The 113288-nt window shown below is 73.4% G+C and carries 109 protein-coding genes and 4 pseudogenes (1 of these 113 running past the window's edge); 52 read left to right on the top strand and 61 right to left on the bottom strand.

Going from position 1 to position 113288, the window contains the following annotated elements; translation table 11 throughout:
* On the bottom strand, window positions 1–757 hold the 5' portion of the coding sequence (locus tag IE329_RS01185) for a PucR family transcriptional regulator (protein WP_190208828.1). Its footprint begins 470 nt before the window's first position; 757 of the gene's 1227 nt are visible here — the first part of the coding sequence; it begins with the start codon at window positions 755–757; the stop codon falls past the left edge of the window.
* A gap of 138 nt (window positions 758–895) precedes the next feature.
* On the opposite strand from IE329_RS01185, the gene IE329_RS01180 reads away from it, so the two are divergent.
* The 7 genes from IE329_RS01180 to IE329_RS01150 all read left to right on the top strand — a co-directional run bounded on the left by IE329_RS01180 (window position 896) and on the right by IE329_RS01150 (window position 8089).
* The gene (locus IE329_RS01180; protein ID WP_190208827.1) at window positions 896–2389 is read left to right on the top strand and encodes a long-chain-fatty-acid--CoA ligase; all 1494 of its coding nucleotides are present in this window, start codon (window positions 896–898) and stop codon (window positions 2387–2389) included.
* Between the two features lie 185 nt (window positions 2390–2574).
* Complete coding sequence (locus tag IE329_RS01175; RefSeq protein ID WP_190208826.1) at window positions 2575–3423, top strand: alpha/beta fold hydrolase; 849 nt, start codon at window positions 2575–2577, stop codon at window positions 3421–3423.
* A gap of 173 nt (window positions 3424–3596) precedes the next feature.
* The gene (locus tag IE329_RS01170) at window positions 3597–4844 is read left to right on the top strand and encodes an ABC transporter substrate-binding protein (protein WP_190208825.1); all 1248 of its coding nucleotides are present in this window, start codon (window positions 3597–3599) and stop codon (window positions 4842–4844) included.
* Window positions 4841–5701: a branched-chain amino acid ABC transporter permease gene (locus IE329_RS01165; protein ID WP_190208824.1), complete on the top strand. Its 861-nt coding sequence runs from the start codon at window positions 4841–4843 to the stop codon at window positions 5699–5701. Before IE329_RS01170 ends, IE329_RS01165 begins: the two co-directional genes overlap by 4 nt.
* A 1-nt stretch (window position 5702) precedes the next feature.
* Window positions 5703–6647: a branched-chain amino acid ABC transporter permease gene (locus IE329_RS01160; protein WP_190208823.1), complete on the top strand. Its 945-nt coding sequence runs from the start codon at window positions 5703–5705 to the stop codon at window positions 6645–6647.
* Window positions 6644–7357: an ABC transporter ATP-binding protein gene (locus IE329_RS01155; RefSeq protein ID WP_190208822.1), complete on the top strand. Its 714-nt coding sequence runs from the start codon at window positions 6644–6646 to the stop codon at window positions 7355–7357. Before IE329_RS01160 ends, IE329_RS01155 begins: the two co-directional genes overlap by 4 nt.
* 3 nt (window positions 7358–7360) lie before the next feature.
* Window positions 7361–8089, top strand: a complete 729-nt coding sequence (locus IE329_RS01150; protein ID WP_190208821.1) for an ABC transporter ATP-binding protein — start codon at window positions 7361–7363, stop codon at window positions 8087–8089.
* Between the two features lie 268 nt (window positions 8090–8357).
* Here the strand turns inward: IE329_RS01150 and IE329_RS01145 are convergent, their stop codons facing one another.
* Window positions 8358–9518 (bottom strand): helix-turn-helix domain-containing protein, encoded by a 1161-nt coding sequence (locus IE329_RS01145; protein ID WP_190208820.1) that lies wholly within the window; start codon window positions 9516–9518, stop codon window positions 8358–8360.
* A 303-nt stretch (window positions 9519–9821) separates the two neighbouring features.
* Here IE329_RS01145 and IE329_RS01140 point away from each other — a divergent pair, with 303 nt between their 5' ends.
* On the top strand, window positions 9822–10763 hold the full coding sequence (locus IE329_RS01140) for an esterase/lipase family protein (RefSeq protein ID WP_190208819.1): 942 nt from the start codon (window positions 9822–9824) through the stop codon (window positions 10761–10763).
* 215 nt (window positions 10764–10978) lie between these two features.
* On the opposite strand, the gene IE329_RS01135 is transcribed toward IE329_RS01140, so the two are convergent.
* Complete coding sequence (locus tag IE329_RS01135; protein WP_190209010.1) at window positions 10979–12160, bottom strand: phospholipase D-like domain-containing protein; 1182 nt, start codon at window positions 12158–12160, stop codon at window positions 10979–10981.
* A 357-nt stretch (window positions 12161–12517) separates the two neighbouring features.
* The gene (locus tag IE329_RS01130) at window positions 12518–14041 is read right to left on the bottom strand and encodes an FAD-dependent monooxygenase (protein ID WP_190208818.1); all 1524 of its coding nucleotides are present in this window, start codon (window positions 14039–14041) and stop codon (window positions 12518–12520) included.
* A gap of 153 nt (window positions 14042–14194) precedes the next feature.
* Here IE329_RS01130 and IE329_RS01125 point away from each other — a divergent pair, with 153 nt between their 5' ends.
* Window positions 14195–14971, top strand: coding sequence for a TetR/AcrR family transcriptional regulator (locus tag IE329_RS01125; protein WP_190208817.1), 777 nt, complete (start codon window positions 14195–14197; stop codon window positions 14969–14971).
* A gap of 147 nt (window positions 14972–15118) precedes the next feature.
* Here IE329_RS01125 and IE329_RS01120 read toward each other — a convergent pair.
* Window positions 15119–15370, bottom strand: a pseudogene (locus tag IE329_RS01120) (NmrA family transcriptional regulator); the annotation flags it as partial.
* Between IE329_RS01120 and IE329_RS01115 the strand changes: the two are divergent.
* Window positions 15290–15658, top strand: coding sequence for a winged helix-turn-helix transcriptional regulator (locus IE329_RS01115; protein ID WP_190208816.1), 369 nt, complete (start codon window positions 15290–15292; stop codon window positions 15656–15658). The pseudogene IE329_RS01120 and the gene IE329_RS01115 sit on opposite strands and share 81 nt — an antisense overlap.
* Window positions 15659–16125: 467 nt before the next feature.
* Here IE329_RS01115 and IE329_RS01110 read toward each other — a convergent pair whose 3' ends face one another.
* The 4 genes from IE329_RS01110 to IE329_RS01095 form a co-directional block, all read right to left on the bottom strand.
* Window positions 16126–16320 (bottom strand): hypothetical protein, encoded by a 195-nt coding sequence (locus IE329_RS01110; RefSeq protein WP_190208815.1) that lies wholly within the window; start codon window positions 16318–16320, stop codon window positions 16126–16128.
* Window positions 16321–16936: 616 nt separating this feature from the next.
* On the bottom strand, window positions 16937–17785 hold the full coding sequence (locus IE329_RS01105) for a DUF4190 domain-containing protein (protein ID WP_190208814.1): 849 nt from the start codon (window positions 17783–17785) through the stop codon (window positions 16937–16939).
* 718 nt (window positions 17786–18503) lie between these two features.
* A complete protein-coding gene (locus IE329_RS01100; RefSeq protein ID WP_190208813.1) occupies window positions 18504–18863 on the bottom strand; it encodes a DUF4190 domain-containing protein in 360 nt (119 codons plus the stop codon).
* A gap of 379 nt (window positions 18864–19242) precedes the next feature.
* Window positions 19243–20508 (bottom strand): ThuA domain-containing protein, encoded by a 1266-nt coding sequence (locus tag IE329_RS01095; RefSeq protein ID WP_190208812.1) that lies wholly within the window; start codon window positions 20506–20508, stop codon window positions 19243–19245.
* Window positions 20509–21300: 792 nt separating this feature from the next.
* Between IE329_RS01095 and IE329_RS01090 the strand changes: the two genes are divergently transcribed.
* The gene (locus IE329_RS01090; RefSeq protein ID WP_190208811.1) at window positions 21301–22350 is read left to right on the top strand and encodes a DUF4034 domain-containing protein; all 1050 of its coding nucleotides are present in this window, start codon (window positions 21301–21303) and stop codon (window positions 22348–22350) included.
* A 117-nt stretch (window positions 22351–22467) separates the two neighbouring features.
* On the opposite strand, the gene IE329_RS01085 is transcribed toward IE329_RS01090, so the two are convergent.
* The 4 genes from IE329_RS01085 to lexA all read right to left on the bottom strand — a co-directional run bounded on the left by IE329_RS01085 (window position 22468) and on the right by lexA (window position 26371).
* Window positions 22468–23475: a hypothetical protein gene (locus IE329_RS01085; RefSeq protein ID WP_190208810.1), complete on the bottom strand. Its 1008-nt coding sequence runs from the start codon at window positions 23473–23475 to the stop codon at window positions 22468–22470.
* Window positions 23476–23735: 260 nt separating this feature from the next.
* Window positions 23736–24395, bottom strand: coding sequence for a hypothetical protein (locus IE329_RS01080; protein ID WP_190208809.1), 660 nt, complete (start codon window positions 24393–24395; stop codon window positions 23736–23738).
* A 131-nt stretch (window positions 24396–24526) separates the two neighbouring features.
* Window positions 24527–25171, bottom strand: coding sequence for a dihydrofolate reductase family protein (locus tag IE329_RS01075; protein ID WP_190208808.1), 645 nt, complete (start codon window positions 25169–25171; stop codon window positions 24527–24529).
* A 498-nt stretch (window positions 25172–25669) separates the two neighbouring features.
* Window positions 25670–26371 carry a transcriptional repressor LexA gene (gene lexA / locus IE329_RS01070; protein ID WP_190208807.1) on the bottom strand — a complete coding sequence of 234 codons (702 nt, stop codon included), beginning with the start codon at window positions 26369–26371 and terminating at the stop codon, window positions 25670–25672.
* Between the two features lie 188 nt (window positions 26372–26559).
* Between lexA and IE329_RS01065 the strand changes: the two genes are divergently transcribed.
* A complete protein-coding gene (locus IE329_RS01065; protein WP_190208806.1) occupies window positions 26560–27012 on the top strand; it encodes a DUF5959 family protein in 453 nt (150 codons plus the stop codon).
* Between the two features lie 109 nt (window positions 27013–27121).
* Here IE329_RS01065 and IE329_RS01060 read toward each other — a convergent pair whose 3' ends face one another.
* On the bottom strand, window positions 27122–27442 hold the full coding sequence (locus tag IE329_RS01060) for a hypothetical protein (protein WP_190208805.1): 321 nt from the start codon (window positions 27440–27442) through the stop codon (window positions 27122–27124).
* 436 nt (window positions 27443–27878) lie between these two features.
* On the opposite strand from IE329_RS01060, the gene IE329_RS01055 reads away from it, so the two are divergent.
* Window positions 27879–28037 (top strand): hypothetical protein, encoded by a 159-nt coding sequence (locus tag IE329_RS01055; protein ID WP_190208804.1) that lies wholly within the window; start codon window positions 27879–27881, stop codon window positions 28035–28037.
* A gap of 271 nt (window positions 28038–28308) precedes the next feature.
* Here the strand turns inward: IE329_RS01055 and IE329_RS40180 are convergent, their stop codons facing one another.
* Window positions 28309–28680 (bottom strand): Fic family protein, encoded by a 372-nt coding sequence (locus IE329_RS40180; protein WP_229927069.1) that lies wholly within the window; start codon window positions 28678–28680, stop codon window positions 28309–28311.
* Between the two features lie 247 nt (window positions 28681–28927).
* A complete protein-coding gene (locus tag IE329_RS01045) occupies window positions 28928–29674 on the bottom strand; it encodes a hypothetical protein (RefSeq protein WP_229927068.1) in 747 nt (248 codons plus the stop codon).
* Window positions 29675–29958: 284 nt separating this feature from the next.
* Between IE329_RS01045 and IE329_RS01040 the strand changes: the two genes are divergently transcribed.
* Window positions 29959–30600, top strand: coding sequence for a hypothetical protein (locus tag IE329_RS01040; RefSeq protein ID WP_190208802.1), 642 nt, complete (start codon window positions 29959–29961; stop codon window positions 30598–30600).
* A 110-nt stretch (window positions 30601–30710) separates the two neighbouring features.
* Here IE329_RS01040 and IE329_RS01035 read toward each other — a convergent pair whose 3' ends face one another.
* The 6 genes from IE329_RS01035 to IE329_RS01010 all read right to left on the bottom strand — a co-directional run bounded on the left by IE329_RS01035 (window position 30711) and on the right by IE329_RS01010 (window position 38239).
* Window positions 30711–31472 carry an isocitrate lyase/PEP mutase family protein gene (locus IE329_RS01035; protein ID WP_190208801.1) on the bottom strand — a complete coding sequence of 254 codons (762 nt, stop codon included), beginning with the start codon at window positions 31470–31472 and terminating at the stop codon, window positions 30711–30713.
* A 111-nt stretch (window positions 31473–31583) separates the two neighbouring features.
* Window positions 31584–33065, bottom strand: coding sequence for an amidase (locus tag IE329_RS01030; protein ID WP_190208800.1), 1482 nt, complete (start codon window positions 33063–33065; stop codon window positions 31584–31586).
* Window positions 33062–34504 (bottom strand): purine-cytosine permease family protein, encoded by a 1443-nt coding sequence (locus IE329_RS01025; RefSeq protein ID WP_190208799.1) that lies wholly within the window; start codon window positions 34502–34504, stop codon window positions 33062–33064. Before IE329_RS01025 ends, IE329_RS01030 begins: the two co-directional genes overlap by 4 nt.
* Window positions 34505–34596: 92 nt before the next feature.
* A complete protein-coding gene (locus tag IE329_RS01020; RefSeq protein ID WP_190208798.1) occupies window positions 34597–35685 on the bottom strand; it encodes a bile acid:sodium symporter family protein in 1089 nt (362 codons plus the stop codon).
* Window positions 35682–37118, bottom strand: coding sequence for an amidase family protein (locus tag IE329_RS01015; RefSeq protein WP_229927067.1), 1437 nt, complete (start codon window positions 37116–37118; stop codon window positions 35682–35684). Before IE329_RS01015 ends, IE329_RS01020 begins: the two co-directional genes overlap by 4 nt.
* The gene (locus IE329_RS01010) at window positions 37115–38239 is read right to left on the bottom strand and encodes an acetamidase/formamidase family protein (protein ID WP_229927066.1); all 1125 of its coding nucleotides are present in this window, start codon (window positions 38237–38239) and stop codon (window positions 37115–37117) included. Before IE329_RS01010 ends, IE329_RS01015 begins: the two co-directional genes overlap by 4 nt.
* A gap of 49 nt (window positions 38240–38288) precedes the next feature.
* On the opposite strand from IE329_RS01010, the gene IE329_RS01005 reads away from it, so the two are divergent.
* From IE329_RS01005 to IE329_RS41975, 8 genes and pseudogenes are all read left to right on the top strand, one after another.
* Window positions 38289–38966 carry a GntR family transcriptional regulator gene (locus tag IE329_RS01005; RefSeq protein WP_190208796.1) on the top strand — a complete coding sequence of 226 codons (678 nt, stop codon included), beginning with the start codon at window positions 38289–38291 and terminating at the stop codon, window positions 38964–38966.
* 246 nt (window positions 38967–39212) lie between these two features.
* On the top strand, window positions 39213–40547 hold the full coding sequence (locus tag IE329_RS01000; protein ID WP_190208795.1) for an amidohydrolase family protein: 1335 nt from the start codon (window positions 39213–39215) through the stop codon (window positions 40545–40547).
* A 71-nt stretch (window positions 40548–40618) separates the two neighbouring features.
* Window positions 40619–41173, top strand: a complete 555-nt coding sequence (locus IE329_RS00995; protein ID WP_190208794.1) for a DUF1097 domain-containing protein — start codon at window positions 40619–40621, stop codon at window positions 41171–41173.
* Window positions 41170–41592 (top strand): oxalurate catabolism protein HpxZ, encoded by a 423-nt coding sequence (hpxZ, locus tag IE329_RS00990; RefSeq protein WP_190208793.1) that lies wholly within the window; start codon window positions 41170–41172, stop codon window positions 41590–41592. The genes IE329_RS00995 and hpxZ overlap by 4 nt, the downstream gene beginning before the upstream one ends.
* A gap of 397 nt (window positions 41593–41989) precedes the next feature.
* Window positions 41990–42310: a hypothetical protein gene (locus IE329_RS00985; protein ID WP_229927065.1), complete on the top strand. Its 321-nt coding sequence runs from the start codon at window positions 41990–41992 to the stop codon at window positions 42308–42310.
* An 82-nt stretch (window positions 42311–42392) separates the two neighbouring features.
* Window positions 42393–42860, top strand: coding sequence for a hypothetical protein (locus tag IE329_RS00980; protein WP_190208791.1), 468 nt, complete (start codon window positions 42393–42395; stop codon window positions 42858–42860).
* 329 nt (window positions 42861–43189) lie between these two features.
* Window positions 43190–43576, top strand: coding sequence for a protein kinase domain-containing protein (locus IE329_RS00975; RefSeq protein ID WP_190208790.1), 387 nt, complete (start codon window positions 43190–43192; stop codon window positions 43574–43576).
* A pseudogene (locus tag IE329_RS41975) lies at window positions 43537–43680 on the top strand (pYEATS domain-containing protein); the annotation flags it as partial. The gene IE329_RS00975 and the pseudogene IE329_RS41975, both read left to right, overlap by 40 nt.
* A 199-nt stretch (window positions 43681–43879) precedes the next feature.
* Here IE329_RS41975 and IE329_RS00965 read toward each other — a convergent pair.
* Entirely contained in the window at window positions 43880–44914 is a 1035-nt protein-coding gene (locus IE329_RS00965; RefSeq protein ID WP_190208789.1) for a C40 family peptidase, read from the bottom strand.
* Between the two features lie 327 nt (window positions 44915–45241).
* Between IE329_RS00965 and IE329_RS00960 the strand changes: the two genes are divergently transcribed.
* The 3 genes from IE329_RS00960 to IE329_RS00950 all read left to right on the top strand — a co-directional run bounded on the left by IE329_RS00960 (window position 45242) and on the right by IE329_RS00950 (window position 47145).
* The gene (locus IE329_RS00960; protein WP_190208788.1) at window positions 45242–45709 is read left to right on the top strand and encodes a hemerythrin domain-containing protein; all 468 of its coding nucleotides are present in this window, start codon (window positions 45242–45244) and stop codon (window positions 45707–45709) included.
* Between the two features lie 183 nt (window positions 45710–45892).
* Window positions 45893–46525 carry a hypothetical protein gene (locus tag IE329_RS00955; RefSeq protein ID WP_229927097.1) on the top strand — a complete coding sequence of 211 codons (633 nt, stop codon included), beginning with the start codon at window positions 45893–45895 and terminating at the stop codon, window positions 46523–46525.
* 260 nt (window positions 46526–46785) lie between these two features.
* Window positions 46786–47145, top strand: coding sequence for a hypothetical protein (locus tag IE329_RS00950; protein ID WP_190208786.1), 360 nt, complete (start codon window positions 46786–46788; stop codon window positions 47143–47145).
* A gap of 172 nt (window positions 47146–47317) precedes the next feature.
* On the opposite strand, the pseudogene IE329_RS42205 reads toward IE329_RS00950, so the two are convergent.
* The 21 genes and pseudogenes from IE329_RS42205 to IE329_RS00850 all read right to left on the bottom strand — a co-directional run.
* Window positions 47318–47493: pseudogene (locus IE329_RS42205) on the bottom strand (IS256 family transposase); the annotation flags it as partial.
* Window positions 47494–47532: 39 nt separating this feature from the next.
* A pseudogene (locus IE329_RS00945) lies at window positions 47533–48054 on the bottom strand (DUF4328 domain-containing protein); the annotation flags it as partial.
* A gap of 125 nt (window positions 48055–48179) precedes the next feature.
* On the bottom strand, window positions 48180–49118 hold the full coding sequence (locus tag IE329_RS00940; protein WP_190208784.1) for an alpha/beta hydrolase: 939 nt from the start codon (window positions 49116–49118) through the stop codon (window positions 48180–48182).
* Window positions 49119–49287: 169 nt separating this feature from the next.
* Window positions 49288–50043, bottom strand: a complete 756-nt coding sequence (locus IE329_RS00935; RefSeq protein ID WP_190208783.1) for a 4'-phosphopantetheinyl transferase family protein — start codon at window positions 50041–50043, stop codon at window positions 49288–49290.
* Window positions 50040–51404, bottom strand: coding sequence for an aminotransferase-like domain-containing protein (locus tag IE329_RS00930; protein ID WP_229927064.1), 1365 nt, complete (start codon window positions 51402–51404; stop codon window positions 50040–50042). The genes IE329_RS00935 and IE329_RS00930 overlap by 4 nt, the downstream gene beginning before the upstream one ends.
* A 14-nt stretch (window positions 51405–51418) precedes the next feature.
* Entirely contained in the window at window positions 51419–52717 is a 1299-nt protein-coding gene (locus IE329_RS00925; protein WP_229927063.1) for an alpha-hydroxy acid oxidase, read from the bottom strand.
* Entirely contained in the window at window positions 52714–53652 is a 939-nt protein-coding gene (locus IE329_RS00920) for a 2-hydroxy-acid oxidase (RefSeq protein ID WP_190208782.1), read from the bottom strand. The genes IE329_RS00925 and IE329_RS00920 overlap by 4 nt, the downstream gene beginning before the upstream one ends.
* A gap of 2 nt (window positions 53653–53654) precedes the next feature.
* On the bottom strand, window positions 53655–53951 hold the full coding sequence (locus IE329_RS00915) for a phosphopantetheine-binding protein (protein ID WP_190208781.1): 297 nt from the start codon (window positions 53949–53951) through the stop codon (window positions 53655–53657).
* A gap of 41 nt (window positions 53952–53992) precedes the next feature.
* A complete protein-coding gene (locus tag IE329_RS00910; protein ID WP_190208780.1) occupies window positions 53993–54922 on the bottom strand; it encodes a 3-oxoacyl-[acyl-carrier-protein] synthase III C-terminal domain-containing protein in 930 nt (309 codons plus the stop codon).
* Window positions 54919–56364, bottom strand: coding sequence for a condensation domain-containing protein (locus IE329_RS00905; RefSeq protein WP_190208779.1), 1446 nt, complete (start codon window positions 56362–56364; stop codon window positions 54919–54921). Before IE329_RS00905 ends, IE329_RS00910 begins: the two co-directional genes overlap by 4 nt.
* Entirely contained in the window at window positions 56364–57992 is a 1629-nt protein-coding gene (locus IE329_RS00900; RefSeq protein ID WP_190208778.1) for a class I adenylate-forming enzyme family protein, read from the bottom strand. The genes IE329_RS00905 and IE329_RS00900 overlap by 1 nt, the downstream gene beginning before the upstream one ends.
* Window positions 57993–58080: 88 nt before the next feature.
* On the bottom strand, window positions 58081–59052 hold the full coding sequence (locus IE329_RS00895; protein ID WP_190208777.1) for an alpha-ketoacid dehydrogenase subunit beta: 972 nt from the start codon (window positions 59050–59052) through the stop codon (window positions 58081–58083).
* A complete protein-coding gene (locus IE329_RS00890; RefSeq protein ID WP_229927062.1) occupies window positions 59052–60050 on the bottom strand; it encodes a thiamine pyrophosphate-dependent dehydrogenase E1 component subunit alpha in 999 nt (332 codons plus the stop codon). Before IE329_RS00890 ends, IE329_RS00895 begins: the two co-directional genes overlap by 1 nt.
* A complete protein-coding gene (locus IE329_RS00885; RefSeq protein ID WP_190208776.1) occupies window positions 60043–60978 on the bottom strand; it encodes a phytanoyl-CoA dioxygenase family protein in 936 nt (311 codons plus the stop codon). Before IE329_RS00885 ends, IE329_RS00890 begins: the two co-directional genes overlap by 8 nt.
* A complete protein-coding gene (gene hppD, locus IE329_RS00880; RefSeq protein WP_190208775.1) occupies window positions 60975–62084 on the bottom strand; it encodes a 4-hydroxyphenylpyruvate dioxygenase in 1110 nt (369 codons plus the stop codon). Before hppD ends, IE329_RS00885 begins: the two co-directional genes overlap by 4 nt.
* Before the next feature lie 36 nt (window positions 62085–62120).
* Window positions 62121–63407, bottom strand: a complete 1287-nt coding sequence (locus IE329_RS00875) for a beta-ketoacyl-[acyl-carrier-protein] synthase family protein (protein WP_229927061.1) — start codon at window positions 63405–63407, stop codon at window positions 62121–62123.
* Window positions 63404–63949, bottom strand: a complete 546-nt coding sequence (locus IE329_RS00870) for a hypothetical protein (protein ID WP_190208774.1) — start codon at window positions 63947–63949, stop codon at window positions 63404–63406. The genes IE329_RS00875 and IE329_RS00870 overlap by 4 nt, the downstream gene beginning before the upstream one ends.
* A gap of 119 nt (window positions 63950–64068) precedes the next feature.
* Complete coding sequence (locus IE329_RS00865; RefSeq protein WP_229927060.1) at window positions 64069–65226, bottom strand: beta-ketoacyl synthase N-terminal-like domain-containing protein; 1158 nt, start codon at window positions 65224–65226, stop codon at window positions 64069–64071.
* A gap of 263 nt (window positions 65227–65489) precedes the next feature.
* Window positions 65490–65726, bottom strand: coding sequence for an acyl carrier protein (locus tag IE329_RS00860; protein ID WP_229927059.1), 237 nt, complete (start codon window positions 65724–65726; stop codon window positions 65490–65492).
* A 2-nt stretch (window positions 65727–65728) separates the two neighbouring features.
* A complete protein-coding gene (locus IE329_RS00855; RefSeq protein ID WP_229927058.1) occupies window positions 65729–66013 on the bottom strand; it encodes an acyl carrier protein in 285 nt (94 codons plus the stop codon).
* Window positions 66003–67496 carry a class I adenylate-forming enzyme family protein gene (locus tag IE329_RS00850; RefSeq protein ID WP_190208772.1) on the bottom strand — a complete coding sequence of 498 codons (1494 nt, stop codon included), beginning with the start codon at window positions 67494–67496 and terminating at the stop codon, window positions 66003–66005. Before IE329_RS00850 ends, IE329_RS00855 begins: the two co-directional genes overlap by 11 nt.
* Window positions 67497–67959: 463 nt before the next feature.
* On the opposite strand from IE329_RS00850, the gene IE329_RS00845 reads away from it, so the two are divergent.
* From IE329_RS00845 to IE329_RS00820, 6 genes are all read left to right on the top strand, one after another.
* A complete protein-coding gene (locus IE329_RS00845; RefSeq protein ID WP_190208771.1) occupies window positions 67960–68874 on the top strand; it encodes a methyltransferase domain-containing protein in 915 nt (304 codons plus the stop codon).
* A complete protein-coding gene (locus IE329_RS00840) occupies window positions 68871–69212 on the top strand; it encodes a hypothetical protein (protein WP_190208770.1) in 342 nt (113 codons plus the stop codon). Before IE329_RS00845 ends, IE329_RS00840 begins: the two co-directional genes overlap by 4 nt.
* Window positions 69212–70438, top strand: a complete 1227-nt coding sequence (locus IE329_RS00835) for a glycosyltransferase (RefSeq protein WP_190208769.1) — start codon at window positions 69212–69214, stop codon at window positions 70436–70438. Before IE329_RS00840 ends, IE329_RS00835 begins: the two co-directional genes overlap by 1 nt.
* Before the next feature lie 125 nt (window positions 70439–70563).
* Window positions 70564–71328: an ABC transporter permease gene (locus IE329_RS00830; protein WP_190208768.1), complete on the top strand. Its 765-nt coding sequence runs from the start codon at window positions 70564–70566 to the stop codon at window positions 71326–71328.
* Window positions 71329–71460: 132 nt separating this feature from the next.
* A complete protein-coding gene (locus IE329_RS00825) occupies window positions 71461–72423 on the top strand; it encodes an ATP-binding cassette domain-containing protein (RefSeq protein ID WP_190208767.1) in 963 nt (320 codons plus the stop codon).
* Between the two features lie 44 nt (window positions 72424–72467).
* Window positions 72468–73475 carry an NAD-dependent epimerase/dehydratase family protein gene (locus IE329_RS00820; RefSeq protein WP_190208766.1) on the top strand — a complete coding sequence of 336 codons (1008 nt, stop codon included), beginning with the start codon at window positions 72468–72470 and terminating at the stop codon, window positions 73473–73475.
* Between the two features lie 94 nt (window positions 73476–73569).
* Here the strand turns inward: IE329_RS00820 and IE329_RS00815 are convergent, their stop codons facing one another.
* Window positions 73570–74448, bottom strand: a complete 879-nt coding sequence (locus tag IE329_RS00815; protein WP_190208765.1) for an NAD(P)H-binding protein — start codon at window positions 74446–74448, stop codon at window positions 73570–73572.
* 163 nt (window positions 74449–74611) lie between these two features.
* Here IE329_RS00815 and IE329_RS00810 point away from each other — a divergent pair, with 163 nt between their 5' ends.
* Entirely contained in the window at window positions 74612–75364 is a 753-nt protein-coding gene (locus IE329_RS00810; RefSeq protein WP_190208764.1) for a TetR/AcrR family transcriptional regulator, read from the top strand.
* A 133-nt stretch (window positions 75365–75497) separates the two neighbouring features.
* Here IE329_RS00810 and IE329_RS00805 read toward each other — a convergent pair whose 3' ends face one another.
* Window positions 75498–76415: a hypothetical protein gene (locus IE329_RS00805; RefSeq protein ID WP_190208763.1), complete on the bottom strand. Its 918-nt coding sequence runs from the start codon at window positions 76413–76415 to the stop codon at window positions 75498–75500.
* A gap of 223 nt (window positions 76416–76638) precedes the next feature.
* Between IE329_RS00805 and IE329_RS00800 the strand changes: the two genes are divergently transcribed.
* The 3 genes from IE329_RS00800 (at window position 76639) to IE329_RS00790 (ending at window position 80510) form a co-directional block, all read left to right on the top strand.
* Window positions 76639–77079: a VOC family protein gene (locus IE329_RS00800; protein WP_190208762.1), complete on the top strand. Its 441-nt coding sequence runs from the start codon at window positions 76639–76641 to the stop codon at window positions 77077–77079.
* A 341-nt stretch (window positions 77080–77420) separates the two neighbouring features.
* The gene (locus tag IE329_RS00795) at window positions 77421–79394 is read left to right on the top strand and encodes a lamin tail domain-containing protein (RefSeq protein ID WP_190208761.1); all 1974 of its coding nucleotides are present in this window, start codon (window positions 77421–77423) and stop codon (window positions 79392–79394) included.
* A 174-nt stretch (window positions 79395–79568) separates the two neighbouring features.
* Complete coding sequence (locus IE329_RS00790) at window positions 79569–80510, top strand: endonuclease/exonuclease/phosphatase family protein (RefSeq protein ID WP_229927057.1); 942 nt, start codon at window positions 79569–79571, stop codon at window positions 80508–80510.
* Window positions 80511–80613: 103 nt separating this feature from the next.
* Here IE329_RS00790 and IE329_RS00785 read toward each other — a convergent pair whose 3' ends face one another.
* The 6 genes from IE329_RS00785 to IE329_RS00760 form a co-directional block, all read right to left on the bottom strand.
* The gene (locus IE329_RS00785; protein WP_190208760.1) at window positions 80614–81798 is read right to left on the bottom strand and encodes a DUF3500 domain-containing protein; all 1185 of its coding nucleotides are present in this window, start codon (window positions 81796–81798) and stop codon (window positions 80614–80616) included.
* A 13-nt stretch (window positions 81799–81811) separates the two neighbouring features.
* Entirely contained in the window at window positions 81812–82234 is a 423-nt protein-coding gene (locus IE329_RS00780) for a RidA family protein (protein WP_190208759.1), read from the bottom strand.
* A 3-nt stretch (window positions 82235–82237) separates the two neighbouring features.
* The gene (locus tag IE329_RS00775; RefSeq protein WP_190208758.1) at window positions 82238–83086 is read right to left on the bottom strand and encodes a fumarylacetoacetate hydrolase family protein; all 849 of its coding nucleotides are present in this window, start codon (window positions 83084–83086) and stop codon (window positions 82238–82240) included.
* Window positions 83087–83091: 5 nt separating this feature from the next.
* Window positions 83092–83571 (bottom strand): nuclear transport factor 2 family protein, encoded by a 480-nt coding sequence (locus IE329_RS00770; RefSeq protein ID WP_190208757.1) that lies wholly within the window; start codon window positions 83569–83571, stop codon window positions 83092–83094.
* Between the two features lie 109 nt (window positions 83572–83680).
* Complete coding sequence (locus IE329_RS00765; protein WP_190208756.1) at window positions 83681–84961, bottom strand: FAD-dependent monooxygenase; 1281 nt, start codon at window positions 84959–84961, stop codon at window positions 83681–83683.
* A gap of 149 nt (window positions 84962–85110) precedes the next feature.
* Window positions 85111–85851: a dienelactone hydrolase family protein gene (locus IE329_RS00760; protein ID WP_190208755.1), complete on the bottom strand. Its 741-nt coding sequence runs from the start codon at window positions 85849–85851 to the stop codon at window positions 85111–85113.
* Between the two features lie 283 nt (window positions 85852–86134).
* Here IE329_RS00760 and IE329_RS00755 point away from each other — a divergent pair, with 283 nt between their 5' ends.
* Together IE329_RS00755 and IE329_RS00750 are read left to right on the top strand one after the other, a co-directional pair.
* Window positions 86135–87184, top strand: coding sequence for an amidohydrolase family protein (locus IE329_RS00755; protein ID WP_190208754.1), 1050 nt, complete (start codon window positions 86135–86137; stop codon window positions 87182–87184).
* 28 nt (window positions 87185–87212) lie between these two features.
* Window positions 87213–88529, top strand: a complete 1317-nt coding sequence (locus IE329_RS00750) for a DUF3500 domain-containing protein (RefSeq protein WP_190208753.1) — start codon at window positions 87213–87215, stop codon at window positions 88527–88529.
* Between the two features lie 13 nt (window positions 88530–88542).
* Here IE329_RS00750 and IE329_RS00745 read toward each other — a convergent pair whose 3' ends face one another.
* Window positions 88543–89202, bottom strand: coding sequence for a GntR family transcriptional regulator (locus tag IE329_RS00745; protein ID WP_190208752.1), 660 nt, complete (start codon window positions 89200–89202; stop codon window positions 88543–88545).
* Window positions 89203–89231: 29 nt separating this feature from the next.
* On the opposite strand from IE329_RS00745, the gene IE329_RS00740 reads away from it, so the two are divergent.
* The 8 genes from IE329_RS00740 (at window position 89232) to IE329_RS00705 (ending at window position 97138) form a co-directional block, all read left to right on the top strand.
* On the top strand, window positions 89232–90653 hold the full coding sequence (locus IE329_RS00740; RefSeq protein ID WP_229927056.1) for a fumarylacetoacetate hydrolase family protein: 1422 nt from the start codon (window positions 89232–89234) through the stop codon (window positions 90651–90653).
* Window positions 90650–91345, top strand: coding sequence for a GntR family transcriptional regulator (locus IE329_RS00735; RefSeq protein WP_190208751.1), 696 nt, complete (start codon window positions 90650–90652; stop codon window positions 91343–91345). The genes IE329_RS00740 and IE329_RS00735 overlap by 4 nt, the downstream gene beginning before the upstream one ends.
* Window positions 91346–92131, top strand: a complete 786-nt coding sequence (locus IE329_RS00730; RefSeq protein ID WP_190208750.1) for an FAA hydrolase family protein — start codon at window positions 91346–91348, stop codon at window positions 92129–92131.
* Window positions 92116–92901, top strand: a complete 786-nt coding sequence (locus tag IE329_RS00725) for an HpcH/HpaI aldolase family protein (RefSeq protein WP_190208749.1) — start codon at window positions 92116–92118, stop codon at window positions 92899–92901. The genes IE329_RS00730 and IE329_RS00725 overlap by 16 nt, the downstream gene beginning before the upstream one ends.
* 165 nt (window positions 92902–93066) lie before the next feature.
* The gene (locus IE329_RS00720; protein ID WP_190208748.1) at window positions 93067–93984 is read left to right on the top strand and encodes a LysR family transcriptional regulator; all 918 of its coding nucleotides are present in this window, start codon (window positions 93067–93069) and stop codon (window positions 93982–93984) included.
* Between the two features lie 150 nt (window positions 93985–94134).
* On the top strand, window positions 94135–94488 hold the full coding sequence (locus IE329_RS00715) for a DUF485 domain-containing protein (protein ID WP_190208747.1): 354 nt from the start codon (window positions 94135–94137) through the stop codon (window positions 94486–94488).
* Window positions 94485–96086, top strand: a complete 1602-nt coding sequence (locus IE329_RS00710; RefSeq protein ID WP_190208746.1) for a sodium:solute symporter family transporter — start codon at window positions 94485–94487, stop codon at window positions 96084–96086. Before IE329_RS00715 ends, IE329_RS00710 begins: the two co-directional genes overlap by 4 nt.
* A 263-nt stretch (window positions 96087–96349) precedes the next feature.
* On the top strand, window positions 96350–97138 hold the full coding sequence (locus tag IE329_RS00705; protein WP_190208745.1) for an alpha/beta hydrolase family protein: 789 nt from the start codon (window positions 96350–96352) through the stop codon (window positions 97136–97138).
* A 339-nt stretch (window positions 97139–97477) separates the two neighbouring features.
* Here IE329_RS00705 and IE329_RS00700 read toward each other — a convergent pair whose 3' ends face one another.
* The gene (locus IE329_RS00700; protein WP_190208744.1) at window positions 97478–99109 is read right to left on the bottom strand and encodes a DHA2 family efflux MFS transporter permease subunit; all 1632 of its coding nucleotides are present in this window, start codon (window positions 99107–99109) and stop codon (window positions 97478–97480) included.
* 536 nt (window positions 99110–99645) lie between these two features.
* Between IE329_RS00700 and IE329_RS00695 the strand changes: the two genes are divergently transcribed.
* Entirely contained in the window at window positions 99646–100485 is an 840-nt protein-coding gene (locus IE329_RS00695; RefSeq protein ID WP_190208743.1) for a siderophore-interacting protein, read from the top strand.
* 337 nt (window positions 100486–100822) lie between these two features.
* Window positions 100823–102313, top strand: coding sequence for a glycoside hydrolase family 6 protein (locus tag IE329_RS00690; protein WP_190208742.1), 1491 nt, complete (start codon window positions 100823–100825; stop codon window positions 102311–102313).
* Between the two features lie 336 nt (window positions 102314–102649).
* Here IE329_RS00690 and IE329_RS00685 read toward each other — a convergent pair whose 3' ends face one another.
* The gene (locus IE329_RS00685) at window positions 102650–103195 is read right to left on the bottom strand and encodes a hypothetical protein (protein ID WP_190208741.1); all 546 of its coding nucleotides are present in this window, start codon (window positions 103193–103195) and stop codon (window positions 102650–102652) included.
* Window positions 103196–103314: 119 nt separating this feature from the next.
* Window positions 103315–103842 (bottom strand): Imm1 family immunity protein, encoded by a 528-nt coding sequence (locus IE329_RS00680; protein WP_190208740.1) that lies wholly within the window; start codon window positions 103840–103842, stop codon window positions 103315–103317.
* A 423-nt stretch (window positions 103843–104265) separates the two neighbouring features.
* Here IE329_RS00680 and IE329_RS00675 point away from each other — a divergent pair, with 423 nt between their 5' ends.
* Window positions 104266–105033 carry a hypothetical protein gene (locus tag IE329_RS00675; RefSeq protein ID WP_229927055.1) on the top strand — a complete coding sequence of 256 codons (768 nt, stop codon included), beginning with the start codon at window positions 104266–104268 and terminating at the stop codon, window positions 105031–105033.
* A gap of 275 nt (window positions 105034–105308) precedes the next feature.
* Here IE329_RS00675 and IE329_RS00670 read toward each other — a convergent pair whose 3' ends face one another.
* A complete protein-coding gene (locus IE329_RS00670; RefSeq protein WP_190208738.1) occupies window positions 105309–106082 on the bottom strand; it encodes a maleylpyruvate isomerase family mycothiol-dependent enzyme in 774 nt (257 codons plus the stop codon).
* Window positions 106083–106371: 289 nt separating this feature from the next.
* Between IE329_RS00670 and IE329_RS00665 the strand changes: the two genes are divergently transcribed.
* On the top strand, window positions 106372–106647 hold the full coding sequence (locus IE329_RS00665; RefSeq protein ID WP_190208737.1) for a hypothetical protein: 276 nt from the start codon (window positions 106372–106374) through the stop codon (window positions 106645–106647).
* 78 nt (window positions 106648–106725) lie between these two features.
* Here IE329_RS00665 and IE329_RS00660 read toward each other — a convergent pair whose 3' ends face one another.
* Complete coding sequence (locus tag IE329_RS00660) at window positions 106726–107385, bottom strand: MSMEG_1061 family FMN-dependent PPOX-type flavoprotein (RefSeq protein ID WP_190208736.1); 660 nt, start codon at window positions 107383–107385, stop codon at window positions 106726–106728.
* Window positions 107386–107452: 67 nt separating this feature from the next.
* Window positions 107453–109090 carry an alpha/beta hydrolase gene (locus IE329_RS00655; RefSeq protein ID WP_190208735.1) on the bottom strand — a complete coding sequence of 546 codons (1638 nt, stop codon included), beginning with the start codon at window positions 109088–109090 and terminating at the stop codon, window positions 107453–107455.
* A gap of 272 nt (window positions 109091–109362) precedes the next feature.
* Between IE329_RS00655 and IE329_RS00650 the strand changes: the two genes are divergently transcribed.
* Window positions 109363–110124: a bestrophin-like domain gene (locus IE329_RS00650; RefSeq protein WP_190208734.1), complete on the top strand. Its 762-nt coding sequence runs from the start codon at window positions 109363–109365 to the stop codon at window positions 110122–110124.
* Window positions 110125–110241: 117 nt separating this feature from the next.
* On the opposite strand, the gene IE329_RS00645 is transcribed toward IE329_RS00650, so the two are convergent.
* Window positions 110242–111471, bottom strand: a complete 1230-nt coding sequence (locus tag IE329_RS00645; RefSeq protein ID WP_190208733.1) for a hypothetical protein — start codon at window positions 111469–111471, stop codon at window positions 110242–110244.
* A gap of 245 nt (window positions 111472–111716) precedes the next feature.
* On the opposite strand from IE329_RS00645, the gene IE329_RS00640 reads away from it, so the two are divergent.
* Entirely contained in the window at window positions 111717–112184 is a 468-nt protein-coding gene (locus IE329_RS00640) for a GNAT family N-acetyltransferase (protein WP_190208732.1), read from the top strand.
* Between the two features lie 91 nt (window positions 112185–112275).
* On the opposite strand, the gene IE329_RS00635 is transcribed toward IE329_RS00640, so the two are convergent.
* Window positions 112276–112830 carry a hypothetical protein gene (locus IE329_RS00635; RefSeq protein ID WP_190208731.1) on the bottom strand — a complete coding sequence of 185 codons (555 nt, stop codon included), beginning with the start codon at window positions 112828–112830 and terminating at the stop codon, window positions 112276–112278.
* Between the two features lie 145 nt (window positions 112831–112975).
* Between IE329_RS00635 and IE329_RS00630 the strand changes: the two genes are divergently transcribed.
* Window positions 112976–113288 (top strand): hypothetical protein (locus IE329_RS00630; protein WP_229927054.1); only part of this gene is annotated, 313 nt, incomplete at its 3' end.

Here is a 113288-nt window from a genome sequence, read left to right as displayed (position 1 = left end):
GCTTGCGCAACGCCCGCAGGGCCGCGGACTCCGCGGTCGGCGAGGGGAGGGCCACCACGCCGATCTGCTGGTCGGGCAGCAGGCGCCAGGCGGACGGGACGTGGGTGGCGCGCAGCGCGGCCTCAATGCCGGGGAGGGCCTCCCGCCCGGGCGCCGGCACCTCGGCGGCCACCACGAGGAAGCGTCCCTGGGCGGGCAGGCCCAGGGTGCGGGCGGTCTCCCCGAGCGTGGTGCGGTCGGCGATCACGCCGGTGAACAGGGCCTCCACGAGCACCGACCGCTCGTGCTCGCGCTGGAGCATCAGCTCCGAGGTCGTCTCGCGGTACGCCGCGGCCACCGCCATCGAGTACTCGCCCGCCAGCCACCACACCTCGGCGGCCAGGGCCACCAGCATCGAGTCCGTGACGGCGGGGTGGTGGCGTGCCTCGGTGACCAGCTCGGACCAGAGGAACTCGAAGCCGATCCGGTACGCGTGCAGGGTCTCGGCCAGCGGGACGCCCTGCTGCGCGCGGACCCGGCCGGTCTCCTTCGGCGGGCCGGTGTCCACGGGTGCGGCGTTCGTGAAGTGCCGGAGCATCAGCTCCAGGTTGCGGGTGCAGGACGTGCGGATGGACGCGAACGGGACGAGGCTCTCGTTGCCGTAGGACTCCACCTCCGCGCGCATCCGCCGGGCCAGCCGCTCGCCGAGGTCCGGAGTGCGCCGCAACAGGACGGCCGCCACGCCGATGATCTCGCTGGGGGGTGCCTGGCGTTCCATCCCTGCAGCGTACCGAGGGTGTGATTGTTTCCGGGGACAAGCCGGCGGCCGGGATGTTGTGGTCACAACCATGGGGCGGCGCGGAAGCGGGCCCGACGATGGCGGCACCGTGAACGGAACATTTCCGAGAGGTCGACCATGCCCAACCTCGTCCGCTGTCTGCTGGAGTCGGCGCAGCGCCACCCCGAACGGCCCGCCCTGCGGCTGGGCACGGCGACGGTGACGTACGCCGGGCTCGACGAGAGCTCGGCCCGGGTGGCCGCCCTGCTGCGATCCCTGGGCGTCACGCCGGGTGACCGGGTGGCGTTGATGCTGCCGAACGTGCCCGAGTTCGTCACGCTCTACTACGGGATCCTGCGGGCCGGCGGCGTCGTCGTCCCGATGAATCCCCTGCTGAAGGAACGGGAGGCCCGGTACCACCTGGAGGATTCCGGGGCCGCGCTGCTGTTCGTCCGGCACGACGGGGCGGCGGAGGCCGTGCGGGGGGCCGCGGCGGCCGGGACCCGCGTGGTCGGCGTCGAGCCGGCGGCCTTCGCCGCGCTGCTCGACGGGCACGAGCCGCTGTCGGAGCCGGTCGCCGCCGAGGACGACGCCGTCGCGGTGATCCTCTACACCTCCGGCACCACGGGCCGGCCGAAGGGCGCGGCGCTCACCCACGGCGGCCTCGCCCACAACGCCGAGGTGAGCGCCACCTCCGTCCAGCAACTGACCTGCGAGGACGTCATCCTGGGCTGTCTCCCGCTGTTCCACACCTTCGGCCAGACCTGCGCGATGAACGCGGCCGTGCACAGCGGGGCCGCTCTCACCCTGCTGCCGCGCTTCGCCGCCGGCGCCGTCCTCGACGCGATCGCCGGCGACCGGGTCACCGTCTTCGCCGGGGTGCCGACGATGTACGGGGCGCTGCTGCACGACCCCGCCGCCCCGGGTGCGGACGTCTCCTCGCTGCGGCTCTGCGTGTCGGGCGGCGCGTCCCTGCCGGTGGAACTGCTGCACGACTTCGAGCGGACCTTCGGGTGCGTGATCCTGGAGGGCTACGGCCTGTCGGAGACCAGCCCCGTGGTCACCTTCAACCACCCCGACCGCCCGCGCCGGGCCGGCTCCGTCGGGACGCCGATCCGCGACGTCGAGGTCCGGCTGCTCGGCGAGGACGGCATGGCCGTGCCGCCCGGCGCCGTCGGCGAACTCGTGGTCCGCGGCCCGAACCTGATGCAGGGGTACTGGCGGCGGCCCGAGGAGACCCGGGAGGCCGTCCCGGACGGCTGGCTGCGCACCGGGGACCTCGCCCGCCAGGACGAGGACGGCAGCTACTCGATCGTCGACCGCAAGAAGGACCTGATCATCCGCGGCGGCTACAACGTCTACCCGCGCGAGATCGAGGAGCTCCTGCACGAACACCCCGATGTCGTCCAGGCCGCCGTCCTCGGCGTCCCCGACGAGCGGCTCGGTGAGGAGGTCGTCGCGGCCGTCGTGCTGCGCCCGGGGGCCACGACGGGCGCGGCGGACCTCCGGACGTACGTCAAGCAGCGCCTGGCCCCCTACAAGTACCCCCGGCACGTCTGGCTGCTGGACGCGCTGCCGCTCGGCCCCACCGGCAAGATCCTCAAACGCGCCATCACCGCGCCCCGTCCCTGACCGGCCGGCCCCGGCACGACCGTCCGACCGGCCCGACTGCGACCGACTGCGACCGACTGCGACCGACGACGGCAACCAGCAGCCCGCCCTACCAACGCCCCCCGGCCACCCGACCACCCGACCACCCGACCACCCGGCCGAGTACGACCGGCACCACCCTTCGGCAACCCCACCAGGAGACAACGGTGTTCACCTTCACCAGCATCGACGGCCTCGACGTCCACGTCCACGAGTGGCCGGCCGACACCCCGCCGCGCGGCGTCGTCCAGATAGCCCACGGCATGGGCGAGCACGCCGCCCGCTACACCCCGCTCGCCCGGGAGCTGGCCGCCCGCGGCTATGCCGTGTATGCCGGCGACCACCGCGGCCACGGCCTCACCATGCGCCCCGGCCGGCCCGGCGTGCTCGGCGACGACGGCTGGAACCTGCTGGTCGAGGACCTCGCGGCGCTGACCCGGATCGTCCGTGCCCGCCACCCCGGCCTGCCGGTGGTGCTGCTCGGCCACAGCCTCGGCTCCTTCGCCGCCCAGCAGTACCTCCTGGACCACGCCGCCCTGGTCGACGCCGCGGCGCTGTCCGGCACCACCGCCGTCGACCGGCTCCTCGCCCACCTGGCGGACAGCGGCGGCGACGTGATGGCGGTGTTCAACGGCCCCTTCGAGCCCGCCCGCACCGGGGCGGACTGGCTCAGCCGCGACGAGTCCCAGGTCGACGCCTACATCGCCGATCCGCTGTGCGGCTTCACCCTCGACGAGCCGTCCATGGGCGGCCTGGCCGCCGCCGCCACCGGCCGTCTCGCGGAGCCCGCGGGCATCCCCACCGGGCTGCCGCTGTACGTCCTGGTCGGCGACCGCGACCCGCTGAACCGGCGGACCGAACTGAGCAGCCTCGCGGTCGAGCGCTACCGGAAGGCCGGGCTGACCGACCTCACGTACCGGATCTACTCCGGGGCGCGGCACGAGCTGTTCAACGAGACCAACCGCGACGAGGTCGTCGGCGACCTGACGGACTGGCTCGACCGCGTCACCGCCTGAGCCCGGCAGCGGAGGAGCCGCCGCGCAGCCCCCGCACCGCCGCGGCCGGTCCGCAGCACCCGATCCGCCGCGGCCGGTGCGTACCGCCCGAACCACGGCGCCCGCAACACCCCGATCTGCAGGACCTGTTCCGCAGCACCCCTCATTCGTATCCCTCGTACGGAGGTTCTGTCATGCGTTCACGCACCGCAGCCGCCCTGCTGGCCGCCGGCTCGATCGCCTTGTCCACCACCGCCTGCGGCCCGGGCTCCGGCCCGGGCGGCGACGACACCAAGGTGAAGGTCGGCGCGATCCTGTCGATGTCCGGCGTCTACTCGACGCTCGGACCGGCCGAGAAGAACGCCATGACCATGGGCGTCGAGGAACTCAACAGGACCGGGTTCACCGTCGCCGGCCGCAAGCACACGCTGGAGATCGGCTACGCGGACGACAAGTCGGACCCGGCGACCACCGGCGTCGTCGCCCTGCGGGACATGACGCAGTCCCAGAAGCTGCCCGTGATCGCCTACGGACTGGGCTCGGCGACCTATGTCCCGCAACTGAGACGCAAGCCCGTCCCGATGATCAACATCCTGGACAGCAGCTACCCCAGCGTGCTCGCCCAGGACCCGCACCTCTACCTCACCCGCGGCGGCTCCGACACCTACGTGCCCGGGTGCCTGAGCTACACCAAGCAGAAGCTGGGCACGAAGTCGATCGCGGTGATCACCGCCAAGGGCGAGCCGTACGGCGAGGGCCTCACCCAGCTCGTCCAGAAGTCGGCCCAGGCCGAGGGCGTCAAGGTCGTCGCCACCAGCGACTACCCGCTCGGCTCCACCGACTACGGCAACGCCATCAACACCGCGGTGGCCGCCAAGCCGGACGCGGTCTACCTCAGCAGCGTCACCGGCGTGATCCTGCCCGTGCTCAAGCAACTGCGGCAGTCCGGCTGGACGGGCCCCGTCCTGCACAGCAGCGGGGTCAACCCGGACCAGGCCAGGGCGATCCTCGGCAATCAGTTCAACACCCTGATGAAGGACAACTACGACTGCGCCGGGACGCTGCCCACCACCTCGGCCCACCCCGCCACCGCCGCCTTCGCCAAGGCCTACCAGGAGCGCTGGCACGAGTACCCGCAGGACCTCACCATGTGGGCCTACGACTACCCCTTCATCGTCGCCGCCGCGATGACCGAGGCCGGCTCCACCACCGACCCCGTCAAGATCGACCGGGCCCTGGGCGCCATCAGCATCCCCAAGGGCACCGTCAGCGGCTGGCTGCCCAACCCCGGCGACCTGCTCTTCACCGACCACGGCGCCCGCACCACCTCCGAGGTCACCACCTGGTGCCCCGCGACGCAGACCATCGCCAGCGCCATGACCTTCGACCACCGCGACGGCGCGATCGTCGACCAGGTCTTCGCGAAGGACGCGTGCGGGTGAGCCAGGTCCTCGTCAACGGGCTCTTCCTCGGCTGCCTCTTCGCGGTCGTCGCGGTGGGTCTCACCCTCGTGTACGGCGTCATGGAGGTCCCGAACTTCGCGCACGCCGGCGTGATCGTCCTGGCCGCCTACGCGACCTGGGCGGCCGGCGACGCCGGCGCGCCGTTCGCCCTCGCCGCCCTCGCCGGGATCGCCTGCGGCGCCGTGGTGTCGGTCCTCACCGAAGTCCTCGCCTACCGCTGGGTGGTGGACAAGCCCGCCGCCTCGCCCGCGGTGGCGCTGGGCCTGCTGCTGATCCTCCAGAACACCGCACTGCGCGGCTACGGCGGCGCGGGACGCTCCCTCGACACCCCCTACGACACCGTGCTGTTCAGGATCGGCCCGGTCACCCTGCCCGGGGTGAAGGTGGCACTGGTCCTGCTCGCCGTGCTCTCGCTGGCCGCCCTGCACCTGCTGCTGTCCCGCACCTCGCTGGGCCGCGCCATGCGCGCCGTCGCCCAGGACCGCGAGGCCGCCGCGATGCTCGGCGTCCCGATACGCCGCCAGTACACCCTGGCGTTCCTGATCGCCGGGCTGCTCGGCGGCGTCGCCGCGATCGCCTACGCACCCACCTTCCAGGTCTCGCCGTACATGGCCGACGACGTCCTGCTCAGCGCCTTCGTCGTGGTCGTCCTCGGCGGCCTCGGCAGCGTCCGGGGCGCGGTCACCGGCGCGCTCGTCCTCGGCGTGGCCGAGAGCCTCGGCTCCGCGTACGTCAGCTCGGCGTACCAGAGCGCCTTCGGATTCCTCCTGCTCGTCCTCGTTCTCGTGCGGTGGCCCTCCGGGCTGCGCAGCACGGATGCCAGAAGGGTGGCCTGAGATGCCCGCCTCCAGCACCGCCCGGCACGCCGCCGCACTCGGCCCGGTCGCCGCCGTCAGTGTCCTCGCCCACGTCCTCCTCATCGGGTTCCAGGGCGAGGCCGGGCAGCTGACCCTGCTGGCCGTCTCCTGGACGATCGCGCTCACCGGCCTCAACTTCGTGCAGGGCATCGCCGGTTACCCGAGCCTGGCGCAGGCCTCCTTCTTCGGCGGCGGTGCCTACCTGTCGGCGATCCTGCTCGACCACGGACTGCCGGCGGCCCTCGCCGCGGCCCTCGCCGTCGGCGGGACGATGCTGGCCGGCCTCGTCGTCGGGCTCGTCTTCAGCCGCACCCGCGGCCAGTACTTCGCCATCGGCACGATGTTCTTCACCGCGGTGACCACCCTGGTGTTCACCAACGCCGCCGACTGGACCGGCGGGCCCGACGGCCGCCCGGTCGGCCTGGGTTTCCCGCTCGACACCACCCTGCTGCTGCTCGCCGGCTCGCTCGGGCTCGGCCTCGCCGCCTTCCACCTGCTGGCGGGCACCCGCTTCGGGGCCCGGCTGCGGGCCGTACGGGAGGACGAGGACCTGGCGCAGCACCTCGGCGTGCCGACCGCGCGGGTCAAGCTGGTGGCGATCGTGGTCTCGGCCGGGTTCGGCGCCTGGGCCGGTGTGCTGTTCGCGCAGTACAACGGTGTCGTCGCACCCTCGCAGTTCACCTTCGTCCAGAGTTTCCTGATGTTCGTGGCGATCGGGATCGGCGGGGCGGGGCGGCTGTTCGCCCCGCTGGTCGGCAGCGTCCTGGTGCTCGGCCTCACCCAACTGGTGAACTTCGGGCCGGGGGTGAGCCAGATCGTGCTCGGGGCGGTCTTCATCGCCGTCACGCTGGTCGCCCCGCACGGCGTCCTCGGCGTCCTCGGTGCGCTGTGGGACCGGATCCGGACCAAGGCGGTGACCGCATGAGCGCGCTGCTCCAGGTCGAAGGGCTGGTCAAGCGGTTCGGCGGGGTCACCGCCGTGGACGGGGTCTCGTTCGGGCTCGAAGCCGGCGCCGTGCTCGGCCTGATCGGCCCGAACGGCTCCGGCAAGACCACCCTGCTCGGGATGCTCGCCGGTACCCACGAGCCGACCGCCGGGCGGGTCCTGCTCGACGGCCGGCCGGCCCACGGGCGCGGCGCCCACCGCGCCGTCCGCACCGGGATCGCCCGTACCTTCCAGACCACCCGGCTGTTCCCCGGCTGGACGCTGCGCGAGGGCCTGCGGCTGGCACGTGGCGAACACCGGGGGCGGCGCGGGCGCCTCGGCGACGAGGAGGCGGCTGCCCTGCTGGGCCTGGACGGGCTCCTGGACCGGCCCTGCGGTTCGCTCACCAGCGCCGCCCAGCGGCTGGCGATGATCGCGCTGGCGCTGGCGACCGGCCCGCGGGTGCTGCTGCTGGACGAGCCCGCCGTCGGGATGGACGACGAGGAGGCGGGCGCACTCGCGGCGGCCGTCCGGAGGGTCGCGGCGGAGCTGCGGGCGGCCGTGATCGTCGTCGACCACAACATGCACTTCCTGATGCCGCTGGCCGACACCGTGACGGTGCTGGCCGCCGGCGCCGTCCTCGCCACCGGGACCCCGCAGCAGATCCGCGCCGACGAGGCGGTCATCGCCTCCTACCTGGGAGAGGCCTGACCCATGCTCACCGTCGAGGACCTCACCGTCGCCTTCGGCCCCACCACCGCCGTGCGCGGCGTCACCCTGCACGCGGCCCCGGGCACCGTCACCGGCATCCTCGGGGCCAACGGCGCCGGCAAGAGCACCACCCTGCTGGGCATCCACGGCCGGGTCCCGCGCAGCAGCGGGCGGATCGTGCTCGACGGGCAGGACGTCACCGGCCACGACACCCGCGCGCTGGTCCGGGCCGGCCTCGCGCTCTGCCCGGAGAACCGCCGGCTGTTCCCCGGCCTGACCATCGAGGACAACCTGCTGGTCGGTGCCCACGGCCAGGGCCGCAAGGTCCGGCGACAGCGGCTGCGGGGGATCTACGACCGCTTCGGCTGGGTGCACGCCCGCCGGGCCGAACCGGCCGGGCGGCTCAGCGGGGGCCAGCAGCAGACCGTCGCCATCGCCCGCGCCCTGATGTCCGACCCCAGGCTCGTCCTCCTGGACGAGCCGTCCAGCGGCCTGTCCCCGGTGGCCGTGGACGAGGTCGGCGAGGCGCTGCGGGACATCGCCCGGGCGGGCACCGCCGTCCTGCTGGTGGAACAGAACGTCCGCCTGGTCCGTCAGCTCTGCTCCACCGCCTGGGTGATCGCCCACGGGGAGATCACCGCCCACGGAACGGTGGCCGAACTGTTCGCGGCGGGCGCCGTTTCCGACGCCTATCTCGGAAAGGCCACCGTTCCACCGGATTCCGGATCGTAGAATCCCGCCGGGCTTTCCCCCGGAACAGGCATACCCGGCCGACGCCGCCCATCCGGCGTCGGCCGGGTATTCGTGCGCGCCGGCGGGGATTCCTGCACGGTTCCGGTACAGCGGGTATTCCTGGCCCGGTTCCGGGACGGCGGTCATTCCAGCCCCGGTTCCGGTACGCCGGGTATTCTGCGCCGTTTTCGGTACGCCGAGTTTTGCTACCGGTTTCGGCGCGGCGGGCACTCCTGCGCCGATGGCGGCGGGGCGCCGCCCCGGCCGTTCAGGGAACCAGGCGACTGCGCAGGGCGACTTCCAGCTCGAAGCGTGCGTCCGGATCGGACAGCGCCGAGCCGAAGAGATCCTGGAGGCGGTGAATTCGCTGGCGGGCGGTCTGCGGGTGGATGCCGAGCCGGGCCGCGACCTCGGGGGCGCTGCCGGAGCCGGACTGCAGCAGGGCCAGCAGCGTGGACGACAGCCGGCCGGTCTGCTTGGGCGTGAGCCCGTCCAGCGGGGCGAGCCGGCGCCGTGCGATCAGCCGGACGAGCGGCTCGTCGGCGTTCAGGAGCAGACGGGGCAGCGCCGCGTCGCAGTCGACCGGCTCGGCCGCGTACGGGTCGGGCAGGCGCTCTCGGAGCTGCCGGGCCCAGCGCAGCGAGTCGGCGGCCATCGCCGGCGGGACGCTCGGGCCGATCACCGCGCCGCGGCGGTGCAGCAGCCGCCGGACCTGCGGGTCCTGCCGGTAGAGCGCGGGCTCGGGCAGCAGCAGGTGCGGATCGGCCGGGTCGAGGTCGACCAGGGCGAGGTCGGGCAGCCCCCGCCTGGCGTCGGGCCGCCCCTCGGCCGGTGAGAGCACCACGAAGGCGACGCTGCGCGGTATCGGCCAGCGGGCGTCGGCCGCGGCGGCCTCCACGACCGCGGCCGGGGCTCCGGCCGCGAGCAGTCCGAGCAGGTGCTGCCTGCGCCGGCCCAGCGGCCCGCCGCTGTCGGACCTGGCGTCGGCGTACCCCTGCAGGGAGGCGGCGGCGATCTCGTTGATGTGCGCGAACAGGGCCTCGGCGAGCGAGGCCATCAGTCCGGGGCCGACCCCGGTGCGGCGGGCGGTCAGCGCGATCCGCCGCCAGGCCACCTGGGCACCCAGCCGGTAGGCCGCCTGCAGGGCGTCGGGGGTGCGGCCCTCGGCCAGCTCGCCGCGCCCGAGCGCCCGGTAGGCGCGCAGCCGCTCCACGGTGGGCGGCTCCACCCCTTCGACGAGGTCGACGAAGTCGCCCAGCGCCTTCTCCACCCCCTGCTGGATGCCGACCCCGAACGGCCCGGCCAACGGCCCGCCGAACTCCGGGACGTTCAGCCGGATCTCGCGGATGATCTCCGCCGCGGCCGGCCCGAGATCCTTTCGCATCTCGGTGGAGAAACTGCGCGGCAGGGCGGTCCAGGGCGCGGTCAAGCCGATTCCTCTCTGTTTCGAGAACGATACCGCCGGGCGGGCACAAGCGGACCGGGAGGGGTTGTTTCACTCACCCGGATGACAGGTAGCGGCGGGCCGGACAATCGGGACCTGACATCCCGGTACGGTATTCGGCGTGGCGGCAGCGAATCCGTTGACGCTCCCGACGCGCGTCCGTAACGTCACCATCCGATCTCCCGGCGACGCCGAATCCCGGCGCGCCGACGACGACCCGGCCCGGGAATTTCCATCCCCGCTCCCCCGCCGCCCGGACCGGATTCGAGAGACAGGGACGTACCGGAAATGAAGCGCTTCACCTTCCGCCTGATCACGGCTGCCGCGGCCGCCGCGCTGGCCCTCACGACGGCCGGCGCCCAGGCCTCGGCGGCCGCGACGACCCGCCCGGTCGAGTACCACTTCGCCCAGGGCTTCGTCACCGGCTTCCCGGAGCCCACCCGGGCACCGGCCGGTTCGAACGACTGGTCCTGCAAGCCGAGTTCGGCCCACCCGGAGCCGGTGGTGCTGGTGCACGGGACGTTCGAGAACATGCGCGACAACTGGGGCGGGGCCTCGCCGCTGCTCGCGAACAACGGGTACTGCGTCTTCGCGTTCAACTACGGGGGCTCCGCGCCGGACGCGGCGGTCCAGGGGACGGGCCCGATCGAGGAGGGCGCGGCCGTCCTGGCCGGCTTCGTGGACCAGGTGCGGGCCGCCACCGGCGCCGCCGAGGTCGACATCGTCGGGCACTCGCAGGGCGGGATGCTGGCACGCCACTACCTGAAGAACCTCGGTGGCGCCGCGAAGGTCGGCAAGCTGATCGGTCTGGGGCCGAGCAACCACGGCACCACCCTCGACGGCATCACCGAACTCGGCCGGCGGCTCGCCCTGCTGGAGCCGGCGAACCGGTTCCTCACCGGCGGCTGCGCCGCCTGCGTGCAGCAGGAGCAGGGCTCACCGTTCCTCACCGCCCTGGGCGCGGGCGGCGACACCGTCCCCGGGGTGACGTACACGGTGATCGCGACGAGGTTCGACGAGGTGGTCACCCCGTACACCTCCGCGTTCCTCAGCGGGCCGAACGTCACCAACATCACCGTCCAGGACCAGTGCCTGCTGGACGCCACCGACCACCTGGAGCTGGCCTACGACCCGATCGCACTGACGGACGTCCTGAACGCGCTCGACCCGGCCCACCCCCGGGCCATCCCCTGCCAGGCGGTCCTGCCGCTGACCGGGCCCCTGCTGTAGGGCCTGTCCCTGGCTGTCCCTGAATCAATCCTCGGCGCGGCGGCGCGGAGGGATCGCGACACAGGAGGACGTGCGTGCCCGGGCCGCCGGGCACGGCGGGGGACCGCAGGGAACCGCGGGGGCACGGCGGGGGCACGGCGGGGGCACGGCGGGGGCACGGCGGGGGGACGGCCCTGCTGGGGCCGTCCCCCTGACAGGGCACGAGAACCGGAGGATCAGAGGAAGTGCCGGATGGGGGCGGTCGCCGCCTCCAGGGCCCGCGATCGGACACCGCGGGCGCGCCAGCGGGCGGGGTCGATCCGCTCGCTGCGCGTGACGTCCTCGTCGAAGTGCTGGTCCAGCCGGGCGGTGAAGTCCTCGTCGATCACGGCGAGCATCACCTCCTCGTCGTGGTCGAGGGAGCGGCGGTTGAAGTTGCTCGACCCGACCAGGGTGGCGATGCCGTCCACGGTCAGCACCTTGGCGTGCATCATGGTCGGCTGGAACTGCCAGACCGTCACCCCGGCGGCGGTGAGCTCCTCGAAGAAGCGGGCCCCCGCCAGCCGGCAGACCCGCTTGTCGGTGTGCGGGCCGGGCAGCAGCAGTTCCACCTCCACGCCCCGCCGGGCCGCGGCGCACAACAGGTCGACGAAGTAGCGGTCGGGGGCGAAGTAGGCGGTGGCCAGGCGCAGCCGCCGCTCGGCGGAGGAGATGACCACCCGCATCAGCGTCTGCAGGTCCTGCCATCCGACGGTGGCGGACCCGCGGACCACCTGGACGACGGACGAGCCGGGCTGGGCGTGGTCCTCGAAGCGGTCCGCCCCGTCGTAGAGCGCGTCCTCTCGGCACTCGGCCCAGTTCTGGGCGAAGGCCGCGGCGATTCCGTCCACGGCCGGGCCCCGCACCTGGACGTGGGTGTCGCGCCATTCGTCCGGGTTGCGGGCGTCGCCGCACCACTCCTGGGCGATGCCCACGCCGCCGGTGAACGCCGTCCGGGCGTCCACGACCAGCACCTTGCGGTGGCAGCGGTGGTTCTGCTTCAGCGGTGAGAGCCGGACCGGCCGGCGGAACCAGGCGACCTGGACGCCGGCGGACTCCATCAGGTCCAGCAGTTCCCGCTCGATCAGCCGGCTGCCGAAGCCGTCGAGGAGCAGGCGCACCCGGACGCCTTCGCGGGCCTTGTCCGCGAGCGCGTGGGCGAACCGGTGGGCGATGTCCCCGCGCCAGTAGACGAAGGTGGTCATGTCCACGGTGTGGCGGGCCGCCTCGACGGCTCGCAGCATCGCCGGGAATATCTCGTCCCCGTTGCGCAGCGGCAGCAGGGAGTTGCCCTCGGTCGCGGCGATGCCGATCAGCCGTTCCAGGCGCCGGCGCAGCGCCTGCTTGCGGGCTGCGAGGTCCTCGGCAGACTCGCCCACGGGGACGGGAGCGGTGGTGGGGCCGGGATCGGTGGTGCGGCCGGGATCGGTGGTGCGGCCGGGCCCGGACCTGGGCGCGAGGGTGCGGACAGGGGCCTTCGCGGGGGCCGGTTCGATGCGGGCGGCGGGCTCGGACAGCACGTGGTCCCCTCCGGGGCGGTCGGGTCCGGCCGTGGGTGCGGGCCGGACGAAGACGGTGACTGCGCTCTGCTACCCGCTCCCGGAGAGTTCACCGCGTCCGGCCGTCACCGCCGGCCCGACGCCCGGGCCGGCCCGCACCGACGGACGGACGGCCCGTACCGACGGACGGCCCGCACCCACAGCCGGACCGGTCCCACGACCGGCACCCGCGCGCCGTCAGGAGGTCGGTGCGCCGAACCAGCGGGCGGCGGCCTGCCGAAATCCCCCGGGGCCGGGGTGGTGGCCGTCGGCCCAGGCGACGATGCCGTCGGGCCGGACCAGCAGGGCTCCGAATCCGAGGTCGTCGGCCACCGGCCCGGCCGCGTAGCGGATCAGGCCCTTCCAGCTTCCGGCCGCACCGCGCAACCGCCGGTCCTCGGTGAAGTCGAGTGCGACGCCCCGCCCCTCGCAGAGCAGGTCGCCCAGGCGGGTGCCGTCGCGGAAGCGGAAGTCCGGGGCGGTCCGGCCGACGAGCGGCTGGTCGTCGCCCAGGTCGTAGCGGTGGGACAGCCCCGAGGTGCTGCGGAAGACGTGGGTGGTGCCGTCGGGGGTGTCGAGCAGGTCGCGGAGCAGCTTGCGCAGGGCCGGGGCGTTCGGGCCGGGGTTCATCGTGGCCACCTGGGCCCGGGACCAGTCGAGGATCATGGCACCGACGGGGTGGCGTTCGGCTGTGTAGGTGTCGAGCAGGCCCTCGGGGGCGGTCCCGCCGAGGGTGGCGGCGAGCTTCCATCCGAGGTTCACGGCGTCGCCGATGCCGAGGTTGAGCCCCTGGCCGCCGAGCGGGGAGTGGATGTGGGCGGCGTCGCCGGCCAGCAGGACGCGGCCCTTGCGGTAGGTCGTGGCCTGCATGGCGCGGTCGGTGAAGCTGGAGGCGAGGTGGACCTCGTTCAGCGCGACATCGGTGCCGGAGATCCGGCGCAGGACCGTCTGGAGGTGTTCGCGGGTCAGTGGCTGCGAGCGGTCGAAGGCGCCGCCGTCGAAGTCCATCATGCCCAGGTGCCCTTCGAAGGGGGTGCGCAGGTACATGCCGGTCGACGTCAGGTGGAAGCCGAGGTCCAGCTTCTGCGGGTCGTCGAAGGTGACGCGGGCGACGTAGCCGGTGAACATCGGCGGTGTGCCGACGAAGTCGAAGCCGGCCAGTCGGCGCACCGTGCTGCGCCCGCCGTCGCAGCCCACGAGCCAGCGCGCCCGGTGGTCGCGCCCGCCGGCCCGGACGACGACGCCGTCGCCGTCCTCGGTGACGGATTCCGGCGCGGCACCCCGCAGGATCTGCGCACCGAGCCCGCTCGCCCGCGCCGCCAGCACCGCACCGACCGCGTCGAGGCTGGTCATGATGCCCTCCATCGCCGGTCCGGGCAGCCGGAGCGAGAAGGCGGAGGCGTCGATGGCGGCCGCGTCGAGAGGCATGCCCGCGAAGTGGCTCACGTCGCGCGGGGCGGCCGACCTCCGCGCGTCGCGGTCCGCTCCCACCCGCGCCGCGTCGACTCCTGAGGCCTCCAGCAGCTCGGGCAGCAGGCCGCGGCGGTAGAACGCCTCGACGGATCCGGCGTTCAGGCCCCGCATGCCCAGCGGGAGCGCCTTCAACGGCGAGGTCGGCTGCTGGTCCCGCTCCAGCACCAGGACCGAGCGGTCGGCCAGCGCGAGCTCGGCGGCGAGGAACAGGCCCACCGGGCCGGCCCCCACGATCACCACGTCGTACATGTGGAACCTCCTCCAGTTCGCATCGCTGCCCTGCCCGGGGCCTTCCGGACCAGGGGTGTCCGGTGGAGCCGGGCAGCAGCTTTGGAGCAGCGCTCCAATATTGGAACGGTACTCCACTTTGGAGCATCGCTCCAAACCTGGGAGGATGAGGGCATGGGCACACAGACACGCCAGTCACAACGGCGCCGGCAGGTCCTCTCCCGCGAGCGCATCGTCGAGGCGGCCGTCGAACTCCTGGACACGGAAGGAGAGGGGGGCCTGACGGTGCGGGCGCTCGCCGAGAGACTGTCGACCGGGTCCGGGGCGATCTACCACCACGTGGGCAACATGGGCGAGTTGCTGCAGGCCGCGACCGCCACCGTCGTCGCCGCCGCCCTGCCTCCGCTGCGCACCTCCACCGTTTCCCCGCAGAACCCCGACGCTCCGCGGCCCCCCGACGCTCCGCAGACCCCCGACTCCACCGGCTCGCCCGAGGACGCGATCCGGGCCGTGGCCCTGGGCCTCTTCGACGCCGTGCTCGAACACCCCTGGCTCGCGGCGCAGCTCGCCGCACAACTCACCCGCAGCCCGTGGGGAGCGGTCACGCCCCGAATCTTCGAGAGCATCGGCCGCCAGGTGCGTGCGCTGGACGTACCGCGCCGGGACTGGTTCGCCACGACCTCGACCCTGGTCCACTACATCCTCGGCGCCACCGCCCAGAACGCCCAGACCCCGGACGGCACCGACGGCGGCCCGTTCCCGGAGACGGCCGCCGAACGCTCGGAATTCCTCGACGCCGCGTCCAGGGCGTGGCAGGACCTGGACCCCGACGACTACCCGTTCCTCCACGACATCGCCGATCAGATGCGCGAGCACGAGGACCGCGAGCAGTTCCTCACCGGCATCGGCCTGATCCTCACCGGCATCACGGCCGGCGCCCCGGCCGGCTGAGCCGGCGGGAACGACCACCGGCCGGGCAAGTCGATGTGACGGGGCGCGAACCGTTGCGACCGCCTTGGGGTGCACCGGCGGCGTGGGGCCTCGTGGCCCCGGGGCTCCCCTCGCCCTCCCCTCCCCTCCCCCGGGACTCGTCGCTTCTCAGCGGAAGGCTTCGACGTTACGGCGGGCCCAGTCGGCGAAGGGACGGGGCGCGCGGCCGAGTACCCGGTCCACGTCCGGGCTGAGCCGCAGCTCGGCAGCGTCGGGCTCGCCGAGGACGGCCAGCGTGGTCTCCACGATCGGCTCCGGCATGAACGCGGCCATCCGCGCTTGTGCCTGCTCCCTGGTCAGCTCCACGAACCGCACCGGCTCGACGAGGGCAACGCCGATCGCCTCGGCCTGCTGCCGGGGTGGTCGCTGCACACCTTCGGCCGCCGGCGCTTCGTCGAGTTGCAGCGGCGCATCGACAGCATCAGCCCCAAGGTGCTCACCCAGCGCCTGCGCCGGCTGGAGCGTGACGGCCTGGTCGTCCGCACCTACCACCCCGAGGTGCCACCGCGCGTCGAATACGAGATCAGCGAGCTCGGCCGCGGTCTCGCCCCCCTCTTCGCCCACCTCGCCGAGTGGGGCACCGCCAACCTCGAACGGGTCGAGTGGGCCCGGCGACACTACGACGACGCGGGGTCGCCCCGCAGCTGAGCCGGAGTTCCGGCGGGCCAGGCAACGCTCGTACAGCTCGCCGGTGGTGCTGGTGGGCGGCCGGCGACCGTGCCGATTCGCCGGATTCCTCCGAGGCGCCGGCTGCCTACGCCGCTGCCAGCGGTCAAGATCCCCGGGAATGACCTCGCCGACTACTGCGAAGCGGCCGGCGCGGGACCACAGTCCCTGCCGCGACTCTCGAAGATGGGTCCCGCCCAGTTCTCCGAGTTTGGCAACCTGCTCCATGATCCGCTGTTAGCCTGTGGTTGTTGGGCTGAACCATCACCGACAAGCACAAGTCTCTCGGTCCGGTTGGCCCCTCAGCTGACGCGCCCGCAGTGATCACGGGGGTCGGCACATGCGAGCGGCCGCCACCCCCCACCTGGCCAAGGCATTGGGTGACGGCCCGAACACGATGACGACGGCCTGTAGCTGAGCGCCAACTCAGCTGCAGGCTGCTCTCGCCGTCAGCGGAGGATGTCCCCGGCGAACCCCAGGACAGCCTTCACCAGACCGAGGACGAAGCCGTGCTTGTCGCGCAGCTTCTCCGCCTCGGCGTTGGCCTTGGCCACTTCCGTGAGGTCGTGAACCACCCCCGCAACGTGACCAGCCTGCTGATCATCGTCACCGTGCTCCGCCGGCTCGCCGTTCTGAAAGCTCACAGGCGGAGCTCCTTTCCCGTTCCGGCGCGCGGACCATCCGGGCGCCACGTGGTCGCCCGGATTCGGGGAAGGTGTCGTACGCCGTTCAGCCTAGCGGTCGATCGCCAAACTTCCCGACTGTCGAGCGCACGACTTTATCCGTGTGGTAGTTGCTTCTTGACGGTGTGAACCCTGGAAACTCGGGTGGCACTGCGATGACCTGCGACATCGGGCAGGAGCCCTCCGACGGCACAGACTCCGGATGCTCCGGGGCCCTCGGCGGAGCCGTCGTACCGGGGGTGGTTCGCACCTCGGCAGGCGTGGCGCATCCGGGGCCCGGTCGCGACGCCCCTCGTCGCGAATCGCCCGGCTTCGCCGTGGCCTCACGACAGCATGGGAAAGCGGCCGGTGGTGTGGTCCCCGACCCAGGTCAGCCGGTCCTGCGTGAGGACGCGCCGTGGGGGAGGTCGCTCTGCTGCAGCAACGCACCGGAATGCCGCCAGCACGCCGGGCGGCCCGGGCCGCACGTGCATCGCGGACCTGACCGCCGTCAAGACGCGCTGGGGGCTGTCGGTCGACGGGCGCGAGGCGGAAGCCCTGTGACGCCCCGTCGACGGAGGGAGCCCGGTCGGCCGGGTCAGCCGGGGGAGCCGGCCCAGGTGACGCTGCGGCGGTTCGAGGCGTCACCGTGGTCGAACCGCACCGAGATGGTGTCCGACGAGCCGTTGGGCAGGGCGTACACCTCCTGGGCGGTGACCGACTGGCCGGGGTCGAGCGAGGCGGGGATCCGGTTGATCCGGCCCGAGATGTCGGTCAGGTGGAAGAGCAGCTGGTCGTTGGCGTCCTTGACGAAGAGCAGTTGCGACCCGCGGAGCGAGAGCGGGGTCGAACCGGTGTTGACCACGGTGACGGCGAGAAGGACGACCTTCGTGTTCTCGGGGGCCTTGGACACGGACTTGTCCGGGACGAACGGTTGCGGGGCCGCCAGACTGACCTTCAGCCCGGTCTCCTCGTACGTGTAGGACCCGCCGAAGGAGAGCTTGCGGGCCTGCTCGTCCGCGGCCCGCTTCTTATTCTCGGCCTCCAGCTGTTCGAGTTGCCGCGCCGCCTCCTCGCGCTGCCGGGCGACCAGGTCGCGTTGCCGCCCCGCTTCGGCGTCGGAGACAGCCGTCACGGCGCGCTCGTCCTCCCTGAGGTTGTACACCTGCACCGCGAAGAATGCCCCGCCGGCAACCGAGAGGAGCAGCCCGACGGCACCGAGGATCACGCCCGCGAGGGCGATGCCGCGGTTGTTCGCCAGGCCCTTGCGGACGTGGCTCAGGGCGACGGCACCGAGGATGACGGCCAGCAGCGCCGGGAGCCAGGCGAGCCAGAAGAAGACGATCATCAGTCCGAGGACGGCGCCGACGATACCGAGCGTCATGGCCGCCACGCCGAGCCCGTTGCGGGCCTGCGGTACGGGCTGCGGGAACGCCCAGAACGGCATGCCCGTGCCCGCCCCCGCGTAAGTGTCCGGACCCGGGGCCGGAGCAGTGGCCGGAGCCGGAGCAGTGGCCGGAGCCTGTTCCGGTATGCCCGGCGCCGCCGCCGGGCCCGGACCTGCAGCCGCAACCGGTGCTGGGGCGGGTTCCGACGCGGGCGTTGCCCCGGGAGCGGGCGGCGCCCAGGGGTTGAAAGCGGCCGGCCCCCCGGTGGCGTGCGCGGTGCCGGGCTGGACGGGTTCGGTCATGCGACGGTCCTTCGGGTGGTTCGGGCCTTCAACGGATGTTCAGGTCGACCCCGCAGTCTGCATGACGAGCACCCGGTCGGCGACTCGTTTCTCCGCAGCTCGGAAGCGGTCAGCGCCACCTCTGGTGAGGCTCACGGCTTCGCCCGGCAGCACCGCCCGGTCGGCGAACAGCGGGATGCACCCAGACCTCCTCCGGGCGGGCCGGTCAAGATCAGCAGCGTCCACGGCCACACACCACAGCGCTCCCCCCTGACAGCTCGAACACCGCACAGGTGGAGTGACGCTCCCCGCCGACCGGCGACTGTGCCTGGACTGCGAGCGGCGTGAGGTCGCCCGGCAGGTGTCCGCGACCGTCCCGCCGCCCTGCTGTGCGACGCCCCCGGCCCCGGTCAACCACCCGCCGTCCTCGGACCTGCCTGGTCACGGACCGGCATCCCCTGACTCTGTCCCAGCTTCCTACCGCTCACTGCCCCGGTCAGGAGGCCGAGCCGGTCAACATCGCCAGCCCTGCCAGGAGCCCGACGTAGGCCAGGACCAGCAGCAGACCGAAGAGGACCAGGATCCAGCCGGTCACCAGGCCGAGCAGTGCGAGGCCGCGGTCACGGCCGTCCAGCCGCTTGCCCCGGCGGCGGCCGAGGTGGCCGGCGGGGATCGCGACGAAACCGGTCGCGAACACCAGGAACGTGTACAGCCCCCCGTACAGCAGCCAGAACAGCGGGGTCAGGAAGACACCCGCGATGAGAGCTGCCCCCAGCGAGGCAGCCCAGATGCTGATCCGCGCCGGTGTGTTGCGGGCGGTGCCGGCCGTCTCGGCGTCCTGGGCAACTGTGGTCACGTCCGATTTCCTCTCGCCGGCGTCGACGGTCACTCTACGAGAGGGCCTTTCCGGCCGGACGCGCACATGACCGTAGGCCCGCCCCGGACGGGGTTCCCCTCCCGGTGGAGTTCGGCGGAGACGCCGATGCGGTGCCGGTGGTGCCGGTGGTGCCGGCCGCTCCGCTCTCGTCGGGGTGCTCAATCGCCCCCGCACTGAAGCGTTCGAGCGGATGGCACCGACAGCTCCCCTCAGGCTTCAACAACCAGGGAGCCCCCGATCGGTCGGTGCATCACCGCTGCTCAGATGATCAGCGGGAGGCCCGCTCGACGGGGCTGGTGCGGCGCACCGGCCGGACATCCCACCGCTCCTTCGACCGGTGCGCCGCAGCCCGGGCTTCTCAGCCGGGGATGGCCCACAGCTGGTTGGCGCTGCCGTAGCACGTCCAGATCTGCAGTCGGGTGCCGTTGGCCGAACTTGGCCCGGCGGCGTCCAGGCACTTGCCGGACACGGGATTGACCAGCTGACCGTTGGCCTGGTGCTGCCACACCTGCGCACCGGACCCGTTGCAGTCGTACAGCTGCACCTTGCTGCCGTCCGCGACTCCCGCCGCCGTCACGTCCATGCACTTGCCCAGCGCCTTCACCGTGCCGTCGGTGCCGACTGTCCACTGCTGGGCACCGGTGCCGTTGCAGTCGTACAACTGCACCGCCGCACCGTTGGCAGAACTCGCACCCGCCACATCCACGCACTTACCGCCGTACCCCGTGATCCGGCCGGTGGCACCGCCGGGGGGCGGGGTGACCGGTCCGCTCTGGCCGGCGGCCCACGCGATCTCCTGGAGGAGGAGCTGGTTCTGCTGGGCGCTGGCGAAGGTCGACGACAGGGCCGTGTTCGTCGCGTAGTTCATCGCGTTGTGGCCGAAGTTGTTGTACACCATGTGGTAGTTGCGGTTGGTCCAGGAGATCGGGTAATAGCCGCTGTACCAGGTCTGGTTGGGGTCGGTGCCGATCGGGAACGTCGAGGGGTCCATCGAGGCCAGGACGTCGATCGCGGGGTTGTTGCGCAGGTCGTTCTGCCAGCTGTACCACTCGCTGACCGACGAGGTGATGGTGCCGGGGAGCCCCGCTGTCGCCGGGTGGGTCCTGTCGTCGATCCGCAAGGTCTCCTGCGTCGGCCCCCAGGTGTTGCTCCGGAAGGTCCCCGTGCCGAGGAACGTGTTGTGGTACCAGGGCCAGTCGCTGCTGTCGGTGTTGAACGCCGAGACGTGGAAGCCCACGAAGCCGCCGCCGTTCTCCACGTACGTCTGGAACGCCGAGCGCTGGGAGGCGGTCTGCGGATAGTTGTCGAGGAACATCACCACCTGGTACTTGGCCAGGTTGGCGCTGTTGAGCTGGCTCCAGTCGGTGGTGGCGGTGTAGGTGAAGCCGTGAGTGGCGCCCTGCTGCGGGAACCAGGAGTTGGCCTCGCGGTCGAAGCTGATGTGCGCGGCGTCGTACGTGCCGTCGTAGAGGGCGAGCACCTTGAACGTCGTGGCTGCTCCGGCAGGGAGCGCCGGTGCCGCTTGCAGTCCCAGCACGACGGCGCTCAGGGCGAGGAGCCGGAGCAGCAGCGTGCCCGTCCGGCGCCCGGTCCGCCGGGGTGTCCTCGGGCGGCGTCTGATCATGGCGGTGGCCTTTCCTCGGGTAGGACAGTGACCGCCCGCTGCAAGGGTCTTCGATGGCGCGGTCGACCTGTTCCGGCGACGGCTTCAACGGGCAGACCGGAGTCTGCGCGTGTGCACGACATCGCGTCAAGGGCTCTGACAGGAAACCTTCCTGACAGTGGATTCCGCCAAAGCTCTTACGTTCTGCGGGATGCTCGCGACCTGGGCCTTCACAAGTCACAGGAAAAAACGGAACATCGCTACCACAAGGACGTGATTTCTTACAGAGGTTGAATCACTGGCGGCGGTCGGCAGAAGGGGAGAGCCCCGGATGACGGACGACTCGGCCGGTGGGGCGGCGGCCGAGGTGACCCCCGGATTGCCCCTGCCGGCCGATTCGAACGGCGAGCGCGAGTGAACGCCGGAGCGTGATGAGACGTCAGGTCCAACTACCGCCCGACGGCGCCCCGACGAGCCGGGCATCGACGGGGACGAGGTCTGCTGCCGCACTCGCCGTCCGGCCGACGACGCCGGCGACCGATCATGCAGAGTCACCGCCTTGCCTGCAGCGGCCTCTGCCTACGACGGCTCAGAACCTCATTGCAGTGGCGCATCGCTGAGACGTGGCCGCGCTGGACGGGAGCTCCTGCGACTCGGACACCGGCTCCTCGTCGCGGTACGCGACGGCGCGGCCGGCGCCCCGCACGAGCCGCCGGCCTGCCGGAAAAACCCGTTCACGGGCTCCGTGGCCGAACGATACGATCTTCACCGTATGCACATCTGTGCGACGAAGTTCCGTAGAGAAGCAGGTCCATGGCCCACCCGCTCGCCATCATCACCCTCCTCGTCCTCCTCTTCCGGCTGGGCCTCTGGCTGAACAAACAACGCAAGACCACCGCGGGCCGCGATGCGCCCGCAGCCGGCTTGGTGCCGCGCGCCGAACTGGTCGAGGTGGGCAGCGAACCCGGCGACCCGGCGGCACGGGCCGCGCTGGATGCGGCCAAGGCGGGGAACTGGCGGCCCGCTGCCGCCTACCTCTCGGACGGTGAAGGTGACTGGAGCACCCGCTACGCCCGGATGAACCCGTTCGGTGACCTCGCGGCCACCGACGACATCTGGCTCTGGCAGTGGCGCAAGGAGCACCCGGACAGCCCCGAGGCCGCCCAGGTGCACACCGGTGCCCTGGTCAAGCGGGCGTGGGAGATCCGTACCGGGAAGTACGCCTCACAGGTGACCCGCGAGCAGGCCATGGGCTTTCACCAGGTGCTGCAGGAGGCAGCGGAGGTGTCGTACGAGGCGATCCGGCTCGCCCCGGCCGGGGACCCGAACGCCTGGGTGATGCAGCAGTCGATCGCGCTGGGCCAGGGCTGGTCGCACGAGCGCTACCGCGCCCTGTGGGCGGAGATCGTGGCCCGTGAGCCGCACCACTTCGGCGCGCACACCGCCGCGCTCCAGTACTGGTGCGAGAAGTGGCACGGCAGTACCGAGTTGATGCACGAGTTCGCGGACACGGCGATCGCCGGAGCGCCGGCGGGCAGCCTGCTGACGGTGCTGAAGTTGCGTGCGTACTGGGAGCAGGTCCTGCGGGACAAGTCCGCGGCCTCGCTCCATTGTTCCGCCGAGTACACGGCCGCCCTGGACGCGGCACTGGCCGACCTGGCGGCCGCCGATCCTGCCCACCCCGGCATCGCCCCGGCGAGTGGCTGGATCGCCCACGGCCTGATCGAGAACGGCCGCCCGGCGCAGGCCCTGAACCTTTTCCGCAGGATGGGCCGGGAGATCGCCGGCCCGTGGATCTACTACGGGGACCCGGCCGCCGTCTTCGACGCCGCCCGTACCAAGGCCGCCCGCGCGGCGGCCTGACACGGCCGCGCCGGCTGCTCGCGGGGGGCCGGCGCCCGCCCGGAGGGCCTGTCGAGGGCCGGAGTTCCGGCTGCGGTGGGGTGCGAGCCCGCCGGGTCCGGTCCTCGGCATAGGTGGTCAGAGGAGCAGGAGGCCCAGCCAGCTGGAGGGGAACCAGCCCTCCAGGGAGGACAGTTCGGATCCGGTGGCGGGACGGGTGGCCAGGATGGCCTGGCGCACGTCGCCGCCTCCGTGGAGGGTGCTCCGGCCGGGGGCAGCGGCCAGCGTGATCGTGAGGCCGTCGCGCTGCAGGACGCACCGGTTCGCTCCGTCCGACCAGAGGCCGCCCGGCTCCGGCCGGCAGGGGGTGAGCCGGACGGTGGTGAGGTGCTCGCCGTCAGCGGACAGCAGAGGGCGGCCGCAGGGGTCGCCGTAGCCCGCGGAGACCGTCTCGACGGCGGCCTTGTCGAAGCCGTTGCCGAGTCCGCCGGTGTCCCGGTCCAGCCGGTTGCTGAACACGAAGACCGCCTGATGCCCGTCCCCACTGATCCCGGTGAGCTGCACATCCGCCGAGAGGACCGGCCGCAGCAGGGACCGCGAGGGGATGCCGGTGCCGAGCAGCAGGTCCTGGACCGCCACCTCCTGCTGCATCGTCCGCAACGGGAGCGCGAGCACGAGCACGCCCAGCACCGTGGCGACGGCCGCGCGGACGGCGGTGCGTGAGCGCAGCACCAGGACGCCGGCCAGGACGAACGACGGGAGGCCGAACGTCAGCACGCTCAGCAGACCGGGGCGGAACGGCAGCAGCAGGGCCAGCCCGTGGGTGGCGACGAGATCGATCGCGATCAGCCCGGGTGCCAGCAGCCGGCGCCGCGGAAGGGCGGACGGCAGGACGTGGGAACCGAGGATGAGCGCGGGTACGACGGCGGCGAGCGTTGTCAGCAGGTGCAGGATCGCGAACACGTTCTCGCCGCCCTGGGCGTTGAGGTGCCGGAAGGCGCTGCCGACGGTCACCGAGGTCAACGACGGGAGTGTGCCGGCCACGCCGAGGACGACGACCTGGCGGTACGGGCGCCGGGTCGGCCGCACCTGGGCGAGCGACTGTGCTGTGACCGCGCACAGCTGGTGCGGTTCGGCTGCGGCCATCGCTTCCCCCCGGTCTTCGGTGCCTGCGGTCCATCAGGGGGACGCTCCGGTGCGGATCTTGGTTGCGGCAGCCGGGCGTGCCGCGAGGTAGCGAGGATTCCTCGTCCCGCTCCACGAGAACCCCGGCGGCCGTCCTGCACCTGAACCCTGTCCCACGGTTCCCGCCACCCCGTACTGAACCTGGTCGGGCGGTACGGGTGGCGCTCCGTTCGGGTCACCCGTCCGCCACGGCTGCCGCATTCGCCGTCCGGCGCACAACGCTAGTGACCTGTCATGCGGAGCCATCGCATCGTCATGACGACTTCTTCGCCGAAGTCCTCACAGAGTGCGAGCAACTCGCGCCCCGTGGAGGAGTCGAGCAGCCCCGCGGATTCGGGCAGATCCGCGAGAGCACCATGACAGGCGGTCACGACAGCGAGGTGGCGCGACGCGAAATAGCCCTCGCTCGCCCGGTCCGTCAGGTCGGCGAGGTCGGCGAGGTACCGGCGGTGGGCTTCCTCCGAGGGATGGGAGTGGAAGGAGCCCCCGACGAGAGCGTCGAGGTAGGTCGCCAGGCCGGCCGAGGTTTCGACCACTCGCTCGGCTTCGTCCACGCCCGCCTTGTCGAGCAGTTCGCCGAAGGTCAGCAGGTTGCCGATGGTCTCCAACTGGAAGAGCTGGACGGTGTCCGGGTCGACTTCGGACGTGAAGAGCGGGGCCGTGCACAGCTCGGCGATGTTTCGGCGGTACGCGCGATCCGACGGTTCACCAGCGGGTGCCGCCGCCAGCCGGAACAGCGACTCCAGGACGGACCGGTCCACACCCCACTCCGCATCCAACTCGAACGCGAGGACCGGCGCGCGCCACCGCCAGAGTGCCAGGACGGCAGCCTGACGCTGATGAACGGGCTTCTGGGCCGCCCCTCCCTCGATCCGCACCATGGTCTTGAGTCACCTCGTCCGATCCGCCGTACCTCCCGCCCGGCCTCGGGGCACCGCAGAAGCCGCCGAACGGACCCGTCGGGCCGTCCCCGGTGATCGTCCGCAGGCTGCGATCCGTCGCTACGGCCGGGCTACGGCCGGGTGAAGGTCAGATGGGTGATGCCGCTGGGTGTCGTCACCGACTCGACCTGAAACCGCTGCTCCAGCCCTTCCAGCCCGTCCCACAGCCGCTCCCCGCGGCCAAGGACGATCGGGACCAGGGCGACGTGGAGGTGGTCGACCAGGTCCGCCGCGAGGAACTGCCTCACCGTGGCCGCTCCCCCGCCGATCCGCACGTCGAGGCCGCCCGCGGCCTCGCGCGCCTGCCGCAGTGCCTCCTGCGGCGAGGCGTCGACGAAGTGGAAGACCGTGCCGCCCTCCATCTCCAGGGACGGGCGCGGGTGGTGCGTCAGCACGAACACCGGGGTGTGGAACGGCGGGTTGTCGCCCCACCAGCCCTTCCACTCCTCGTCGGTCCACGGGCCGCGCTGCGGACCGAACTTGTTGCGGCCCATGATCTCCGCCCCGATCCCGGGCCCCCAGGTCCAGGCGAGGGCGTCGTCGACACCGCTGTCGCCGCCCGCCTGGCCGTGCATCTCGTTGAAGGCGCGGGTCCCGAGGAACCACTCGACCAGCCGAGTCCCGGCATGCCCGAACGGGGCTTCCGGCCCCTGCCCCTCCCCCGCGGCGAACCCGTCCAGCGACACGCTGAAGTTGTGCACTCGAACACGCGACACGACACTCACGTCCCTCAACTCGGAATCATGGCCGATCCGACCCTAAGCGTGCCCACTGACACGTTGCCCCGCCACAGCACGGCGCCCGCTCGGACCAGTCCCGCGCACCCCAGGTCCTGACCGTCCGATGCGGCGGGTACTGCTCACCGCCTGCCACCGCCCGCGGCGCGCACCACGAGGCGGGCCGTCGCGACCGGCCCGAGGGAGAGCCCGGCGAGCCGGGCGAGGGCCGCCGCCTCGGACGGCAACGCGGTGGGACCGACACCGAGCGCCCGGGCCGCGCGGCCGCCCAGGCGGGGGTGGGCTACGGCGGGGTTCTGGCGGGGTTCCGGTGGGGGGGGTTCTGGTGGGGGGGGTTCTGGTGGGGCGGTCGCCGCCGAGCCCGCTGGGGGCCCCGGTGGCCGGTGGGCCCGCGCCCAACCACCGGGCACCCCACCGGGCCGGTCATGGCACCGGTCGGCTCCGGCCAGGCCCGGATCCCCTGAGGCAGGCGGCAATCTACAGGCGGCGCAGGAGGGAGACGACCTTGCCGAGGATGGTCGCCTGCCCGGCGGGGATCGGGTCGTAGGCGGGGTTTCGGGGCATCAGCCAGGTGCGGCCGTCGGTGATCCGCAGTTGCTTGACGGTGGCCTCGCCGTCGAGGAGGGCGGCGACGACGTCCCCGTGCCGGGCGGTGTCCTGGCGGCGGATCGTCACCCAGTCGCCGGGCAGGATGGACGCGCCGGTCATGGAGTCCCCGCGCACCTGAAGGATGAACAGCTCCCCTTCGCCGACCAGGCGCCGGGGCAGGGTGAAGACGTCGTCGGCCTCCTGTTCGGCGACGATCGGGGCGCCGGCCGCGATCCGCCCCAGCACCGGCAGGTCCACGGACCCGGACCGGCCCTTCGAGCCGTCCTGCGAGCCGTCCTGCGGGACGGCGTTCCAGGGGCTCCGCCTGATGCGGTAGGCGCGGGGGGTGTGCGGGTCGCGAACCAGGTGGCCCTTCTTCTCCAACGCCAGGACCTGGTACGAGACCGAGGAGACGGAACGCAACCCGACGGCCTCGCCGATCTCGCGCATGCTCGGCGGGAAGCCCCGCAGCTCGACCGTCCGCTCCACGAACCGCAGGATCCCGGCCTGCCGGTCGGTCAGTCCGTCGCTGCTGTGCCGGACACCCGCGGGGCGGCCGGCCCGTCCGCCTCCGGCCTGGGCGCTCACCATGACTCCCCCATCTGTTCGATCTTGGCCGGACACTATCCCCGCCCTACGACAACGGCGCCGCGCCCGCCGCCCGGCCCCTCCGCTGCCGCGGCCCGCCACACGCCGCACCCGAACCCGAGCCCGACAGCCGGCGCCATCGGAGCACCCGCCGGGGACTGCCAGGGGGCGCCTGCCGTAGCTTCCGGGTCATGGACACGAACACACAGCCCGGTGCGATCGAACTGATCCGCCTGACCTGCTTCACCCAGAGCGTCAGCGTCCGCCTGCGGTCGACCGCCCCCACTCACGAAGGCAACGGAGTCCGTTACTACGCGGCGGATGCGGTCATCACCAGCGACTTCGTGAACGGCACGGTCCCCTTGGGGTTCGACTCCGACGACCTCACCGACTGGGGCCTGCTCCTGAACGCTGCCGCGGAAGCCGAGAGGGACGGGGCGCTCGACGATCCATTCAAGGCCGACTGGCCCCGCGCCGGCCGCACGGCCTACCTCCGGTTCATCGCCCACGACCCCTACCTGGTCGAGGTCCACGACGGGCCCAGCACCCGGATCGTCGTTTCCGTGCCGCTCGACATGGGCGAAGAGTGGATCGCCGAGTCCAGGGAGCGGCTCACGGCTGCTCGCGCTGCTCTCGGGGAGTAGCCACGCCATTCCCGAGGACCGTGGCCGAAAGCCCCGGCCCGGAGCGCCGATTCCCGGCGCGACCCGGGCGCCTGCGGCGGCTCCCCGCTCCCGGGGTGCCGGTGTGGGGTCAGGGGATGTCGCCGGACCAGCGCAGGGCTCCGGGCCGGCCGGGAATGGGGTCGTAGAGGGACCGGCCGCCGGAGTAGCCGCAGCCTGGGCAGGTCAGGGCGAGGCCCTGGGCGCGTTCCTCGGCGCACAGCGACGCCGCGTCGACGAAGGCGCCGTCGAGGGGCCCGCCGATCAGCTCCAGAACGCCCGGGTCCTCGCCGGGCTGTCCGTCGTCCGCATCGGCCACGGACAGCCATTCCTCCAGCTCCGGGAGCCAGGCCGGCCAGGACGGCTCGACCGGGCGCTCCCCTTCCTCCCCCGGACCTACGACGTCAGGCATCTGTGTCCTCCCTAGCGACCGAGGCCGCCACGGCGTGTTCGGGTGGGCCTGCGACGAGCGCCGGCACCGGTTCGATGGCGGCAGAAGGCAGGACGGTCAGTCCCTCGGCATGCTGTCGCCGCGCGGTCCAGGGAACGACCGGCCGGCCTCCGTCGGCCTCGGTTCCGGCGACCCGGGCGGCGCCCCTGCGTCTCCGAGCATCCTAGAGTTATTCGAACGCAAAATCGAACACCATGGGGGCGACACGCCCGCGTGTTCGTGATGGAGCACCGTAGGTTGCGAGTGGAGCAAACCACCTTGCGAGTACGCCTCTGCGGAGTGATCAGATCACGGTGAGCTACGAACAACTTCGGTGATCTGGTACGGCAGCCCGAGGAGGGGTGCTGTCCTGGGGGCATGGGCGACCCGGTGACGCCGAAGGCGTTGATCCGATCCGATGCGTGCGGCCTGCTGGAGCTGGCCTGCGCGTACGACGACTCGCCGCTCGGCCCTCCTCCACCTCGCCGACCGCTGCCTCCAACTGGAGCCCGACGCCTTCCGGGTCCGGCTGGCCGACCTGCTGGCGCACACCCCGGACCGCAGACACCCGCGCTGAGGCAAGACTTCGAGGAACCAAGGGCCACCGGCAACGAATGGCGCCTGGCACCCGACGGGCGGCCCCCGCTCTCCCCGATCGGCCGCCCCGACCCCATCGGACCGGGGCACCGCGTCGTCAAAGCCCTGACCAACCGCTCACCCTCACAGAGATACCGGCAGCTCATCAAGGCACTGGCGGCGTACGCCGACTCCCTTGTCGGCGTGCACGGGTAAGTCTCAGCCACGTACTGCTGAATGTGCTCGCCTGTCCGCTTCGGCGGAGCCTTCCCTCACCGCGCGGTTGCCCGACGGTGAGTGGCGCGGATCAGTACGGTGACCAGGGCCGCCATGTCGAGGGCGCCGTCCGGGTCGTCCGCGTAGCGGGTGGTCTGCAGCGGCCCCACTTCGTCCAGGCGTACTCCTTCCGTCTCCAGGACGTGGGCGAGGACCAGCAGTGCCAGACGGGCGTTGCCGTCCGGGTAGGGGTGGAAGAAGGCGATGTCGAGGTACGCCCTGGCCGAGCGGGCGGACAGGGGGACCGACGGGTCGGCGCTCTGGTGCAGGCAGGCGGCGAAGTCCTGCCAAGTGTGAGGCGTCAGCCCGTATCGTTCCCGGCCGCCCTTGGCGAAGGCGTCGCTCTGACACAGACACACCTCGTTCACACCGAGGACCAGCTTCTGCCAGCCCGCGAGAAGAGTCGGGGTAAGCGGCTCTCCCTGTGAGGCAGCGGCACGGGACAGGGTCATCGCGGCAAGCAGCCGGTCGGCGCGGTCCGGGTCACGGAGGCGGACCGGACCATCGAACCACACGGCGAGTCCGTCCACGACCGGGCACACCGGTGCCGGGCTCACGCTCGTGGACGAGAGCCAGTCGACCTGCTCCCTGACCTTGCACCACCTGGCCAGCGCATCATCGCTCACGGTAGAACCCGCGGCCGGTCAGGCGAATCGCCAGGTCCTCTCCTACCGTGTCGACCAGGGTCGGGGCGGGCGCAACGTGGCTCTTGAAGCGGCCACCGATCGCGGCTCCGACCGCCTTCCGGGCCTCTTCCTGTCCCATTCCGGTGGAGGTAAGGAACCAGGTCAGCGTCGTCTCGCAGATCCCGTACCAGGACGACTCGGCGTGGGTGCTGTTGACGACCGCGGTGACCAGGCGGGTCACCGCGCGTTCCAAGTGCCAGCTGCGGTCCTCGGCGTCCGCACCGGGAAGCGGTGCAAGCTGCTCGAACCGCTCGGCCATGTCCTCCAGCCAGTCACGCCACTCCAGCAGGCACGTCACGACCCGTTCGGCGGTCTCCTCCATCTCCCCGACCGAGTGCGAATCGCAGCACCAGGCCTCAACGGGACCACCGTCGTGGTTCGAAAAATCCCAGCCGCAGGCCCACCGGCCGTAACGGGACACCAGGAGCACGGTGACCTCGTCAATGAACCGAAAGCGCGCCATCCGCTCGGCACCGATGGGAGGCACCATCGGAACGACGAGCTCCGTCAGCCGCGCCGCCTCGTCGTCGTCCCAGTCGAAAGCGTTCCGGCCTGGGTCAGCCGCGAACCACGGCAGGTCCCAGACTCGTTCGCGGTGGATGGACGTGGCGTACCTCCGAGGTGAGACATGACGGAACAACTGACCGATCATGCCGACCAGGTCGAAACCTGTCACCCCGATTTGTTGACCACCGACCTACCAGCGGGCGGGGCGGACGACCGTGCGCTCGCACGTGCGGCGGCGGACGGCGTGGCCGGCGGCCGGACGACGGCCCGGCCCCCCCACGGGACCCCTCGCCCGGACGATCCCGAAGAACGACTCCCGTCCCACGCCCCGGACCCGGGCCCGACTCCCCGGGACCGGACCCAGAGCCGAACCCGCTGCGGGTGGCAGGCGGCGGGCGGTGTCTGACTCCCCTGGCACGGTCAACTGTCTTATGCGGCTGCCAACATGACATCATGACGACCGATCGGCAACTGCCCGCCCAAATCCCCGTCGGGGCCGGTGAGAGGTACTTCGAGCGTGGCCGCTCGACTCTCAAGAGCGGGGGCATCGACGCCCAGGAGACGGCGCGCAGCTTGTTCGACGAGGCCGTACGTGCGGCAGGTTCCCCGATGCTGTGGCGGGTGGCCGAGGCGACCGTCGACCTTCCGGACCAGGCCGCCTACTGGATGAGCCGAGCGGTCCTGTCCGAGAGCGAACCCGGCGGCATCACCGTCGATCCGAACTGTCTGGGCATCCTCGGAGGGACCGACGGCGACCCCCTCGTCCAGAACTGGTCGATCGCCGTCCGGTCGGAGGACCACGAGCGCGCACTCGCCGCGCTCACCACCGCCGCCGAGACCCGGCTGTGGGCCGTCTTCGAGGACGGCCACGAGGTGCCGGCGGACGAGGCCGAGGACTTCTTCTGCGACACCGACCTCTACAACCCGAACTACGTCGGCATCGACGAGACGACGACGAGCGTGTGGATGGACTGCAAAGACGGGATCATGCCGCTCATGGCCTGCACGATGCTCCGCATCGTGAAGGACGAGCTGCGCAAGGCCGGAGTCCGGACGGCACACCTCCACAGCCCGGCGCCGGCGTCGCTCGGCTGACGATCCCTCACATCACGACAGGTCGGCCCCGCCCTGACACCGCGCCGCCGGCGGACCATCTCACGGCAGGCCGGCCGAGCGGCTCGGGCACCACTCGCCCGGCCGGCTGCTCAGGGAGCCCAGGGGCCGAGCATGTCCTTCATCGCATCCGTCAACGCGATCTGCAGCAGCGGGCCGTAGGTGATCCGGCCGACGCCGAGGCGACGGAAGCGCTCAAGGTCGTGCCGGACGGGATGGGCCGTGGAGTTCACGGGAACGCCGACGGCGCCGGTCACCGCCGTGAGCAGGTCGTCGTTGTCCTGAATGCCGACCGGGTAGACGCTGTCGGCGCCGGCCCGCTCCATGGCCCGCAGTCGCTCGATCGCCTCGTCGAGGACTCCGGAGGCGTCCTCGGCGTGGAGAAACAGGTCGGTGCGCCCGTTGACCCAGAGCGGGATCCCCGCATCGTCGGCCGCCGCGCGCAGTCCGGCGATGTAGCCGGCATGCTCCTGGGTGCTGCGCACGCGTCCGCCGTCCGAGTGGACGGTGTCCTCGATGTTGAGACCGACACCGCCGATCTCGGTGAGTCCGGCGACGAGGTCCGCGGGGTCCTGACCGTAGCCGGCCTCAAGGTCCACGGACACCGGGACGTCGACCGCCGCGATGATCGGCCTGACGGCGGCGAGCACCTCCTCGAAGGTCTGCCCCTCGTGGTCCTGGGCGCCCCGGGAGTCGGCGAGCGGGTGACTGCCGATCGTCAGCGCGGGGAAGCCGGCGCCGGCTGCCGTCCGCGCGGACCAGACGTCCCAGACGGTCGGCAGGACGAGCGGCTTGTACTGGGCGTGCAGCTGCTGGAGGCGCTGAGCGCGCTCAACGGTGGTGCGAAGGTCCATACCGGAGACGCTACCCCCGGGTGACCGCAAACAACGTGTCGGCGGGGCGCCGGCAGGCACCGCGTCCCCCGACGGCCGGAACCCGTGCCCGGGCAGGCCGGGGCCGGGCCGTCAGCTCCCGGCCCGGCCGGCCGCCCGGACACCCCCCGGCCGTCGGTGGGCCCATGGGGCGACGCGTTCGAAGGCGGCGGCCGCCCGCAGCACGGTGGCGTCGGCCAGGTGGCGTCCGACGATCTGCAGCCCGACCGGCAGCCCGTCGGCCGTCCACCCGGCGGGCACGCTGACGGCGGGCTGACCGGTCAGGCTCGCCGGGTAGTTGAAGCCGATCCAGGCGGTCTCCGCCACCGCGCGTCCGTCCGTCTCGGTCGGTCCGAGGATGCCGACGGGGAACGGCGGCACGGCCGCGGTGGGGGTGACGAGCACGTCGTGACCGGCCATCAGCCGGGCCATCCGGTTGACCAGGGCCTTGCGGGCGATGTTGGCGTCGGTCAGGTCCTCGGCCGTCCAGGGGTGGCGCATCCAGGCGACCAGGTGCGGCGACATCCGCGGCCCCTGCTCGTCGATCATGCGCCGCATCCCCCGCAGGTCGGTCTCGGCGACGACCAGGGCCTGGAACGCGGCGGCCGGGTCGGCCCAGTCCGGTGTCACCTGCTCGACCCGGCAGCCGAGTTCGCGCTCCAGCACGTCCACCGCCGCCCGGGTGACGCGTCGGACCTCCGGGTCGACCGCGAGGTGGCCGAGGTCGGGGCTCCAGGCGACCCGCAGGCCGGCCACGCCGTCCGCCGCCCCGCGCCGGGCCGCCTCCTGCCAGTCGACGTCGCCGCACGGGATCGAGTGCCGGTCCCGCGGGTCGGGACCGGCCAGCACCGACAGCATCAGGGCTGCGTCGGCGACCGTCCGGGTGAGCGGACCGATGTGCTCCACGCTCTCCCAGCCGGAGACGCCGGGCAGCCGCTCGTCCCGGCAACCGGGGTACACCGGGACGCGGCCCATCGACGCCTTGAAGCCGACCAGGCCGCAGTGCGCGGCCGGTACCCGGACCGAGCAGCCGCCGTCGCTGCCCAGCGCGACCGGGCCGAGCCCGGCGGCGACGGCGGCCGCCGAGCCGGCGCTCGAACCGCCCGGAGTCAGGGCCGGGTTCCAGGGGTTGCGGGTGACGGGGAAGAGCTCGTTGTGGCCGACCGGGCTGTAACCGAACTCGGTCGCGTTCGTCTTCCCTAGCACCACCGCGCCGGCCGCCACCGAGCGCTCCACCACGATGTCGTCCTCGTCCGGGACGTGGTCGGCGTGAACCGCGGACCCTGAGGTGGTCCGGACACCGGCGGTGGACAGCAGGTCCTTCACCCCGATCGGCACACCGGCCAGCGGCCCGGCCGGCCGGCCGTGGACGAGGTCGTCGGCCAGGCTCGCGGCCCGGGCGCGGGCCCGTTCGGGGGTCGGGGTGCAGAAGGCGGCGAGGACCGGGTCGACCTCGGCCATCCGGTCCAGGACGGCGTCCACGATGTCGACGGGCGACAGGTCGCGGCGGCGGACCAGCGCCACCAGGTCGGTGGCGGGCAGGAAGCACAGCTCGTCGCGTTCGGCGCGGTTCACGGGCGCTCCCCGGTGGCGAAGGAGGGGACGACGGCGCTCCCGGAGGGTACGGCGGCGCTCCCGGCCGCCCCGGCCTCGGGGCCTGCCGGGCGCAGCAGTCCGGGGAGGGCGTAGCAGCCGGCCGCGACGGCGATCCCGACCAGGGCGTCCACCGATCCGGGCAGTCGCTGGTGGACGAGCGTCGCCGCGGCCGCGCCGGCGGCCCAGGCGGCGAGCGCCGGTAGGCGGACGGATTCCACCGTGCGGCGGGCCGCCCCCCGGCGTGGCATCAGGTGATCGGTGATCAGGACGGCGCCGATCGGCGGGACGACGATGCCGAGCAGGGAGAGCCATTCCACGATCGAGCTCCACACCCCGGTGAGGGCCACCACCAGCCCGGCCGCGCCCAGGACCAGTGCCAGGGTCCGCATCCGGGCGCGGGTGATCCCGGACCAGCCGACCGCGGCGTTGTAGAGGCAGTGCGAGGCGACGGACCCGAGGTTGGTGAGGACGAAGAGCACCGCGAGGCCGGTGAGCAGCGTGCCGTGACCGGTGAGCAGGCCGAGGAAGGCCCCGCCCTCGTGGGCCGGGTCCGCGGCGCCGCCGACGGCCACCACCAGGCCGCCGACCAGGTAGGCCACGGTGTTGGCGAGCGGGAAGGCCACGGCGGTGGCGGCCACCGCGGACCGGCCGTCCTTGGCCCAGCGGGTGAAGTCGGCGGTCATCGTGCCGGAGTCGGCGAAGCCCGCGATCACGATGCTGACGGCGGCCCAGAACGGGATGGCGTGCCCCTCGCCGTGGTAGGCCACCGCGCCGCTCAGCGAACCGCCGTCGCGGGTGCCGAGGAACAGTGCGACGGCGGCCAGCACCAGGAAGAGCGGTGTGCCGACCAGCCCGAGGACCGACAGGGCCCGGATCCCGGCCACCGCCACCGCGGTGTAGACGGCGCAGCCCAGCAGCGCGCCCCAGGCCGGTGCCCAGCCGAAGAGTTCGTGGAACGTACCGCCGGTGAGGCCGAGTTGGTAGGAGAACCAGCCGACCACCACGGTGGAGAGGAAGCCCACGACCAAGGTCCGGCCGCGCCGGCCGAAGGTGGTGAGGGCTTGGAGCGAGAAGTTCTCGCCCGTCCGGCCGGCGAGGTGGCTCAGGGTGCCGACGTACCCGAGCAGGACGAGGTTCCCGACCAGGACGGCGAGCATGCCGCGCAGCAGGCCCAGGTTGTAGACGATCAGGCCGCCGAAGACCGCGTTGCCCAGGCACATCGGGAATCCGCCCCAGACGGCGGCCACCGAGAGCAGGCTGCGCCGGGCGCCGGGCGGGACCGGCCGGTGCTCGTACTCGTCCGCGGCACCGCCGTCCGCGGTCGCCCTCGCAGGTGCGGGCGGTTCCGCGGGCGACGGTGTGCGCGGTTGTGTCCGGGTGGGCGCTGTGGCGCGGTCTGCTGCAGTGCGCGGGCTCATCGGGCTCCTCGGGCCGGGGGATCTCGCTTTTGTATACGAAATCCGTCGAGCCGACCGTAGGGGGACCGCATTGCCCCGACCGCACCGCCGCGTTACGCGGGTGTATCGGGGAACTCACCGCCAGCGCCGCGGGGCTGAAAGGCCGGTCGGCCGCCGGACTGGCCGACCGGGACGGCTGCCTCCGCCCGGCCGCCGTGGGCGGCCGCGGCGGCGGTGCCCCACCGGCGGGCCAGCACCGTGCAGGTCATCAGCTGCACCTGGTGGAAGAGCATCAGCGGGAGCACGACCAGCCCGAGGCCCGAGGGGGCGAACAGCACCGCGGCCATCGGCAGCCCGCTCGCCAGACTCTTCTTCGAGCCGCAGAAGACCACCGTGATGCGGTCCTCGCGGGAGAAGCCCAGCCGCCGCGCGCCCTGGTCGGTCACGGTCAGCGCGGCCGCCAGCAGCAGCATGCAGACTCCCAGCAGCAGGAGCAGCCGGCCGGGCGAGACGGTGTGCCAGATCCCGGCCACCATGCCCTCGCTGAAGGCGCCGTAGACGACGACCAGGATCGACCCGCGGTCCACCGCCGTCACCACCGGCTTGTGCGCGGCGATCCACCCGGCCGTCCAGCGCCGCGAGAGCTGGCCGAGCAGGAAGGGCAGCAGCAGCTGCAGGACGAGGGTCAGCACCGCCGCCGCGTCGAGCCGCACCGCGCCCGCGCCGCCGAGCAGCGCGGAGGCCAGCAGCGGCGTGACCACGATGCCGAGCAGGCTGGAGAAGGACGCCGCGCAGACCGCTCCGGCGGTGTTGCCGCCGGCGATCGCCGTGAACGCGATCGAGGACTGCACGGTGGACGGCAGCAGGCAGAGGAAGAGCACACCGCGGGCGAGATCCGGCCCGAGCATCGGGGCGGCCAGTGCCTGGGCGGCCAGCCCGAGCAGCGGGAACACCACGAACGTGGCCGCCAGGATGGTGAGATGCAGTCGCCAGTGGGTGGCGCCGGCCAGCGCGGCCCGCGGCGAGAGCCGGGCGCCGTAGAGGAAGAACAGCAGGCCGATCAGCACGGTCGTGGCCGCCGAGAGCCCGCGGGCCGCCGACCCGCCGGCGGGGAGCACGACGGCGAGGGCGACCGTGGCGAGGATGGCCAGCAGGTACGGGTCGATCCCGGCCCGTTCCAGCAGGGCGAGGGGGCGCTTCATCGGTGGCCTTTCGCAGCGGTGGGGCCGGCCCCGGCGGACGCTCCCCCTCCGGTGGACGGAGGGGTCGGGGAGGACGGAGGGGTCGGGGCGACCGGAGGGACCGGGGCGGACGAGCCGGGGCCGGCCGGCCGTCCTCGGGTGAGGGCCGGCGCGAGCCCGGCCAGCAGGTCGAGCAGTTGCTCGTCGGCACCCGGGGCCGCCACCAGGCAGAGCCCGAGCGGGGCGCCGTCCAGCAGGGCGGCCGGGATGCAGAGGGCGGGCGCCCCCGCGGCCGAGGCCAGGCAGGTCAGCAGCACGGTGGCGGCCCTGCGGTCCGAGGCGGCGGGAGCCGGCGCCGCCCGGCGGCCCGCCGGTACCTCCGACGGGCGCTCCGGCCCCGTCAGCAGGGGTGCGGGGCCCGGCGCGGCCGGGAGCACCAGCAGGTCGCCGCCGTGGAGGAGGTCCAGGAGCGGCGCGAGCCCGGCCGCCAGCTCCGTCCTGGCCAGGGCCGCACGCTCCGCCGTCACCGCGCGGGCCGCGGCGAACCGGGCACCCACGCCCGGCCCGAACTCCGGGCGGTGTTCGGTGATCCAGTCGCCGTGCGCCGCCCAGGCCTCGGCCGCCTGCACGGTGGCGAACGCCTCCCGGGTGTGCGCCCAGCCGGGTGCGTCCGGCGCCCGGAACGACCTGCGGTCGACGGGGGCGAGCCCGGTGAGCGTGGCCACCGCACGGCCGAGCGCCCGGGTGACGGACGGCCCGGCGTGCGACCACAGGTCGTCCGGGACGAGCAGTCGCCGCACCGGCCGGCTCCCCGCCGGCGCGTCGTCCCCGGTGCCGCCCCGGGCATCGGGGCCGCCGGCGGCGCCGAGCAGCGCCCGCAGGCCGGCGTCCAGCACCGCCGGTTCGCGCGCCAGCAACCCCGGCACGTCGAAGGAGGGTGCCAGCGGGACGATCCCCGCGCGCGGCGCCCGCCGGTGCGAGGGCCGGAATCCGTACAGGCCGCAGTAGGAGGCGGGCACCCGGATCGAGCCCGCGGTGTCCGTCCCGAGTCCGAGGTCGGCGGTGCCCGCGGCGACCGCGGCGGCGGTGCCGCTGGAGGAGCCGCCGCTGACCCGGCCGGGCGCGGCGGGATTGGGCACGGCGCCGTAGTGGGCGCTGGTACCGCCGAGGCTGTACGCCAGTTCGTCGGTGTGGGTCTTGCCGACGACCAGGGCCCCGGCGGCGCGCAGCCGGGACACGGCCTCGGCGTCGCGCACGGCAGCCGGGTGGGTGGCCGCCCAGCGGGGGTGGCCGGCGCCGGTGGGCAGACCGGCGACGTCGATCACGTCCTTGACGGCCAGCCGGACGCCCGCCAGCGGGCCCGCCCCGTGACCCGGCCGGTGGTGGGCGGGGGCCGGCCCGGCCGGCGGCTGGGGCAGCCAGGCCACGAAGGGGCCGGGACGGGCGGCCGTCATGACGCCTCCCCGTCGGCGGCGGGGCCCGGCCCGAGATCGGCGAGATCCGCCTTCGGGAGGACGAAGTGGGCGCCCTTGACCCGGTCCACGACCTGGGAGATCCGGACGTCGCAGGCCGCGCTGAGGTAGGCGAGGGCGACCGCCGGCGGCAGCCCGTGGCGGGCCCGGAGGAAGGTCACGGCGTTGCGGGTGGCCTGCCGGACGGCCGTGTCGAGGTCCGGGTCCAGCCCGAGCAGCAGGTGGGCGTCGGCGGTCTCGGCGTAGGGCAGGGCGAGTTCGGCGGCGAGCCGGCGGACGGCCGGATCGCGGTGGAGGGTGAGCCGCAGGGTCGCGCGCAGCGGCGCCTCGAAGGCGGTCAGCGAGACCTCGCCGTCCCCCTGGGCGAAGTGCGGGTCGCCGGTGTAGAACAGCGCGCCGTCCGCCTGGACGGGCAGGTACAGCCGGGCGCCCTCGGTGAGCATCCGGATGTCGAGGTTGCCGCCGTGCGGGCCGGGCGGGACGGAGTCGTGCGGGCGGTCGCCGGCGGTGGCCACGCCCATGATGCCGAGGAAGGGGGCGAGCGGGAAGCGCACCGCCCTGCCGTCGCCGGTGGGCAGCAGGCCGCGGCCTTCGTCGTCGACCCGGGCCACCAGGCTGACCGTGGGCACCGGCTGACCGTCGGGCCAGCCGTGCGGGGGTATCGGGAACTCGCCCGCCAGCGCGCCACGCCCGTGCCGGTTGCTGATCACGCCGTAGGGCGCGCGGCGCAGCAGGCCGAGCACCTGGACCTCCAGCACGTCGCCGGGGCGTGCGCCGCGGACGGCGACGGGGCCGGTGACGATGTGCGGCCCGGTCCGGTCGGGGCGGTGGGTGAGGGCGGCGCCGATGTCGCGGGCGTCCGCGAGCAGCAGGCCGGGGGCGATGCCGGCGGCCCCGAAGAAGGCCGCCGGGTCGCCGCCCTGATCGGCCAGCAGGCCCTCGTGGCTGACGGTGTCGAAGCAGACCGTCGAACCGGGGTCGACGGTGAGGACGGGGCGGTCGGCCGCGGTCGGCAGCAGTCCCCAGGAGACGGTGTCGGGGGTCGAGGGGAGGTACGCGTCGCCGTTGATCGGGCCGGTACCGGGTTGTAGTACGTTCGCCACGCGAGCTCTTTCGCCGAAGGAGCGGCGATTGTATCCAATCGAGGTTTCCATGGAAGACGAAGGTGCGCGGCCGTCCGCCGGCCGCGGGCGGGTCTCGCCGCAGGCGGTCGTCCGGGCGATCCGCGAGGACCTGATCCGGGGCGTCCACCGCCCCGGCCAGCGGCTGACCGAGGAGACCATGGCGGCGCGGTACGGGGTCTCCCGGGTGCCGGTCCGCGAGGCGCTGCGCTCACTGGAGGCCGAGGGCTTCCTGGTGAGCCGGCCCTACGCGGGCATCGCCGTCGTGGAGTTGAGCGACGACGAGGCCGAGGACCTGCTGGAGGTCCGGGCCCTGCTGGAGCCACTGGGGGCCGGACGGGCCGCCCTGCGGCGGACGGCGGAGCAGGTCGGGCGGATGAAGGAACTGGTCTCGCTGGGCATGGAGGCCGCGGAGGACGGGCGGCTGGAGGAGCTCTCCCGGCTGAACAGCCGGCTGCACGAGGTGATCGCCGCCGCCTCCGGGAGCCGCACGCTCAGCCAGCTGGTCACCCAGCTCAGCGACAAGATCGCCTGGGTGTACGCGGCCGAACTGCCGCGCCGGGCCACGGACTCCTGGCGGGAGCACGCCGAGATCGTGTCCGCGATCGACGAGGGCGACCAGGACCGGGCCCGTGAGCTGGTGGCCCGTCACATCGCGCTCGCCCAGTCGGCGTACCGGCGGCGCCGGCCGGAGCCGGAGGGCGGGTAGGCGCACCGGCGGGGACGGGCCGCCCTCCCGGCGGGGGCCGGAGCCGGAGCCGGGCACCTGGATCCGGCCCACGCCGGAGGAGGGCACCTGGATCCGGCCCACGCCGGAAACAGCGGCGTTGCGCGACCGGCGATCCCCCGCAACAAAGGGCTTGTATACAACCGGTGGACAGCTTCTCGGCATTGTTCACCCACCGCCTCCGGGAGCACTCTCACGGAGGCCGGGCCGCCCCGAAGGGACGCCTGTATGCACGCAAGCCCACCGCCCGACCTCGTGCTGCTCAACGCCCGTCTGGCCGACGGCGCGGAGCTGGTCGACATCCACCTCGGCGGCGGCCTGATCCGCTCGATCGGCACCCGCCCGCCGGGGCCGCCTGGTCCGGCAGCATCCGGTCCCCCGCCGGCCGGTGCCGGACCGGACGCCGAACGGCTCGGCCGTGCCGAACGGCTCGACTGCGCGGGACGGGTCGTGATCCCCGGCCTCATCGAGTCCCACCTGCACCTGGACAAGGCCCTGCTGGACCGCGAGCGGCCCAACCCGGACGGCACCCTGGCCGGCGCCATCGCGGTGACCGGGACGCTGAAGCGCGCGTTCACCGCGAAGGACGTCCGGGACCGCGCGCGGGCCGTACTCGACGACGCGGTGGCGAACGGCACCACCCTCGTGCGCGCCCACCCCGACGTCGACCCGATCGTGGGGCTGCTCGCCCTCGACGTGATGCTGGAGCTGCGTGAGGAGTACCGGGGCGTGGTCGACCTCCAGGTGGTCGCCTTCCCGCAGGAGGGCGTGCTGCGGGCCGAGGGGACGCTCGACCTGCTGCGCGAGGCGCTCCGCCGGGGCGCCGACGTGATCGGCGGCTGCACCTACAACGAGGACGGCCTGACGGACTGCCGGCGCCAGGTGGACCTCGTGCTGGACCTCGCCGTCGAGTTCGGTGTCCCGGCCGACCTGCACGCCGACTTCGCCGACGACGCCGCCGACCCGCGGTTCGCCATGGCCGGGTACATCGCGGAGGCCGTCACGGAGCGCGGCCTGGGGGGCCGGGTGGCGCTCGGCCACATGACCTCGCTGGCCGGCCGCCCGGCCGCCGAACGGGGGAAGGTCCTGGCCGCGCTGGCCGCCGCCGGGGTGGCGGTCGTCCCGCTGCCGGCCACCGACATGCACCTCAACGGCCGGGCCGACACCGTGAACCCCCGGCGCGGCGTCGCCCCCGTCCGGGAGCTGTGGGCGGCCGGGGTCACCTGCGCGTACTCGTCCAACAACGTGCGCAACGCCTTCACCCCGTACGGGAACGCCGACCTGCTGGAGGTCGGGCTGTTCCTCGCCCAGACCGGCCACCTGTCCGGCCCGGAGGACCTGGCGCGGGTCCTCGCCATGGCGACCACCGGGGCGGCCCGGGTGGTCGGGATCGCCGACCGGTACGGCCTGCGGCCCGGAGCCGCGGCGGACCTCGTGGTGCTGGACACGCACAACGTGCGCGACGTGCTGCTGGACCGGCCGGCCCGCACCGCCGTGATCAAGGGCGGCCGGATCGTCGCCCGGTCGACCCGCAGCACCGACCTGCTGTTCCGGACGTCCTGACCCCGCGTCCGCCGGCCCCGCCCCCACCGCCCCTTCCGCACTCCTTCCTTCCCCCGCACCAGGAGTCCCCCATGCGCGAACGGATCCCCCACGAGATCGCGGCCTCCGTCCTGGCCGCCTCCACCGCCTTCATCGGCGGCACCGCTCTGAACCTGCCGCCCTGGGCGATCTTCATCTCCTGGGCGGGCACCTTCCTGGCCGGCGGCCCGAGCCTGCCGGTGGCCCGGCGGCTCTGGGCGGCCATGCCCGCCGGGTCGTTCTTCGCCCTGCTGATCGTCCTGGTGACGCAGCGGATCGGCGACGGCCTCGGCCCGGGGCGGGCGGCCCAGGACACCGTGCTCGCCGGCGTCATCCTGGTCGTCAACACGGCCCTGATGTACGCCGGTCGGCTACGGCTGTTCTCGCTCGTCCCGGGCATGTTCCTCGGCTTCGCCTCGTACTTCGCGACGTTCTTCGGCGGCTTCGGATTCGCACCCGGCAACCCCTGGGCGGCCTGGTTGTCCGTGGTGGCGATGAACGCGCTCGGCCCGGTCTTCGCCCACCTCGCGGGCCGGCTGACCTTCCCGGTGCCCGACGTCCGCACCGCCGCCGCGGACGACGCCCCGCTCAGCCCGGCCGCCCGGTGACGGCGGCCCCCGGCACCGGGCCGGCCAGCGCGGCACCGGACCGGAGCGTCGACGACCCCACCGCGCTCGCCGAGGTCCGGGCGGCCTTCGTCCGCTACGAACGGGCGCTCACCTCGAACGACCTCGCCGTCCTGGACGAGCTGTTCCACGACGGCCCGCGGACCGTCCGGTTCGGTGCCGGGGAGGAGCTGTTCGGGCCGGAGGAGATCGCCGCCTTCCGCCGGGCCCGCCCGGCGGCCGGACTCGACCGCAGCCCGGAGCGGACCGAGGTCACCACCTTCGGCGACGCCTTCGCCGTGACCAGCATGACCTTCCGCCGCGCCGGTGTCACCGGGGTCGGCCGCCAGTCGCAGACCTGGGTGCGGTTCCCGGACGTCGGGTGGCGGATCGTCGCCGCCCACGTCTCGCAGCGCGGCTGAGCGTCCCGGCGGCCGGCCCCTCGCCCGGCCCGGCCGTGCCCGGGCCGGCACGCCGAAGGGTCCGGCGGCCCGGGTGGCCGGGCCGGCGGTGCGGGCGGCGACCGGCGCGGCCGGCTCCTCGTCGACGATCCCTCTCCCGGGAGTTGGCCGCACGGCCCGGCTCGCACGGTCGCGGATTCGCCTCGCGGGTGCGGACGGATGCGCGGCACTTCGACGAGGAACCCTCCGTGGGGCGAACCGCCGCGGTGGCGGCTGCGTCCGAAGGGGCATGAGTATTCCTGTCGATGCAAGGAACGGCCGGGCGACCGGAGTTCGGGGGCCGGCCTTCCTGCGAGGGCTCGCCGGGGTCGGAGTCGGGGTCGGGGGGCTGGCCGCCGGGTACGGGACGACCGTCCTGGTGGCGTCGGCACGCGCCTACTGCGACGCGGCCTGGGAGCCGCAGCACCGGTTCGCGTTCTCGTTCGTCGAGTGGCCCGCGATCGAACTGCTCCTCCTCGTCGCCGCGGTGGCGGTGTGGGCGGTCGCGCGGCGGTGGACGGCCGGGCTGCCCCTCGCCTGGCGGGGGATCGTCCCGGCCGCCCTGGTACTGCTCTCCCTGGCGGTGCTGGCCGTCGGGTGCTTCGCACTGCTGGGCACGCCGGACGGCTACCACGGTGACTCCGGGCTCTGCCCGGACAGCAACATCCCGCCCTGGTGGCCGTCCTGGCTGCCCGCCTGAACGGACCGCGGAGGCCGGTGACGGCAGACAGTGGACCGTGCAGGTCGCCGCAGAGGGGAAGTGGGCTGTGAGGAAACGCCGGGTGACACCCGCCGTGCTGGTGGCGGTGGCGATTCCGCTGCTGGCGGTTCGTGTGATCCTCACGGCCGTGGACCCGTTGGCCGAAGTCCCCTCTGCGGACCGGAGTGCGGTCGTCGCGGGGCGATCCGTCATCAAGGAGTGGGACAGCACGAATCCCGGCGGGGCCGACGAGTACCAGATCTCCTTTCTGCTGCTCCCGTCCCTGGCGGCAACGGGCGCACCGGTTCCGGCCGAGGTCAGCCGACTGGTGGCGGCCGGCTGGGCCGTGGACCGGCCCGAGGGACCCGATGGTCCCGCCTCCCTCCTCAGCCCGAGCGGGAAGAGCCTGCTGACGCTCGAATCGACGGATGCCTACGTCAGGAGGAGCGCGGCGGACAGCACCGACGAACTGGCCCGTCGCCAGCTGGTCCCGGCCGCCGAGTCGCATCCAGGGGCGGTCCTGGCCGTCCTGGAGCGGATCGCCCGCTGAATCCTGCCGGCCGCCCGGCCGGCAGGGCGCCTTCGGTCCCCAGGGCTGGAACCGCACCCGCCCCTGGGGACCGACGAACCCGGGCGGCGGACGGCGGCCGTGGCTCCCGGGCCGGAAGCCCGGAGGGCGAGGCGGGCAGGTCCGTCCCATGCCCGGGCGCCGCCCGGCCCCACCCCGGCGATCACGCCCCCCGTGGCAGGAGACCCGAGCGGCGCCCGGCCGGGGCCCGGCTGCCGGGCGCAAGGGCAATCCCGCCGAGCCGCAGCCGTCACGGCGCCATCGCTCGTACGGTGTTGCGGCACGGCAGCGTCGGACCAGCGGGGTGGGACATGAAGCCCGGTGATGTGATCGCGGGGCGGTACGAGCTGGTCAACCCGCTCGGGCGCGGCGGAATGGGCGAGGTGTGGGCCGGTCGTGACCGGGACCTCCGCCGTACCGTGGCCCTCAAGCTCCTGATGACCGGCGAGGACGGGGCGACGGATCTGCCGGCCCGGTTCGCACGTGAGGCGGTGGCCGCCGCCCGGATCAACCACCCGAACGTCATCACGCTCTACGAACGCGGCGTCCACGAGGACGTGCTCCACCTCGCCATGGAGAAGGTCGACGGGTCGACGCTGACGTCCGCGTCTTCCTCGACGGGACGGCCGGCGACCTCGACCAGGTCACCAAGGTCGTCCACCACCTCCATCCGACCTTCCCCGAACCCGAGCGGCTGATCACCGCCCGGTCGACGAACTTCGCTCTGGAGATGTCGGCCTGGGGACAATTCACCCTCACGGCCGACGTGTTCACGGCCGAACCCCACCCCCAGGCGGCTTGAGCGGTACATCAGCTTCTGACCCGCCCGCCTCCTGCCGGCCCACCCGGCGGTGGCGGGCCGGCCGCCGCAGCGAACGGCCGGGAGCAGCGGGCCCGTCGACGCACCGGACCGTCGACGCACCGGACCGTCGGGGCGCCGGGAGCCGGACCGGAGGGCCGGGCGGGACGCCGCCGCTGAGCAGGCCGCGTCCCGGGGTGCGTCAGACCCGGCGGATCGTGTTGATCGGCATGGCGTCGGCCTTCATCACCTTGACCACGTCGCCGGTGTGCGGGGCGTGCACGACCATCCCGTTCCCGATGTACATCCCGACGTGGTGGCGGTCGCTCCCGTAGATCACCAGGTCGCCGGGCTGGGCCTCGGCGAGCGAGGGCACCCGGGTGCCGACGTTGCCCTGCTCCTGGGAGGTGCGCGGCAGTGAGATGTTGGCCTGGCGGTAGGCCCACACCATCAGGCCCGAGCAGTCGAACTGGTCGGGGCCGGCGGAGCTCCAGTGATAGGGGGCGCCCTGCTTGCTCATCGCCTTGGCGACCGCGACACCGGCGTAGCCGCCCGCCTGCGGCAGGGTGCCGAGGTCGACCCGGACGGCGTCCCGGGAGGCCCGGCCGTCGCCCTGGACCACCGAGGCGCGGTCGGCGGCGCTCAGCGTGTTCAGCAGGGTGTTGGCCTCCTGGAGCTTCTTGGTGATGTCCGCCTTGGCCTGGTTCAGGTCCTTGGTGGTCTCGTCCAGCGAGGAGAGGACGGCGGCGGCCTCGATCTTCTGCTGGTCGAGCCGGCGCTGCTGGTCCTGGAGGCCCTTCAGTGCCTCAGTCTGGCCGGTGGTGGCCTGCTGGACGCTGGTCGCCTGCTGGAGGTAGCCGGAGGGGTCGGAGGTGAGCATCAGCTGGACGGACGGGTCGATGCCGCCGGTGCGGTACTGCTCGCCGGCCACCTCGGCCAGGCCGGTCTGAAGGCGGGTCATCCGGTCCTGCCCCCGGGCCACCTGGTCCTGGAGCTGGTCGGCCTGCTTGTGCAGCTGGTCGGCCCGCTCCTTGGCGCCGTTGTAGCGCTCGGCAGCCTGCTCCTGTTCCTCGTTGAGCCTGTCGATCTGCGCCTTCACGTCCTCCTTCTTGGAGGGCGTGGTGGGCGCGGCGTGTGCGCTCATCTGGGCGGACAGGGCGACCGTGGTCGCGGCGGCGGCGGTGAGCACCGTCACCCGTGCGCGGGTCGGCTGCTTCGGACGGCGGTGGGAGGCCAAAGACCCGCTCCTTCTTCCTGCGGACTCACTCGTTCGAGTGAACTTCCGGAAAATAAGGTTTGGCAACAACCTAGTGAAGGCCTGAGCTTCCCACCACTCCCGCCCGGCCGTGGACGTGGATCTCCGACGGGAATTCACCCGATCCACACACTCCCGGGACAGATCGGCTGATCAGCCGTCAAGCCGGGCCCCGGGAAACGAGATCACCCGGCGAGCCCCCCGGAGGCGCTCGCCGATCTCCGCACATCGCGGGGGTCGCGCCGCCACCGAGGGCCATCCGGAGCAGCAGACCGGGCAACAGCCACACCGCACCAGCACACTGGGCGCGTGTGCCACTACTGCGGATGCCGCGAGATCCCCCTCATCAAGGACTTCATCGCCGAGCACGAGAGCGCGACCAACCTCGCGGGCGGGATCATCCACGCCCTGGACCACGACCGGCCGCACACCGTAGGACCGCAGCTGGAAACCCTCGCCCGCGAACTCGCGTCCCACTGGCGCGGCGAGGAGACGGGGCTCTTCGCGGTGATGCGCGGCAACCCCGAGTTCACCGACTACATCGGCCAACTGGAGGCCGAGCACCGCGAACTCGCCGCCCTGATGGCCACCGTCGACCTCACCCTCAGCGGCGATCGCACCGAGCTGGCCGCCGCCCTCGGCGCCCTGCACCAGCACATCGCCAAGGAGGAGGACGGCCTGTTCCCGGCCTCACTGATCGCTCTCACCGCCGAGGACTGGGACCGCTCCATGGCCGCCTGGCGAGCGGCCCATGCCGGGCGCACACCGGCACCGTGACCTCGGCCGGGGCGCGGGCGGCAGGGTGCCGGCGCCGCCTGTGCCTGCGCCAGTGCCTGCGCCAGTCCGGGGTGGTGCGCCCGAAGCGCTCGGCTCCCGCGCCGGTTCAGGCTCGGCGGGGGCCCGGCGTTATCCAGAGGCGCCACGAACGGGCGATGCGGAACACTTGGGCGGGTGATCGTGATGCAGCCCGTCCTGGAGCTCAACTCCCCTGACGACTTCGACCTGTGGCCCGTGGCGGAGGCGGTGCCTTCCGGCTTCCTGCCCCTCGGCGGCGCACTCCCGCCCGCCGAGATCGGGACGGCGGTGATGCGCATCGCCAGTTGCAACGACGTCGACCCCGACGGCGACCGGCCGCCCCGCCCCTCCGACCCGCTGGGCGCCTTCCTCCACGGACTGCTGACCTTCGACGACCTCTTCGCGGCCGGCGGCCTACGGGTGACCGACGACTCCACCGGCGTCACGTTCGTACCCGGCTGCTGCGACGGGCTGGAGGACTGGCGCGACTGGTACAGGCTCCTCGACGGCGACGGCCTGCTCGGCTTCGGCCACGAGCCCTTGTCACCGGTGGCGGAACGCTCCGGCGACACCGTCCGGCTCACGGTCAACACCGAGCAGAGCGACAGTCCCGTGATCGAACTGTCCGTCACGGAACTCCGCCACCTGCTCGCCGGTGCCGAGCGCGACCTGGCCGACTTCCTGACGGCGGCCGCCGCCTGGGTCCGGCAGCGCCTGCCCCACCACCGGGCTCCCGTCACCGCCGCCCTCGCCCGGGCGCTCGACCTGCCCGCGCCGGCCGGAGCGGCGGAGGAGTAGTGCACCGGATCGTGACGACGCTGCGGGCGGCCAGTTCCCCCGCGTCTAGCACGCAGAGTGACATTTCAAGATGCCAACCCGCGAGACGGGGTCCCAGTCGCCCTCCCACGGAGCCGCCGGCCGCGCTCCCGCCCCGTCGCCCTCGCCGTTCCCGGGCTGGGTGACCAAGGACGACCGTCCCTGTAGTTCCCGAAGGCCCCCTTCATCCCCGCTTGCGCAATCAGGTGGACGACGCGTTGCCCGGTCATCATGCTCTGCGTATGAACCAAGTGATTGATCTTGATCGTGCGGCCCTCGAAGTCACCGGGCGCAGGCTGACCTGGCAGCGCCAGGGACTAGCTGCCGGAGTTGTGACCTGGCGGGACGGGGCCGCACCGTGGCCGCAGCGCCTTGAGACCGACCGGTCTTCGGTGACCGAACCCGACTCGATCGGCATCGTCCTCACAGGCCCCGACGACGCAGAGCTTTCGGTCGTCCTGTTCAGAGGCGGTTGGGCCGACGTCGACTTCATGGCGTCCGCCGACGACGCGGGAGTGCTACCGGCCTCCGACATGGATTCGGCCCAGGCCTTCGGTGATCTCCTCGATCACTGTGTGGCCCGGGTCTTCGGCTCGAAGTGATCCGAGGGGTGGAGCACTCCGCAGATGGGCCGGCACCTCGGTCCCAGGAGCAAGGGTCAAGGCCAGTGGATGAGTTGACCGCTATCAGTGCCGGGTCTGCTGCTTCCGGCTGGTCCGAGCGGTGTTGCGGATCCGCTTGGTGCGGCCGATGTCGGCGAGGATTTCCAGGGGGGACCAGCACGCACGAGTGCGCCTGCCCAGCCGCCCCTTCGGACGGACTCCGGCGGCCCGCACGTGGACGTGGTCGCGGTCGGACAGGTCCCGGTCCTGGAAGGCGGCGTGATCGTCGCCCCGCTACCTGGTCAGCCGGGGCACCGTCGCGGCCAAAAGGCCGGCGGTACCGCCAACTCGGATCTGCGAGACCTGCACCGTCGTCACCTGCTGGATCACCAGGATCGCGAGGACGCACGCCACCACGTGGACCACGGTGACGTACGGGTTGTTCGGGTTTCCCTCCAGGTCGATCGCCATGCAGAGGGGGACGCCGACGGACTTGGCGAGCCAGGCGGTCCACCAGGTGTTGATCAGCCAGGGCGTTCCGGCGCTGCCGCCCGCGCGCCGGATGTCCAGCACGACCCGGCGTGGGGCCCACCACATCAGGACGGGTATGAACCACACCCCCAGGGCGCGCCCGCGGCCGTAGGTGTGGGTGGTGGACGAGAGGATCTCGGCGTTGAGCCGGCAGCGCCGGATCCAGCCCAGGAACCCTACGACGCCACCGGCGAACAGCGGCAGCGTCCAACGCCCGACCTCGCGATAGAGCTCCGACCCCCCGTCACTGGTGAGACCGAGAACGAGTTCCCCCGCGGCCTGGAGGAGGATCAATGCCTGGGCGAACACGGCGAGCGGCCTCGGATCGCAGGCTCTCGGGGTCGTGGTGGCCGGCTTCACGGGCGGATCTACCTCCATTCGACCGCGATGCTGGTCACCGCATGATCGCCTGGATCCTAGAGGACTCCGTGCCGACCCTCGCACCGGAGGGTCTCCTGCCGAAGCCCGAAGTGTCGGGGGGCTCAGGGGGCGTCCCGGGTACGTCAGGACGGCGCGAAGCGGTCCCGGAGGAAGCGGGCCGCCTGGTGGCCGGCGGCGCGGGCGGCGTCGACGGAGCCGGTCATGGTGAAGAAGCCGTGGGCCATGCCGGGGTAGCGGGTGAGTTCCACCGGCACCCCGGCGGCGGCGAGCCGGGCCGCGTAGGCCTCGCCCTGGTCGCGCAGCGGGTCGTACTCGGCGGTGACGACCAGGGCCGGGGGCAGTCCGGCCAGGTCGGCGGCCCGCAGGGGTGAGGCCAGCGGATGCTCGGCGTCCCCCGGGGTGGTCAGGTAGTGCCGCCGGTACCAGGCCACCGAGTGGTGGTTGAACTGCCACGGGTCGGCGTTGTCGCGCATCGACGCGTCGTCGGCCAGTTGGTCGGTGTTGGGGTAGACCAGCAGTTGTCCGGTCAGGGCGAGGTCCCCGTCGGCCCGGGCGAGCAGGGTCACGGCGGCCGCGAGGTTGCCGCCGGCGCTGTCGCCGCCGACGGCGAGCCGGGCCGGGTCGGCGCCCAGCTCCTCGGCGTGGCCGGCGACCCAGCGCAGGGCCGCGTGGCAGTCGTGCACGGCCGCCGGGAAGGGATGCTCGGGCGCGAGCCGGTAGCCGACGGTGACCACGAGGCAGCCGGCCTCTGCGGCCAGGTCGCGGCAGAGCCCGTCGGCGGTGTCGATGCTGCCGAGGGTCCAGCCGCCGCCGAAGTAGTAGAGCAGCGCGGGCAGCGGCCGGCCGGCGCTCGGCCGGTAGACGCGGACGGCCAGCTCGCCCCCGGGCCCGGGGATGCGGAGGTCCGTCACCTCGTGCAGGGCCCGGGGGCTGCCGGCCGCGGCCCGGATCGAGGCCAGGTCGGCCGCTCTGGCCTCCTCCACCGACAGGCTGTAGAGGGGGGCCGCGCCGCTGCGGGCGCGCTGCTCGCGCAGGGTCTGGAGCTGTGGGTGCAGGGGCATGGCGGTGCTCCGATCGACGGGTCGTCAGGGGAAGGGTCGGGCGGGTCAGGGTCGTGGGGCCGTCAGGTCATCAGGCCGTCAGGTCATCAGCCGGACGGACGGACAGACGGCCGGGGCGGCCGGGCGGCGGCCGGGCAACGCATGCGGGGCACCCCCCGCCCGGGGGCGGTCAGGTGCCGGGCCGCTCCGGCGCCCCGGATGCCGGGCCGGTGGGTGGCCCGGAGAGCGGTGCGGGCCAGGTCCACCGGCCCACGGTCACCCGGAAGGCCTCGGTACCGGAGAGCGCCACGGCCGCCCGGTACCCGTCGGGGGCGGGTACGTCGGCCACCAGGTAGCCGTGCGACCAGGCGTCGGCGGGGTGCCGGCTCGTCCCGGTGCCGCTGTCGAGCAGCGGGATCCGCAACCCCTGGGTCAGCCGGCCGCCGTGCGCCTTGACCAGGGCCTCCTTGCGGGCCCACAGCCTGGCGAAGCGCTCGGCCCGGCTGCCCGGGTCCGCCCCGGCCCGCACGAAGCGGGCCTCCTCGGGCAGGAACCAGCGCTCCGGCATCCCGGTGGCGTCCAGCCGTGGCAGCACCCGTTGGACGTCGACCCCGACCCGTCGGGACGCCGAGAGCGCGACCATGGCGACGGCCCCCGAGTGCGAGAGGTTGACCTCGGCCCCGGTGTACCGCCCGGCCAGTTCCGGCTTGCCGTGCGGGCCCCGGCGCCAGCGGATCTCCTGCGGCGCGGCGCCGAGCCACCCGGCGACGATGTGCCGGAGGGCGCCGTGCGCGAGGACGAACCGGCGGCGGTCGTCGGCCGACAGGTAGGCCGCCGCGCGGGACCGCTCCTCCGGGTCGAGCACGGCGAGCAGGTCCGCGGGGGCCGGGCCGGGCTGCTGGTCGGGCACCAGCCACAGCTGGACGGTGTCCGGCGCGCCGGTCATCCGGGGTCCCTGCTGCCGGCGGGGGCCGCAGGGTCCGCAGCCACTGCGGCCCGGCCGGGCCCCGCCGGGTCCGGAGTGTCCGCCCGCTCCCTGACCAGCCGCGCCAGCCGGCGCACGCCCTCCTCGATCCGGTCCGGTTCCAGGGCGCTGCAGGACAGCCGGAGGGCACGCCGGCCGCCGTCGCCGGCGTGGAAGAAGCTCATCGGGGTCCAGAGCACCCCGTAGTCCCGGCCGGAGATCTCCAGCAGGTTCTCGTCGGCGGTCATCGGCACCTCGACCACCGCGAAGAATCCGCCCGCCGGCGCGTTCCAGCGGACCCTCGGCTCGTCGGCGAAGGAACGCTCCAGGGCCGCCAGCAGGGTCCGCAGGTTGCGGCGGTAGAACTCGGTCTTCTCCTTGACCGCCGTCCTGAGGTTGCATCCGGACTCGACCAGGAAGCCGCCGACCAGGGCCTGCGCGACCGGCGAGGTGTTCACCGTGAGCAGGCTCTTCACCGTGGACAGCTCCTCCGCCAGCAGCGTGCGCCGGCCCTGGGCGTCGGTCACCGCCTGGTCGGCGACCAGGAATCCGATCCGGACGCCCGGGAAGAAGGACTTGGCGAAGGAGCCGATGTGGATCACCCGCTGCCCGGTGTCCAGCGCCTTGAGGGTGGGCCGGGGTTCCTCGTCGAGCCCGAACAGCCCGTACGGGTCGTCCTCCAGGAGCAGCAGGTCCGCCTCGGCCGCCACCTCCAGCAGCCGCCGGCGGGCCGGCACCGGCATCGAGACCCCGGACGGGTTGGCGAAGTTCGGCACCAGGTAGAGGGCGCGCGGTCGGCGGCCGCCGGCCCGGACGGCGCGGGCGACGGCCAGCACGGCCTCCGGGTCGAGGCCGTCCGCCGTCTCCGGCACCGGCACCACCTCGATGCCGAGCAGCCTGGCCGCCCCGGTGAAGCCGACGTAGCAGGGTTCGACGGCGAGCACCACGTCGCCGGGGCCCGCGCAGAGCCCGCGCAGCGCGACGACCATGGCCTCCTGCGCGCCGGTGGTGACCATCACGGCCTGCGCGGGCACCTCGATCCCCTCGTCCAGGAGGAGGGTCCGGGCGATCAGCACGCCGAGGTGGCCGTTGGTCCGGCCGTACTGCAGGAGTTGGCGCCGGCGCTGGTCCGCGTCGAGGCCCAGGCCCTCCAGGTGGGCGAGGTAGGTCCGCAGGTAGCGGTCGAGGTCGTCGGTGCTGTGGAAGCCCTCGTGGGGGCGTCCGGCCGCCAGTGAGACGGCGTCGGGGAAGCGCGCCGAGACCTCGTTCAGGAAGTTCATCGACGCGGACGCCGGATCGGACACCGACGCGTGCAGGTCCTCGCGTGCCAGTTCTGTCGCCATCGTCCGACCGTCCCTCATAGTCCCGTGCCCACTGCTGTGCGCTGTGCCGTGCCGTGTACCGGGCCCTGTGGCGGGCCCTGTGCCGGGCCGGGGGCGAGCACGACCGCGGAGCGGTCGACCGCCGGCAGGGCCGGCCGGCCGGCGAGGGCCATGGTGTGGGCGAGTTCCTCGGTGGCCAGGCCGAGCACGCCGGCCACCCCGGCGGCGCCGTCCGCGGCCAGCCCCCAGAGGACCGGGCGGCCGAGCAGGACGGCCCGCGCCCCGAGCGCGAGCGCCGCGAAGGCGTCGGCGCCGCTGCGGACCCCGCCGTCGAACAGCACCGGGCAGCCGGCGGCCCCGACCGCGTCCACCACCTCGGCCAGGGCGTCCAGGCTCGCCGGCGCGCCGTCGAGCTGCCGGCCGCCGTGGTTGGAGACCACGATCGCGTCGGCCCCGTGCTGCACGGCGAGCACGGCGTCCTCGGCGGTGAGGATGCCCTTCAGGACCACCGGCAGCTCGCTGCGCGCGCGCAGCCAGGCCAGGTCGGCCCAGGTCACCGACGGGTCGACGGCCTCCGCCGTGTGCACCGCGAGCGCGGAGCGGCCGGCGTCCGAGCGGTGTGCGGAGGCCATCAGCGCCGGGTCGAGGTTGACCGCGGAGATGCCGGCCGGGACGGCGAATCCGTTGCGCGCGTCCCGGTGGCGCCGGCCCAGCTGCGGCGCGTCCACGGTGAGGACGAGGGCGCGGTAGCCGGCCGCGGTGGCCCGTTCCACCAGGCCGGCCAGGACCTCCCGGCGGCGCAGCCAGTACAGCTGGAGCCACAGCGGTCCGGCGGCCTCGGCGGCGATCTCCTCCAAGGTGCGGCTGGCGAAGACGCTGACCACGTAGAGCGCGCCGGCCGCGCCGGCGCCGAGGGCGGTGGCGACCTCGCCGTCGGGGTGCAGCAGCCGGTGGTAGGCGGTGGGCGCGACGCCCACCGGGGTGGCCAGGGGGGCGCCGAGGAGTTCCGTCCCGGTGTCGCAGGCGGAGACGTCGACCAGCACCCTCGGCCGCAGCGTCACCCGGGCGAAGGCGCACCGGTTGGCGTCGACGGTGCGCTCGGTGCCGGCGCCGCCCTCGACGAAGTCCCAGACCTGGTCGTCGAGCCGGCGCTGGGCGAGGTCCTGGTAGTCCTCGATGCGCAGCGGGCCCGGGGTGGCCGTGAGCACGGCGGTCTCGGGCCCGGCGGTCGCGGGCCCGGCGGTCGCGGGCCCGGTGGTCTCGGGCACGGCGGTCTCGGGCACGGCGGTCTCGGGCCCGGCGGTCTCGGGCGTGGTGGTCACGGGCGCGGTCACCTGGGCACCTCGTCGGCGCCGTCCAGGTCGACCGTCGCCACCGAGAGGTGGCGCAGTCCGGCGTCGTGGTCGGCCAGCAGCAGCCTGCGGGGTCCGGCGGGCGGCCCGGCCAGCTCGCCGGCCAGCTCCCACCACACGCCGGTGCCGGGCTGTCCGGCGTCGGCGAAGCGCAGATCGGCCGGCCGGGGGTGGGCGGCGTCGACCGTGGACACCCCGCCGAGCACGGCGGTCACCGGCTCCGGGCCGCCGCCGAGCGCGCCGAGTTCGGCGGCCAGTGCGGCGCCCGGCGCGTCCGGGGGCAGGACGTGCGTACCGACCCGGGAGACTCTGGCCGCCCGCTCCCCCGGCAGCGGCTCGCCGAACAGCAGCGCCACGCCGCGGCTGCCGGCCACCTCGGGCACGGGGACTCCGGGGTGGTAGGGCAGCGAGTCCTGTTCGACCACCAGCAGCAGCGCCCGCCGGAGCCCGCCCGAGCGCGCGTAGGCGTCGACCAGGCGCAGCGCGGTGAACGCGCCGGCCGCACCCTGGTCGCTGACCGCGAAGGCCATCGGGGTGCCGGGGCAGACGTGGCTCAGGTAGGTGGTCGTGGCGCGGCCCGGGGTGATGTCGGGGATCGAGTGGGCGAGCACCAGCAGGTCGACGGACTCGCCCGCGGGCACGATCGCGTCGATCAGCGTCTCGGCCATCTCCCCGTAGGACTGGCCCTCACAGCTCACGGCCTCCGCGCCCAGCGCCTCCGGGTCGGGTTCGCGCCCGTACGGGTGCAGCAGGTCGGCCAGGTAACGCCGCAGGCGTCGGGTGTGGACGGGGTCGCCGGCCAGCGCCGCCGGCTGGGGGAAGGCCAGCCGGGCGGCGCGGCGGATCCCCCAGGCGGGCGAGGGCCCGTCGGCGGTGGGCGCGGCGCCGGTCGCGGCGGCCGGTGCGAAGGTGCGCATCCTCACGCTTCCGGGAGCAGGTTTCCGGCGACGTAGTCGGCCAGGGTGCCGACGGTGCCGAAGTCGTCCCGGCCGAGCTCCTCGACGCTGATCTCCAGGTCCAGGCGTTCCTCCAGCTCCAGGATGAGTTCGAGGCCGCTGGTCGAGCTCATCCCGAGGGCCTCCATCAGCGTCGTGTCGGCCGTCGCCCCGGTCACCTCGCGCTTGAGGACGTGCGGGAGCAGGGCGCAGATGCCTTCGACCATCCGCTCGCGCAGGGCCGGGTCGATGGCTGGGAGGGCGGTGTCCCGCTCCGTCATCGTGGATCCTTCGGTGGTGGTTCGTGGGTGGATGGGGGGTGTCAGTGCTGGAGGACCATGGCCGAGAAGGTGGCGCCGCGTCCGGCGCCCGCGGCGGCCATCACATAGGGCTCGCCCGGCCGCAGCAGCCCCCGCTCGCGCGCCGTGCGGTAGTTGACGAGGTTGTCCGCGCAGAAGACGTGGCCTGCCGTCGCCACGTTGTCGAGCACGACCCGCTCGCGGGGGTAGCCGAGGGTGCGGCAGACCTGGTGCCAGGCGACGTTGTTGACGTTGTGCGGCAGGATCACCCCGATCGCGTCCATGGTCAGCCCGGCCCGTCCGACGGCGGCGAGGATCGCCTCCGCCAGCGCGTCGGAGTAGATCCGCTGGAACTCCAGGGCCTGCTCCTCCGCGTCGCTGTCGAACTCGCCCCGGAGGTCGGCGGCGTAGGACAGCACCCGGTCGCGGTCCCCGGCGGGGGCGACCAGGCAGGCCGACGCGCCCTCGCCGAAGAACGAGGTGTCCGGGACCATCCCGGCCTCGGGGGTGAACGCCTTCTCCCCCGCCAGGACGAGGGCGAGGCCGTCCGGGTCGTCGTCGGCCGCGAGCAGCCGGCCCGCCACGTCGATGGCCAGCAGGCCCGAGGCGCAGGCGTGGTGGCCGACCGCGAAGACCGTCGCCCGGTCGAGACCGAACTCCCGGCACAGCTCCCGGACCGGGTTGTGCGGGTACGGCACCACGGTCGGGAAGGTGCGGGCGTGCAGCACGTAGCGGACGTGCTGCTCCCGGCCGCGCAGGGCGTCCAGGCCGGCGACCGCTCCGCGCAGCAGGTCGAGCAGGCTGCCGCCCGGATCGCGGGCGACCTCGCCGAGCTTGTGGTAGCGGCGGAAGATCTTGACCTGCATCGAGGTCAGGCCGAACTCCCCGGCCAGCTCCTCGATCGGTACCCGGCCGGGCGGCAGGTGGTCGGCCACCGCCAGCAGGGCGGTCACCGGATCCGCTCCGCGTCCTGGGCCGGCTCCTGCTCCTGGGCCTGCCCCGTCGGTGCGGCGCCGACCAGCGGCCCGGTGCGCGTCCCCGGGTCGAGGGCCGCCTCGACCGCGAGCGCCTCCACGCCGAGGGCGAGCGCCTCGGCGTCGTCGGAGGAGAAGTAGCGGGTGTTCGTCTGGATCTCCATCAACAGCGCGTCCGGGAGGTCGTCGAAGGCCACGTAGAACGCGTCGACCTGCTCGTCGCTTTCGTGGATCCACCGGAACCCGCTGTCCTCCTGCGACTTGCGCAACTGCCGGGCCAGCTCCTCCGGGTCGGACGCGATGCCCTCCTCCCGCGGCCGGTTGGCCGTGCGATCGTTGAGGAAGACCTGCACGTCGACGCGCTCGCCCCGCTCCGCGGAGACCCTGGCGATCAGTTCGTTCAGCTTCTCCGGGTGGAAGTAGGCGTGCTTGTAGGTGGCCAGCGCGCCGCGCCGGGTCAGCTCGACCACCTCGTCGACGGTGCCGTCCCCGATGTCCAGCACCGAGATGCCGGCCTGGGCGACCATGCACACCACGCCGCTCAGGTCGGACCGGAAGCGGTTGTTGACGACGGGCCGGACCACCACCGGGCCGGTGACGTTGATCCGCCGCAGCGCGATCGCGTACAGGGCCTGAAGGACGATCTGGGTGTCGGTACCGGTCCGCTCGACGATCAGCGGCACCGCCAGCCGCAGGGCCCGGGACTCGAACAGGCCGACCCGGTGCCGGGGGATGCCCTGATCCACCGACGGCGGGAACCGGCGGGCCGGGATCGTCCTGAGGGCCCGCTCCCAGTGGCGCAGGGCCTTGTCGTTCTGCCGTTGCCCGGCCGGTGAGCGCTGCCAGCCGGCCTGCTCCAGCGGCTGCAGGCCGGTGACCGGCGCGGTCGACCGCTCCTGCACCTCGCGGAGCATGATCGTCCCGCCGATGGCATCGGTGACCAGGTGGCTCATGATGCTGACCAGCTGGACGGCCAGGCCGTCCCGCACCACCACGGCCATCCGCACCGGCCATTCCGTGGCGTACGCGAAGTCGACGGACCGGTAACGCTGTTCGACCGCGCTCGCGACCTCGTCGGGGTCGGCGTCCCCGGCGTCGTAGACCTCCAGCGCCGTGCTGCCGGAGCCGAACAGCTCCTGGGTGGGCCAGCCCGCCTCGTCGAACCTGAGCAGGGTCCGCATCGAGGGGAACCGGCTCATCAGGTAACGCAGTTCCTCGGCCACGTCGGTGACGGCCGTCCCGGCGGGCAGGGCCATCCGGCCGCCGATGGGCAGCGAGCTGCGCTGGTCCACCATCGCGTGCCAGATCTCCCACATCCCCCAGGACATCTCGTCGACACCCGCGCCCTCCCCGGTGAAGTGCACGGCCAGCCGCTCGGCGGGCTCCGGGGCGGGTGTCCGCCGGTCCTCCGGGTCGCTCATCAGCGTGCCGCCATCTCTGCCAGGTGCCGCTGCCGCATCAGGAATTTGCGTACCTTGCCGGTCGGGCCGATGATCAGTTCCTCCTCGGAGACGGCGACCACCCGGCGCAGGGTCGCCGCCGCGGCGTCGGTCAGCGCGGCCCGGACCGCCGGGGTGCGGTCGGCGTCCGGGTCGGCGTCGGCGTGCAGGGCGAGCAGGACGTCGGTGACCACCCGGCCGTCGGCCTCCAGCGACACCACTGTGCAGTCGTGCACGTCCGGGCAGTTGGCGAGGACGCGCTCCTCGCTCATCGCCGTGTAGAGCCATTCGCCGCCGCCCAGGTCGACGGCGTCGACCGCCCGGTCGACGTGGAAGTAGTAGCCCTCCTCGTCCCGGTACATCAGGTCGCCGGTGAGGTAGTAGCCGTTCAGGCGGTTGCGGTAGGTGGCGTTCGAGTCGTTCCAGTACCCGGGGGCCAGCGTCGGCGCCTTCAGGCCGAAGTGGCCGACCTCGCCGACCCCGACCTCCCGCCCGGTGCCGACGTCCAGCAGCGCCACCTCGGCGAAGCCGTGCGGCACCCCGACGCAGCGCCCGTAGCGCTCGGTGCCGGCGCTGTGGGTGATGTGGAACGCGGAGTGGCCCATCTCGGTGGAGCCCAGGCCGTCGACGAAGCTGGACCCGGGGACCCGCCGCACCCCCTCGCGGGTGACGGTCTCCCGGGAGCCGGCCGCGACCAGGTGGCGGATGTGCGGCTCGTGCGCGCAGTCGCCGGTGTTGAACCAGAGCGACACCGAGTCCAGGTCGCGCTTGCCCAGGTCCTGGCGGGCGAGCTGGGCCCAGGTGGCGGCGAAGCCGAGGACCCCGGTCGGCCGCCAGCGCTCGATGGCGTCGACCACCGCCGCGCCGTCGCTCTGGGTGGACAGGAACAGCAGCTCACTGCGGTTGCACAGGGCCAGGTTGAGCGCCGAGATGCCGGCGGCGTGCGCGGCGGGCAGCGCGCTGAGGATCCGGGCGGTGCCCCTGGCCCGCGGGGCGGCCAGCCGGAACAGCCGGGTGGCGGCGAACAGGCTGTCGTTGGAGTGGACGACCGCGGTGGGCATCCGGGTGGTGCCCGAGGAGTGGGTGATGGCGATCGGGTCGTCGGGGTGGTGCCGGTACGGCGCGGGGGCGGCCGACGGGTCCCCGGTGCCGGCCTCGGCGGTGTCGGCGTGGACCCGCACCCCCAGCTCCTCGCCGGCCAGCCGGTCCCGGTGCTCCTGGTCGGTGAGCAGGCCGACGCCGCGCAGCCGGCGGATGTACTCGGCGGCGATGTCACCCGGGATGTGCTGGTTCATCAGCGCGGGGATCGCGCCCAGCCAGGTCAGCGCCAGGAAGTTCAGCAGGCAGTCCGCCGAGCTGGAGACGTGGATGGCGACCGGGTCGCGCGGGCCCACGCCCTGCGCGTGCCACCAGGCCGCCCGGGCCGCCACCCGCTCGCGGAGCAGGCCCAGGGTCAGCGCCTGCCCGGCCGGGTGCCCGTCGACCGGGACGTCGAAGGCGACGCCAGGACCGTCCGGGTCGGCCCCGTGCTCGAACAGCTTGTGCAGCACGTTGCCCGCGCCCAGTCCGGGGTCGGCGGCCAGCCGCGCTCTGATGTTGGTGCCCGTCACTCTGCGCTCCTTGAAGGGTGTCCGTGCGGGTGTCCGCACGGCTGCCCGTGTGGGTGTTCTCCGGGGGCCCACGGGGGCGGGTGACCGTTCATCCGTCCCCGACCGCCTTCTCGACGGCCGCCCTGAGCTGCGCCCTGGTGGGCTGGCAGGCCAGGTCGAGGCCGCGGGCGAAGGGCAGCACGGCGCCGTCCGGCCGGGTGACCCGCCGGGGCGGCGCGATCAGCCGCATCTCCTCGGCCGCGGTGGCGATGATCTCCCCGCCGATGCCGCAGGTCCGGTTGGAGTCGTCGACGACGACCAGCCGCCCGGTCCGCTCCAGCGAGGCGGCCAGCCCGGACCAGTCGAAGGGGAACAGCGACCGCGGGTCGAAGACCTCGACCGAGACCGTGCCGGCCAGCTCCTCGGCCACCGCCAGGGCGTCGTGGACCAGGTGGCCGACCGCCACCACGGTGACGTCGGTGCCGCTGCGGTGGATCCGGCCGACCCCCAGCGGGACGGGCGCCAGGGCGGCGAGGTCCACGTCCTCGCGCACCCCGAGGGCTCCGGAGGGGGCGAAGACCACCACCGGGTCGTCGTCCCTGATCGCCGTCGCCAGCAGCCCGTAGGCGTCGGCCGGGGTGGCCGGCACCACCGTCTTCACCCCGACGTGCGCGAAGAGGCTGTAGGGGTGGTCGGAGTGCTGCCCGGCCCAGCTCTCCCGGGAGCCGGAGCCCGGCAGCAGGTAGGTCACCGGCACCCGGGTCTGGCCGCCGGTCATCAGCGAGAACTTGTGCGCCTGGTTGGCGATCTGCTCGAAGACCAGGAACAGCAGCGCCGGGATCTGGAACTCGATCAGCGGCCGCAGCCCGGCCAGGGCCGCGCCGGTGGCGAAGCCGGTGAACGCCTGCTCGGAGATGGGCGTGTCCAGCACCCGGTCCGGGCCGAAGCGCTTCAGCAGCCCGGCGGTGGCGTGGGTGACGGCCACCCCGACGTCCTCGCCGAACACGCAGACCGCCTCGTCGCGTCCCATCTCGTCGCCGATCGCGCGGTTCAGCGCCTTGAGGTAGGAGAGGTTCGGCATCAGCGGGCCCCCGCCCTGGCGCGCATGCCGGTGGCGTACAGGTGGTCCAGCGCGGTCGCCGGGTCGGGGTGCGGGCCCTCGCAGGCGAAAGCCACGGCCCGGTCGAGCAGTTCCGCCACCTCCGCGTCGATCGCGGCGCGGGTGGCGGCGGGGATGCGGGCGCCCTGGATCTCCAGCGGGTCCCGGGCCCGGCCGGCCGCCACCTCCTCGTCCGTCCGGTAGCGGGGGCGCGCGGTGTGCTCCCAGGTGTGGTGGGCGTCGAAGCGGTAGGCGGTGCACTCCAGCAGGGTCGGGCCCTCGCCGGCCCTGGCCCGGGCGACCGCCTCGGCGGTGGCGTCGCGGACCGCCTCGGGGTCCGTCCCGTCCACGCTGCGGGCCGGGATGCCGAAGGCGGCGGCCCGCCCGAGGATGCTGCCGGCCACCGTGTCGGCCGTCCGCATCGAGGTCGCGAAGCCGTTGTTCTCGCAGACCAGGACGAGCGGCACCCGCCACAGCGCGGCCAGGTTGAACGCCTCCAGCACCACGCCCTGGCTGACCGCGCCGTCCCCGAAGTAGCTGAGCGCGACCCGGTCCGAGCCCGCCCGCCGGAAGGCCCAGGCGGCGCCGGCCGCGATCGGCACGGCGGCGCCGACGATGGCGTTCGCCCCGAGCACGCCCACGCCGAAGTCGGCGGCGTGCATCGAGCCGCCGCGGCCCCGGTTCAGCCCGGTGGTCCGGCCGGCCAGCTCGGCCATCGTCCGGGCCGGGTCGGCGCCCTTGGCCAGGACGTGGCCGTGGCCGCGGTGGGTGCTGGTGATCACGTCGTCGGGGCGCAGCGCCGCGCAAGTGCCGGCCGCGATCGCCTCCTGGCCGGTGTACGGGTGGATGCCGCCGAGCACCACCTTGGCCCTGACCAGCTCGATCGCCCGTTGTTCGAAGCCGCGGACCAGGGCCACGGTCCGGTACAGGGCGGCGGCCGGATCCGTCGTCGGGCCGGCCACGGCGGTCGGGTCAGCCACGGCCGGCCGCTCCGTCGGCCCGCCAGAGCACCGGGCAGAACGCCGGGTCCGCGTAGTCGGGGCGGCCGTCGGGCAGCCGCCGGACCAGCACGTCGTGGTTGTAGGCGGCGGTGGCGCCGTCGCTGAGCGCGAAGTCGCGGTACTCGTTCGCGCCGTCCTGGAGGTGGAAGGAGATCGCGCGGCGCGGCCGCCCGCTGCGGTTGGGGCCGCTGCCGTGGTACGTCCGGCAGTGGTGGAAGCTCATGTGGCCCTTGGGGATGATCATCGGCACCTTGCGGATCACGGCGCCGTTGAAGGCGGCGTTCTCGGCGAGCACCCGCTCCAGGTCGGCCTTGTCGCGGTCGGCGAAGTGCTTGGTCATCGAGTCCTGGCGGCCGGTCTCCCGCCAGAGGTGGCTGCCGTCCACCACGGTGAGGGTGCCCATCTCCTCGTCGCAGTCGTGGAACGGGACGAAGGCGGTGAGCATCCGCTCGGACGTCGAGGTGGACCAGTAGTGCTTGTCGAAGTGCCAGGGCACGATGTTGCTGGGCTCGCCGGCGACCGCGGGCTTGAGGATCAGCGTGGACTGGAAGACCCGGATCTCGTCCGTGCCGGCCAGCAGCGCGGCCACCGCGCCGATCAGCGGCTTGCAGAGCACCCGGGCGATCGGGTCGCTCTCGTGGTGGACGTAGTCGTTGTGGCGCTGGACCGGCCCGTCCGAGGGCTGCCAGGCCGCCAGCCGGGGCGGGCGGACCGGCAGGGCGCGACTCCGCTCGCCCGCGTAGTAGTCCTCGCTCGCGGCGGCCAGCCGGTCCACCTCCTCGTCGGTGAACAGCTTCTTCGAGAGGTACCAGCCGTGCTCGGCGTAGAAGGCGACGTCGTCGGCGTCCGGCAGCAGGGCCAGTTCCTCGTCGGTGAGGTCGAACCGCAGGGTCGGGGCGGCGGTCATCGGGCGCCCGCCTCGGTGGTCAGGGGGATCTGGTCGGACTGCCGCACGGTGGCGAGCTCCCTTTCCTTGGCCTCGTAGAGGGCGGGTATGTTGCTGGTGCCGAAGGTGCGGGCGCCGTGACGCTCGATCAGCTCCCAGAAGAAGGTCCGGCGGACGTGCATCGAGGTGGCGAAGATCTGGTACATCTGGCCCCAGTGGTCCCGGTCGACCAGGATTCCGCGGCCGCGCAGCCGGTCCACCGGGAGGTCGACCGGCCCCAGCCGGCCGTCCAGCGAGTCGTAGTAGCTGTCCGGGGTGGACGCGAACCCGACGCCGTGCTCCGCCATGGTGTCGACGGTGCTGACGATGTCGCGGCTGCTGAGCGCCAGGTGCTGCACGCCGGGGCCGCCGTGCCAGGCGAGGAAGTTGTCGATCTGGCCGGGGGTGCGGCTCGGGTCCGGCTGGATCAGGGTGAGCGTGACGCCGCCGCCGGGGCTCTGCACGACCTGGGAGAACATGCCCTGCTCGCCGACCGCGATGTACTCCTCGAAGATCACGTCGAAGCCGAAGGCCTTGCGGTAGAAGTCCGTCGTGCCGGCGAGCTGCCCCTCCGGCACGCAGACCGCCGCGTGGTCGATGCTCCGCAGCAGGTCAGGCGTGGACGGCGGCGCCACGTCCAGCATCTCGATCAGACCCGGCAGGAACTCCCGCTCCGGGCCGTGCCGTTCGACCAGCCGGTGCACCACGTCGCCGAAGCCGGAGACGGTGGCGGTGACCACCGAGGCGTCCTCGTGGGTGTGGGTCCGGGGGGCTTCGAGCGCGCTCGCGCCGCCGGCCACGGCCGTGCCGTACGCGGCGGCGGCGTCCCGGCTGCCGAACGCGAGCACGGCCACGCCGTCGCCGTGCCGGGCGACGTACTGCGAGGCCGGGTGGTCCGCCGCCAGCCCTGAGGTCAGCAGCACCCGGCAGTCGCCCTGGCCCAGCAGCAGGCTGCGCTGCCCGGCCAGGCCGGTCTCCGGGCCGCCCTGCCCGAGCAGGCGGAAGCCGAACCCGGAGGACAGCACGAACGCCGCCTGGCGCGCGTCGCCCACGTAGAACTCGACATGATCGACGCCGAGGAAGTCCATTGCGGTAGCCGTTCCTTCTCTGTTCGCTCGGTGCCGTCAGACGGCTCTGGCGAGCCGGGTGCTCGGCAGGCCGTAGACGAGGCTGATGTTGTGGCCGCCGAACCCGAACGAGTTCGACATGACGTGGCTGATCCCCGGCGCGGCGCGCGGGCCCTTGCGCACGTGGTCGAGCTCGCAGGCCGGGTCGGGGTCGTCCAGGTTGTGGGTGGGCGGCAGCAGTCCACGCCGCAGCGCCAGTACGGAGACGGCCGACTCGACCACTCCGGAGGCGCCCAGCAGGTGGCCGGTGACCGCCTTGGTCGAGCTGACCGGCGGGGTGTGCCCGCCGAAGACCTCGCGGATCGCCAGCGCCTCGGCCTGGTCGCCGAGCCGGGTGCTGGTGCCGTGGGCGTTGACGTAGCCGATGTCCCCGGGCGCGACGCCCGCGCTGCGCAGCGCCTGCCGCATGCAGGCGGCGGCGCCCGCGCCGTCGGGGCGCGGGGTGGTCGGGTGGTGGGCGTCGTTGGTCGCGCCCCAGCCGAGCACGTCGGCGTACCCGGCCGCGCCGCGCGCGTCCGCGTGCTCGGCGCGCTCCAGCACCAGGACCCCGGCACCCTCACCGAGCACCAGGCCGTTCCTACGGCGGTCGAAGGGCCGGCTGGCGCCGGTCGGGTCGTCCGCCCAACCACGGGCCAGGGCGCGGGCGTTGCCGAAGGTGTCGACCAGGGTGGGGAACAGCGGTGCCTCGCTGCAGCCGACCACCACCACGTCGGCCTCGTCGGCGCGGAGCAGCCGCAGCCCCTCCCCCACGGACTGGGCGCCGGCCGCGCAGGCCGTGCTGATGGACGAGCTGTAGCCCCGGATGCCGTGCCGGATCGCGACCCGGGCCGCGCTCATGTTGGGCAGCATGGCGGGCAGCAGGTAGGGGCTGACGCCCAGCCGGCCGCGCTGGGTCCGCAGGACGACCTGGGCCTCCAGGGTGGCCAGCCCGCCGTTGCCGGAGAGGATCACCCCGATCCGGTACGGGTCCACGTCGCGGCCCACCTCGATGGCGGCGTCGGCCAGCGCGTCCGCCGCGGCCCGCATCGCCATCACGATGTAGCGGTCCACGAGCCGGGTCTCGGGCGCGGGCAGGACGGACGTGGGGTCGATCGGCGCGGCGAAGCCGGCCGTCTCCAGCGATCCGGCCAGCGGCCCGTCGGCGTCCGGCCGGACCAGCCCGGAGCGGCCCTCGCACATCGCCGCCATCACCTCGTCGGCGCTGGACCCCACCGGTGTGACCAGGCCCATCCCGCTGACGACGACGTCCGCTCGCCCGGTGTTCGTGTGGCGCGGGTCGCTCACGGCTGTTCTCCCTCGTGGAGTTGCGGTTCCGGTGCCGGCGGCGGCCCGGGGCCGAGCAGGACGGCGGCCGCGCGGTCGGGGCCGTCGGGGGTGTGCGCCTGGTCGACGCGGATCAGCAGGGCCTCCTCGGCGTCCCCGTCGGCGAGCAGCAGGGCGCTGACGGTCATCGCGGTGGCGGTGTCGGCGACGCACACCACCGGGCCGGTCAGCTGCCACCGGGCGGCCACGTGGCCGGCCACGGCGTTCGGGACGGCCTGGAAGAACAGCAGCGGTCCGATCCGGGCGCCGTCGTCGACGGCCTCGGCGACGTGCGCCGCGCCGGCGAGGTCGCCCAACGGGCTGACCACCACCACGGCGGTGACCGGCCGTCCTGCGTCGTCCGGCCGGCCCGGGGCGGGGCCCGGGCCGGATCCGGGGCCGCGCAGCAGGCAGCGGCGGGCCGCCTCGGCGGCGAGCGGGCTGAACGAGGACACCACGAACCCGGCGATCGCCGGTGCGGCCCGGTCCTCGGCCGACTCCGGCCATTGCGCCGAGGACAGCACCCGCAGACACGCTGCCGAGGCGGCCTGGGTCAGGGCGGCGGCCGAGGCTGCGGCCGGCCGAGGTCCGGGCCCGGCATCGGGGCCGGGGCCGGGGCGAAGGGGTAGCGCGCTGGTCAGGTTCACGGGGCGCCGACCAGCAGTGCGGTGTTGGCGCCGCCGAAGGCCGTGGTGAGGCTCAGCGCGTGGTCGGCGACGGGACGCGCGTCCCGGTCGAGGACCAGGTTGAGCGGGCAGGTCTCGTCGGGGCCCAGGAAGCCCGCGTTCACCGGCAGCCGTCCCGCGCTCAACGCCGCGATGGTCACGACGAGTTCGAGCAGCGCACCGGCCTCCAGCGCCTGGCCGTGCACCGACTTGGTGGAGCTGACCGGCACGGTCGGGGCGTGGTCGCCGAGCGCCAGGCGCAGGGCGGCGGCCTCGGCGGTGTCGCTGACCTGGGTGCCCGAGCCGTGGGCGTTCACGTACCCGATCCGCTCCGGGCCGACGCCGCCCCGGTGCAGGGCGTCGGTGATCGCCCGGGCCAGCCCGGTGCCGTCCGGTCGCGGTCTGCACACGTGGTACGCGTCGCCCGCGCGGCCCCAGCCGGCCAGGACGGCCAGCGGCCGGGCCCGCCGCGCCCGGGCCGCCGAGGCGGCCTCGACCACCACGGCGACCACGCCGTCGCCGAGCAGCAGCCCGGTGCGGCCGGTGCTGAACGGGCGTACCCGCCCGTCCCGGGCGAGCGCCCGGCCCGCGTCGAAGACGGCGAACTGGTCGGCCTCGACCAGGTAGCCGGCGGCCACCACGATCCGGTCCGCCTGCCCGTGGGCGACGGCCGCGGCCGCGTCGGCCACGGCGGTGCTCGACGCCACGCAGGCGGAGGTGTAGGCGCGGGACGCGCCGGACAGTCCGGCCCGCCGGGCCACCGCGTCCGCGAACACGTCCGCGCCGTGGGCCGGGCGCCGCTCCGGCGTGGCCCGGGCCAGCTCCGGATCGCCGTGCACGGCGAGGTGCAGCGGGAGGCCGGCCCGCTGCGCGGCGGACAGTCCGGCCTCGTCGCAGGCCTCACCGACGGCCTGGTCCAACTCCTCGGCCAGGACAGGGGTTCCGGGGTACGTCGCGGCGCCGTCGGCCTGCCGGCCGGAGACGTCGAAGCGCAGCACCGGCGCGAAGGCCGGTGCACCGTCGAGCGTGGCGGACAGCAGCGGCGGGACGCCGCGGCCGAGGGCGCTGAGCACGGCGGCCCCGGTGACGACCACGGAGCGGGGGCCGCGGCGGGCCGCCGGCACGCTCTCAGTCACCTGTGCTCCCCTCGTTCTCTCGTGCCCCCGACGCTCGGCAGGAAGGCTTGCGGACATGTCGTGCCGGCCGGGCGGCCGGGCGGCGCGCACCGGAGCCGGGTCCGGTGGACCCGACACGGTCGGGCCGGGTGCGCCCGGCCGGCAGCGGGCCGGATCGGCCCGGGCAGCGCCGGTTCGGTACGCCCCAGGCAGGCCCGGGCACCGTCGGCTCAGGTACGCCCGGGCCGGGCGGGCCCGGGCAGCGCCGGGTCCGGCCGGGTCGGTCAGGCCGGGTCGGGCCGGAGCTCGCCGAGGCGGGCGAGCAGCTCGACCACGTCGGACACCGTGCTCAGCCGGGCCAGGGTGTCGTCGTCGAGGCGCCGGTCGTAGCGCTGCTCGATCTGATGGGCCAGCCAGGCCAGTTCCATCGAGTCGATGCCCTCCGGCACCTCCTCCGGTGCGCGGTCGCCGAAACCGGCGAGCATCGCGACCACTTCGTCCCGCCCGGGTGCGGCCGGCACGCTCAGTGCCCCGCGGCCGACGCGGAGCGGATCCGGGCGGCCACGGCCGCACCGAACTCCCCGACCGTCATGGTGCCGAGCAGTTCGGCCTCGTCGTCCTCGAACCTGACGCCGAACCGCTCCTCCACCCGGACACCCAGCTCGGCGAGCGAGAGCGACTCCAGGTCCGCGCCGGCCGGGCCGAGCAGGGTGTCGTCGTCGACGTCGGTGATGTCGTAGTTCATCGCGCTCAGGGAGGTGAGCACGAACGCGCGGATCTCCTCGGTGGACATCGCCTCAGTGGACATCGCTGGTGGTTCCCTTTCGGTCGGACCGTTCCTGGACGGTGCTTGGCTTCGACGACCCGCCGGCGCCGCTCAGGGCGGCCCGGTCGCGGACCAGCTTCCCGGTGGCGGTGCGCGGCAGTCGGTCGACGACGTGGATCAGGCGGGGCCGCTTGTAGGCCGCCAGCCGTTCGGTGAGCTGCGCCTCGATCCGGGCGGCGGTGCCGCCCGGGCGCAGTACGACGTAGGCCTCGATCGAGGTCCCGTGGACGACGACCGCGGCGGAGACCTCGGGCAGGGCGGCGAGGGTGTGCTCGACCTCGGTGAGGTCGACCTTCAGCCCGCCGACGGACACCTGCGAGTCGAGCCGTCCCAGCACCCGGACCCGCCCGGTGCCGGGGTCGACCGAGCCGCCGTCCTTGGTGTGCAGCCAGCCGTCGGCCCAGCGGGTGGGGCCGCCGGCGCCGGGTGCCGTCCCGAGGTCGAGGTAGGGCGACTGGTCCCTGGCGATCAGCAGTTCGCCGTCGACCGCCCGCAGGGTGAGGCCGGGGGCCGGGGTCAGTTCGGGCCGGTGCTCGCCGAACAGGTCGGTGGCGATGACGCCGACCTCGGTCATCCCGTACATGCTGCCGAGGCGCACACCGTAGCGGTCGACGAAGGCCTCGTGCACCTGGGCCCGGACCAGCTCCCCGCCCGTGGTCATGCCGGTGAGCTGGGGCAGTCGCGGCGGCCGTGCCACCCAGCTGAGCAGTTCGATGTGGAACGGCACGCCCAGCAGGGTGGTCGGCTCGGGGCCGGCCGCGACGGTGTCGAGGATCCCCTCCGCCGTGAGCCGCCGCGGGATCGCGAGCCGTACGCCGGCGTGCAGGCTGTGCAGCAGGCCGCCGACGAGCCCGAGCACGTGCACCGTCGAGGCCATCGAGACGATCCGTTCGCCGGCCCCGGGCACCCCCTCGATCCGGGCGTACCGGCCGAGTTCGTCGACCAGGTCGGCCGCGGTGCGGCCGATGATCTTCGCCGGGCCGGTCGAGCCCGAGCTGAGCTGCACGACCGCGTGCGAGGTCCGGGCCGGCCGGCCCGCGCGGGCGGTGACGACGTCCTGCTGGTCGTAGAAGCCGGCGGCCGGGCCGCCGGCGGCCGGCCGGTCGGCGGTCACCACCACCTGGGGGTCCAACCGGGCGAGCGCCTGGCCGGTCTCGTGGGGGGTGAGCCGGTGGTCCAGCAGTGCGGCCTGGGCCCCGATCCGCCAGCTCGCCAGCAGATTGGCGACCAGGGCGAGCGAGGGGGCCAGGCAGAGGGCGACCGAGCCGCCCCGGCGCAGGCCGGCCGCGGCGAGCACGGCCTGTCTGGCCGTGACGAGCCGGCGCAGTTCGTCCCTGCTGACCGGTTCGTCGAATATCAGGCAGGGCTCGGAGCCCGGCCCGCCGAGAAGGACCTCGTCGACCCAGGAGGGGTCGAGCGGGAGGGCGGCTAAGCCTCCCTGTGGAGCTGTGGCAGCAGCCTTCATGGAGAACCAGAACCTCTTTCAGGTACATGACCAAAGGAGCTGACAGAATTCCCACGCCGAACTTTCAACTCTGAATTGCCTGATGTCAAGTCCTGTAACTTTCACGGCATTTCACGGCATGCTGGCTTCAAGTTGTGATGGCACCACGGGGTTTGTTTGGTGCATTGACGAGAGAGCGCTCCCCCGCTAGTGTGGCCGCCGGTTGGCCAACTGCCATGATCTGGCCGGGTTTTGCCACTCTCTGACTACCCGCCAGTAACACCTGCCGCCCGGTCGGGCGGTTCACTCTTTTTTGGCAAGGCCGCACGGTGGCCGGCCTATTCACGCACTTCCGGGCGGCGGGTTCCGGGGGCGTGGCCGGCAGTGGATCAGACCAATCCCGCGGTGTGGATTTCCTTTCCGCCGCCTTGTTCCGCCACCTTGTTGTACGCATTCATGCCAACTTTTCGAGGATCGGCATCAAGTGGAACCTGTCATCGACCCCGGCCTGAACTCGGCCGTGGAGCGCTACTACGACATCACCCTCGATCTGTACGAGGACCTCTGGGGCGAACACGTCCACCACGGCTTCTGGGACCCGGGGGAGACCCCCGGCCTGGAGGGCGCGGACCGGCACGCCGCCACCGACCGGCTGGTCCACGAACTGGTCGACTACACCGGGGTGCCCGCCGGATCGCGGGTGCTCGACGTCGGCTGCGGCATCGGCGGCCCCGCGATGCACCTGGCCGGGCCGCTGGGCTGCACCGTCGAGGGCATCACCCTCAGCGCGCTGCAGGCCGCCCGCGCCAACGAGAAGGCCGAGGCCGCCGGCGTCGCCGGGCGGGCCCGCTTCCACCAGCGGGACGCGCTCGCCAACGGCTACCCGGACGAGTCCTTCGGCGTGGTCTGGGCCATGGAGAGCCTGATGCACATCGCCGACCGGGAGGCCTTCTTCGCCGAGGCGATGCGGCTGCTCACCCCGGGCGGCACGCTCGCCGTCGCCACCTGGGCGGTCCGCGACGGCGAACTCGACGACGACGAGCGGGAGCTCGTGCGGCAGATCCTGGTCCACCAGGTGATGCCCGACTTCTCCTCCCTGGAGGAGCACGAGCGGCTGGCCGCGGCGGCCGGCTTCACCGAGGTCGCCACGGTGGACTGGAGCAGCGCCGTAGCCAACTCCTGGGACCCGGGCTTCGCGCAGATCCAGCAGTTCGAGCGGGGCCCGAAGGTGATGCGCGACCTGGCCCGCCGGCGCGGCGTCGACGTCCTCGGCTTCTTCCACGCGGGCCCGTTGATGAAGAAGGGCTTCGACACCGGCGTCATCACCTACGGCGCCCTGCGGGCCACCAAGCCCCGCCAGGACTCCCCGCAGGCGCCGCCGTCCGGCCCGACGCCGTGAGCGCGGGGCCGGCCGGGACGGCGGTGGTCCGCCGGATCGCGGACCTCCTGATGGAGATCGTCGGCGAGGACCGGGCCTGGTCGGACGCCGTCCGCCCGGACACCAGACTCGACGGGGAACTGCTGCTGGAGAGCCACGAGCTGGCCGCCTGGAGCCTGGCCCTGCGACGGGACTTCGGGGATCACGTGGACCTGGCCGAGCACGTGGCCGGCCTCGACATCGACCAGATCATCGCGCTGACCGTCGGGGACGTGGCCGGCCTGGTGACGGCCGGGCCGCCCGAGGGCGCCGAAGCGGGCAGGGCCACCACCACGACCACCACCCCGGACCGGTCCTGATGGGCCGTTACCTCTTCGTCTCGCTGCCGCTGACCGGCCACGTGAATCCGCTGGCCGCCGTCTCCGGGGAACTGCTCGCGCGCGGGCACGAGGTGCTGTGGGCCGGCTCCGAGTCCTTCCTGCGGCCGCTGCTCGGCCCCGGCGCCGCGATCGCCCCGATCCCGCTGCGGGCCCACCGCGGCCAGGCGGACCGGGGCATGGCGGCCGCGAAGTCGCGCTGGGACGGCTACATCGTGCCGCACGCCAAGAGCACCCTGCCGGGCATCGAGCGGGCCGTCGCGGACTTCCGTCCCGACGTCCTGGCCGTGGACCAGCACGCCGTCGCCGGGGCGGTCGCCGCCCACCGGGCCGGCCTGCCCTGGGCCTCACTGGCGCCCACCACCATGGAACTCACCCGCCCCTACCGCGCCCTGCCCAGGGTGGAGGAGTGGATCCACCGGCGGATGGCGGCCGTCTGGACCGCCGCGAAGATGCCCGGCGAGCCACCGCACGACCTGCGCTTCTCGCCGCACCTGCTGGTCGGCTTCACCGGCGAGGCCCTGACCGGCCCGCTGGAGTGGCCCGGGAACGCCGTCCTGGTCGGCCCCGCCCTGGCACCGAGGGCTCCGGACCGGGCGTTCCCGTGGGACTGGCTGGACCCCGCCCGGCGCCTGGTGCTGGTCACGGTGGGCACCCTGTCGCTTGACCTCGCCCGGGAGTTCCACGCCCGGGTCGTCGAGGCGCTGCGCCCGCTCGGCGACCGCGTCCAGGCGATCGTGGCGGCGCCGGACGGCACCGTCGCCGACCCGCCCCCGCACATCCTGGTCCGCCCCCGGGTACCGGTGCTGGAACTGATGCCCCGGCTGGACGCCGTGGTCAGCCACGGCGGGCTGAACACCGTCTGCGAGGCGCTGGCCCACGGGGTGCCGCTGGTGGTGGCCCCGATCAAGGGGGACCAGCCCATCAACGCCGCCCAGGTGGTGGCGGCCGGCGCCGGCCGGCGGGTCCGGTTCGCGAGCGTCCGGCCCGAGCCGCTGCGCGAGGACCTGCTGGCCGTCCTGGAGGACCCGTCCTACCGGGCCGCCGCACGGCGGGTGGGCGAGTCCTTCGCCGCCGCCGGGGGCGCCCCGGCCGCGGCCGGCCACCTGGAGGCCCTGCTCGGCAGGACCGCCGGGACCGGCAGGACCGGCGGACCCGGCGGTCGAAACCGGCCGGCCGAGGACGCCCCGGGCCTGCGGACCTCCTGAACCGCCCGACCTCCCGAACCATCCCGGGCCCTGCGAACCACCAAGGTCTCCTGGCCCCGGGTCCCTTCGAGCACCCCGGCCACCCCGGCCACTCCCCCCACCGAAAGAACGGGAAGCGCACAGACGTGAAGACGCTCCGCGACACCTGGCTGGTGTTCCAGCGGCACATGCTGCTGATGGTGAGGTCCCCGCTCTCGATCGTCCTGGGCGTGGCTCAGCCGGTCGTCTACCTGGCCCTGTTCGCGCCGCTGCTCAAGCCCGCGCTCGCCTCCATGGGCGCCGGCTCGATGACCGACGCCTACCGGATCTACGTCCCCGGCATGCTGGTCGCCCTGGCCCTCGGCGGAGGCCTGTACGTCGGCTTCGGCCTGCTCGCCGAGCTGGGCTCGGGCGTCATCGAACGGGCCCGGGTCACCCCGATCAGCCGGGTGGCGCTGCTGCTCGGCCGGGCCCTGCGGGACGTGGTCACGCTGGTCATCCAGGCCGGCATCATCATCGTGCTGTCCATGCCCCTCGGACTCTTCGTCCGGATCCCGGACCTCCTGCTCGCCTACGTGCTCCTGGCGCTCATCACCCTGAGCAGCGCCTCGATCTCCTACGGCATCGCGCTCAAGGTGAGCAGCCCGGACGTGCTCGGCCAGCTGGTCAACAACCTCGCGCAGCCGCTGATGCTGCTGTCGGGGACGCTGCTGCCGCTCGCGCTGGCCCCGCTCTGGCTGCGCCGCGCCTCCGACTGGAACCCCTTCAGCTGGGCCGTGGTCGGCATGCGCTCGCTGTTCGCCGGCCACACCGGCGACGCCGCGGTCTGGCAGAGCATCGCGCTGATGGCCACCCTGGCGGTGCTGGCGCTCACCTGGTCGGCCCGCCTCTTCGCCCGCTCCGTCCGATGACGGCCGTACCGGCCCGGGCGGCGGTCCCCGTACCACCCGCGCCCGACGCGGTGGCCGCCGCCGTACCCACCCGTGCCCCCGCACCGGTCCCCGTCCCCGCACCGACCCCCGCCACCTGACAAGGACATCCCGATGATCGAGACCAGCGGACTTCGGAAGTCCTTCCAGACCGGACGGCGCCGGAAGAGCACCGACGTGGAGGCGGTGGCGGGCCTGGACCTCACCGTGGCCGAAGGGGAGATCTTCGGCTTCCTCGGCCCCAACGGCGCGGGCAAGACCACCACCCTGCGGATGCTCGCCACCCTGCTGCGCCCGGACGCCGGGGACGCCGTCATCGCCGGCGCCGACCTGCGCACCCAGCAGGCCCAGGTCCGCCGCAGCATCGGCTACATCGCCCAGGGCGGCGGCACCTGGGACGACGTGACGGCCCGTGAGGAACTGGTGATGCAGGCCCGGATGCACGGCATCGGCAAGGCCGAGGCGCAGAGCCGGGCGGTCGCCGCCCTCGACGCCTTCGACCTCACCGAGTACGCCGACCGCAACTGCCGCACCTACTCCGGGGGCCAGCGCCGCCGGGTGGACATCGCCCTCGGCGTGATCCACCGGCCCAAGGTGCTCTTCCTGGACGAGCCCACCTCGGGCCTGGACCCGCAGAGCCGCTCGCACATGTGGGACGAGATCCGCCGGCTGCGCAGCGAGGGCATGACCGTCTTCCTCACCACGCACTACCTGGACGAGGCGGACGCGCTCTGCGACCGCATCGCCATCATCGACGGCGGCGGCATCGTCGCCGAGGGAACGCCCACCGCGCTCAAGCGCTCGATCGCCGGCGAGGTGGTCACCGTCGGAGTGGCCGACGCCGGGGCCGCGGAGAAGGCGTCCGGGGTGCTGGCCGAGCAGGAGTGCGTGCGCTCGGCCGAGGTGCGCGAGGACGGCGGGCTGCGCCTGTCGGTGGACGCGGGTGAGACGGCGATGCCGCAGATCATGCGGGCCCTGGCGGACGCCGGGATCGAGCTGGCCACCATCGAGCTGCACCGCCCCACCCTGGACGACGTGTTCCTCACCAAGACCGGCCGCTCGCTGCGGGAGTCCTGACCATGACGCGCGGTACGGCGACAGAGACGACAGAGGAGAAGCAGATGGACCGGAGCGGCCGGGACGCGGGCGGGTCGGGCGGCTTCGGCCCGGACGGGGAGCGGACGGTGCGCCGGGCGGTGGTGACCGGCGGCGCGGGCTTCGTCGGCTCGCACCTGTGCGACCGGCTGCGGGAGGAGGGCGCCTCGGTCGTCTGCATCGACAACCTCCTCACCGGATCGGTCGACAACCTGGCCGCCCGGGCCGACGACCCGGGTTTCGTCCTGGACCGCAGCGACGTCTCCGAGGAGTTCGACGTCGAGGGGCCGGTCGACCTGGTGCTCCACCTCGCCTCGCCGGCCTCGCCGCACGACTACGCGAGACACCCGGTCGAGACCCTCAGGGCCGGTGCCCACGGCACCCTGAACGCCCTGGAGCTGGCCCGCCGCAAGGGCGCCCGGTTCCTGCTGGCCTCCACCTCGGAGGTCTACGGCGACCCGCTGGTCCACCCCCAGGTGGAGTCCTACTGGGGCAACGTCAACCCGGTCGGCCCCCGCAGCCAGTACGACGAGGCCAAGCGGTTCGCGGAGGCGCTCACCACCGCCTACCGGACCGCCCTGGGCGTGGACACCGTGATCGTCCGGCTCTTCAACACCTACGGCCCGCGGATGCGGCCCACCGACGGCCGGGCGGTGCCCACCTTCATCACGCAGGCCCTCGCCGGGCTGCCGCTCACGGTCGCCGGCGACGGGGCGCAGACCCGGTCGATCTGCTACGTCGACGACACCGTCAGCGGCATCCTGGCGGCGGCCGCCAGCGGGCACCACGGGCCGGTCAACATCGGCAACCCGGTCGAGCTCAGCGTCCTGGAACTGGCTGAGCACATCCGCGAGTTGTGCTCCTCGGTATCGCCGGTCGAGTTCGTCGAGCGCCCCGGGGACGACCCCACCCTGCGCCGCCCGGACATCGGGCTGGCCCGGTCGGCCTTCGGCTGGCAGCCGGTCGTCGACTTCGACAAGGGCCTGGCCCTGACGATCGACTGGTTCACCCGGCTCACCCCCGCCGGCCGGTGACCCGTCCGGGCGGCGACCGCGAAGGTGCGCCGGGGGGCACCGGGCGGCGTACGTACCGGCGCAGGCGGTGTGCCGGCCCCGCGGCAACGCCGCCTCAGGCGAGGACGGCGGGCCTGAGGACCTCCTGGCACCACTGACGGAAGGTGGTGGGTGCGGGCGTGGCCAGGGCCTGCTGCTCGGGGTCGTAGATGCCGTTGCTCTGGGCGACGGCCATGTCGACCAGGCCCTGGGCCCAGGCCTCGCTCATCCCGTACCGCGTCATGGTCGCCCTGTAGGCGTCGTGGCCGGCCTGCTGGTACTGGACGGGGCGCCCCAGTGCCTCGGAGACGACCTGGGCCATGCCGCGGGGGGACAGCGCGTCGGGGCTGATGACCGGGACGGTGTCCTGCCCGTCCCAGGAGCCGTCGGCCAGCAGGCGGGCGGCCGCGGCGGCGATGTCGCGGGTGGCGACGAGCGCCAGCGTCCGGTCCGCGGTGTTCGGCATGACGAAGATGCCCTCGTCCCGGATCGTCCCGGCCTGGTGGAGGAGGTTCTCCATGAAGTAGGGCATGGCCAGGGCCCGGTAGCCGGCCCCGGTGCTCTCGATCATGGCGTCCATCGCGAAGGCCGGCGACAGCTGTCCGGCGTGCCGGCGGTAGCCGCGGCCCAGGCTGGTGACACCGACGACCCGCTTGACGCCGTTGGCCTTGACGGCGTCGCAGGCCGGGCGGGTGAAGCCGAGGTAGTGGGCCTCGATGTCGGTGGCGCCCGGGTCCGGGGGCACCAGCCACAGGACGCTGTCGGCGCCGTCGAAGGCCTCGGTGAGCACCTCGGGATCACTGTGGGAGCCCCGGACGACCTCGGCCTGGTCGCGCACCTTCGGCGCGAGCCGGCCGGGGTCACGGGCGACGACCCGGACGGGACGGCCGCTGTCGAGCAGCGTGTCGACGACCTGGCGGCCGATCTGGCCGGTGGGAGCGGTGATGACGATCACGGAAGCCTCCTGGGGGCGTGGTTCGAGGTGCTCTCGCGGGCACGGGACGCCGGCCTCGCGGTCGCCGGGCGCTGACGCCCGGAGCACTGTTTCCACTGATAACGGTTACACGTTAGCGATAGCATCGCAAATCGATAACATGATTCCGTTATCATCGGTAACCATGGAGACCGATCGTTCCGCCGCCGCAGTGGCCAACCGTGACCGGATCATCGAGGCCGCCACCCGGCTGCTCGCGGAGCAGGGACGCGAAGCGGTCTCGACCCGTGCGGTGAGCGCGGCCGCGGGCGTTCAGGCGCCGACGATCTACCGCCTGTTCGGCGACAAGCAGGGCCTGCTCGACGCCGTCGCCGCGCACGGCTTCGCCCGCCACCTCGGGGAGAAGACCGCGCTCGCGCCCACCGACGACCCGGTCGAGGACCTGCGCACCGGCTGGAACCTCAACCTGGAGTTCGGCCTCGCCAACCCGGCGCTCTACACCCTCATGTACGCCGAACCCCGCCCAGGCGAGCCCTCGCCGGCAGCGGTCACCGCGCTGGGCATCCTCGCCGCCTACGTCCGGCGGATCGCCGAGGCCGGCCGCCTGCGGGTCGACGTGAGCCGTGCCACCCAGCTGATCCACGCCACCGGCGGCGGGACCACCCTCGCCCTCATCGCCACTCCCCCGGACCGGCGGGACCTGACCGTGTCCCACCTGGCGCGGGAGGCGGTCCTCGCCGCGATCACCACCGACGCCCCTGCCACCGGCGCCCCTGCCACCACGGCCCCCGGCCCCGCGACCCCCGCCACCACGGCCCCCGGCCCCGCGACGGCCGCAACCACCCTGCGGGCCCTCCTGCCCCGGACCGACGTGCTGACGCCGGGCGAGCAAGCCCTGCTCACCGAACTGCTCGACCGCATCTCCAAGGCCGGGTGACGCCGCAGCCGCCGGAGGGCTGAGCCCCGGTCACCGTCCCGAGCACCGTGACCGGTCGCGACCGGTCACGGCCGAGCCGCGGCCCGTCGCCGCCGCACGCGCTCGTCGGCGCGGCCGGCGGCCGACCGTGTCGTCATGGGGTCGTCGAAGCGCTGCCGTTCTCCTCCGGGACGAATCCGCAGACCTGGGGTGCGCATGCGGCCTCGTGATCCCGGCCCCAGAGCACGGCGTCCCGTTCGACCGAGCGGACGCGGTGGGCGAGTCGCACCTGCTCCCTCCGCCGCAGCGTCGAGGGCAACGCCGCGAAGGTCTCCGGCAGGACGGCGACCATGGCACTGACCTGCGCGCCGTCGCGCATCCGCAGCAGTGCGGTGCACTGCCACCAGCCGATCCGGCCGCCACGACCGTCGGCGTTCCCCGGCCAGTAGTAGTCCGCCGGATCCGGGAGCAGGTAGTGGACACCGTCGGGGGCCAGATGGGCCCGCAGCCACGGTGCGGCGCCGCCCAGGCCGAGCCGGAGCCGCCGGACCTCGTCGTGCAGGGCGCAGATCGTTCCGGTGTCCAGCACCTTGAGGACGTTCGCGTCCGCGGGCAGCGGCCGGCGCCCGAAGGGGGTCCTGACCGGCCAGCGTCCGAGCAGCAGGCCCACCCACTGCCACGGCTTCATCGGCGACGGGTCCACGCGCGGTTCCGGCAGCGGCGGCGGAGGTGTCCAGGTCCGCCCCTCCTGTTCGATGCGCGCCAGCATCCAGGCCCGGCCCTCCGGACCGGCGGTGTTCCAGGCCCAGCTCATCGGTCGTTCGTCCATCGCGCGGTCGAAGCGGTCGAGGGGCACTCCCCGACGGACCGGCCCGCTACGAGGTGGGCGTGCGACGCCCGGCAGGTTGTGGCCCAAGTCGGCCAGGGCCCTGATACGGCCCAGCACCTCCTCGGGGGATTCCTCCTGCGCCGCGCGCCCCGGACTGCCGGCCAGGCTCCGGATCTCGACGAGTGCGCCGGCCGCCAACAGCGCGGCCACGTCCCGGTCCTGCTCGGCCTCGCGGCGCCTCATGCTGGTCCATCCCTTCTACGGGGTCGGTTGCGGGGGGGCCGGCCCGCCGGGTGCGCACGGGTGCGTTCCGGTGGCACCACGGGAGCGCCCCGGCAACACGGCGGGCGGGACCTCCGAAAGGTGACGGCGGCGCGCCCGGCCCGACCGCCGTACGAAGGAGTGGTGACCGGCGGGACGGCTTGTTGAGCCGACGATGTCCGACCCGGCCCCTATTCTCGGGGACATGACGATTCAGCGCATGGACAACGTCGGCATCGTCGTCGACGACCTCGACGCGGCCGTCGCCTTCTTCACCGAACTCGGCATGGAGCTGGAAGGCCGGATGCCGATCGAGGGAAGCTGGGCGGGAAGGGTCGTCGGGCTGGACGACATGCGGTCCGAGATCGCGATGATGCGGATCCCGGGCGCCCCGGGCCGGCTCGAACTGGCGAAGTACCACGCCCCGCAGGCGATCACCCCCCAGCCGGGGATCACCCCCGCGAACACCCTGGGCCTGCACCGCGTCATGTTCGCCGTCGACGACCTCGAAGACACCCTGGCCCGCCTCCGGCCGCACGGCGCCGAACTCGTCGGCGAGGTGACGCGCTTCGAGGACAGTTACCTGCTCTGCTACCTCCGCGGGCCGAGCGGCATCATCCTCGCGCTGGCCGAGCAGCTGGGCTGAGCGCAGGGAGTCCGCTCCCGCGAACGCCGGCGGCTCGACGGCCGGGCGGGTGCGAAGGACGGCGGCGAGGCCGTCGCCCCCTGATCCGACACCCCGTCAGCCTTCCCCGCCGACCGGGTCGGCGGGTCGGGTCATGCTCCGCGGAGCGCGATCGTCCCATGCCGGCACCGCGGACGTCGACGCCACCGGGTGTCGACGGACGACGCGGGTGTTCACGGACGACGCCCGTGGTGCCGGCGCGTCGCGTGGTGCCGGCACGCGCCTGGCGTTCCGGTGGCCAGCAGGTGGCATTCAACCGCCGTACACGCCGTTTCAAGGTTGTGTCAGCAGAGTTCGGCCTCGTGCCTACCTCACACTCGCGTACCGGCGTCGCCTCCGTCTGCGCCGCGGCCTTGACCTTCTCGGGACTGCTCGTCACCGGGTTGTTCGCGGCGCAGCCCGCGGCCGCCGCGGACCCTGCCGGCTTCCAGAACATCCGGATCAACGAGGTCACCTCGTCCAACAACGACACGGTGGAGCTGTACAACTCCGGCTCGACCGCGGTGAACATCAGCGGCTGGAAGATGTCCGACGACGCCTTCTCGCCGCAGTCGTTCAGCCCTTCCGCCGGCAGCGTCCCGGCCGGCGGCTTCGTCACCTTCAACTCGCCCAAGGGGCTGGGTGACTCGGACAAGCTGGTGATCTACACGGCCGACGGCACGGTGGTCGACCGTGTCGAGTGGGCCACCGACGGGGCGAAGCCGGCGATGGCGCGCTGCGGCGGCGACGGCACCGGGGCGTGGGTGACCGCGACCGTGGCGGCCACCTTCGGTGCCGCGAACGCCGGGGGCTGCCCCTCCTCGGTACCGGCGGCGAGCCGGGTGCGGATCAACGAGGTCACCTCGAACGGCGCGGACACCGTGGAGCTGTACAACGGCGGCACGAGTGCGGTCAGCATCGGGTCGTGGAAGTACGTCGACGGTGACACCACCCACTCCCCGGTCTCGATCTCCTCGTCCTCGCCGAGCGCGACCAGCATCCCCGCGGGCGGCTACGTCACGTTCAGCTCCGGCCTCGGTCTGGGGGACAACGACTCGGTCTTCCTGCTCAACAGCACCGGCTCCACCATCGACTCGGTGACCTGGGCGACCGACGGCGCGAAGCCGTCGGACGAGCGCTGCGCCAACGGCACCGGCTGGTTCCGGACGGCGGTGACGGCGACGCCGGGCGGCGCCAACTCCTGCTCGGGCAGCGGCGGTGGCGGCGGTGGCCAGACCGGGCAGCTGCTGGGCGGGGGCGGCGCGCTGACCAGCGGCTGCGCCCCCGAGGCGGCGACGGGTACGGGCACCACCCCGGCGGGCACACTGGCCTGGCCGGGCGGGCTGGACGTGACGATCGCCGACAACGTCTGTGCGTTCACCACCTCCACCGGCCCCGAGGGGCGTGACATCAGCGGCCTGGCGTTCGACCCGGCGAACCCCTCGGTGCTGTGGGCGGCCAAGAACAAGAACTGGCTGTACAAGCTGGTGAAGAGCAACGGGAAGTGGGTCCCGGACGCGACGTGGAGCGCGACCGGCAAGCAGATCCGCTTCGCGGGCGGCTCGGGCGAGCCGGACGCCGAGGGCCTGACGGTCGGCGCCGACGGCCACCTCTACGTGACCTCCGAGCGTGACAACACCAACAACACGGCCCCCAAGGACACCGTCATGGAGTTCGACCCGGCCGCGACCGGATCGACCCTCACCCCCGTCCACCAGTGGGACATGACCGCGCAGTTCCCGCAGCTGGACACCGGCAGCAAGGACGACGCCAACCTGGGCTTCGAGGGCGTCGGCTACGTGCCGGACAGCTGGCTGACCGCGAACGGCTGGCTCGACCCGCTGACCGGCGCCGCGTACAACCCGGCGAACTACCCGCTGCACGGCTCGGGCCTGTACTTCGCCGGCCTGGAGTGGGACGGCAGCCTGCACGTCTACGGCCTCAACTCCGACAGCTCGTTCACCACGTTCACCACGATCGCGACCGGCAAGGCCTCCGTGATGGACGTGACCTACGACGCCGCGACCCAGCGCATCGTCGCGACCTGCGACAACACCTGCGGCGAGACGCACACCTTCCTGAAGGTCAACGCCGGCGGCGCGATCGTCCCGGACGTGACCTACACCAACCCGGCCGTCATGCCGGCCGACAACCTGGAGGGCTTCGCGATCGCGCCGGCCTCGACCTGCGTCAACGGCTTCCGTGAGGCGGTCTGGAGCGACGACGGCATCTACGGCTTCGGCTCCGGCAGCTCCTCCTACGGTCACGCGCTCTACAGCGGCACCTTCCCCTGCTGATCCCTCCCACCGCGGCGGCCCCGCCGGGGCCGCCGCCGGGATGAGAGGGCACGGGGGCCGGTGAGGCACGGAGGCCGGTGAGGCACGGGGGCCGAGGGCCGTCCCCGCAACCGCCGGCCCCGAGGCGGGACCGACCGCGGCCGCCGGCCCGGACCGCTGTTGTAGCGTCAGACCGTGACCGGCCCCGCGCTGCTGCGCCTAGCGACCTTCAACGTCCTGCACGGACGGCGGATCCCGGACGAGGGCCGCCCGTCGGCCACGGCCGGCACCGACACCGACACCGCGACGGCCTCCGGCAGCGCCACGGACGTGGCCACCGTGCAGCCCCTCATCGACGCCGTCGCCTCCCTGGACGCCGACGTGGTGGCGCTGCAGGAGCTCGACCGCCTCCAGGAGCGGTCGGGCCGGATCGACCAGGCCCGCGCGATCGCCGAGGCGACCGGCGCCACGGACTGGCGCTACGCCTCGGCGTTCCACGCCCGGTCCGTGCCGGGACGGCGCTGGGTGACCGACCGGTCCGAGCCGGGGCTGCGGGTGTACGGCCCGCGGGGCGCGGGGCATGACGGAACGGTGCCCTCGCACGGCATCGCGCTGCTGTCCAGACTGCCGGTCCTGGACTGGCGGGCCCGACGGTTCGCCGCACCACCCGTCGCCCTGCCGCTGCGGGTGGCCGGACGGACGGGCCTCACGGTGATCCGGGACCATCCGCGCGCGGCGCTGGCCGCCGTGCTGGAGGGGCGGCGCGGCCCGTTCACGGCGGTGGCGCTGCACCTCTCGTTCGTCCCGGGGGTGAACGTCCGGCAGCTGCTCGCGGTGCACGGCTGGATCGCCGACCTGCCCCGGCCGCACGTCCTGCTGGGCGACTTCAATCTCTTCGGCGCGATTCCCGCGGCCACGCTCGGCGCGGCCGGCCTGCTCTCGCCGTCGAGGTTCCGGCAGGACCGGTCCGGCTGGCGCGGCCTGGCCCGGGCCCGGACCTTCCCGGCCCACCGCCCCCTGCTGCAGCTCGACCACATCCTCGCGACCGGGCTCGGGTCGCACCGGCCGGAGTCGGGGCGGGCGCCCCGGATGCCGGTCTCGGACCACCGCCCGCTGACCGTCGAACTGCCGCTGTAGGCCGTACGGGCGCGCGCCGGTACCGGAGTCGACGGTACCGGCGGGGCTCGCGGCGCGCCGTGCACAAGGGCGTACCGGGGCTGTGAGCGGGGGCGGCGGCGGGTCAGTGCTTCAGGTAGGCCTGCGGCGGGTACCAGGCCGCCGTCCGGAGCGGGCCCGTGGGTTCGGCGCGGTTGGACGTCAGCCGACGGCCGAGGTGCTCGCCGTTCGGGCCGTGCCGGGCGTAGTGGTCCAGCAGGAGGTCGTGCCCGAGGTCGTTGTCCAGGTCGCGCCAGACGGTGTGCACGTGCTGTCCCGCGGCGACCGCGTTGTCCGCCTCCACCAGCAGGCCGGAGGTCGAGATCCGGTAGTAGTGCGCGGTGTCCGGCCCGGTGCCGCCGGCCCAGGCGAAGTGCAGCTCGGACGGGTGCTCGCGGAGCACGTCCTCGCGGTACCGGGCGGTGAGCTCCTCCGGCCCGGTCTCGACGTAGCGCAGCAACAGCTCCCGGACGGCCGCCAGTTGGGCGCCGGTGAGGTCGGCGCCGTTGATGCCCGAGGGCGCCTCCCTGGTGAAGCGGAGCTTGCGGCGGTCCTCGTCGGTGGTGGTGTAGCCGACGATGCCGAGGTCGACCGGGTCCGGCCATTCCTCGGCGCCGACCCGGGGCACCTGGCGGGTCACGAAGTCCGCGGGCGCGACGTCGTGGACGACGGCCCGGGCCCGCAGGTCCGGGGAGAGTCCGTGCAGGAAGTCGAAGGCCATCCGGCCGTGTTCGCCCAGCGGGTCGAGGACTCCGGCGGGGATCGGCATCGCGCCCATCGCGAGCGGGGTGACGGTCAGGTACCGCTGGGCGACGACGGTGAAGCTGACGGACAGGTGGTGGCCGATGACGCGCCACCCCCAGGTGTCCTCGAAGCCCGGGCGTCCGAAGACGGTGAGCCAGTAGGCGTCCGGGCTGCGGAAGTCGCCCGCGAAGACGCCGAACTCACGCTCGATGACGTCGAGTTCCCGGAGGATGTTCTCGGTGGCCATCACGGCGAGCACCTGGCTGTAACCGCGCATGCTGAGCCCGGTCTTCAGCAGCGTGTGGGCCAAGGTCCGCTGATGGCCGTGGAGTTTGCTCAGCGGGACGCCGGTGCGGTCGGGCTTGGGGATGAAGTCCCAGTCGAGGCGCCGGGGATCGCTCATCTCGGGGATGTGCATCCGGGCCCGGAGGTCCGGGGTGAGCGAGTCCAGGAGCGCCCAGGCGGAGAAGAGCATCCGCTTGATCGCGCCGGGCGCTTCGTAGTTCCTGGAAGGGTGCTGCGGCATGAGTCCTCCTGCGTCAGGCGGCCGGGTCCGATGGTTCGTACGAGGGGGTCGTCTCCGGAAGCACGGCGAGGAGGTCGCAGTGGATCCGCGCCGCGCCGTCGAGTCGCGCGGCGACGGCCTGCCGGGCGGGGCGGCGCGCCGGGTCCGGGAACATGGCCAGCCACTCGTGGTTGAGCGCTTCACGGTCGCCGGGATCGGTCAGGTGGAAGGTCATCTTCAGGATGTGGTCGGTGCTGCCGCCCACGGCCGCCATGAGGGCGCGCACGTGGATGAACACGTTGGCACACTGCTGTTCCAGCGTCGGCGGCATGGTGCGGGTCAGGGGGTTGCGGCCGGTGATGGCGCCCGATGCCAGAAAGGGGCCGATCCGGCTGGCCGCGGGGATCGGATTGGCGTGCTCGAATCCTGGCAGCTCGACGCTGGCCCGCTCGGACACGGCTCAGCCCTCCGCGACGATGCGGTTCTCCAGGGCGCCGAGGCCCTCGATCTCGGCGCGCACCACGTCGCCGGGCCGCAGGAAGTTCCTGGTCGGCGCGCCGATTCCGGACGGCGTGCCGGTGGCGAGGATGTCGCCGGGCATCAGGGTGAAGACCTGCGACAGGTAGGCGATCTGGTCGTAGATGTCGTAGATCATGTCGCTGGTCGGCCAGTCCTGGCGCACCTCCCCGTTCACGCTCAGGGTCATCTGCAGCGCGAGCGGGTCGGGAACCTCGTCGGCCGTGGTGAGCCAGGGGCCGATCGGGCCGTGGGTGTCGAAGGACTTGCCGAGGGTGAAGGTGGGCGAGCGCTTCTGCAGCCAGTCGCGGACGGAGAAGTCGTTGGCCACGAGGTAGCCGGCGATCACCGAGGGAGCGTTCTCGGCGGTGACGTTCTTGCAGCGCTGCCCGATGACGACGCCGAGTTCGATCTCGTAGTCGAGCTCGTCGGAGATGTCCGGCTTCACCACGTCGGCGTTCGGTCCGACGATGCAGGACACCTGCTTGTTGAACCACATCTGGTTCGTGGGAATGGGGATGCCCGCCTGACGCGCCTCCTCGGCGTGCTCGCGGTAGTTCATGCCGATGCCCAGGTACTTCTGGGGGGCGTCGACCGGAGCGAGGAGGGTGACCTCGGACAGGTGGTGCCTGGGGCCGTCCACAGCCGCGATCCGCTGCCGACGTGCGGGCAGGCCGGGCAGGATGTCGCGCAGCGAGGGCCCGGTCTCCCGCGTGATGTCGGTGATCAGTTCGCCGTCGACGCGGCCGAGGCGGACGGTGCCGTCCGCGGGGTGGAACCGTGCGAGTCTCATGCCGGTCAGCCCTTCTGCTCGATCGTCGTGTCCGCCAGGGAGGCCTTCTCCGCGTCGGTGGCCGGCCAGACGTGCTCGCCGTCCGGGGTCATCTGGAAACTGACGAAGCGCCAGGCGCCGTCCTCGCAGCGGCGCAGCACCTGGATGACCTGGCCACGGATGACCCGTTCGGTCCCGTCGGGGCTGTCGAGCCGGTTGAGGATGCGGCCGGTCATGATCGCGACGTCGCCGATCAGGCGGACGGTCAGGGGGCCGCGGGTGATGTCGAGGTACGCCTGCCGGGTGGCCACGTGCTCCAGGAGCTGGGCCTTGTCGTGGGTCACTCCCGGCGCGTGGGTGTGGACGAGGGAGTCGTCGAGGAGGGCGTCCAGGGCGGGGACGTCGACGGTGAGGAGGGCGGTGCGGCGCCGTTCCTCCACCGCGAGGATCTCGGCGCGGGTCCGGTCGTCGGCGTACACGACGGCGGGTGGTCGGTGGGTGCTCATGGTCGTCCTTCGGGTCCGTGGGGTCGGGTGATGGCGGCACGTGGCCAGGGTGGCCGGCCGGTGGCGGCCGGCCCGCCGATGACGGCGGCGGGCCGGCAGCCGGCCGGGGTCAGCGGTCGGCGTGCTCGGTGCGGAAGCCCGTGGTGTCGCCGGCCTCGTGGCCGGGGCGGGGCTGTCCGACCAGCGCGTGGTACCGGCTGAAGATGGCGTCGGCCTCGGCAAGCGGGAGCACGTCCTCGATGTCGGCGAACCGCTCGCCGCCGGTCCGTTCCTCGACCATCCGGCGGATCACCTCGTAGCCCTCGCCGCGGTGGGCCATGACGATGCCGTTGACGGCCCGGAGGCGCTGCTCCTCGAAGGCCTTCAGGGCGGTGGGCACGTCCGGGAGGGTGGCGAGCTTCTCGGCCAGCGCCCCGCCGTCGACGATGGCCTGGCAGGCGCCGTTGCCGCCCCGGGGGTACATGGCGTGCGCGGCGTCGCCGATCAGCAGGACGCGGCCGTCGGTCCAGGTGTCGAGCGGTTCGTGGCGGATGAGCGGGAAGAGGTAGACCTCGCGGGCGTTGCGCAGCATCTCCTGGACGTCCAGGTGCACGATGTCGCACTGGTCGTAGTAGGGCATGATCTGGTCGACGGTGCCGAGCTGGTTCCAGTCCTCGACGGACTCGTCCCGGGTGGCTTCGACCACCCAGTTGACGAGCACCTTCCCGGTGCCCTCGTAGTCGTCGGCGATCGGGTAGACGATCATGCTGGAGGTCTGCGGCGCGCCGATGTGCAGGATGGTGCCGCCGCTGCCGAAGGGCTCCATCAGGGTGGTGCCGCGCCACATGGTGATGCCGGAGTAGACCGGCCCCGAGTGGTCCGGGTGCATCTGCCGGCGGACGGCGGAGTTGATGCCGTCCGCGGCGATCGCGAGGTCGGCCGTCACCTGCGAGGCGTTGCCGTCCAGGTCCTCCAGGTCGAGGGTCACCCGGTCGTCGTGGTTGGTGTAGCCGGTACAGCGCAGCCCCAGGACGACGGCGTCGGCGCCGAGCCGCTCCAGCACGGTGCGGTGGAGCAGCATCTGGAGGCGGCCGCGGTGGACGAAGCGCTGCTCGTGCAGGTAGCCCATGTGCACGCCGCACAGTTCGGCGTAGATCTCCTGGCCGTACTTGTTGTAGAAGATCGACTCCTGGGCGTCGACGGAGATGGCCCGGAACTCTTCGAGCAGGCCCAGCTCCTCCAGCTCCTTGGTGCCGTACACCTTGACGTCGATGCCGACGCCGAGCGGCTTGAGCTCGGGGACGGTCTCGTAGATGCGGGGCCGGAAGCCGCGCTGGTGCAGGCGCAGCGCGGCGGCCAGGCCTGCCGGGCCGGCGCCGATGATCGCGATGTCGAGCGGGTTGTCGGTCATGTGGGTCCTCGGGTGGGTGATGCGGCGGGTGCCGGGCGGTACGGCGGGTTCAGGGTGGTGCGGCAGGTGGTGCGGGGGTGATGCGGCGGGGGTGGTGCGAGGGCCGGTCCGGTGGCCGGCACCGGTGGCCGGCACCGGTGGCCGGGAGGTCAGGCGCCGGGCTGGGGGGCGTCGGTCTCCCGCAGGAACCGCAGGGTGGTGCTCCAGGCCCGGGCGGTGCCGCGGGCGCTGTAGGCGACCACGTCCGGCCGCGGGGAGTCCTTCGCCGTCGGGGAGGTGAAGCCGTGGACGGTCCCGCCGTACACGTGCAGCTGCCAGTCGAGGCCGGCCGCGGTCATCCCGGAGGTGAGGGCGGTGCGCATCGCGGCGGTGGCCATCGGGTCGCCGTCGCCGGTGCAGAGCAGCACCGGTGCCCGACCGGCCTCGGACCAGTCGGACCCGACGACGTCCAGGCCCCCGTGGACGCTGACGACACCCGCGATGCCGGCGCCCCCGCGCAGGTACTCCAGGGCGGAGGAGCCGCCGAAGCAGTAGCCGAGGAGCGCCACGCTCGTGGTCGTGGTCTCCGGCTGCGCCAGGAGGGCCTGGTGGGCCGCGCCCACTCTGCGGTGCCAGCGCTCGCGGTCGGCGGCCATGGCCCCGATCAGCGGGCCGAACTCGGCCTGGCCGGCGGGCAGCAGCCCGTTGCCCCAGAGGTCCGCGACGAAGACGGCGTGTCCCTCCTCGGCCAGGCTCCGGGCGATGCCGATCATGTGCCTGGTCACCCCGTGGGCGTCGGGGAGCAGGAGCACGGTCGTCCCGGCGCGCTCACCGGTCGGCGCGCACACGTGGCCGAGCAGGCGGGTGCCATCGTCCCAGTACTCGATGTCGCGTGCGATCACGTCCCTCATCTGCACAAACGTCCTCTCTCGACGGCTCCCCCACGCGAACGGGGGCGTGGGGGCGGACGGCGTTCCCAGCACCGGGGGCGTCGCCGTACAGGGGACCATAAACGAGATCGTGTATGATTTCAATTATGAAATCTGTTGCGCTGGCGGCAGGGCTCGGCTAGCGTTCGTATCTGATATCGCACATGATCTCGGCCGGATGCGGCCGGGCGCCACCGGCGAGACGGTGGGCGCAGGGTCGTCAGAAGCCACCGAAACCCCCACGTACGACGAGAGGTGTCCCCCCATGACCGTGGTAGACATCAACATCCACCACCTGCCTGAGGACCTGTTCTCCAACCCCAAGATCCTCAACGGCTTCCTCGACAGCGCCCCGCGCGGCTTCGGCGAGATCGCCCGGGTCGCCGACCTGGAGGACGGCCGCAAGCAACTGATCCTGGAGAAGCCGGCCGGCTTCCAGAACCTCAACTACGTCGACGGCGACTACAGCGCCGAGGCCAAGCTCGCGGCCATGGACGAGGCCGGCGTCGACTACGGCATCATGCGCGTGCCGGTCTGGCAGGAGTGGCTCGGCCTGGAGACCTGCCGGGAGGTCAACGACAACGCCCACGAGATCGTCAAGCGGTCGGGCGGCCGGCTGTTCGCCACCGCCACCGTTCCGCCGTGGGGCGGCAAGGAGAACATCTACGAGCTGGAGCGCTGCGTCAAGGACCTCGGCGTGGTGGGCGTGCAACTCGCCTGTCACTACGGGCAGATCTACCTGGACGACCCGGTGTTCGAGCCCTACCTGAAGGTCATCGAGAAGCTCGACATCCCGGTCATCGTGCACCACACCCCGCTGCCGGTGGAGTGGCGCTCGATCATCGACTACACCAACCTGCGCCGGGAGTTCGGCCGCATCACCGACCAGGCCACCGCGGTCGGCCGCGAGCTGTTCAGCGGCATGTTCGACCGGATGCCCGGCCTGCGCTTCGTCCACACCATGCTCGGCGGCAACTGGTTCGCCAACACCGCGCTGATGACGCCGCACAAGTCGAACAAGAAGGAGGCCATCGACCGGCTCGACCCGACCGGCGGCGACAAGATCCAGAGCTACCTGGAGAACAACATCTTCTTCGACCTGACCCACCCGCACTCCTGGGGCAAGGACCAGGTCGAGTGCGCGCTCAAGGTCAACGGCGCCGACCACTACATGTTCGGCTCCTCGTTCCCGGTCTTCTACGGCTGGATGAGCCAGGGCGTGGACTTCCTCAAGAACACCGTCGAGATCACCGACGAGGAGCGCGAGCAGGTGCTGTCGGGCAACGCCAAGCGCCTCTTCCGGCTCCCGATCTAACCCGCGCCGACGACCAAGGGAGACACCCATGAGCCACGATGCCGGCCGGGACGCCAGGGCCGATCAGGACATCGACGGCTTCTTCTCCACCGCTCGCGTCGCCGCACGACGGGAGGCGGTCGAGCTGCCGGCCGACAGCTACACCCACTTCCTCATCGACCTCGACGACCCGAAGCTCGCCGGCGTCCGTGGCATGGACTACGAGGAGTTCTCCCGGGACCGCCGGCGGGCGCCCTTCCTCCAGGAACTCCTCGGCTCCTGGCAGGCCCTGTACGACGAGCCGTTCACCGGCGTCACGTCCGACGGGACGGTCCGCCCGGGCCTCTACGACCTGCCGGAGCACCCGGACGTCGACCCCGCCCCGCAGCGGGCGGCGGAGCGGCTGCTGGCCGTCCTCACCGAGGACGAACTGCTGGCCCTCCGCCACCCGCTGACGGCCCGTCAGTGGCGGGCCTGGAGCAATCCGGAGTTCGTCGTCCACCGGGTGGGCCTGCGCCTGGAGACCCTCCCCGACGAGAAGGTGACGGCGATCCTCGGGGTCGTGCGCGCCTCGCTGAGCCCCGAGGGCTACCGGCGGGTGACCGGGGCCATGACGCTGAACGCCGTCCTCGGCGAACTCGTCGGCCTGCCGACGGTGATGAACGACCGCAGCTACTGGTTCTCGCTCTTCGGAACCCCCGACCCGCTGGCCCCCTGGGGCTGGCAGCTCTTCGGGCACCACGTGGCCGTCAACTTCGTCTCCGTCGGCGGCCGGCACGTCATCGCGCCGGTCTTCCTCGGAGGCGAACCCGCCCTGACGGAGCAGCACCCGCCACTGTTCGCCGCGCGCGAGGCCGCCGCGCTCGAACTCGTCGGCTCGCTCGACGCCGAACAGCGGGCGCGGGCGGTCGTCTACGAGTCCGTGCTCGACCCCGCGATGCCCGAGGGCCGGCTGCACCCGGCCGACGAACGCCACGTCGCCGGCGCCTTCCGGGACAACCGGGTGATCCCCCACGAGGGCATCCGCGCCCGCGATCTCACCGACCGGCAGCGCACGCTGCTGCGCACGGTGGTCGCGGACTTCCTGGTCCTGCTCAAGGAACCGCAACGGGAGGCGACGCTGGCGCTGTTCGACGCCCACCGGGACGACACCTGGTTCGCCTGGTACGGCGCCACCGACGGCTCCCAGCCCTGCTACCTGCGCATCCAGAGCCCGGTGATCGTCGCCGAACTCGACCACCACGCGGGCGTCTGGCTGAGCAACCGGCTGCCGGCCCGCTTCCACGTGCACACCACCCTGCGCCACCCGAACGGCAACGACTACGGCCGTGCACTGATCGCCCGCTGGCACGAGCGGACGGGGTGACCGGTGGCCCGCGTCAGACCGGGTCGCGGTGGAGCCCCGCCTCGTGCCGGGTCACGGCCTCGACGGTCCGCAGCTCGTGCTGCCGGGCGGCGGTCTCGATGGCCTCGGCGTCGGCGGCGGACTCGATCAGCCGGATGAGGTCGTCGTGCTCGGCCAGCGAGGCCTCCGCCCGGCCCGGCGCGTACCAGAAGGCCGACTTGCGGATCACCTCTAGCCTCGCCCACTCGTTGTGGACCATGCCGACCAGCCGGTCGTCACCGGCACGCGACGCGAGCAGCTCGTGGAACTCGCGGTTGAGACGGCCGAACCGGGCCGGGTCGAAGGCGGCCAGCGCCTCGCCCATCTGCCGGTTCAGCGAGCGCGCGGTCTCCAGGTCCTCCTCGGTCAGCCGGGGCGCCGACAGGGCCGTGGCGTACCCGCCGATGCGGGCCAGCAGGCTGAGCCCCTTCTGCCACGCGTCCGTGTCGAACGTACGGACCAGCGCACCGACGTTGGGGACCATCTCCACCCAGCCCTCCGCCTCCAGCCGGCGCAGGGACTCACGCCAGGGCACCGAGCTGATCTGGTACGTGCGCACCAGCTGATCGATGACCAGGCGGTGGCCAGGCCCGTACGTACCGTCCATGATCCGCTCTTTGAGGATCTGGAAGGCCTGCTCGGCTTTGGTCTGCATGCGGCAAATTCTACTGATAGGAGCACACGGTGATCGTCAGGAGGGCGGAAGCCCCCGAGATGCGGCGCCCGGGAAAGATCATCGCCGTCCACGCGAGCTACGCCTCGCGCGCCGCCGAGAGCGGCAGCCGGCCCGCCCACCCCTCGTACTTCCTCAAGCCGTCCAGTTCGGTGGCGGCCTCCGGCGGTGAGGTGGAGCGCCCGGCCGGCACCGAGCGGCTGACCTGCGAGGGCGAGGTGGCCCTGGTCATCGGCAGCACGGCCAGGCGGGTCGGCCGCGAGGAGGCGTGGAGCCACGTGGGCTGGGTGTCCGCGGCCAACGACCTCGGCGTCGCGGAGCTGCGGGCCCAGGACCACGGCTCCCACCTGCGCTCGAAGGGCGGTGACGGCTTCACGCCGCTCGGCCCCCGGCTGATCGACGCCGGCACGCTCGACCCCGCCGCCCTGCGCGTCCGCACCTGGGTCAACGGCGAGCTCGTCCAGGAGGACACCACCGCGGGCCTGCTCTTCCCCCTGGCCCAGATCGTCGCGGACCTCTCCCAGCACCTGACCCTCGAACCCGGCGACGTCATCCTCACCGGCACCCCCGCCGGCCCCCGGACGCTGGCCCCCGGCGACGTCGTGGAAGTGGAGGTGGACGCCCCGACCGCGCCGACGACGCCCAGCTCGGGGCGCCTGCGGACCACCGTGGTCCCCGGCCGGGTGCCCTTCGACGCCTCCCTCGGGGCGCTGCCGGCGCCGCCCGCCCGGCCCGGTGCCCTGAGCCCCGGGCTGCGCGCGAAGCTCCTGCGCACTCCGGTGGCCGGCCTGTCGGCGCAGCTGCGCAAGCGGGGGCTCGACCACGTGTCCATCGACGGCCTGCACCCGCTGACGCCCGGCAGCAGGATCGTCGGGACGGCCCGCACGCTCCGCTTCGTCCCCAACCGCGAGGACCTCTTCGCCGCGCACGGCGGCGGCCACAACGCCCAGAAGCGGACCTTCGACACCGTGGCCGAGGGCGAGGTGCTCGTCATCGAGGCGCGGGGCGAGACCGGCGCGGCGACCCTCGGCGACGTCCTGGCCCTGCGCGCGCACGCCCGCGGAGCCGCGGGCATCGTCACCGACGGCGGGGTGCGCGACGCCGACGCGGTCGCGGCCGTCGGCATCCCGGTCTTCAGCGCCGGGCGCCACCCGGCGGTCCTGGGCCGCAAGCACGTCCCCTGGGACCACGACCTGACGATCGCCTGCGGCGGCGCCACCGTCCAGCCCGGCGACGTGATCGTCGCCGACTCGGACGGGGTCCTGGTCGTCCCGGCGGCCCTCGCCGAGGAGGTCACCGACGCCGCCCTCGCCCAGGAGGAGGAGGACGCCTGGGTCGCCGAGCAGGTCAGGGCCGGCCATCCGGTGGACGGACTGTTCCCGATGAACGCCGAGTGGCGGGCCCGGTACGCGCGGCGGGAGGGCCGGACGTGAGCACGACCGCCGGGGAGAGCAAGTCGCAGGTGGCCTACCGGTGGATCCGCGAACGCATCGCCACCGGCGTCTTCAGCCCGGGCTACCGCCTGGTGCTCAGCTCGCTGGCGGGCGAGCTGTCGATGAGCGTCGTCCCGGTCCGCGAGGCCGTCCGCGCGCTCACCGCCGAAGGCCTGGTGACCTTCGAACGGAACGTCGGCGCGCACGTGGCCCACGTGGACGGCGCCCGGTACCGCTTCACGATGCAGGCGATCAGCATGCTGGAGAGCGCGGCGACGGCGCTGGCCGCTCCCTTCCTGACGCCGGACGACATCGCCCGGGCACGCCAGCTCAACGACGTGGTGCGCCGCGGCCTGCCCGATCTGGACCCCCGGGTCTTCCGGGAGATCAACCAGGCCCTGCACGGCACCCTGTACGCGAGGTGCCCCAACCCGCGGCTGCTCGACATCATCCGGGCCGAGTGGGTCCGGCTGGGGCACCTGCGCGGATCCGCCTCCGGCATCGCGCCGGGCCGGGCGGCCGAGGCGGTGCTGGAACACGAGGCGCTGATCGACCTCATCGAGGGCGGCGCGCTGCCCGAGGACATCGAACGGGCCGCCCGCCGGCACCGCGCCGCCTCCGTCACCGCCGACCTGGCCGCCCGCCACCCGGGCCTGAACCACTGTGACCTCTCCCTCCCCGAAGGAGCGTGAATGCTGCCGCCCCAGACCATCACCGCACTGGCCGCCGAGCTGTCCGAGGCCCACCGGCTGCGAACCGTGGTGCCCAGGATCACCGCCCGGCACCCGGAGGCGACGGTGGAGGACTCCTACGCCGTCCAGAGCGCCTGGCGCGACGAACAGCTCGCGGCGGGCCGCCGCCTGACCGGCCGGAAGATCGGCCTGACCTCCAAGGCCATGCAGTCCGCCACCGGCATCACCGAACCCGACTACGGCGTCATCTTCGAGGACACCGTGCGGGACACCGGCGCGGTCATCGACTTCGGCGAGTTCTCCAACGTACGGGTCGAGGTCGAGCTGGCGTTCCTGCTCGACGCTCCCCTGGAGGGTCCGCACTGCACCCTGGTCGACGTGCTCGACGCCACCAGGTGCGTGCTGCCGGCGCTGGAGGTCCTGAACTCCCACATCGAACTGGAGGGACGCACGATCGTCGACACCATCGCCGACAACGCGGCGTACGGCGCGGTTGTGGTCGGCGGCAACCCCGTCCGTCCGGACGCCGTCGACCTGCGGTGGATCTCCGCCCTGCTGTACCGCAACGAGACCGTCGAGGAGAGCGGCGTCGCGGCCGCGGTGCTCGACCACCCGGCCCGCGGGGTCGCCTGGCTCGCCAACAAGCTGCACCAGCACGGCGGGCGGCTGGAGGCCGGGGAGCTCGTCCTCGCCGGCTCCTTCACCCGGCCCATGTGGGTGTCAAAGGGCGACGTCGTCCTCTGCGACTACGGACCCATGGGAACGGTGTCATGCCGATTCAGCTGACTTCGACGCTCCGTGACCGCCTGGCGTCGGCCGCCCGGCCCCTGGCCGGCATGTGGGTGTGCAGCGGCAGCGCCCTGGTCGCCGAGATCTGCGCGGGCGGCGGGCTGGACTGGCTGCTCATCGACATGGAGCACGCCCCCAACGGGCTGGAGTCGGTGCTGGCGCAGCTGCAGGCGGTCGCGGCCTACCCGGTCGAGGCCGTGGTGCGGGTCCCCGGCGACGACCCCGTGGTCGTCAAGCAGGTCCTCGACCTCGGGGCCCGCACGATCCTGGTGCCGATGGTGAACTCGGCGGCCCAGGCGCGCGAGGTGGTCGCCGCCGCCCACTACCCGCCGCTGGGGCGGCGGGGCGTGGGGTCGGCACTGTCCCGGTCCGCCCGGTGGAACCGGATCGAGGACTACCTGACCGGGGCGGCCGCCCACGTGTCCGTCCTGGTGCAGGTCGAGACCGCCGAGGCGGTGGCGGCCGCGGGCGACATCGCCGCGGTCGACGGCGTCGACGGGGTCTTCGTCGGACCCTCCGACCTGGCCGCGTCGATGGGCCTGCTCGGGCAGCCGAACCACCCCGAGGTGACGGCCGCGGTGCGGAGCGCGATCGCCGACGTCCGCGCGGCCGGTGTCCCCGTCGGCGTCAACGCCTTCGACCCGGCGGTCGCCGACGCCTACGTCGAGGCGGGCGCGTCGTTCCTCCTCGTCGGCGCCGACGTCACCGTCCTCGCCCGTGCGTCGGAATCCTTCGCCGCACGCTTCACCGCCGGCGGCGCCGCCTGACTCCCGCCGCCTGATTCGCACCGTCCGACCTCACCGCCCGACCCACCGCCAGACCACCAGACCGCCCGGCCTGATCGCCCCATCGCGAGAACGGCGGGCCCCCGGTGTCCCGCCCACCCACAGAACCCTCTGACAATCCGCCGTGAACGACGGGAGGAGAGCCGAATGGACCGCATGTCCCTCATGCAGAGTTTCGTCACTGTCGCGAGGATCGGCAGCTTCAGCGGCGCCGCGAAGGTGCTCAACTTCTCGGGCTCGCTCGTCTCCCGTCACGTCGCGGAGCTGGAACGGGAGCTCGGCGTCCGGCTGGTCAACCGCACCGCACGGTCGATCAGCCTCACCGAGCCCGGCATGCGGTACGCCGAGTTCGCCGACCGCATCCTCAAGGAGATCGAGGCGGAGTACGCCAGCATCTCCCACCTCCACGACCGGGCGGAGGGTGTCCTCAGCGTCATCGCCCCCAAATGGCTGGGCAGCCTCGATCTCGGTGACGCGATGGCCGCCTTCTCCATCGCCCACCCCCGGATCTCCGTGCGGTTCGAGCTGGGCGGACTGTCCGACCGGACCCACGACTTCCTCGACAGCGGCTTCGACGTCGCCCTGCACGCACGGGACCTGCGGGACTCCAGCGTCCGGTTGAAGAAGATCGCCACGCTCCCCTTCGTGCTGTGCGCCTCGCCGGACTACGTCTCGCGGCACGGGGCGCCGGCCCACCCCGACGACATCGCCGGCCACGGCTGCGTCGTCCACACCGACGAGCCCCACTGGAGGCTCGGCCGGGGCCGCGCCGCCACCCAGCTGAGGATCCGCAACGTCGTGTACTCCTCCAACTCCTACATCGCGCTGCGCAAGGCCGCGGCCTGCGGCCGGGGCGTGGCGTTGCTGCCCCAGATGGCCGTGAACGACGACCTGTTGTCGGGACGGCTGCGCCCGGTGCTCCCGCAGTTCGGTGTTCCCGAGCGGCCGCTGAACGCGATCTACGGCCCCGGGGACGCCGTTCCCCGCAAGGTCAGCATCTTCCTCGAATTCCTCACCACGTGGTTCGCCGAGTCCGACGCCGAACGCTACGGGGCGGTCGGCTGAGACCGCCGCGCCCCGCGGCGGCCCGCCCGCCCCGGCAGTCCCGGCAGCCCCGCCGGGCGACCCCACCCGCGGCCACCGCCTGCCCGGGCGGCCCTCGCCTCGCCACGGGCCCCGCCCGTCTCCCCCGCGCACCGAAGACCAGGAGTCCCGATGTCCCTGTTCGAACCCGCACGGCAGGACCCGCCACCCGGCACCGACCTGCACGGCCACCCCGCGCACGAGCCCCTGCGCCGCACCGCGCGCCGCCTGCGACGCCGGCTGCTGGCGGTCAACGGGGTCACGGCGCTCGCGGTGTTCCTCCTCGCCCACACCGCGAAGCAGAGCATGGCGACCCCGCTGCTCAGCGGGTGCACCCTCGGGATGCTGCTCCTCGGCGGCCAGGCGGCCACCATGCTGGTCTCCGCCGTCGGCTACGACCGCGCCTGCGCCGCCCGCTGCGACCGGCACGTCGACGCCATGGTCTCCGCCACCCGGCAGCACGGCCCCGGACCGGCGAGACCGTGAACGACCACACCGTCCTCGCCGCCGGCGGTTCCGCGCTGATCACACCGCTGACCGGATTCCTCCTCGTCATCAGCCTGTGCTTCATGCTCTGCCTGATCGCCGGCGTGGCCAACGACAAGGTCGCCGACTTCTACGCGGCCGAACGCTCCCTGCCCACGACGCGCAACGCCCTCGCCCTCTGCGGGGACCTCATTCCCGCGACCGCCCTGCTCAGCCCGATCGGCACGGTCGCCCTGAGCGGCTACGACGGCATGGCGGCGGCCACCAGCGCGAGCGCGGCCATGGTCGTCCTCCTCGTCCTGGCGGAACCGCTGCGGAACACCGGCCGCTTCACCCTCGGGTCGGTCCTGGCCACCCGCACCAGCAGCCGGGCGGCGCGGATCGCCGGCGCGGTGACGACGGTCGCGGTGTGCGTCCCGCTGACGGTCGTCCAGCTGACGGTCGCCGGCGAGGCCACCGCGTACGTCCTGGGGTCCCGGACCCCGGGCACCGCCCTGGCCTGCACGGTGCTCGGCGGACTGCTGATCGTCACCTTCTCGGCGTTCGGCGGCATGCGCGGGACCAGCACGATCCAGGCCGGCAAGGCACTGCTCGTCCTCGGTGTGGTCACCGCCGTGGCCGTCACCGCCACCGCCGGGCAGCACCGGACCCTCACCGAGCTGTTGGCGCACGCGGCCGCCGGAGCGGGCGGGCCCCGTCTCTTCCACGCCCCTGGCCTGCGCTTCGGCGACACCACGACGGGCACCCTCGACCAGTTCTCGCTCTGCCTCACCCTGGCGGTCGGCTCGGCCGTCCTGCCACCCCTCCTCATGCGCGTCGGCGCCTCCGTGAACGGCCGCTCCGCACGGCGTGCCGCGAGCCGGGCGACCGTCATGATCACCCTCTACTACGGCGCGATCGTGCTGCTCGGGCTGGCGGCGGCCGCCGGGGTCGGCGCCCGCGCGATCACCGCCGACGACCCGCAGGGCAACTCCGCCCTGCTCCTCCTCACCAACGCCCTCGCCCACGGGACGAGCGGCCGGATCCTGTTCACCGCCGTCGCCTGCGCGGTGTTCGTGACCTCGCTCGCCTCCGTGGCGGGGCTCACCCTGGCCGGCGCCGCCGCCCTGTCCCACGACGTCTACGCCGGGGCCCTGCGCCGCGGCGACGCCACCGACGGACGGGAACTCGCCGTCGCGCAGTGGGCCATCGTCGTGCTCGGCGTGGTCAGCGTCCTGGCGGCGGTCCTGCTGCACGGATGGAGCGTCCTCTTCCTGGCGTCCTTCGCCACCGCGGCGGCCGCGTCGGTGATCCTGCCGGCCCTGGTGTACACGCTCTTCTGGCGGGGCTTCTCCCGGACGGGGCTGCTGTGGACCCTCTACGGTTCGCTGACCTGCTGCCTGCTGCTGCAGGTCTTCGGGCCGACCGTCTCGGGGCAGCCGTACTCGCTCCTCCCCGGCGCCGACTTCCACTGGTTCCCGCTGCGGAACATCGCCCTGGTGACCGTGCCCGTCGGATTCCTCCTCGGCTGGGCCGGCAGCCGCCTCCGGCCGGGCACGCCCGCCGAGCGCACCGCCGCCCGCCGGGCGGAGACCACCATGCTCACCGGGGCCCGATAGCCCGAGCACGCGCTCCCCCGGGCCCGGTCCCCGGGCTCGCCCACTCCGCAGGCCCACCGACCGTCCGCCGCCCTCCGCCCGCCGCGCGGCGGGCGGAGGGCGGAGGGCGGAGGGCGGCACTCCCTCAAGCCGGCCGTCGAGGTTTCCGTCGTGAGGTCGCCCTCGCCCTGCCCCGTCCGCTCGGGGCGGGGCAGCACCGTTCCCGCACGCCCCTCCGCGGCCGCCGCCCGCCCATCCCGGAACACCCGGACGAGGAACCGACCTTGAACAACCCTGCCGACGCCGACCGGCCACCGCCCCGCACCCGGGTCGAACGGAACGCCCTCATCAACCACCGTCCCGCACCCGTCGTCGACCTCCACCTGCCCACCGCGGCCGGACCGCGGCTCCCCCTCGTCATCGACGTCTCCCGGCACGCACACCCGGCGGCCCTGGCCGAGACCGCCGGACGCTGGGCACCGATGCTGGCCGCGCACGGCCTGGCCGTGGCCGCCGTCCGCGAACCCGCCCCGGCACACCGACACGACGCCCTGCAGACGATTCGCGCCCTCGTACGGCTGCTGCGCAGCGGCAGCACCACGACCGGCCCGGCCACCGACCGGATCGGCCTCTTCGGCTCCGGTGACGGCGCCTGTCTCGCGGCCCTCACCGCCTACGGGACGGCCGACCTCCGCTCCCGCGTCCAGGCGGTGGCCGGCATCGGCGGTTCCTGGGGCGCGGACCTCTCCCCCGGCCCGGCCCACCGCCGCTCGCGCACCGCCCCGCGCCGCCACCCCGACGCCGAAGTCCTGCACCAGGTCAGCGAGATCGCGCTGGCCACCGGGAACGACGTGCCGCTGCTCGTGGTCCACCCGTTGGACGACCCGGAGCTCCCCGCCGAACACGGCATCCGCTTCGTGCAGGTGGTGAGCGCCGCCGGCGGGCGCGCCTCCGTCCTGCTCGCCGACACCGAGAACCGCCCCGGCCCCGACGACACCGCCGCGGCGGTGGCGGCCTTCTTCCACCGCGCCCTCGCCGACCCGCCCGAACCGGTCCGGCCCACCCACCGCTGACCGCGAAACCCCCGCCGTCCGACCGTCAGGGCCGGACCGGGGGTTTCGTCCTGCCCTCGAAACCCCCGGTCCGGCCAGAGGCCCGGGCCCGCCCGCGCGAGCCACGTCCGGTCTCTCCCCACCGACCGCCACCTGACCGCCACCGGCGCGGCCGGGCCCGTGGCCGTCGTAGGCGTCCCCGGCCCACCGGACGGCCTCGGCGCTCTACTGCTGAGTCCGGTCGTCGCAGCCGCGGCCGGCGGCCCGAACACCGCGGTGGCCGGAGGGTTCCCGGACGAGGTGCGGCCGCCGGGCGGGGCCGTCAGCTCGTCGGCCCTGCCCGGCGGCCGTACCGGGCCGTCAGCTCTCGTCGGCCACCGCGACCGGCACCGCGGCCTGCGCGGGCACGGACGCGGCCGCCACCTGCTGGGGGGCCTGCCGACGGACACCGATCAGGACCAGACCGACCCCCGCCGCGACCAGCAGGCCGAAACCGCTGATCAGGGCGCACACGTGCAGGGCGTCCGTGAAGCTGGCGCCGTAGGCCGACATCGCCTGTCCGGTCGCCGCGGGGGTGTCGAGCCGCAGGAAGGCGCCCGCCTGGATGCCCACGTGCGAGACCAGGCCCTCCACCTTGCCCTGGGCGGCGGGGTTCAGCCCGGACGCGGCGAGGTGCCCGGGCAGGGCGGCCAGCGTGCGGTCGGTGAGGACGGCGCCGAAGACGGCGGGGCCGAGTGCGCTGCCGATCTGACGGAGCGCGCTGTTCGCCGCGCCCGCCGTACCGGCGAGTTCACGCGGGACGCTGTTCATCGCGATGGTGGTGATCGGGGCGATCGCCAGGGCTATGCCGGTGCCCAGGACGGCGATCAGCAGCGCCGCGGTCGTCGTGTCGGTCGACGCGTGGAAGAGGCACACGCCGAGCGCCCCGACGCCACCGACGACGAGCCCCGTGATCAGGACCAGGCCGGGGCTGGTGCGGTTCATCAGCCGGCCGACGAAGGGGCCCACCAGCACGGTGATGCCGTTGAGGGCCAGCAGGCGCAGCCCGATGTCGAGGGTCGAGGCGTGGTGGACCAGCCCGAAGTACTCGCTCACCGCGAAGACGAGGCCGACCTGCGCGAAGAGGGTGGCCGCCATGATGAACGCGGCGCCGGAGAAGCCCCGGGAGGCGAACAGGCGCATGTCCAGCATCGGGGCGGGCGAGCGCAGTTCCACCAGGACGAAGGCGAGGAATCCGGCGGCGGCCACCACGAACGCGACGAGGGCCTTCGGCGTGGTCCAGCCGGCGCTGCCGCCCTCGATGACCCCGTACACCAGTCCGGTGATGGCGACGACGGCGAGGAGCTGTCCGGGCACGTCCAGGTGGCGGGTGCGCGAGGCCCCGGTCTCCTCCAGGAGGAAGATGCCGACGACCGCGACGACCGCCCCGATGACCAGTGCGGGGAGGAAGATCCAGCGCCAGCTGAGGTGCTCGACGATCACGCCGTTGATGACGGGCCCGAGGGTCAGGCCGAGCCCGAGGGAGGCGGTCCACAGGGCGATCGCACGGGCCCGCCGGCCGTGGTCCGGGCAGACGTGGTTGATCAGGGCCAGCGTCGCGGGCAGCAGCGCCGCGGCCCCGACACCGGTGAGCGCCTGGCCGACGCAGACGAGGGCGACGTTCGGCGCCAGCAGGCACACCAGGGAGCCGAGGCAGAAGAGGGTCAGGCCCGCCGTGTAGACCTTCTTCCGGCCGTACCGCTCGCCGAGCACGCCGCAGGTCAGCAGCAGCGCCGCCGTCGGCAGGATGAACGCGTCGGTCACCCACTGGAGTTCGACGGTGGAGGCGTCCAGGGCCCGCTGGATGACCGGCAGGGCCACCGAGACGCCGACCACCGGCAGGTAGGCGGCGAACACACCGAGACAGGCCAACAGGATGGTCACGTCGGCCTTCCGGGCAGCGCTCGACGTGGGAGCGGGCCGCGACGAGGCGGATGAAGCCGTTGCAGGCATGGATACCTCTAACGATGGTTGCGGAATGAGAAGTGCGCCGGCTGCAGGAGTGCAGGGACAGGCCTGACCGCTGCGGCGTGCGCAAGCCATCCGGGGTGGGGGCTCGGGCACCGTATCCCGGCACGGCTCCGCTGGGATGACCTCGGGAGCGCAAGATAAGTTGAACGAATCTGCAGGCAGCGGCGGTTTGCGGGCGGTTTCCCGGGGACTACGATCCACCTGTCACGACCGGTCGCCGTGGGCACCGGTCCGGGCCCGCACGGGAGCGCCGGCGAGTGTTCCGTCCCGTGTGACGGCCCGAGTACGCGACGGTCTTCGTCACCGCGTCGGCTCCCGTCGAGGGCGCCGTCGTCGCTGCGTCGGCTCTCACGCCGGCGCCGCCCGGTTCTCGCCCCCGCCCGTTGCCCGTTGCTCCGGCGGCCCCGCCGCAGCCGGCTCCGCGCGGCGCGGCCGGAGTCTCACGGCCGGAGTCGCGCCCGCGGCCGTCCGACCGGGACGGGACCGCTTCGCCGATCACCTACACAAGGAGAGCGTCCATGCCGGAACGTCCGGTCCGCAGGCCCCGCAAGCCGTACACCGCGCACGTGGTGCGCACCGAGCGGATCACCCCCCACATGCAGCGCGTGGTGCTCGGCGGGGAGGGGCTCGCCGCGTTCACCGCGGGCACCTGCACCGACCACTACGTCAAGATCCTGTTCGGCGCCGACGGCGTCACCTACCCCGAGCCCTTCGACCTGGAACGGATCCGCGAGGACCTCCCCCGCGACCAGTGGCCGGTGACCCGGACCTACACCGTCCGCGCCTGGAACCCCGAACTGCGGGAACTCACGATCGACTTCGTCGTCCACGGCGACGAGGGCCTGGCCGGCCCCTGGGCCGTGCGCGCCCGGCCCGGCGACACCGTCCGCTTCATGGGCCCCGGCGGCGGCTACACGCCCGACACCACCGCCGACCGGCACCTGCTCGCCGGCGACGAGAGCGCCCTGCCCGCCATCGCCGTCGCGCTGGAGTCCCTCCCCCGCGACGCCGACGTCCACGCCTACGTCGAGATCAGCGGCCCCGAGGAGGAGCAGAAGATCGACACCACCGCCCAGGTCCACTGGCTGCACCGCGGCGAGCGCCCGGTCGGCGAACTGCTCACCGAGACCCTCCGCGCACTGGACTTCCCCGCCGGCCGGGTGCACGCCTTCGTCCACGGCGAAGCCGGCTTCGTGAAGGACCTGCGCGCCCTCCTGCGGGTGGAGCACGGCATCCCCCGCGAGGACCTCTCCGTCTCCGGCTACTGGCGGCTCGGCCACGACGAGGACGGCTGGCAGTCCTCCAAGCGCGCATGGAACGCCCAGGTCGAAGCGGAACAGGAGACCGTTCCGTCCTGAGCCGGTCACCCGTCCACCCCGTCCACCCCGGCCCGCCGGGCCACCTGCCGTCCCATGGCCGCCGCCGGGCGCCGGAGTACCCGGGACGCCAGCGGCCGGGGTGGACGGGGTGGACGGTGCGCCGGGCCGGCCGGGGTGCACGGGTGGTCGTAGATCGCGGGAGCGCTCCCACCAGGTGTTGCCCAAGGCGGCGGAAGGCGCAAGAAAACTTCTCGTGCGTCAGGGATTACGCCGAGGCCGTGGCTTGGCTACGCTCGACCCCGATCGCGGGAGCGCTCCCACGTTCATCTCGACCGTCCTGGATTCTCTCCCACCCGAGAGCACGCGGAGAACACCCATGAGCACCCCCGAGCCCGTCCGGCGCGCCGCCCCCTCCCCCGACGGCCGCGCCACCGAAGAGCAGCCCGGAGCACCCCGGCGCCGCCGTACCGCCCTGCTGACGCTGGCCGCCGGAGCGACTGCCGCGGCCGTCCTGCTGGCCACCCAGACCGGCGCCGGCGCCGCGGTCCAGGGCAGCCTGGCCGGCGGAACGCAGTTCTACAAGGACCCTGCCTCCAAGGTCGTCAAGTGGGTCGCCGCCAATCCGAACGACTCCCGGACCTCGGTGATCTCCAAGCGGGTGGCCAGCCAGCCGCAGGGCATCTGGTTCGCCAACTACCGCCCTGACACCGTCACTTCTGATGTCCGGACGATCACCACGGCGGCCGCCGGAGCAGGCCAGGTACCGGTGCTGGTGGTGTACGAGATCCCGAACCGCGACTGCGGCGGCGCCTCCGCCGGCGGCGCGCCCGACCTCGCCTCGTACGACGCCTGGGTGGCCAAGTTCGCGGCCGGCCTCGGCAGCGGCCCCTCGCTGGTCGTCCTGGAGCCGGACTCGATCGCCCTCACCACCTGCCTGTCCGCCCAGCAGCAGGCCGACCGCTTCGCCTCGCTCTCGCGGGCCGGCGCCACCATCCACGCCGCCGCTCCCAACGCGAAGGTCTACCTGGACGGCGGCCACTCCACCTGGAACAGCGCCGCCACCCAGGCCGACCGGCTGCGCAGCGCCGGGATCCTGGCCAACGCCAACGGCTTCTTCACCAACGTCTCGAACTTCAACACCACGGCGGGCGAGGTCGGTTACAGCAAGTCGGTGCTGTCCGCCCTGGGCAACCCCGGCAACCTGCACGCCGTCATCGACACCAGCCGCAACGGCAACGGCCCGGCGGGCGGCGGCGCCTGGTGCGACCCGGCGGGCCGGGCGATCGGCAACTACCCGACCGCCGCCACCGGTGACGCCGCGATCGACGCCTTCCTCTGGGTGAAGCCCCCGGGTGAGGCCGACGGCTGCGCCGCCGCCGCGGGCACCTTCTCGGCGGACGTCGCCTACCAGCTGGCGGCCAACGCGGCGGACCCGAGCCCCCAGCCGACGGCCACGCCGACCGCCACCGCGACCCCGACGGCGACGCCCACGGTGACCACGACGCCCACCGCGACCCCGACCGCCACCGCGACCCCCACGGCCGGCGCCGCCGCCTGCTCGATCGCCTACCGGACCAACACCTGGAGCACCGGCTTCACCGCCGACGTCACGGTCAAGAACACCGGCACCGGCCCGATCGGCAGCTGGACGCTCAAGTGGACCTACGGGGGCGACCAGAAGGTGACCGGCTTCTGGAACACCAAGATCACCCAGTCGGGCGCGGCCGTCACCGCCACCGACCTCGGCTACAACGGCACCCTCGCCGCAGGCGCCTCGACCGCCTTCGGCTTCCAGGGCACCTACAACGCCGCCAACCCCACGCCCACCGCGTTCACCCTGAACGGGGCTGCCTGCACCGCCGTCTGACGCCCGGTCCGACGCACACCCGGTGAATGCCGCCGGCCGGAGACCCTCCGGCCGGCGGCTTCAGCACGCCGCGCACTCGGTCGCCGCCGGCCGCATCCTCGATGCCTGCTGGCCCTGGCCGGATTGAGTGGACACAACGCTGTTCCGACCCCGGACGATCGGCCGGACATCCGAGGTCCGTGTCCGCCGGCGCCAATCATCACAAAGGGTTCCCGGAGCGGGGCGACCAAGAGCTGTCTCTGCCCTGAGCAGATGACTTGAGACGACCAGCCGGCCCACAGTGGGACACGGAGGCGAGCATGAGCTACTCGGTCGCGGCCGGAGCCTCCCGCTCCCTCAGGCGCTGCTCGTACCGAGAGGGCGCATCGAGTATCCAGGACCACGACTCGTACTCGTCGACGGGTCCCACCCGGTCGGCGCCGTCGATACAGCGCGGATCGTCCCGCTCGGCCAGTCCGTAGACGGCCCAGATCCGGGTCTGCTGGCGATCGTGTATGCCTCCGCGAAGCTGAACGCACTCGCGCAGCGTGGGCACTCCACTCGGCCGAACAGATGCCGGATGCCCTCGGCGAGTTGCAACTGCCCGTCACGGACAGCCGTGGCGTGCATCCATCGCCCCGGGTCGGCGAGTTCCTCAGCCGACGCGGGCCGCAGCGCACGTCGATCGATGTCGCCCAGATCCCAGTCGCGGACCGCCGAGTAGCAGCCGTAGTCGCCGACGGCCACGGTCACCTCCACGCTGCAATGCGGGCAAGTCACGGCGTAGAAGTCGTCGGTGAAGTCCTCCAGAGCAACACACCAGTGGTACTGCCCTTCGAGCGCGAGGAGGTCGCACAAGACCCGGTTGTAGTCGGCGGGACCCGCCCGGAGCTGCTGGTCCACCAGTTCCCGCAGAGCGCTTCAGCCCCTGGATCATTGCGGGACAGGCATGAGCCGCCGCTTGCCCCGATGAGCAGCTGACCGTCAGCCGTGCCCGCCGAGGCATCGAACCGGCGGTCGAATCAGCTCGGGCTTCGTCTTGATTCTCGGGGGAAGGCATCGAGCCACTGGTTGAATCGCGGTCCGTCGTGGCGCGCGCCGTCGAATTCTCCGGTGACCCAGCCGATGCACGTGGGGCGTTCGCCGGTGTCGGATGCGCAGTACTCCTCGATCGCGGCCCTGACCTGTGCGAGTGGCAGGGCGCTGGCTGGTTCGTAGCACTCGCCGGAGCCCGGATCCGCTATCAGTTCGGGCCCCGAACAGGCCGGGTCCGGGTTGTCGGAGAGCCAGAAGAAGTCGTACATTCCGCCGGTCTGCACGCTGGACCACCAACTGAGGGCCCCGTAGCCGCTTCGCTCGTCCGCTGTGACGCGAAGGTATGCACTGGGGCTTCGGGCGTCCGGCTCACTGACGGTGAACCAGGCCTGAGTGGCGGCGGAGTGGACGCCGGGAGAGACTTCCTGCGGTGTGATCGACCGGAAAGCCTCCGAGATGAGGCCGACAATGTCATCCGGGCGCGTCGGACGGTACTCGTCGCCCGCTATGTTCACTCGGAGAATCAACGCCCACCCCCGGTGCGCTTCCTTGTTCCCAGGATCTCTTCCTCGATCAATTCACCCTCCTCGTCAAGCCGGTGGACGACCGGCCGGCGCCCGGACAACCGCTGTCGGCGGTGGCCGTCGCCATCCCTTGATCAGCAAGAACCGGAGTGTCTCAGGCCCCACCGACACGCCTCCACCGCCGGGCCGCCTGGAGAAGCGGGACACCCCTTGGGCGACATCCCACCCACTGCCGCAACGGTTGGCGCGATGCTCGCCATGAACGCCTCGGCGTGGGTGATGCTGCAGGACAACCGCTGCGGCCTCCCGTCGTGCAGGAGCCTTCTCGCGCGGCGTGCAACTCAGAAGTTCTTGGCTCGCTTGACTCCCGGCACCTCGTCCCGTGACCATTGCCCCGACCGACCAGGAGGGTCATTGAGGCGAGCGAAGTGGATACCGCGTCTGTCGACGCGTGCGCGCCTCGTCGTGTTGGCCGTGCTCTGCGCGGCGGTTGCCGAACTGGTTCTTCGGACCTGGTGGCTGCCGTCCCAATGGCGTGCCTACGACGCCCCGGCGGACGGTCAGGCCCTGGTGAGTGCGGACGGCAGAAGCATCATCCTCACCGTCAACTGGCAGTGCGAAGAGGAACCCGAGCTGGTGGCGCACGAGAGCGCCGACCACGTCGACGTTCTTCTTCATCGCAGGGCGTTCAAGGGGCCCACCTACCAGTGCCCCGAGAACGCCGTGGGCTCAGCGCTGATCAGCACGCACCTCAGCACGCCCCTCGCCGCCCGGTCGCTCCTTGACGTCGTCGCCGGCCGGCCCGTCGCCTACTTCGACGGTCGCGACCTGGCGCAGCCGTCCTACCTCCCCCCTGGTTACGGCGATCCTGCGCACAATCCGTCCCCGGGCTCAGCGGCACCTGCTGCGGAGGGACCGAGCTGGACGACTGGCTACCGGCCGCGCCAGGGCGGCCCCGCGCTTGTCATCACCCAGACCCGCCTGGCGACACCGGCTCCGGAGCCGAGCCGGCCACAAGCCACGGTCGACGGACACGCCGCCGGCTTCAGTGAGTCACCGACGTCCAAGGACCGCTCGATCACCTGGTCCGACGGGGCCTACACCTTTGCCGTCTCAAGCCGGCCCGCGTCGCTCCCTGACCAGGAACTGCTTCGGGTGGCAGAGGGACTGCGACGCTCCTGACCACGCCTCCGGGGACACCGTCACGGTCCGGCCGGCGATGCGACGGGGGGACGTCGCCCTCCCGGACGCTACCCCGTCGGCACACGGCACCCGTTGCGGGATCCGACGGGAAGACACCTCGGGCACTGTCCGGGGGCGAGGGTCACCCACAGGGTGCGCCTCTCGCCCCCGGACAGCAGGCCCGCGGCCTGCCCGCGGCCGCGCGATGTGCGCTCCCCCGGGCCCAGTGGCACCCGCGGCCGCGCACGACCGGCAGGTCCGTCACCGGTGCGCGTTCAGGCGTTCGGGTCCCATTCTGCGAGCTGCTCCATCGGCTCGGTGTCGCCGATGGTCTCCAGGACGTCGAGCGGGACGCGGGCGTAGAAGTAGAGGACCAGTTCGCTCGCTGCGCCTCGCATCACCAGGTCGCCCGGCTCCGCGTCGGCGGCGAGGTCGTCGCAGCGGACGCCGTCGCCGTCGAGGGTCAGGCGCCAGGAGCCGCCCTCGGTCGCGTGCAGGTCGATGGTCGCCGGCTTGAACGGCCAGGGGACGGTCGTCGCCGAGACGGTCGTCAGGAACTCGTCGACGCCCTCGACCGCGACGTCCGTCGACAGCGGCTCTGCGGCCCCCAGGGTGAGCTGGACGTCGTAGGTGTGGACGGCGAACTCCTGGATCTGGTGCCGGGCCAAGGCTCCGCTGGTCTCCGGGGCCTGCGACCGGCCCCACCAGGTCCAGCAGCCGCGGTCCGGGCCGGCCTCGCGCATCGCGTCGAGCATGAGCCCGGTCGACTCGGCGAGCCAGGCGTCCAGGGCTTCGCGGTCGCGGGGCGCGGTCGGGGCGCCCTTCGGGTCCGTCCTCGCCGGGGGCTCGGCACCCGGGCCCGCCGCGACGATGGCGGCCTGGCGGCGGCGGCCGTCGCCGAGGTGCTGCGCCAGTTCGCGCAGCGTCCAGTCCGGGCAGCTCGGGACCTGGACGTCAAGGTCGGGGGCCGACGCGATCGCGGCGCGGAAAGCGGCCGAGCGATCCTCGATCAGCCGCAGGACCTCGGGAAACTCCAAGATGTTTTGCACCCCGGTTGTGTATCACGGCCCTCCGGCCGCCCGGTAGCGAATTTGTCGCGAACGCGTCGACGGCCGGAGCGTCAGGCAAAGGAATGCGACGGCGCGGACGGCCGGCGGGCCGGGACGGCCCTGCCGTCCCACACCGCCAGGACGTCGGCCCCGCCCATGAAGCCCCGGCCCTCCCAGGCCGCCACCTCGGGCCGCGGAGCGCCGGCGTGCTCCGGCAGCGCGATCAGGGCGTCGTACGGCTCGGGGCGGCGGGGTTCGCCCCCGTCCTTGGGGAACGCAGCCGCGCCCTTTGCGGACAGGCTGTTCGCCGCTGGACGGTCCGCACTACGACTGGGCGATTCAGCAGGCCAAGGGCTGGTTGGAGGTGACCGTCGCGTGGGAGGGCGGCAGGCGTGCCGTCGAGGTGTACGACCCGGTTCGTCTCGCACAGTCGGTGGCCGTCGAGTTGAACCGACTCGGTCACTTCACCGCCAGGGACCTGCTGGTGGTCCCGAGTGTCACGCGGGAGCACGTCGAAGCTGCCGTGTCCGCGATCGCGGACGAGGACTTCTTCCGTCGGAGGTGACGCGGCGGGACGACGCCGGCGGCGCCGTCCCGCGACCGATCCGCCGGGCCGGTGGTTCCACCGGCGCAGGTCGGCTCGTCACTCGTAGCGGTACTTCAGCGAGTCCGCCTCCGCCCGCTCGACGTCGGCGATCGTCAGCTCCGGCAGACGCAACTGGGCCAGCGTCACCTCGGCCGAGGTCGGCTGGGCGTCCGCCGGCAGCCACTGCTCCGGCTTCCAGGCTCCGCTGCGCAGCAGCGACTTGGGGCAGTGCGGGTACACCTCCTCGATGCCCAGCACCAGCGCACTGGCCGGTGGCTTGCCGACGGCGGTGAGCTGTGAGAGCAGCTCCGGGCGGGTGGAGACGCAGGCCCGGCCGTTCACCCTGAGCGTGGTGGTGCGCCCCGGGATGACGAAGAGCAGCCCGGCCCGTCCGGTGGCGACCACGTTCTGCAGGGTGTCCAGACGCTTGTTGCCGGTCGCGTCCGGTATCGCCACCGTGCGTTCGTCCAGCACGGTGACGAACCCGGCGGGGCCGCCGCGCGGGGAAACGTCGCAGTTTCCCTCGGCGTCCGTGCTGGCGACCAGGACCAGCGACGAACAGCCGATCAACCGCTTCGTCTGCTCGGTGAGTTCGGTCATCTGCTTGCGCATGGCCGTCTCCTTGGGCAGTTCGTAGACCCGGCGCAACGCGTCCTGATCGGGCACGGCGTCGAGGCGGAGCGAGTCGAAGGCACTGCCGGCCAGGGGTGTCGTCATGCCACCGACCCTAACGGGCCGGTCTCGGACCGATTCCGGGCCGGTCGGTGCGGGGACGCGGGGACGGTCAGTCGGCGTAGACGGTGCCGGGCGGCGGGGTCCGGCCGGTGAGGAGGTAGCTGTCGATGGCGTCCCTGGTGCGGGCGGCGCCACGGGCCAGGTAACTGGTGTGCCCGTCGCCCTCGCGGGTCACCAGCACGCTGGAGGGCAGTCGGCCCGCCAGGTGGACGGCCCACGGGTACGCCGTCGAGGGGTCGTGGGTGGCGTTGGTGATCAGGATCGGTGGTGCGTGCCGGACGACGGCCGGCCGGGGCGGGTTCACCACCGGCGCGGGCCAGCCGACGCAGCCCGTGAGGATGGTCCAGGACTGGGACGCTCCGCCGAGCCGGGGAGCGACCGTCCGGCCGATCCCCTGCAGTCGCTGCAGGTCGGCCAGGGTGCGGATCGGCGTCGGCCAGTCGAGGCACTCGATCGCGATCGCGCTGCCGTTCGCCTCCCCGTCGGCCGGGCCGGTGGCGAGCGGGGACGAGAAGGCCGAGGCGTCGCCGTTCCGTGCCTGCTCCAGGGCGAGGGCCAACTCGCCCCGGCGGGACGGGAACAGCAGCCGGCCCTGGAGGTTGAGCCGGATGTCCTCACCGGTCACGGACGGCCGGCAGTCGCCCGACCGGACGCAGTCCGGCGCCGGGATCGGCGTGCGGTCGGCGGCCGCCACCAGCTCGTCGAACAGCCGCCCCACGTCGATGCCGTGGAGTGCGCAGGTGAGGTCCTGCGCACACCAGTCGACGAACCTCCGGAAGGAGTCCTCGTAGGCCCGCGCCTCGTCCTTGAACAGGGTGGTCGTCGCCAGCGAGTGGTCGAGTGCGCCGTCCAGGGCCAGCGTCCGGATCCGGTCGGGGAAGAGTGCGGCGTACGTCGCGCCGAGTTGGGAGCCGTACGACAGGCCGAGGTAGTTGAGTGCTCCCTGGCCGAGTGCCCGGCGCAGCACCTCGACGTCCCGCGCGGCGCTGACGGTGTCCAGGTGGTCCAGCAGGGGCCCGGTGAGCCGGCGGCAGCTGCGGCCCAGTTCGCGGTTCCGTTCGACCAGGCGCTGGAACCCGGCCTCGTCGGCCGGGAACAGCGAGACCTGGCGGTTGAGCAGTTCCGGGTCGCAGCGGACCGGGCTGCTGAGTCCGACGCCGCGCGGGTCCAGGCCGATCAGGTCGAAGTGCTCCCGGGTGGCGGCGGAGAACAGGCCGGCGCCGAGGGACTCCGCGTACACGAGTTCGGTCCCGGAGCCTCCGGGACCGCCGGGGTCGAAGAAGAGGCTGCCGACGGGGTGTGCGCCGGTCGCCGGGAGGCGGTCCACCGTGACCGTGGTCTTCGCTCCGCGGGGGTCGGCGTAGTCCACCGGTACCTGGACGGAGGCGCACTGCAGTCCGTCCGGCGCGCCGGGGAACGGGCAGGCCGTCCAGTCCAGGCGCGGGGCCGGGAGTTCGTCGGCCGCCGCGGCGGCAACGGCAGTGGCGGTGGAAGTGGCGGCCGACGCGGGGCCGTTCGCAGCGGCGGCCGCGGTGGGCAGCACCAGGGTCGCGGCGAGCAGCGCCACCGTGGCGGCGACGCCGGTCGTCCGGGCGGCCCGGCCCGGGTACGGCGGCCTGCCCGCCCGCACCGGGCGGGTCCGGCGGGGCCGCTCGCGGGCGGGCGGGTCGTGCGGTGATGTCGTCATACCGCCCACCCTCCCGCAGCCGGCCGGGCCCGGTCCCTGGAGCCAGCAGCACAGTTGGGGGTGGGGCCTGCCCCACCCCCGTGGGCCGGAACGCGCCGGGGCGGGGCCGCTCGCCACGCCGGCGCCGGTCCGGACGGAGCGTCAGTCCGGCCTGCGTCCTTCCCCTTCGGCGCACCCGGCCCGTGAACTTCGATCATCCTGTTGCACCCATTGTGATGGATGTGTCACCGCGGGTTTCGGCCGGAGCGGGCCGATGAGATCAAATGGGCCCCATGAGCCTGGCTTCAATCACCGTGGTCGTCTGCTGTGTCGGCGCCTCGATCCTCCTTCTGGTCCTCATGGTTCGTTACGTTCCGCAGCGCTGGCGGGAGGGATCCAGCCTCAAGGACGGCGTCGAGCACTTCTCGACCCTCAACCGGACGTTGTTCAGCTTCATCCTGGCTCTTTCGATCGTCTCGGCCGGCACCAGTCTGAGCAAGGCAGGCGACGAGGTCAGCAACGAAGGTGCGAGCCTCGTCAACCTCTACTGGGCGACGCGGCCGCTGCCGGACGCCTCCCGCTCGGAGGTCCGCGACCTGACGCGCCGGTACACGGTCACGGTGATCGACGAGGAGTGGCCGGCGATGGCCACGGGCGGGACCAGTGCCCGGGCGCAGGAGTTGTACGACACCTTGCGACGGGTGCTGCAGGACACGTCGGGCGACTCCAAGCAGGAGCAGACCTTCGCGCGGGACTCCCTGCTGGCCCTGCGGGACGTGGGGGACGCCCGGCGGGCCCGGATGCTGGCGGTGTCCCAGGAGGTGCCCAACTACCTGTGGATCGGCCTGATCCTCTCGGGAATCCTCCTGGTGGCCGCCGCCGCCCTGCAGATCCAGGACCTGACCTGGCCGGGAATCGTCGGAATCGGCGGCCTCGCCCTGCTGGTGTCGGGCGTGCTGACCATGCTGTCAGCCATGAACCACCCCTTCAGCGGGGGGATCCACGTGGAGCCCGACGCGCTGAGATTCGCCTTGGGCCGGTTCTCCGTCATCTGACCGGGCGTCCCGCCCCTGATGCCAGGGATCAGGGGCGGGACGCCCGGTCGGGCGTCCCGCCGTTGAGGTGCCCGGACGTCCGGCCGTTGAGGCACCCAGACGTCCGGCCGTTCGGGCTCAGGCGTCCGGCAGCGGGGCGCGCAGCAGGGCGAGTGCCTCCTCGACCCGGCCGTACTTGATCATCCGTTCGGCCAGCTGGGACCGGCTCCACCCGGTCCGGGGCACCGACAGCAGAACGGCGAACGCCTCCTCCTCCCGGCCGTCCTCGCACAGCATCCAGGCCCGGTAGGAGTCCAGCTTCTGCTCGGCGTCGCGGTCGCCCTGCGTCCGGGGTGCGAGTTCGTCCAGCAGGGCGAGTGCCTGCGCCACCCGCCGGTCGTCGGCCAGCCGGTCCAGGACGTTGCACAGCAGGCCGTTGCTGTCCCACGGGTCGAGTGCGGAGCGGACAGCCGCGACCGCCTCGTCGATCCGCCCGCTCCTGCTCAGGACGGAGAAGAGGACGCCGGCCCTGGCTGCGCCGGACAGCCCCGCCGCGAGGTCGACGGCCTCGTCGACCCGGCCCTCCCCGGCGAGTTCGGCGGCAAGGGTCCGGATCGCGTACTCCGCGTGGCCGCGCCGGGTGTCGTCCGTGATGAAGGCCAGCAGTTCCGCCCGGCGGCCCTGGCGGACGAGCAGCCGCGCGTACTCCTTGACCTCGCCGCCGCGGACGCTGCCCCGCATCGCGTCGATGCGTGCACGCAGCAGCCGCGCCGCCTCGTCGCCCCGGCCCTGACGGTCCAGCACCTGGCACAGGGCGAGCGCGAGCGTCGACCCCCTGTCGGACCCCCACCGCGTCGCGGGCTCGGCGAGCAGGGCTTCGAGCAGCCCGGCGATCTCGACGTCGCGGCCGTGGCCCGCGGTGACCTCGACCAACGTCCGCAGCGTCCAGGTGTCCGCCAAGTGCGGGCGCAGCACGGCGAACGCCTCGTCCACCCGGCCGTGCCGCGCCGCCGCTCGCGCGTACGCGATCCGGGCGTCGCACGCGCTCTCGCCGCCCAGGTGTCCGCCCAGGAGCGTCAGTGCCTCGTCGATCCGGCCCTGGGCCTCCAGCAGTCCGGCGGCGACCTCCGCGGGCCGCCACCGGCCGGTGGCCAGGTGGGGGGCGATCAGCTCCTCGGCGGCCGCCCGGTCGCCGCGGGCCTCCGCTTCCTCGGCCAGGGCCAGCGAGCACTCCCACTCGCCCTGCGCCGCGGCCGCCCGGACCGGCTCGGGGTGCCCGTGTTCGAGCAGCAGGCGGGCGTAGGTGTGGGTGAGACCTGATCCGCGGGGGCGGGAGGCGCTTCGTTCCGGTTCAGTGACGTTCTGCACGACCGCACCGTACCCACCGCCGCCGACATCCCCGGGCCACCGCGAGCCGCCCGCCTCCGGCGGGAGCCGGCGAGCACTACGGTGAGGGCGATCCGTCCTGCCCGGATCCGCTCGGTCCGGATCCGGTGGCCGGATCCGCCCTGTCCTGCCACACCGACCCCGGCCGCCCGGCCCCGCCCGCCCTGTCCCGTCCCCGTCCCCGTCCCGTCCCGTCCCGTCCCGTCCCGTCCGAGGGAGACCAGCCGATGACCACCGCCCGGCCAGCCGAACCGGCGGACGCCGACGAAATTCTGCGGCTGCGCATCGCCGTCCGCGACGGCGGCCCGCTCACCGAGCACTGGCAGGGCGTCTTCCGCGACGACCTGCGCGCCCGCCTGGGCACCGATCCCGACCTGCTCGCCTACGTCGTCCCCGCCGACGGCGGACTCGTGGCCTGCGCCATCGGCCTGGTGCACCGCGGTTACCGTGGTCCGGCCCACCCCACCGGCAGATGGGGGAGGATCCACACGGTGGCCACCGATCCCCTCCACCAGCGGCGCGGTCACGGCCGCGCCGCCACCACCGCCCTCGTCGAGGCCCTCAAGGACGCCGGCTGCGGCTCCGTCGAACTCCGGGCCACCGAGGCCGGTGCCGGCCTCTACCGCGCCCTCGGCTTCGAGCCCGTCGGCGGCTTCATGGCGCTGCGGCCCGGCCCGGGTGGGTGGGTCCGGTGAACGGCTCCGTCCGCTCCCCCGCCCACCGGCACCTCGACGCGGCCCACCGGGGCCCGGGCGCCGCAGGGGGCGGCCGCCCCGGCCGGGCCGCTCAGCGGTGCACCAGGACGGCGGTGGGACGGCCGGCCGCGTCCAGGACCGGGATCAGGCGGTACCCGTCGGCGTCGACCAGCATCACCAGCGCGGGACCGCCCGCCTGCCGGTCGGGGAGCATCAGCCAGCCGTCCGCGAACTCCGCCCCGGCCGGGCCCTCCGCGGGCCGGCCGGACGTCGCCCGGTCCAGCAGGGCGGCCCGCCCGGCCGCACCGAGGGCGTGCAGCATCAGGACGCCCGAGTCGGTGTCCACCCGGTCACCGTCCTCGCCCGCCGCCACCGGCGGGGTGTCGCCGTGGTGCAGCAGCAGGGCGACGACCGACGGGCGCCGCGGGTCGGCGTCCAGCACGAGGTAGGCGACGCCGGCGCCGAAGCCGAAGGCGTCGCCGCCCTGGCCGTCCTCCAGCCAGCACTCACCGCTGCCGGCGAGGTCGAGCGACCCGGCGCGGCGCAGCCGCCACGGTCCGGCCACCTGCTCCCCCCGGTCGAGGGCGGGCAGGGCGTCGAGCAGCGCGGGCAGGAAGTCCATACCGTTGCGGACGCGGCCGGCCACCGGTCCGGTTCTCCCCGCCGACGGCCACCGGTCCGGTCCCCCGGCCGACGGGATCGCGGGCCCGGCCCGCCGGTGCGGGCCGCCGCACTGGTCCGGATGGCACGCTGCGGGTGCGGCCGCCCGGTTCGGCAGCCACGGTGGGGGGATGAACTTCGTCGTCGTGCTGGAGCTGGACGTGCCGACCAACGTGCGGGTCCTCGGGTCCGACCGCGCACCCGCGGATCCGCAACACCCGGTGCGCCGCGTGCACGCCGTACCCGCCGACGTCTCGGAGGCCTGCGGCCCCCTCACGCTGTGCGGCCTGGACACCGGCGGGATGACGATCGCCCCGCACCGGCCCGGCGACCCGGACCAACCCTGGTGGCCTCGGCGCTGGCACGCCTGCAGCCTCTGCCAGACCGCCCGCCCGGGCCCGCAGCCGGCCACCGCGGCGGCGGCGAACACCGAGACGGCGAACG

The sequence above is a fragment of the Kitasatospora indigofera genome (assembly GCF_014655955.1).
GTDB lineage: Bacteria > Actinomycetota > Actinomycetes > Streptomycetales > Streptomycetaceae > Kitasatospora > Kitasatospora indigofera.
This window is presented reverse-complemented; position numbering and strand designations above follow the sequence as displayed.

What these genes read in the sequence shown, in the direction of transcription:
- IE329_RS00855 (WP_229927058.1), bottom strand. Translation starts at nt 66,013, where the DNA reads ATGTCCACTGAGGCGATGTCCACCGAGGAGATCCGCGCGTTCGTGCTC.
- IE329_RS00755 (WP_190208754.1), top strand. Translation starts at nt 86,135, where the DNA reads ATGACCGTGGTAGACATCAACATCCACCACCTGCCTGAGGACCTGTTC.
- IE329_RS00905 (WP_190208779.1), bottom strand. Translation starts at nt 56,364, where the DNA reads ATGAGCGACCCGGAGGACCGGCGGACACCCGCCCCGGAGCCCGCCGAG.
- IE329_RS00695 (WP_190208743.1), top strand. Translation starts at nt 99,646, where the DNA reads ATGCCGGAACGTCCGGTCCGCAGGCCCCGCAAGCCGTACACCGCGCAC.
- IE329_RS00655 (WP_190208735.1), bottom strand. Translation starts at nt 109,090, where the DNA reads ATGACGACATCACCGCACGACCCGCCCGCCCGCGAGCGGCCCCGCCGG.
- IE329_RS01080 (WP_190208809.1), bottom strand. Translation starts at nt 24,395, where the DNA reads ATGGTGCGGATCGAGGGAGGGGCGGCCCAGAAGCCCGTTCATCAGCGT.
- IE329_RS00920 (WP_190208782.1), bottom strand. Translation starts at nt 53,652, where the DNA reads ATGCGCACCTTCGCACCGGCCGCCGCGACCGGCGCCGCGCCCACCGCC.
- IE329_RS01005 (WP_190208796.1), top strand. Translation starts at nt 38,289, where the DNA reads ATGGAAGACGAAGGTGCGCGGCCGTCCGCCGGCCGCGGGCGGGTCTCG.
- IE329_RS00940 (WP_190208784.1), bottom strand. Translation starts at nt 49,118, where the DNA reads ATGCCCCTGCACCCACAGCTCCAGACCCTGCGCGAGCAGCGCGCCCGC.
- IE329_RS00915 (WP_190208781.1), bottom strand. Translation starts at nt 53,951, where the DNA reads ATGACGGAGCGGGACACCGCCCTCCCAGCCATCGACCCGGCCCTGCGC.
- IE329_RS00975 (WP_190208790.1), top strand. Translation starts at nt 43,190, where the DNA reads ATGAAGCCCGGTGATGTGATCGCGGGGCGGTACGAGCTGGTCAACCCG.
- IE329_RS01130 (WP_190208818.1), bottom strand. Translation starts at nt 14,041, where the DNA reads ATGTACGACGTGGTGATCGTGGGGGCCGGCCCGGTGGGCCTGTTCCTC.
- IE329_RS00800 (WP_190208762.1), top strand. Translation starts at nt 76,639, where the DNA reads ATGACGATTCAGCGCATGGACAACGTCGGCATCGTCGTCGACGACCTC.
- IE329_RS00930 (WP_229927064.1), bottom strand. Translation starts at nt 51,404, where the DNA reads ATGGCGACAGAACTGGCACGCGAGGACCTGCACGCGTCGGTGTCCGAT.
- IE329_RS00835 (WP_190208769.1), top strand. Translation starts at nt 69,212, where the DNA reads ATGGGCCGTTACCTCTTCGTCTCGCTGCCGCTGACCGGCCACGTGAAT.
- IE329_RS01065 (WP_190208806.1), top strand. Translation starts at nt 26,560, where the DNA reads ATGGACACGAACACACAGCCCGGTGCGATCGAACTGATCCGCCTGACC.
- IE329_RS01150 (WP_190208821.1), top strand. Translation starts at nt 7,361, where the DNA reads ATGCTCACCGTCGAGGACCTCACCGTCGCCTTCGGCCCCACCACCGCC.
- IE329_RS00850 (WP_190208772.1), bottom strand. Translation starts at nt 67,496, where the DNA reads ATGAAGGCTGCTGCCACAGCTCCACAGGGAGGCTTAGCCGCCCTCCCG.
- lexA (WP_190208807.1), bottom strand. Translation starts at nt 26,371, where the DNA reads ATGGTGAGCGCCCAGGCCGGAGGCGGACGGGCCGGCCGCCCCGCGGGT.
- IE329_RS00950 (WP_190208786.1), top strand. Translation starts at nt 46,786, where the DNA reads ATGAACCAAGTGATTGATCTTGATCGTGCGGCCCTCGAAGTCACCGGG.
- IE329_RS01090 (WP_190208811.1), top strand. Translation starts at nt 21,301, where the DNA reads ATGGCCCACCCGCTCGCCATCATCACCCTCCTCGTCCTCCTCTTCCGG.
- IE329_RS00750 (WP_190208753.1), top strand. Translation starts at nt 87,213, where the DNA reads ATGAGCCACGATGCCGGCCGGGACGCCAGGGCCGATCAGGACATCGAC.
- IE329_RS01000 (WP_190208795.1), top strand. Translation starts at nt 39,213, where the DNA reads ATGCACGCAAGCCCACCGCCCGACCTCGTGCTGCTCAACGCCCGTCTG.
- IE329_RS01060 (WP_190208805.1), bottom strand. Translation starts at nt 27,442, where the DNA reads ATGCCTGACGTCGTAGGTCCGGGGGAGGAAGGGGAGCGCCCGGTCGAG.
- IE329_RS00640 (WP_190208732.1), top strand. Translation starts at nt 111,717, where the DNA reads ATGACCACCGCCCGGCCAGCCGAACCGGCGGACGCCGACGAAATTCTG.
- IE329_RS00935 (WP_190208783.1), bottom strand. Translation starts at nt 50,043, where the DNA reads ATGACCGGCGCGCCGGACACCGTCCAGCTGTGGCTGGTGCCCGACCAG.
- IE329_RS00765 (WP_190208756.1), bottom strand. Translation starts at nt 84,961, where the DNA reads ATGACCGACAACCCGCTCGACATCGCGATCATCGGCGCCGGCCCGGCA.
- IE329_RS01095 (WP_190208812.1), bottom strand. Translation starts at nt 20,508, where the DNA reads ATGATCAGACGCCGCCCGAGGACACCCCGGCGGACCGGGCGCCGGACG.
- IE329_RS00660 (WP_190208736.1), bottom strand. Translation starts at nt 107,385, where the DNA reads ATGACGACACCCCTGGCCGGCAGTGCCTTCGACTCGCTCCGCCTCGAC.
- IE329_RS00955 (WP_229927097.1), top strand. Translation starts at nt 45,893, where the DNA reads ATGCAGCCCGTCCTGGAGCTCAACTCCCCTGACGACTTCGACCTGTGG.
- IE329_RS00995 (WP_190208794.1), top strand. Translation starts at nt 40,619, where the DNA reads ATGCGCGAACGGATCCCCCACGAGATCGCGGCCTCCGTCCTGGCCGCC.
- IE329_RS00825 (WP_190208767.1), top strand. Translation starts at nt 71,461, where the DNA reads ATGATCGAGACCAGCGGACTTCGGAAGTCCTTCCAGACCGGACGGCGC.
- IE329_RS00895 (WP_190208777.1), bottom strand. Translation starts at nt 59,052, where the DNA reads ATGCCGAACCTCTCCTACCTCAAGGCGCTGAACCGCGCGATCGGCGAC.
- IE329_RS01025 (WP_190208799.1), bottom strand. Translation starts at nt 34,504, where the DNA reads ATGAGCCCGCGCACTGCAGCAGACCGCGCCACAGCGCCCACCCGGACA.
- IE329_RS01155 (WP_190208822.1), top strand. Translation starts at nt 6,644, where the DNA reads ATGAGCGCGCTGCTCCAGGTCGAAGGGCTGGTCAAGCGGTTCGGCGGG.
- IE329_RS01020 (WP_190208798.1), bottom strand. Translation starts at nt 35,685, where the DNA reads ATGAAGCGCCCCCTCGCCCTGCTGGAACGGGCCGGGATCGACCCGTAC.
- IE329_RS01015 (WP_229927067.1), bottom strand. Translation starts at nt 37,118, where the DNA reads ATGACGGCCGCCCGTCCCGGCCCCTTCGTGGCCTGGCTGCCCCAGCCG.
- IE329_RS01180 (WP_190208827.1), top strand. Translation starts at nt 896, where the DNA reads ATGCCCAACCTCGTCCGCTGTCTGCTGGAGTCGGCGCAGCGCCACCCC.
- IE329_RS01125 (WP_190208817.1), top strand. Translation starts at nt 14,195, where the DNA reads ATGGGCACACAGACACGCCAGTCACAACGGCGCCGGCAGGTCCTCTCC.
- IE329_RS00690 (WP_190208742.1), top strand. Translation starts at nt 100,823, where the DNA reads ATGAGCACCCCCGAGCCCGTCCGGCGCGCCGCCCCCTCCCCCGACGGC.
- IE329_RS01040 (WP_190208802.1), top strand. Translation starts at nt 29,959, where the DNA reads ATGACGACCGATCGGCAACTGCCCGCCCAAATCCCCGTCGGGGCCGGT.
- IE329_RS00775 (WP_190208758.1), bottom strand. Translation starts at nt 83,086, where the DNA reads ATGAGACTCGCACGGTTCCACCCCGCGGACGGCACCGTCCGCCTCGGC.
- IE329_RS00760 (WP_190208755.1), bottom strand. Translation starts at nt 85,851, where the DNA reads ATGAGGGACGTGATCGCACGCGACATCGAGTACTGGGACGATGGCACC.
- IE329_RS00810 (WP_190208764.1), top strand. Translation starts at nt 74,612, where the DNA reads ATGGAGACCGATCGTTCCGCCGCCGCAGTGGCCAACCGTGACCGGATC.
- IE329_RS00730 (WP_190208750.1), top strand. Translation starts at nt 91,346, where the DNA reads ATGCTGCCGCCCCAGACCATCACCGCACTGGCCGCCGAGCTGTCCGAG.
- IE329_RS00725 (WP_190208749.1), top strand. Translation starts at nt 92,116, where the DNA reads ATGCCGATTCAGCTGACTTCGACGCTCCGTGACCGCCTGGCGTCGGCC.
- IE329_RS00785 (WP_190208760.1), bottom strand. Translation starts at nt 81,798, where the DNA reads ATGCCGCAGCACCCTTCCAGGAACTACGAAGCGCCCGGCGCGATCAAG.
- IE329_RS01160 (WP_190208823.1), top strand. Translation starts at nt 5,703, where the DNA reads ATGCCCGCCTCCAGCACCGCCCGGCACGCCGCCGCACTCGGCCCGGTC.
- IE329_RS01085 (WP_190208810.1), bottom strand. Translation starts at nt 23,475, where the DNA reads ATGGCCGCAGCCGAACCGCACCAGCTGTGCGCGGTCACAGCACAGTCG.
- IE329_RS00885 (WP_190208776.1), bottom strand. Translation starts at nt 60,978, where the DNA reads ATGACCGCCGCCCCGACCCTGCGGTTCGACCTCACCGACGAGGAACTG.
- IE329_RS01105 (WP_190208814.1), bottom strand. Translation starts at nt 17,785, where the DNA reads ATGCCGTTCTGGGCGTTCCCGCAGCCCGTACCGCAGGCCCGCAACGGG.
- IE329_RS01055 (WP_190208804.1), top strand. Translation starts at nt 27,879, where the DNA reads ATGCGTGCGGCCTGCTGGAGCTGGCCTGCGCGTACGACGACTCGCCGC.
- IE329_RS00745 (WP_190208752.1), bottom strand. Translation starts at nt 89,202, where the DNA reads ATGCAGACCAAAGCCGAGCAGGCCTTCCAGATCCTCAAAGAGCGGATC.
- IE329_RS00700 (WP_190208744.1), bottom strand. Translation starts at nt 99,109, where the DNA reads ATGCCTGCAACGGCTTCATCCGCCTCGTCGCGGCCCGCTCCCACGTCG.
- IE329_RS01140 (WP_190208819.1), top strand. Translation starts at nt 9,822, where the DNA reads ATGAAGCGCTTCACCTTCCGCCTGATCACGGCTGCCGCGGCCGCCGCG.
- IE329_RS00770 (WP_190208757.1), bottom strand. Translation starts at nt 83,571, where the DNA reads ATGAGCACCCACCGACCACCCGCCGTCGTGTACGCCGACGACCGGACC.
- IE329_RS00715 (WP_190208747.1), top strand. Translation starts at nt 94,135, where the DNA reads ATGTCCCTGTTCGAACCCGCACGGCAGGACCCGCCACCCGGCACCGAC.
- IE329_RS00650 (WP_190208734.1), top strand. Translation starts at nt 109,363, where the DNA reads ATGAGCCTGGCTTCAATCACCGTGGTCGTCTGCTGTGTCGGCGCCTCG.
- IE329_RS00805 (WP_190208763.1), bottom strand. Translation starts at nt 76,415, where the DNA reads ATGAGGCGCCGCGAGGCCGAGCAGGACCGGGACGTGGCCGCGCTGTTG.
- IE329_RS01170 (WP_190208825.1), top strand. Translation starts at nt 3,597, where the DNA reads ATGCGTTCACGCACCGCAGCCGCCCTGCTGGCCGCCGGCTCGATCGCC.
- IE329_RS00720 (WP_190208748.1), top strand. Translation starts at nt 93,067, where the DNA reads ATGGACCGCATGTCCCTCATGCAGAGTTTCGTCACTGTCGCGAGGATC.
- IE329_RS01035 (WP_190208801.1), bottom strand. Translation starts at nt 31,472, where the DNA reads ATGGACCTTCGCACCACCGTTGAGCGCGCTCAGCGCCTCCAGCAGCTG.
- hppD (WP_190208775.1), bottom strand. Translation starts at nt 62,084, where the DNA reads ATGGACTTCCTCGGCGTCGATCATGTCGAGTTCTACGTGGGCGACGCG.
- IE329_RS00820 (WP_190208766.1), top strand. Translation starts at nt 72,468, where the DNA reads ATGGACCGGAGCGGCCGGGACGCGGGCGGGTCGGGCGGCTTCGGCCCG.